Raw genomic sequence first — 115343 nt, forward strand, 5'->3', positions numbered from 1 at the left:
AATGCTCCTATTTCTGTTCCTAAAATTATTAAATACGGAATATTTGATGATGGTGTGGAATGGGTTTTGCTAAATTTTATAGAAGGTTTTACACTAAACAGTACTATAACTGATATTTCTGACGATAATCTCCAAACAATATACTTTGATATCGGAGCTCACCTTAGTGTAATACATAGTAATAAACATAATTTTTTCGGAAGTATTGATAAAAATGGTAATAGCTTAGATAATTTTAAAACATTTAAAGCCTACCATGATAAATTATATACATCGATGATTGACCATTTAAACAAATTCAAGCATGATAATGAATCCATTATCAAAAAATCTCTAAAAATTTATAGCTCAATGTTCTATATTCTAGATGATGTCAAGGTCGCAAGCCTATGCCATAATGATTTTAACTTGCGGAATATAATGGTATCAAAAACTGATGGGGATTATAAATTGAGTGCAATTATTGACTTTGAACATAGTTTTCCAAACGATGTCGATAAGGAATTAATCTATTTTTATTTACCTCTTCTTGAGAATAACCCCTTATTAGCCGATAGTTTTAAACATGGCTATGAAAAATATGGTCAAATTAATATAGATAAATTGTATGCAAAAAGAGATTTTTATACATTGTATAAAGGGCTTGAAATATGCTCATGGGCAAAGGATAATCCATATGATTACTACTTAAATGGGGTTAAATTATTAGAAGATGTTATAATAAAGACCAAGTCTAAAACTAAATTTTAGTCATTTAATAAATGTGTTGAGAGAAGAAATCAATACTCTCTCAACCAAAAGTTTGTTTTATTGTCTGACAGACTCTATTTCAACTTTTCCCAAAGTAACTTCACGTGTTTCTATAATTCCTTTATTATCTTGTTATGTTTATCAAGAAGTATAGATTTAGCCTTTATGTTTTTAACCTCTTCTTTATCTACTAATCCATAGGCTATAATAATTATTATATCGTCTTTTTGAGCTAATCTAGCTGCTGCACCATTAAGACAAATAATACCACTACCACGTTTTCCTTTTATTATATATGTTTCAAAGCGTGCACCATTGTTGTTATTAACAATTTGAACTTTTTGACCTGTCACCATTGAGGCAGCTTCTATCAGCTCTTCATCTATTGTTATACTACCTTCATAATTAAGATTGGCATCTGTCACTCTTGCTTTGTGTAATTTTCCTGTCATCATTTCTATTAGCATATTATTGTACCTCCAAGCGTATGTTGTCTATAAGTCTTGTATCACCTAGCTTAACAGCTATAGCTATTAAGATATTTCCTTTTAAAATTGATATATCCTCCAAAGTATTTACATCAACTACATTTATATAATCAATATTCACGCCAGATTCTTTTGTAATCATATTAGCTATGTTAGATGTTATTTTGTGAGCGTTTCTTTCACCTTTAATAATGAGTGATTTTGCATATTGTAATGACTTATACAAGATAGTAGCTTTTTTACGTTCGTTTTTGTTTAAATAAGCATTTCTTGAACTCATAGCAAGTCCGTCTTTCTCCCTTACTATTGGACATTCAATTATCTTTATAGGTATATTCAAATCATTAACCATTTTTTTTATTATAATAGCCTGTTGTGCATCCTTCTGCCCAAAATAAGCTTTATCAGGTTGTACAATATTGAACAATTTAGTCACTATTGTTGTTACTCCATTAAAATGCGTTGGTCTTGATTTACCACAAAGATTATTAGTTAAATTATCAACTGTTACATATGTTAAGTGATTATTAGAATACATTATTTCATTACATGGAATAAATATAATATCCGCTCCAGCTTCCTTTGCAACTTTTTTATCGTTTTCCAAATCAGTAGGATAGTTATCTAAATCTTCATCCAGAGCAAATTGAGTAGGATTGACATAAATACTAAGAACCGTTATGTCATTTTCTCCTTTAGATGTTCTTATTAATGAAATATGCCCTTCATGCAAATATCCCATAGTTGGTACAAGTCCTATTTTATAGTTCATATTTTTTAATGAGCTTAGTTCTTCCCTAAGCGAAACAATATCACTAAATACTTTCATCAAGTATCCCTCCATCATGTAATTTCTTTAATGCTTCTATACTCAGATGAAACATGTGGTCATGGCTTGGAAATTCTTTGTTTTTGACATCTAATATATATGTTTGAGTTGCGTTGTAAATTACTTGATTTATGTTAGCATACTGCTTAACAAATTTAGGTACCATTCTAGAATAAAAACCCACTAAATCATGTGTTACTAGTACTTGCCCATCACAATCTGGCCCAGCGCCTATTCCAATCGCTGGTATTTTAATTGACTCTGATATCTTCTTTGCAAGTTCAGTAGGTATACATTCCAGTACTATTGCAAATGCACCTGCTTTTTCTATCTCTATAGCTTCATTTATCAGCCTTTTAGCATCATTTTCTGATTTGCCTTGTATATAATACCCTCCCAATTGATTAATTGATTGTGGTGTTAACCCAATATGCCCCATAACAGGGATACCTGCGACTGTAATAGCATGTATTTGCTTTAAAACAGTTATGCCACCTTCAAGTTTAACAGCATGTGCATTTCCTTCACTAATAAGACGACCTGCATTTTTAATAGTTTCAGTAATACCTAGATGATATGATAAAAAAGGAAGATCTGCTACTATCAATGAATGATTGGAACCACGACTTACAGCTTTTGTGTGATGGAGCATATCTTCCATAGTAACTTTAGTTGTGTCTTCATATCCTAAAACAACCATTCCCAATGAATCTCCTACTAGCAGTATATCTATCCCTGCATTATCTAATATCTCTGCTGTTGGATAATCATAAGCAGTAAGCATAGTTATTTTTTCTTTGTTTTTTTTCCTTTTTATTGTTTCAATAGTGATTTTTTTCATTGTGTAATACCTCCTTGAGATTGTTTAGAGTGTATTCATCTAAATTATTTTGTTTTTTACATACTTGTAACGTTCTTATACCTAGAAGACGGTATATATTTTCTAATAATGAATCTTCTTTAGAGATTGCCTCTAAATGCGTTTTGATAGTATTTACATCACCACGAGCTAATGGCCCTGTTAAAGCTTTACTCCCATGAGTAAAATAGTTGTTTGTAGTTCCATTTATTAATGGTTTAATTAAGTTAGATGCAGATTCACTATCAAAACCAGCCTTAATAAGACACTCAGTACCTATTTCCAAAACTGTGACTAGATAATTTGAGACAATACATGCCGCACAATGATATAAAGCCTTTTGCTCGGTTTTAATTTCGTGTGTTTGTAAACATGCTGATTTCAACATATTATTAAAATCATACATTAAATCACCTGATCCTTCTAATGTAAGTGGTGTATGCTCTAACAATTCAACCGCTTTTTGAATATTTGCAAAAGAAAGCATTGGGTGTAACGAAGCAATTGTAGCACCTAAAGATGATAAACTATGCAGTAATGTAGATGGATGGGCTCCACTAGTATGGCATACAAGCTTATTTTTCCAGCATGTATTTATACTTGATAGTTGACTGGCTATAGTACTTATCACATCATCAGGTGTCGTTATCATAATATACCTAGAATCAATAATCAGTTGGTTAAGCTGACTATAGTAAGTGCTATTTGATAAAAATGCAGCTTTTTTTGCTGATGCTTCTGTACGACTATAATATCCATTTATTTTGACACCATTATTATTAAGGTACTGACCAATAGACGTGCCCACTTTACCTGCACCAATAAATCCTATCATCTTATATCCTCCTATTTTTTGTCTGCTAGCCTAAGAACTATAATTATACGCAACGATATCATGAATGTTTACTATAATAAAAAAACCCTTCATAAGGAAGACAGTTCCTTAAAAGGGTATAAATTTGCACATCAACAAATAGTTGATGCTAATCAACACATTTTAGTTATACTGTCTCTATCCTTATGGATTAAAGCAGAGTTATTTTATTTAATTAGATTTCAAGTTTTAATACATATTCAATTATCCATGACATCACTGGCTTCAGTTGCAAAACATCCATTATTTATGGTTATGCATACCTATCCATTTTAGTATATCTGGATCTCTTCCTTGAATATAATATTGTACTATTATATTACTTTGTAATCTACTTACCCCTAGTCACACAATAGTTTCTATTTCATTATATTGGTAACTTGACTAAGTTTAGTTTAGCATATCATAATATATAAAGGCAATCAATAAAAAATTATATAAGATGATAAACTAGCCCTAAAAAGCTGAAATAGTCAGTTTTTATCTTTAAAGATAGAAGTTTTCACCTCCTATTATTTCTCTATTTGGCAACTTTCACAGTAATATATACTTCCACCTAAATAAGCTTTTTTGTGTATTTTCCCTCCACATATGCTACACGGTTTTGAAAGTGTGTTTTTACTTAATTTTGTACGATATCCTCCTGCCTTACCAAACAAATCTTTCTCTGTATCTCTTCCACCCTTTTGCTCCATTTCATCGAGGGTATCTTTTATTGAGTAATATAATTCTTTCACTTCATTATCCGATAGGGTTTGAACCTTTCGCTTTGGATGAATTTTTACGTTGTACAGTATATCTTGCAATACTCCATTTCCAAGTCCCGGAATACGTTGCTCTGTCGCTAGTAATGCTTTTACACTCTTCTTTTGCAGATTTTCGTCTGATATAATTTTATGATAATACTTATAGTCAAATCCTTCTGTAAATGGTGATGGTTTTTCTTTTGCTACTTGTAAATACTCATAATCAAACTCATCATTTTCATAACACCATATCCCACCATACATTCTTATTGACACAACAAAAAATGAGCCATCTTCAAACTCTAATAGTAGTTGATGTTTTTGTGGTAGCTTCTCCCCTTTTTCAAAGTATCTAGTACTTATTCCTTCAGCTAACAATAGTTTTGTAGTTCCTAAAATCACTTCTATAAAGCTACCATATACATTGACATTTTCAATAGATTTATCTTTCAATCTTAACCTATACTTACTTGGCTCTCCGTAAAACCAAGCAAATTTGTGTGGCGATTGGTTTGCTATAACATTCTTGATTTTTTTACCTTTTAAAGTGTTATAAATCTGCTTTGATAAGACTATAGCTTCAGGTAACTCTATCATACTAATACACCATCCTTTTTAATATTATATCTTGATTTTATCATAAAAAATAGATCTCTTAAAATATTGGGAACAAAGTCATTGTAAGAACGTCTAATTATATAAAATAAGACTAATTTCAATATAAAAGGAGGTAATTATGAAAAAAAGATTAATAGCTACAATTCTAATAATAACAATAGTTATAATAGTCGCGGGATGTGCTACTCAAAAAGATTTGGTAAAAAGTAAAGATACAAGTAATTTAGATGATAAATATGTTACGATAGGTAAAATAATTGGATTTAAAGAAAATGGTGTAGATGTACTAACTGGAGACATAGCCATGCATTATTCAGTAGATAAGAATGAGTTAAAGAATTTTTATCTAGGAGAATATGTTGGTGTAGTAAAATTAGACGATAATAAGTATAAATTAGAATCATATAAGGTAGATGATTTTTCGGTAAGATATACAAATATGGGAGATAAGATACTTACAGTAACAGGTGAGGTTGTAAATATTAAAGACAAAGAACTGGTTATAAAAGTAGATGAAAAAGAAATAGTTTTTATAGGGGATGAGCAAATAGCTATAACTATTGGAGCAACAGTGACAATAGATTATCTAGAAGATAAAGGTAATGGAAATAAAAAGATATTACAGGTATACGATGAAAGTTCTGCCCTTGACTTTACTATCAAAAGCATATCAAGAGCAAAAGATGGCACAATGGTATTAGAAACTGAAGATGATAAAGGTTTGAAAAATAAAGTATATGTAATGGGAGTGCTTAATTTTAATCATGGTGATTTAAAAGTAGGAGACAAAATAACAGTTTATCCTAAGGAAATAAGAGAGATTTATCCACAAGAAATAGATACTTTAAAGATAATAAAACAATAAAATGAATATATAACATAAATAGAGACAACTGTTGATGTCTCTATTTTATTTATTAAAAAAGTATGAGGTATGCTATAAAGCAAAAACATATTATAATAGTGCTAGAAAGGGGCTGATATAATGCCTATAGAACAAATGAGCAATTTTTTCACTGCACGAGTTGACACATATGATAATCATATGCTTAATACTGTTGATGGTTGCAAGGAAGGATATAAGATAATGGCAGAGTGTGTGCCTAATAAAACAAAAGAACTGTTAGATTTAGGATGCGGAACAGGTTTAGAGCTAGAAGAAATATTTAAAAAATTACCTGATGTAAATGTTACAGGGATAGATTTAACGGAGGCTATGCTTAAAAAGCTCCAAGAAAAATATCCTGATAAAAACTTAAATCTAATTCATGGGAGCTATTTTGATTATGAATTTGAGATAAAAAAATATGACACAGCTATTTCATTTCAGACAATGCACCATTTTGAGCATGACGCCAAAATAGGACTGTATAAAAAAATATATAAAGCGTTAAAAGATGATAGTATATATATAGAGTGCGATTATATGGTCAAAAAACAAGAAGATGAAAACTTCTTGTTTTCTGAAAATAAAAAAATAAGAGAAGAACAAGGAATAAAAGACAGAGAGTTTTATCACTTTGATACACCTTGTACAGTAAATAATCAAATAGATATGTTAAGCAAAGCAGGATTTAAAATGATAGAGAAGATATGGCATTATGAAAATAGCGTGATATTAATTGCATATAAATAGTCGTCTATATTAGCCATACTTCAAAATATTCATTGTTATAAAATATTTCTTTAATGCTGACAACGTATTGTCAGTGTTAAATTGGTATAATTAAAATAAAAGGAGAAATAGATATATGCTTAAAAAACTTACTAACAAAATTTACTATATGCCACTTGACAATACTACAGATAGACCTCATCTAGGGCTTATTTGTGGAGATAAATATAGTTTAGTCGTAGATTCTGGCAATTCTACTACGCATGCGAAGGAGTTCTTAAATTCTATAAAAGATATGGACATCCCACCTCTAAAATATTTAGTAATAACTCACTATCATTGGGACCATATATACGGAATAGACACTATGAAGCTAACTACTATAGCTCACAAAAACATTATAGAGCATCTAAATAATGAACGATTAAAAAAACTAGATGATGCTTCCTTAGATGAGCATGTCAAAAATGAAGTATTCTCAGAGTTTACTACTCAGTGTATAAAAGCAGAAATGTCCAATGAAGAAAGAACGAATCTGGTTATTGGAAATATAGATATAACCTTTGAAAAACAACTAAAAATAGACCTTGGGGGTTTAACATGTATTGTAGACTGGGTAGGAGGTAATCACACAAATGATTCAGCAACTGTCTATGTTCCCGATGAAAAAGTTGCGTTTCTTGGAGATTGCATATATGGAGCTAAGTTTAACGGTGCTTATGGCTACACTGCTGATGACTTAATTCCAATGTTAGACATACTAGATAGTTATAATGCAGATAAATTTTTAGTATCTCATGAAGAAATATGGGATAAAAGCTCAATGAATGAATTCAGTAACCAATTACGGGTAGCTAATGAACTAGTAGGTAAAGATTCTTCCTCTGAAACAGCTATACAAAAATTTGTAACAAAATATAAAAGGCAACCAGATGAAGAAGAAGCATTTTATATAGACTGTTTTGCAAATGTAAATAAAGCTCTTAAATAGACTGTTTCATTATATTTAAAATTATTCTTGCTATGATATAATATTATATATACATACTCAAGGAGCGTGTTAAAAATGAAACAGTCTATTGTACACATTGCGTTAGTTGTAAGAGACTATGATGAAGCTATTGATTTTTATACCAATAAATTAAATTTTGAATTATTAGAAGATACATACCAGCCAGAGCAAGATAAACGCTGGGTTGTAGTTTCACCTCCAGGGTCATCTGGTACAACAATACTGTTAGCGAAAGCATCTAAAGAAGAACAATCACCTTTTATAGGTAATCAAACAGGTGGAAGAGTATTTTTGTTTTTAAACACAGATGATTTTTGGAGAGATTATAATGATATGGTAGATAAAGGTATAAAATTTGTTAGAAAGCCAAAAGAGCAGTTCGCATAAAAAATAACTATATAATAGAATGTTTAGCTGAAAAAATAGGTGTAAGCAATATAACTCTTTGTAATATGAAAAATAATAAATTTTCACCAACTTTCCATAAGAATAAGAAAATTTGAAATTTTTTCAATGAGGATTATATTTTATACTTCTCCCTTAATTCACTGCCTGAAAATTAAATTGAGGACAAATTACTCAAAATCCATATTTTTTTGGCGAATAGTAATTATAAAAAATTCCGCTGAATTTATTGGACTTAGCTCAGATATTATTTCGAGAATTAAGAACAATCAATATAAAAATGACATTCCTATATCTCACATTAATAAAATTAATGAAGGATTATTAAAGGTAAAATCGAGAAAAGATTAAATATCCTTTCTCGATTTTCTTTATATGATGTATAGAGTTTTATTTTATCGTAAAGCTATATAAAAGAAGTTAAAAGTACCTTTGTTAACAAATTGTTGCTCTTTTATTTTAAATTTTTTGGTATAGTATTTGATTAACGTCATTATAGAAATAAATCCATGAGTTATCTTTGAATTTAAATTCCTGTATAAATCTAAAACTATCACTATCACTGTCATATTTTTCAGTTTTATATTTGATGTAATCTTTGACAATATGGTAATAATCATTTATAGCTTTTTTATCAATAAAATTTTCTTTACTTACTTTTTCGGTCCCTTCCTTTATAAACCTTCTATAGCTTTGTTCAAAAACTCTTTCTATATAATATATATTACAATCCCAATTTTTCTTTTTCATAATATTTTTATTATTTTCATCAGATAATGTTATTAACCCATCCATCCTTTGAAACTCATATAAAAAATTACGTATTGATTCAATTAAAACTGTTTTCACATATTCAACTGAGATTTCTTCACCATTTTCTATAGAATTTAATATATTATATGAATGCATAAAATATGAATCTATTACTCTAAATTCTTCTTGTATTTTATCCGTAAGGTACTTTTCATACGCACTTATTCTTCGTTTATCTATAATTATCAATGAAACTAAAATAAGTATTAGAACTATCATTATTGTGATTAAAATCTTATACTGTTTTTTCATACATTCACTTCCTAATATTAATTGAATTTTATCATTAAAATCTTGGTATGTTATTATTCTACAACATCAAATTTTAATGTTCGTTCTTTATATGCATCTTCATCTCCCCAGTAAGGGTCTAAACTACTTGATACATCATATTGTAATCTAACACCAAATTTTACATCTTTACCTGTTTTTGATTCTCCACTTATTGTAAAATTAGTATGGAATTTATCCTCTTTATTAGCTAATTGCATTCCCTTTTCAAATCCAATTCCTCCTTGATATGAATTAAAGTTTACAAAATCTCCATCGCTTTTTGTTTCACCATATTTATAATCACCTGTTATATATACTGGCGACCCTGGAAATATGGGTAATCCCCATCCAAAACTAAAATTTATACTACCAGTAGACGTATATTGAACAGCACTTGCTTCTGCTTTTTTTATCTTAGCTTTGCTAGAAAAAAGACATGCATCAAATCTTGTTTTTTTCCATCTTCCTATTCTAAGACTAGAATCTTCTTCAATTTCATCTTCCCAAGAAGCATCTGTATATTCTTTTACTAGTTCTAAATTTGCTTGTATATCATGTTCACCATTTTGTAGCAATCTATACATACCAACTAACTCAAATTCTAACTTAATATATTCAGTTACTTTTCCACCTGAAACACTATAAAAATATCTATGAATAATTGGAGTAGAAGAAATATTAGTATTACTTTTAATTTTCACTTCATTTTTCATATCTAAGATTTCTAATTCTCTTTCTGATAAGTCACTCATTTCCAATATCTCGCGTTTTGGTTCAATTTCGCCTATATACCAATGTCTATCTTCAAAATTACTCTCTTCGTACTTATTTATATCTTTAAAGAATAATTCCTCATTTATAAATTCTGGATCTGCAATTTCAAATATAATATATTCTTTTGTTTCTTTATCTTGTAAATATAACTTTACTCCAAACTTCTCAACTTTATCAAAAACTTTGTTGTTAAATGATAATTTCTTAGAAGGATCTTTATCTATAGAAAAAAAGATACATTTAAAATTATCATTTAAATCATTTAACTTTGCAATGATTTCTTCTTTTCTACCTTTTTTTAATTTTCCATCTAGGGCAAATTTTTTGTTGTTAAAAGTACCCTTGATTTTCATGTTGTTTACATCATATAGTTTCGCACTATCTATTTCTATAGCTTTTATGTCTTTATCTACAGAGTTAGTTGAAATTTCACTGCATGGTTCTGATAAATTATCTGTTAAATAAATTGGATACATTTCTTGGTTACTGCTTCCTTCTGCAAATATTACATTCTGAGTAAATATTAACCCCAAAATAATAAGCAACGAAAACATTTTTGTCTTTAAATTTTTCATGTTAACTACCTCCATTATTTTAATATATGAATTATAATAACACAAGCAATTTCCATTTTCAATCATTTTTGTAAAAATATATTAATTTATCTCAAGTTTATCTGATGGAGATTATATTCTATACTTCTCACTTGATTCCCTGCCTGAAAATCAAATTAGGACAAATTACTCAAAATCATATTTTTTTGGCGAATAGTAATTATAAAAAAACTACACCAATCACTTAGTCACAAGTCTTTCTATTAAAATAGGACTGTATAAAAAAATATATAAAGCGTTAAAAGATGATAGTATATATAGAGATTGTGATTATATGGTCAAAAGCAAGAAGATGAAGAAGAAACATTCTACATAGACTGTTTTGCAAATGTAAATAAAGCTCTTAAATAAAGTAGACTGTTTCATTATATTTAAACTCACGCTCCTATGATATAATATTATATATACTATACTCAAGGAGCGTGTTAAAAATGAAACAGTCTATTGTACACATTGCGTTAGTTGTAAGAGACTATGATGAAGCTATTAATTTTTATACCAATAAATTAAATTTTGAATTATTAGAAGATACATACCAGCCAGAGCAAGATAAACGCTGGGTTGTAGTTTCACCTCCAGGGTCATCTGGTACAACAATACTGTTAGCCAAAGCATCTAAAGAAGAACAATCACCTTTTATAGGTAATCAAACAGGTGGAAGAGTATTTTTGTTTTTAAACACAGATGATTTTTGGAGAGATTATAATGATATGGTAGATAAGGGTATAGAATTTGTTAGAAAGCCAAAAGAGCAACCTTACGGTACTGTAGCTGTATTCAAAGATTTATACGGGAATCTATGGGATCTCTTGCAGTTAAAAGAAGATCATCCTATAGCTAAACGAACTAAATAATTATGGATACTAAGGAGTTTCTAATGAAGAAATAACATGTAATAGACGTACTTAAGATATAGCTAACAAATATGATTTTGTAGTAACTACATTTATGTTTAATATAGTAGCATTTCATAACAAATGTTACTCTAAGGCTATAGGTTAATGAGTTATTATTTTTATGAAAAGAAGATTATGATACAAAAAAAATTTTAGCTACTTAGAATCTCTTGATTCTAAGTAGCTCATTTGGTAAAAGTATTATATTTTCTAGTTGGTTTTACTATATTAAATTTATACAGTATATTATTTTAGTATACTTACTTCGTTTTAGTTAAAATACTTATTATTGTTTATCCAAATTAATCTTCAAGTAATTGAACTGCAAAATATAAACACGTGTCCTCTTGCAAATAATTAAAATCTTCAGGGTAAAACTCGAATCCGAAACTTCTATTAAAATTGAATTTTGAAGAAAGATTAGGTAGAACTTTAGTTAATAATTCATCAAGATTTTCAGCTTTATTTTTAAATTGTAATTTGAAATATATATAACGCCCTGCTGGTATAATAACTCTAGTAAAATTATCGCAGTTTGCAAACTCTGACACTTCACATGATGCAATATATTCATATGATTTATTTTTTGAATTCATATTATAGCTAATGTACCCTATAGCTTCTTTTTTATCAATTAAGTTCTCCACATTACTTTTATATAACTTCTCAGTGAACTCCCCCCATAGTTTAGGCAAATCAGTTGTTTTAAATGTTTCAATTTTTCCATTATATTTCAAGCCTACGTATTTTGCATCATTAGTTAATCTCTTAATAATATATTCCATAAAAAACACCTCAATCTATTTTATATACTAATATTAAACATATTGACTAATTGATATTTTTTATACTGAACATCGTTTTAGAATGAAACTTCCATTTATAATTCTATCCAATATCTTCGTATTAACATCTCTTCAAAAACTGGTTTATCCCAAAGCTTTCCACCGTTTTTCTCTATAGTTCTAGCAGATCCTTCATTTGTATCTGCACATGTTATCAACACTTTATCATAGCCTCTAGTTCTTAACATTTCTAGTAGTTTACTAAGCATAACTGTAGCATAGCCTTTCTTCCTCTCAGAAGGTCTTACTCCGTAGCCAATATGTCCTCCATGCTTAGTCAATGCTTCGTTTAATTTATGCCTTAAATCTATAGCCCCTAGTATTTTTTCATCTTCATCTACTAAAAAATAAAGAGTTGATGCTACTAAGCCTTTATCATACATTTTATCCGTTTCATTACTTGACCATTTTTCTAAAAGCTCATTATACTCTTTTCCACTTCTTTTTGATGCGCCAGGGATAACCTCTATCCCAGCATCTTCCCATTCTTTAATATAATTAATATATGCTGACTCTTTTATTTCTGTATATTTGACTAACCTACCTTCCATTATAATTCCTCCTTTTTAGTTATATGCTAACCTTTTTTATAACTAGTGCATGGTATTTATGATTTGCTTTATATTCTTGAACTGTTAAATCTTTATGCTTGCTGACAATCTCATTTACCTCTGGTATTATGTTTTTATCAATCTTCCATGTAGCTATAAATAAAAGATATCCATTTATTGCAGTAATTCTTTTCATCTGGCTAACCACATCTTCTAATACGTCTTGTAAGTGGCCTAACGCATTATAGCAAAAAGATACATCATATGAACTATTCTCAATGTCAAGTTTAGTAGCATCCATCTGTGCATACTTAAAATTACATGGTATGTCCTTAATATTATTTTCTAACCTCTTTAAAGAGATATCCGTTGCAAGTACTTCTCTTGCATACTTTGAAGCACTATAGCTAAAGTCTGAATCTCCGCAAGCAATCTCTATAGTTCTTTTATCTTTAATATAAGAGCTCAAATCACTAACAATTTTTTGGACTATTTTCATTATGACACTCCCTCTTGCTTTTTGTAATTACCACGTATATCTACCTCTATTTGCTTTACTACGTCTTTTCTACAACCGATTAACCAACTAGTCATATTTGCTGGTGTACATGCATGGTTTGGAATTATTTCTACTATATCTCCCACTTTCAATTTTGTTTTACCACATACATGTATTTTCCCGACCTCTTCTGAAAGATTATAAAGAGTTAGCTCTGTATGTCCCTTGATATATCCATAGCCTTTTATAGCACTATTTCCATGTGCTCCCTTATCTAATCCAAGACATTTTGATCCTGCATCTATAATAAATAAATCCTCAGTAGGATGTGATACAACAGATGCGAGTACAGTTAATGCACAATCTTCTATTCTTGCAGTATCAGTAGATATTTGTATACAATCATTAAATACATAATTACCTGGATGGTATATATTGATATATTCATCTGATACAGTTTCAAAAAATGTTGGTGTAGCGCCACTACTTATAATTTCTAATTCATAACCTGATGATATTAAAGCTTCAGTTGCTATTTTTAGGGCTCTTTTTTCATCATCAACATATTTTTTGACTTCATCAGCATTAGTAGCTCCATATACATGCCCAGGATGTGTTGATATACCCTTAAAGCATAAGCCTTTGCATTTTTGCAACTTATTGACTAAATCTACTACTTTGTCAGGATTTACTCCAAATCTATGTAACCCTGAATCAACGATAACGGTATAGTTAATAACTACTTTTTCCTTGGTAGCTACTTCATTTATAATATAAGCACTCTTTAAATTATCTAATCTAATAATAAAATTTGATTTTTCGGCTATATCTATTACCCTACGAATATTTGGCAGTGTTGATACTGGATAGGCATACATGATATTTTCTATTCCTGCATCACAAAGAGCTTCACACTCATCTAGAGTTCCAGCTAAAAAACCATCAGCTCCAAATCTTTGCTGTAATCTTACTATCTCAGTACTTTTATGTGTTTTTATCATTGGCCAAAGTTTTTTATTATATCTATTACATTCTTCTTGGTATCTTCTAATATTTCTCTCCATTATATCTAAATCAACTAGTATTGCTGGTGTTTTCAAACCACATTTTTTCACATACACCACTCCTTACTTGTTTATGAAATTCAAGATTAAATCAATTATACCATAATATAGCTTGCTAATTTTTAAATATCGTCAAAACTTATTGGTTTATGATAAAATAATATTGAACCTGAATTTATAATAACTAGAAAGGTGTGATTAGATCAGTATAATCTATTCTTATACAATATTTAGTGCTCAAGCTTAGGTGGGGACGAGTACCAATGTTAGTGAGAATCAATATACACTTACCAATGGAAGGTGGGCCCAAGTAAGAAGTTATTCCGCCTTACAGTGGCAGTCACAAACATTCATAAAAACTGTCATGGTTCGGATTTGGAGATGAAATAAGCTCTAATGAAGCTGGAACTGGAAGTAATCGCTGACCCTAAAGGAACTGGCGGTGAATTATGTCACTATATGATTCAAGTCTAAAATGAAAAGAGTTAAACGGAACCCGCACTTCTTGATTATTAACTTAATCAAGAGAGGGGAAGTCGAGCTTGAGCAGAAAAAACGAAAATCAAGGTTTCATCTGTCAAAATTGTGGTGCTACTGTTAATGCACTGAAGAATGGTTCATATCGTAATCATTGTCCATATTGTCTTTATTCACTACACGTTGATATAAAGCCAGGAGACAGAAATAATTCGTGCATGGGCGTTATGAAACCTATAGGTATTAAAAATACCTCGAATAAAGGTATGCAGGTCATCCATCAATGTATTAAATGTAAAGAAATAAGAGTAAATAAAGTAGCCTTAGATGATGAACAACCGGATGATTTTGATGTATTGTTAAGACTTATGTAACTTAACTTGGGGTGTATTCACACCCCATTCAGACTATAGACAAAAGCCCAATTTCTACGTTGTAGTTAAAATTTCCGTTGCTCACTTACCTCTAAGTAAGCTCTGCTACTCAATTTTAACACCCTTGAAATTGAACTCTTACTACAGTCTGCTATCTTAATGACTTTGTTATCAATCTATTTGGAGTGTATTCACGCCCCATTAATATTATTTATATTTTCTCGCAAAATACTATAAAGATAATAGTCCTGAAACTTACCTCTAACAATGCCTCTTTGTCTTAAAAGACCTTCTCTTACAAACCCAGTCTTTTCTACTATCTTGCATGAAGCTATGTTGTCTGGATGAATAAATGTCTCTATTCTATTTATATCAGATGCATTAAATAGAAACCTTACAAAACTATTTACTGCTTCAGTCATATATCCTTTTCCCCAAAATTCAGGTAACAAAACATATCCTATCTCACATCTTTTGTTTTTTTCACTTACTCCTACAACCCCTATTGTACCTATTACTTTATTTGTAGATTTTAAAATAATCCCATGCTCTTTATCTTTCATCAAAGTATCTAAAAATTTATTTGCTTTTTTTATATTTTCAATGGGATACATCCCATAGGGTTTAGTAATCTCATCTTTTGAATATATCTCAAAGACACTATTTAAGTCATCTTTTTCAAGTAACCGAAGCTTTAAACGCTCAGTCTCTATCACCGTTTCTCCCCCTTTGTAGATAGCAATTTATATAAGACCAAAATGCTCTGCAACTATGTCGTAATTTTCCTGAATAGATTTTTTACCATCTACTACTATTGATTTGTAGCCCAGCTCATCTGCTTGTTGTTTTATAATCTCCGCAAATTTGATATCTCTTTGCATCCAATTTTCAAAAGCTATTTTAGGATTACTACAATCTTTCAAATAGTCTTCTACCCAATCTCTTTCGCTGTATTTATTTACTTGAAAACCGCTTGTAGGTACAATAGAAATATATCTGTCTTTGCTTACTTTATGAATGTCTGCATTTATAGGGAGTATTGCTGCACCTTCTACGATAATGCCATTTACATCATCTATCTCTTTTAGATCATCTATAATGACTTCAAATGCCTCTTCATAAAATTTTATCTCGTCTTTAACTAACTCATCTACATCTCTAAGCCAAATGCCATCCAAATCTAAGCTTAGTATCTTCTTCATTATTTCTTTTCCCTTTTCAGCACCTTTTACTGCGTATTTTTCTAGGAAATCATCACACTTATAATATTTAAATCCATATTTGTCTGCTAACATCTGCGCTATAGTACTTTTGCCACTACATGGTGATCCTCCAATCCAATAAATCTCACCGTTGTTCATACAATTCCTCCTATTTAGTTTTAGAGTCAGTTTATCAAACTCATCCTTTATCCCTATTTTTATAAACCCAAGCTTTTTATACAAGTAATTTGCACTAACTCTATCTGGTTCTACATGAACATTTATCTCATTATAATTTTTGTTTTGATAATAAAGTATAGCTTCCTTCATGAGTTTAACCTCTGTACCCAGTATTTGATATTTCTGTTCAACTGCCAAAACAGATATATACGGCTGACTATCAGATATAAAGGTTATGACAAACCCAACCACTCTATCATCATATTTAGCTACCCAGTTGCTATCTTCATTGAACTGAGGTATATCATACCAATCTACATTCCATGGTTCTTCATTAAAACTACTAGCATATACCTGTGGTATATCTTTGTAATCTTCTTTATTCATTTTAACAATTATAATATTATCTTTCATCTGGTTCCCTCATTATTTTTAACATACCTTCTAGTAACTCTTTATTTTCAGCTATATTATATTTAGTTAATATTAGAGTAAAATTCTCTGCTAGAGTCTCCTCTGGATGTTGGATATCATCAGTGTTTATACTAACCTTTTCTATATAACCGCTGACATTTTGCGCATCTACAACTTCGCCTGAATCAATAATGTATAATCTTATCCTTAAACTTTTCAAAATATCTTTATTTACATCTATATTTTTACCTTTTATCATAATTAAAGGACATACTTTTACTTGGCTATTATTATACTTAACTTTTACTGAAACTGTAGCCATTGCATCTGGGTTAACAAGAGTATATGCTTTGACATCTGTAGGTATATCAATACTATTGATTATGTCAAAATCAAGCAATTTGTATAACTTTGCTCTCTTTATCTCATTTAACCTTGAGTATACATGAAAGAACTCATGTGCAAGTAAACCATATAACCTGTCTATATCATAGTTTATTTTCTTTTGAGGTAAGATAATCATATTTTCTCTGGTATAAGCACTATTAAACTCTTCTCTTCCACTTGTCTTTATAATATAGACATTTTTATTCATGTTGATACCAATCTCACCAAGTTTGCCTTTAAGTTTATCTAAGCAAGTTTTGAGCTTATTTTTTTCGTCTTTTGACCACTCACAAACATTTTCCTTAAGAAACTCAATAAATTGATTAAGATTTACATTATTATTTGTATCCATCTTCAGTGCTTTCTCAAATGGTTTCATAGCTGTTAAATAATCATCTACAACGCCTATCTTTTCTTTTCCTTTTGATTGGTTTAAAACAATAAAATCCATTTTTGATCCTCCTGTAAATAGTTTAAATCAATACTCGTATCGTTTATTATTTCTACTATTTTTTCTGTGTTTACTTGATTTAGTAGTTTTTTTAAGAGCCATTTTCTCTTTCAGTTTTTGAGCACGGTTAAGATACTTTAATTCTCTTTGTAGTTTTAGATAATTTTTCCATCTCTCATCACTCAGCACTCCTGCCCTCAAAGCTTTTTTTACCGCACACCCCGGTTCATTTCCATGAGTGCAATTATTAAAACGACACTCACTAATTAATTTTTCAATATCGTTAAACATCATGTCTATTCCGTGTTCTACATTCCATAATGATAATGATCGCATACCTGGTGTGTCCATTATCAGACATTTGTTAGGTAACAATACTATCTCCCTATGAGTAGTTGTATGCCTTCCCTTACTATCCTCTTCTCTTATCTCTTGAGTTTTTAGTAACTCTTTGCCCATCAGCGTATTGACTAATGTCGATTTGCCAACACCTGATGATCCTAATAATGCTATCGTTTTATGTGGTAATAAATACTTATTAATCTCATCTAGTCCATAACCATTTAAACAACTTATGGCATGCACTTCTACACCCGGAGCTGTATTATATACCTCTACTAGTTTATCTCCTATATCTTCACAACAATCTGCTTTAGTAAGCACTATTACTGGTAATGCACCGCTCTCCCATGCAGATAACATATATCTTTGTAGTCTTTTCATATTAAAGTCATTGTTTAATGATTGTATGATAAATACCGTATCTACATTAGCTGCAACAATTTGCTCTTTTAACTCTGTTCCCGCTGCACTTCTTGAAAATTTAGTCGTTCTATCTAATACACTATATATTTCTTTAGAATCATCACAAGCTTTTAAAACTAACCAATCTCCTACTGCTATATGCATAGTATTATTTCTTTTAACTTTTATTTCCCCATCATTAGTTATAACTTTTAAATATTGACCATAATCAGCTAATACTCTTCCTGCGTAAAGATGCTCTTCTTGTAATTCATCTAATTGTTTCCCAAAAAATTCATTCCATCCATAATCACTTATATTCATTTATTCATATCCATCCTTTACAATCTTATTTTTTATTTGTTCTATATAGTTCGTTTCCCTCTTGTTTTCTCTCTTGTTTTCTCTCATAAAACATCCCTCCTTTATTTAGACACCAATAAACCCATAGGTTTTAAACTACCTATGGGTTTATTGGTAAACAAAAAACACGCTACCAGCGTGCTTATTCTATATACACTATTAGGTTGCTTAAAAGGAATTAAAGTATTCAGTTAGACTAATTTCACCTCTATAAATTTTACAGTCATTATGAACAACTCCTTTCCTTTCTTAAATAACTATCATATCTCATTATACTAATAAATATTCATTTCGTCAATTATTTGTTCCACTCAAATTCACTTTATAAATTGCAGGTACTCTCAATAATCTGCAACACATAACCACTATATATATTATTACAAAACATCCAAGCATAATCATAGAATTCTACTGAGATTGTACATCGTATTCATTTGCTACAAAATCTTTTAGATTCAAGAGCTGTTTTTTCCCAATGTTCTTTTTTACTGTTTTAACTTTGCCATCTTCAACTATTTCACCTATATAATCACCTGTAATTAGGTTATAATCATCTTCAATACAATCCATTGAATCACCAATAAATTCATATGAACCTTCTGTAAATCCAATTAAAAACCAGCCATTATCTTGATAACGAAATCTAAAATATCTATGCCATTTACTCGAACTACCACCAAAGAACTTTAGCAATACAGAACCTCTATCTATAGATATACTTTCGAAAGGATCTCCAAAAGTCCCACCTTCAATCTCATTAAGAATCGCTTTTTCCGCCTTTATTGATAGCTCATATGTATTGTTTTTATTCCCAAAAACTATTAGTAAATTTCTTAAAGGTACATCTTCAGATTGATTACTTTGCTCAATTACAAAGGCTTTATCCATTATTCCATCCTTATTTAAATCTCCTTTTGATATGGCTAATTTTTCATATTTTTTTAAAACTTCCCACCCTTTAGGTATAAATGACTCTATATCTTGTACATCACTATTCACTTTATCTTCACTTTGAGATTCAACACTACTACAATCACTTAAATCTGGTTTTTGATTATCTTTAGTTATATTTTTACCCGTAGTTGAAAGTGATTTTTCAACTTGTGGCATAGGCATTTTATTCTCACATCCAACCGTCAAAAATACACTATATAATACTATTATAAATAATACAAGCTTTTTCATATAATAAATCTCCCTTTTCTAATCTCTACTTTAGCCAGTTTCAGCACTCTACAACTATACTACATTTAAATATGTCTCCCCCAACATAACATATATCATTAGTATACACCTTAAATTATCGTTATGTCCACTAATATAACTCTCCATTTAAAATACCAATGGTGATGTCTCTTAAGCCATCCCCATTGGTATTTTAAAAGTAATATTATGAACTGATTCTAGAAATTAAACTCTTTATCCCAAGCAAATGTGGCTGATTCTTCGCTACACTTAGGCCAATGCTCACACCACTTTGGCATTTTGACATCTCTTATTATGTCAACTGATGGATGATATGCTTTGATATCTAAAACTGGGGTTTCATCCATAGCATCTATATATGCGATTTCTACCATATTACTGTCTTCATTTATAGATAACAATTTACAAGCAGTTATAGCTATTGGATTTGGCCTAATAGGCGATCTAGTTGCAAATACTCCAAGTTTTTCTGGTGCTTTTTTATATGGAGAGTCCATCACTAGGCTCACTCTACTCTCAGAAGTATCATTTTGGTTAAGCCACCATATTACCTGTATATGACTAAAATCTTCTAATCCTTTAGTTGCCTCAAACAGTTCTTTTTTTACCTCTATAAAATATCTATTGTTCTTAATCCTTATTTTGCCTATTGGTGAAAATGTAACTGACATAATCATACCTCCTTGAATTTTTTGATATGATTATTATATGATATAATTGTTATAGTTTCTTGATACTAACTGCTTACTATAGCTCTACTATAGTGATGAAAAAAATATAATTTGATTAATATTGCTTAAGGAGTGATTTTGTGAATATTGAGCAAGTTAAAACAAAGAACTTACTATTAGGTGGAATGATTTTTTATGGTGATCCTATCAGTGTAAAAGGAGGCTGGGATACGTCTAATCATATAGGACAACTTTGGTCTAGATATTCTGAGTTTCTCAGGCAAAATCCAGTTAGAAAATATTCTGCAAATAAAAATAGTATGTATGAAATTCATATATATAATGAGTCAACTCCCACAAATGGTTATTTTGAAGTATTTGTGGGTGAAGAAGTCACCAGTTCAAAGCTACCGATAGATTTATGTACTAAGTTTATTAATGAATCTTTATATCTAAAAGTAACTTTAAGCGGTGATGAAATAACAAGTGATTGGTGGCATAAAATTATCAATGATAACTCTATTGCTAATATGAAATTAAAACCTACTCAAAAATATCTAATTCAAGTATATGACGAACGTTTTAAAGGTATGGACAATATTGAAAATTCAACCATGTATGCTCTAGTCCCTCTAGAGGAGTTATAGCTATGTCAATTATTGAATCAGTTTTAAGTGGAATTAATTTTATTGAAGCAAGACTTTTAGAAAAAATAAATGTTGTAGATGTCTCAAATCATGCAAATTATTCTCAATTTTATTATTCTCGTCAGTTTTCTAAAACAACATGTATATCTATATATGATTACATAATGCATAGAAAATTTACTGAGTCTTATAAAGATTTGCTATCCACTAATCATAAAGTAATAGATATTGCTTACAAATATGGTTTCAGCTCTCATGAAGTGTTTACTCGAGGTTTTAAAAAAAAGTTTGGAATCAATCCCAGTGAAGCAGTAGATAGTAACCATCTACTATTGTTTGATAAAATTGACTATGACTATTTAATGTATTTGTCTACTATAAAAGTCGAATTATTTGATAGTAATTTGGATACTTATTATTTTGTAGGTAAACCTACAAATTCTCTACTAAATACAAATAATAATGTATTGATTGTCCTTAATACACTTTACAATCAGATTGATTTTATTATGAATGGTAATTTACTGACTAGTAAACAATCTCTATTATCATATAATCTAGGAATGTTAAGGCTTAAGCTGAGGCTATATAACTCAAATATTGAATATGCTATAAGATTTTACTTAAACAACTACTATGAAATTACTCAGATGAAAAATAACTTCATAGTAGTCATAAACAATGATAAGTATGTTGATATATGTATTGCAAATTAATGTTTTTTAATCCTCAAATACTTTTTCTAGTACTATACGCTTTTCGAATTTGCCTCTTAAAGCGTTTTTGTTGTTCTTAATATCATATAAGTTTTGTCTTGAAAAGTCATAATAATCAATTAGAGCATCTAATACTTCTAGTATATCTGCCATTTCTTCTTCGCAAGGATGTGCAATAAATTCTATCGTCTCTTCATAAAGTTTACTAATCAATCTCTGTTTGTATTCTTCGTCTTTTGCTATATGTGTTTTGCAGTTCTTCCCATCACTTTCAATGATATCTGGAATTAAATCTCTCACTAACTTATCATAAACTATTTCATTTTTCATATTATCGCTCCCTGAAAATACTAATATGACTGCAATTACAAAACTTCTTTAATTTCGCTCTATAATATTTTTTACGAACTCTCTAGCATTTTTAAAATCTTGTTCATTGGGATGTTTGCTAGCCTCTTTGTAACGTTTGATTTTTTCCTCTGTTATTGCATGTGGATGATCCGCTGGCAATGATTTGAATCTTTCTATTAACCTTTCGTCTATCTTGCCTTGGCATAAGAAACTTCCTAAATGCTCATTATGTTCATTGATAGCTACTTTAACATTTTCTTTGCATTTTTTTGCATGGTCAGAATCTGGATAAGCTCCTAATGTTCCCATTGCTATAATTTTTTTATTTTCTATTTTCTCAATTAATTTTAATGTTTTGCCGTCACATGTACCTTTATCTACCCAGTAACATAATATTATAAGGTCATAGTTATTAATCTCTGTTACTTCATCAACAGATACAAATACTGTATTATTATAAACATCGTCTCTTATTGATTCAGCTAATTTTTTTGTATTACCAGTTAAACTTGAATATACTATAATACTTTTCATATTTCCTCCCCTTTTTTTGTTTTTGATATAATTCACTAATTATATTTACCCATTACATATTTATACCCCTATAATACTAATATGAATCAGAAAAAAAGAATTACTCGATTAATTTAAATCTCTCTAGCATTTCCCATCCTGCACATTGACCAATTTAGTGAAGTCTTTCTTATCTCTTCACTCAAACTTTTTATCTCTGGAAGTATCCTAAGCTCAACATTCCTTCTAAAAAGTTCAAAAAATATATCATTTATTACTATTTTTCTTATTGGTATTTCAGTTTTTTCACTAACATAATATCCAGCTATTTCATCCTGTAAGTAAAAGTTTTCCTTATTGAATTCGTATATGTACAGCTTAGTGTTTTTCATTTTTTCAAACCACCACTGTTCTATGGCTACTACGTGTATTGACTTTGTTGATGAAAAGTATTTATCTATATCGTTTTGATTGGTATCTCTTCCTATATGGTAGGTCACTCTTGGGCAATCTCTCGGTGTCAAAAAATTAGGCAAACATCTTTCATTTAATGCCCAAACCAATGGAGGACTATCCCTCAAATCCTCTCTATATGGCTTTATGGGCACAAATTTTTCAATACTCTCTTCTTCACTTACATGAAATAATCTCACAAATTACCTCCTTAGTTGAATTAATTAGTATCAAATCAATTTTTAAATGATAATCATATTGAATTTATTTAACCTTTTTAAAATACATATTTAATAAATCTAAGAATTCTTGTTTTTCTTTTTCTGTATTAAAGACTGATAATGGAACCACCACCGCACTGACAGCACTCTCGTATATAAATATATGGTTACTATCTATATCAATTTTATCAATAGAACTCCACTTGAATCTGGAGGTCTTGTACTGACTTGATCGAACAATTTCATCTTCGCTTATGGTCAAAGTACTAGGTGCAAACAAATCCTTATTCTTACCTTCTGCAAACATTTTAGAAACCTGTTTCTTATACCTTTTCTCTATGTGTTTTGGATAAAATGCATACCAGAGTATTGCCATTGATATAAATATCACACTCCAGTATAAAAGTGATATGTTAGTGAGTTTATGAGCTATAAAAATAGCTGGTATGTCTATTAATGGGCCAATAATTCTCTGTATAAATACTGATTTTTTAAGAGCTGGGGAAGTTTTTAGATGATGTATATTAAAATCAATAATATCTTTTTCTGTAAGTTGGTATTTTATATCCATATAGACCTCCTTTTTCATGATATTTTTTATTATAGCATATAAAAGCGGTAGTCTGAAAATTAAAGTTTTCTATTTGAAATGAATCTTATGATCTCATTGCTTTATTGATTGGTTGGTATCCTTTTTTGAGGTAATACTTTGTGGGATAAGATGATCTTTATAATTTAGCCATTAACATATATCTGTCAGACTGTAATAAAAGCAAAAGTCCAAGTCATGTTAAAATTGAGTAGCAGAGTTTATTTAGCGATAAGCGAGCAACGGAAATTTTAATAACGACCTTCATTATAGCATACTTCTTATATTTTGTGAATATGGGAAATATTTGTCGTTTCTTTTACGGTTTTGCCAAGATTGTTTTCAATTAATTTAAATGTATTCAGCTAACTACGATTTTGGCAATTACATGATAAATTACTAAGGGAATCTTTAACTGTTAGTCAAGTTTTCAATTCCCCCAACAAAAAAAGAAGAACTTCAAAGATATAACAATATAAAATTGATTAATTAAAGTCGAAGAATGAGTTGGACTGAAACTAAAACGCAATATTTAGAAAATAGTAATTAAGATTATTTTTTTATTTGCTTTTAATAGTATATATAGTAATATTAAAAATGTATAATCAGAAGTAATTCAATAGCTTATGGCAATTTATCTAATTCATACTATCATTAGTTATGCATAATTTTATAGAGTTTAAGTTCTTTTAAAATAATAAATAGTAGCAGAATCATAAGGTGAATATTCAGGTCTATGTTTGTATAACCCTGCTCTCCCCCATTTTGATATAAAGTAATCTCCACTAACGATAGCTGAGTGTTCTGGTTGAGCTTTTATGTCATCAGTCGGCATATAAGTAGCTTTAACACTCGAACTAACGGATGATGACTGACTATAGCTTCCATCTGTATAATAAGCAGTAGGATCATTCATCCAGTATTTGTTAGAAGCACTTTGTTCATACCATGCATAAGAGTGACAATTATAAATTTTTGTTGCACTAGCTAATCTTTGAGCGTTTGGGTATAATCTATCATATTTATTATTGATTTGCATTTTTTGTAAATCTGTATAATCTTTTTTCACTATATATACTTTAACATTTGTTCCTCTAGGTGTAGTAACATAAGTAGTTTTTATACCTACCAAAGGATCTTTTATCGATTCTTTGGTACCAATTCTATCGTTTAAAGCTTCAAGAAAAACTTTCTCTATAAATTTATCATCTATTTCTTTTATATTAGTGTATTTTGTCTCTAACACATGCATAGCATCAGGTCTAGAAATAAAAACACTTAACGGTTCAAAAATATTTATAAGTGAATCTAAACCTGTATCAAAATCGTCATATGCAAAAATATTTGCTAAAAAAGGATATTCCATTATTATATCTAATAAACCTGTTGTGGAAATATCAATAATCTTTTCTTTAGGTATATTTATAGCCTCAGCTCTCTTCTTAAATGGTACACTTTTATTATCTAAGGAAAATATAAATTTTGCTTCATTGATTATATCATTATTTTGAGTACTCATAAAAGCAACCTCCCTTTCAATTTATGGTATATTCGAAGTATGAATTTGTAATAAATTGCCACAACGGCATTATATAACGAAATACATATATAAATATCAAATTTTTATTAAGTGATAATATAATACGCTCAAATAGGCAAAATTGAAGCTTTATTTGTACTGCTTTTGCAACAAAATATTGCTAAGATTTATCCTAAAAAATAATAGGCCACACTAAAAAGCATGACCTACTCATTATACACAAACTAACAACAATCTTATTTTATGTTTTTATTCTTCTATCGTTTCCCATTCCTTAAATCCTTCTAAAACTGCTTCTTTTGTTTTCTTGCATATTTCTGGTAAGTCATTACCCCATGCTTTTTCTGCCTCTTCAAAGCCTTTTAAGAATGCTTCTTTTAACATATTTGCTTTCTGAGGATCACCACCTGATATTGTCTTTGCAAATTCAAGTATCCTTTGTGAAGTTTTTTCAGCGCTCCAATATCCACCTTCTGCTATATCTTGCTTTGCTTGATCAACCATCTTTGGCTTGATTTTTTCGCTACCTTCTCTAAATATTATCTCTATAGCGTACTTATACCCTATATTTTGCTGACCTATAAATTCTTTAACTACTTGTAAGAATCCAGCTTTCATTCGTTCGTTCATTTCTGCTTTCATAGCCTCTATTTCAGCTTTGTTAATAGTGTATTTTGCATTTTTCAAATGAGAGTAATCACTATTGACACTGTCATCTAAATTATTACTCTTCTCATATATTACGTCTTGTTTCTCAATCTTTGAGTTGTTTGATTTAGCTTTTTTTGTAGTATGTTTATGTTGTGGATTGTTAGCTAAGTTTTGAACTCCTACTATAGAATTAATAGTATTCATGTGTATCACCTCCTAAAGTATATTTGTTCTTCTATATACTTTATCGGCATACATCATACTTTTATATAGCTTTATTATTTTTGGTTAAATCCTATTTCTTCTATATGCTCTTCTTCTAGCCATTTTATTTCTACATCAAATTTATCTAAAACTAGTTCAGCCATACTTTTAACACCAAATAATTCAATAAAAGTGTGACTTCCTACTACCAAGTCCATTTTGCTTATCTTTGCATACTCCACAGTATAAAGTATCTTTTCTCCAGTTAAGTATACATCGCAATTTTCCTCTACTGCTTCTTTCATATGAGATGTCATAAACCCTGCACCACACAATATAAATACTTTATTTACATCTTTATTGTTAAATTTCCAACTCTGAACTTTTTCCCCTAGTTTACTTTCTACTAAATCTTTAAACTCATTAAATGACTTTGGTTCTTGGTATTCTCCAATAACACCACACATGAAACCATCTTCATTACAAGTTTTCTTGACTTCTACTAGCCCAAGTTCTTTAGCTAATGTACTGTTAGTCCCGAAGTCACTATCGTCTAGTGGAAGGTGATTATAATAATGGGATATCTCATACTTCTTAAGTAGTTGATCGGATTTTTCTTTAATGCCGAAAATAAAATGCCAAGCATCGTGATGCGTCAATATCAAATCAACGTTTGACTGATTAGCTAGCTCTACAACCTCTGGTGTTAAATTAGTTGCATATCCTATCTTCTTGATATCTTTATTTGCATCATGTGTGATTCCTGTCTCCTCTTTATAATTTTCAAGCTCTCTGGTCTTAAAATTAGAATCCAAATATTCAATAATATCTTGTAATTTTGCCATTGTTTCACCCTTTCTCTTAGAAATATAAATTTCAGCTATTATATCATATTAGCATAGACGATACAATATAATATCATAAAACGTGTAGCTAAACTTATATTCTATCTAAATTACTCTCAACTCAAATTAGCTCTTTTAATACTTCACATAACTCTTTGTATTCATTAATAATATTTCTATATTTTCAGCTTCTAGCCCGTTTTTTGATTAATCTACTTATTCTTCAGCTTACACTAGAAAATCTATAACTTCCAATCTGGCCCAAATAATCCACCTATCTTTACCCATCCAATTTTTTGTTCTCCGTTTATCTCGTAACTAACTTTATAAACCCTTACTCCTCTTCCTATTATTTTAAATGGACTACCAGAAAAGATTCCTCTCTTTTCATAATTTATGAGCGTTCCACCTATGGAACTTATTTTTTCTGTTATTCTGTTTCTATCACCCACAGTAGTTTGGTAAAATCCAAAAACAGCAACTATTACAATAACAACAAATATAATAAAATACATCAGTTATTTATCTCCCTATCATTCTTATGTAGCATCATTTCTACTCTATCCCAGTATTCATCATCACTGTATTTAAAACTCTTTTCATGATAACCTACTTGTTTAAAACCAATATTCTCATAGCATTTTATTCCACCAATATTAAAAGAAAAAACTCTTAAACTCAGGTTACATAAATCTAGCTTATTAAAAGCATAATCTATCGCTTCTTTTATAATCTGCTTTCCTATGCCTTTACCTCTTTGGTTTTTGTCACCTACTAGTATGAACTGTAGTGAACCTGTCTTTTGAAGCCTATTTATCTTTCCGATCTTAATATGACCTATTGGCAAATTACTATCTTTACTCAAAACAGTAAATGCATAATCACAATCCGAGTTATCAACCATTTTCTTATACTTATCTAACTGCTTGTTGTCTATAGGGTATGTAAAATTATTACCACACCATTGACAGCAACTTCTTTCATTTTCAATCCATTTTATCAAATATTGATAGTCCTGCTCTCTAAAATCTCTTAATATAATCATCAAATCCCTCCATAGTAAGCAAATCATAGAAATTAATTATATTTTATCATCTAACTTATAAAACTCAACAACTTTTTGAAATTTTGCCATATTTATATTTTAAATTTTTTAATATTTGACAATGGAAAATGCGTGGAAACGTTTCCATTATCTACGCTTATAACTTTAAGTAACAAACTGATATAATTATAATATAGTATACTATATTCCAACTAGGAAGGAGACTTGCCAGGATGTACAACAATATTAGATATAGGTTATACTTTATAGCGCTAACAGTAACGTTTTTAGTAACTACAGTCTTTGCTACAACTCCAACAGTTTGTTACTCTGTATTTGATGCAATAAATATAAATAATCATGATATAACTGTAAATGGATATATTGTAGGCGAACCAGTGTTAACAAATAAGATTAACACATCTAACTTTAAAAACGATTATGCTATAGCAATAGCTGATTCTAGAAATGAATCGGATACCAATAACATGATATTTGTTAAATTAGACAAAGATTATAGAAATAATTTTGGTTTAAAATCCAATCCTCATAATAAAGGAATGGCAGTACGCATAACAGGAACTAAAGAAACTTATTTTAATCATAGTGGCATAAAAAATGTAACTAGTATTGTATTTGTTTCAAATATAGCTGAGCCTGATAATGAAAATAAACCATCGTCATCTTATAATGATTATTATGCTGATGCATCTGGTAAAACTGGTTTATCTTTAAAAGCTACTCTAAATGATATAATTGATAACCACAAAGAATTATCATATAGTGATGTATGGCAGGCACTTAGAGATACTGACGAAGATCCAAATAACTCTTCTAACGTTATTTTGTTATACACGGGTAAATCAACTTCAAAGTATAACAACGGTGGTGATGTTGATAATTGGAACAGAGAACATGTGTGGGCAAAATCTCATGGAGATTTCGGAACGAGAATGGGTGCAGGCACAGATTTACACCATATACGTCCTGCTGATGTATCTGTAAATTCATCTCGTGGTAATAAAAATTTTGATAAAAGCTTATATAGACACCACGAAGCAACAGATTGCTTTCATGACAGTGATTCATTTGAGCCTAGAGATGAAGTGAAAGGTGACGTTGCTAGAATGATATTTTATATGGCAACTCGATATGAAGGTGAACATGGTGAGGTCGATTTAGAGGTTGTAAACTATATCAACAACTCCAAAACCCCTTATCACGGTATATTGTCTACTCTACTAAAATGGCATAAAGATGATCCTGTAAGTGAATTTGAAAGAGTAAGAAATGATAAGATATACAAATATCAAGGAAACAGAAATCCATTTATAGATCACCCTGAGTGGGTTGAGGCTATTTGGAATTAATGATGTAAATAATGTTTAGTATTAAAATTTTGGAAAGCATTGAAGACTTGTTCGTACAATGCTTTCATTTATTATGAATATAACTTGAATGTTAATGTTATATGAATTTTTAATATGACACTGCCTTAAATTCATTTTTCTCGTTATCTTTTAGCATTGTCTTGAATTACTTTTATTACATTATAATAATCATCATACCCCAATGGTCACTATGTTTGCTTCAATTAAATTTACTTAGTTTTGTGACAAATTTATAAAAAATTATTTGTAACTATCTTTTTGCTTTTCTAATTACATTTGACATTTGTGTTACCCTATACATTTTTGTCCCAATCAATAACTTTTTTCTTTACAGGTCTTAGCACTGCGTATCCATATCCTTCTGGATAATGTCTTTGATATATTAATTGTTCTTCGTCCCATTCATACCCCAATATATGTGGGTTAAATGTCCATGCTATGCTATCTACACGCTCTACTACTTGTGAATTTTCCTTTATGTAATTAAATGGTGGGTGATAAAATACTATATAATCTGATTGCCCAACCACTTTACATTGCATATCTTTTGGTATATCTCCTTCATAGTCATAAGGTACTGGTATCCCATAAAAATATCCCAAAACTTCACCTTCTCTAAACCATCCTGCAGTATGAGTTAACTGGTTTTTAAGAGTATGATTTGACATACTCTCTATATTACCACATATCTCATCACAGCAATGTTTCTCCTTCATAAAAAAGTCAATATAATCTATAGAATCTTTATCCCAGACACCAATAAACTTGTGTTTTGATATATTTTCTATTCTTATTTCTAATATATTTTCTTTGTATCGATTTATCTTATTTATTACATTATAATGTATCGGTTTATAGACTTCACTAATTAAAAATAAAGGTATAGGCTTTGGATCTATCCTATATTTATTTGGAGTAATTCCAAATTTCTTTACAAATGCACGTGTAAATGCTTCCTGTGATGAGAATCCATATTTCAGAGCTATATCAATTATACGTTCATTTGTATCCCTGAGCTCTATAGCAGCAAGACTTACTCTTCTAGCTGTGATATAATCCCTTATAGTCAAACCTGTTATTCTGTGAAACTGACTAGAGCAATAATACGGAGAGTACCCTATCGCCTCCGATAGTTTCATTAATGGTGATTTTTCATCAATATTAACTTCTATCCAATTAATCATAGCTTGAACCATTTCTCTCCACTTATGCATTATAATCCTCCAATTTTATTACTTTTGATTTCTGATGTATTTTTCAATTAAATTTACTCTTTCTGTTCTATTTCTTATTTTATTAACATAGAGTTGAAGTTCTATAGGAGGTACTTTTATATCAAATCCATTCCATGACAATACTTCTAGATTCTCTTTAGCATATGGTCCGCAATCTACTGGCTGAGGAATATCCAAACATTTCTGTGGATCAGAAGCTATATCAATTCTAGCATGTAAAAATATTACTCCAAAGTCTTTTGTTAACCATCCATTTGTATCTATTATGGGTTCTACTATATGGTCTTGAAAAATTTCATTAATCTTATCCACATCTTTAGAATCTATCATTATATCTACATCATGTGGATTAAGTGGTATACCTCGTAAACATGCTGCACAGCTACCTACAAGCCACCAATCAACGCCTTCTAAATGCACCATTTTTAAAAACTCTAAAAGTGCTTTTTCCCAAGGTATAGCTCTAAAATACCCTAATTGATTAAACATATTCTGTGCATTTTCTTTGTAATTGCTCATGATTTTGTTTATATTTTTAGTATTATAAGGAAATTTTTTAATATATGTTTTATCATCAGCCTCATAATAACACATCTCTAAAATATCTTTATACTTTTTATCAAAATCGGAGATTCTATATACAATGCTATCTTTTGATTGTTCAAATGATATTTCCATAATATCTGCCTCACTTTCTTATTTTCTAAGTTTATTGACAAATAAAGTATATCACTGATTGTATTTTCTTTTTTGATTTGAGTTGTAATTATGTTTCTCATGATGATATTATTTTATTAATCTGAGTTCTTATAATACCAATCTGGTATATAGCTTTCAAAATCTTCATACCACTGTAACACTTGTCTACATTGCCTCAACATTACATCTATTTCTTTCTGTCCAAACTGTACAGCCCAAGGAATAGAAGAAAGCTGATTGCTTCCAATATATAAAGCCATCAATCTAAAAAACTTATCTGGTACATTATCATTAAAGTATCCATTTATTTTTCCAGATGCAAACAATGGACTAAAATTAGCACTCCAAACAATTCTATTAAATTCTTCCCATGGATCTCCAAAATCCATCCTATTAAAATCTATAATTATTAATTCCCCACTTGGATTAATCAGCATATTACCAATGTGATAATCTCCATGTTGAAAAGTTTGTTTTCGTTCATTTAATAGATGCCTATTTTTATTTATATAGTTTATTATTTTATCTGCTCCTGTAAACTTTATATCACAGCTATCGTACATATTTATCTTATTGTCAATTTTTTTATTAAATCTCTCTTTCCAGCTTGGTATATTTAAAGGTACAGGTATTTGATGCATTTTCCTTAAGTATCGCCCTGCAACAAGTCCTAATTCGTATTGCTTATCTAGACTTAACATAGGTAAAACGTCCTCAGCATCTTCTCCATCAACCCAAGTAAATAGCATATATACTTGGCTATCTTGATTACATACTCCAAAATCAATAGGTCTAGACATTAATATATCAAACTCATCTAGCTTTCGTATAGATTCATATTCTAGCTTTTTACTGTTATATTTGGATATATCAGATATACGGAGTAACATCTTACTCCCATCATTAGCTTCTATATAATATTTTTTATCACTTGACCACCCTTTGTTGATTTTACTTATTTTTTCCCAAGTTTTAACGTTTGGAATATCTCTAAATTCATATTTCATTAGCTTCCTCCTTTTTTGCTAAAATTGTTTTTAATTATATGGTACATAGTTCAGAGTATTATCATTTAACGCTATTGAGATTATTTTAATATAATATATTGTAACATAAAGTAATATAGGAGTTGATTTAATGGATTCTGTTAAAAAAGAAGCTCAAAGTTGCAATCTTAGATTTTTAAATCCAGATGTCACTTTAAGTGTTTCTGACAATATTGCTACTGTTACAGTTGGTTATTTTATTGAAAATGCAGGAATGATAACTGTTACAGATGTTTTTAATACTGGTACTATTACTTTCCCTAAGGACTTTGTAATAGATAATATAACTACAAATAATGATTTGCTTACTATTACCCCTTCAGAAGGTCAAATATTGTATAATGGAAACTTAGGTGACTTAGTACCTGGAGAAACTGTTCTTGTTACTCTCCAATTTGATATTATAGGCGTGAATCAAGCTGGTGATTTCATAATCTCTAACATCAGCGAAGTTGTCGATGGACAGGGAGATGACATTGTCTTCTCAAAAAATGTAGTATTAAATGTTGTTGATATCTTAACTAATGTTAAATTTGATAAAGATAGATTTAACTTTAGCATCACTAATAATAGTACTAGAGAAATTCGTGTTGATATGATGGCTGGGATTGTAATCCCTGCAAACGTTGAAATTATATTTAGAAACCTTAATCCTTTTACCGCTACTTTTATAAATTCAACTAAGCCAGTACCAACAAATCAAATTATAGAAGGATTAAATACTGTAGCCTTGAGTATAAAAGATGTTTTGATTCAACCTTTTAGTACAGTCATATTACCTGTATCTTTTGATTTATACAGTAGTAAACAAATAGGCATACAAGAGATTATTGCAACTATAGATAAAGTATCACTAGCAGGAACTGGTAACGATACTGTATTTATACGTGTTCTACCTTCACCTGAGAATGAAGCAAAAGCATTTGTTTTGTTAGAACTCAGATAGTAATATTTGTGCTAAACTAGGGTATTTATCTAAATTACCCTAGTTTTATCATGCAATAAATTTAGACACAATAATCAATTATGGCTTTGATTACGCTATCAAACTTACCTATATTCTCTTTGGTATCCCATAATCTAATCTCGCTTATTTCACTATTCTCATTAAACTCATTTAGCTCATTTACTGTAGTTTGAAACACTGCTAAATACTCTGTAGTCATATCTACTGTATTGTATAACTGAACTAAAACAATAAATTTCGCATTGTTTACTTTTTGATTTGTCTCTTCAAACAATTCACGTATTGCTCCCTCTTTTGGAGTTTCGCCTATTTCAATGCTTCCTCCTGGTATCTCCCATTGTTTTCTTACTCTTTGAAAGCAGCTAAGAAGCCTATCATCATGGTTAACTAACATCAGAGTACATGTCAAAGGACTATAATTATCGATTTCTTCTTCTCTGATCTCTATAAATCTTACAAGCTCATAACCATAATCATTTACACATATACACATAACTTTCACCTTCCTTATGTATGTCTAATAATAAATTACCACATGTTATGTTAGTGTTGCAAGATTTTTTGTGCAATTGCTATATACTTATCTAGTTTCTGGCTCAATTTAATTACTTCTTTTGTATGACCTTTTTTTATATATTGTTCATTTAGTCTTGTCCTTAAAATATTAATAGTTTTATTTATTGTTTTCTCACTCATTGTGTTGCCACCCATTTCTATTTTAACTCCTTTGTTGCAAAAATGCAATAATTGATTGTTATATTTTAACTCTATTATAGATAAAATTCTACTATAGGCTAAATTAGATTTGAGGTGTTTTATATGAATGAACATATATCTAAAAATATAGGCAAACGTATTTTACGAAGAAGGAAACAATTAGGTTATACTCAGGAAGAAGCTGCTGAAAAGTCAAATTTAAGTCATCAATTCTTTTCAACTGTTGAAACAGGAAAAAAAAATCTCAGAGCAGAAAGCATAATAAAAGTAGCTAATGCGCTTAATGTGAGTACTGATTATCTACTTTTAGGTACTACTGGAGATAAAGATGTAGACAATATCACTACATTACTATCAAAATTAAGTGGAAAAGAGCTTCATTGCTTAGAAGATATAATTAAAAACTACCTGAAAGCTCTAGGTCATATTGATGATAAAAAATAAGGTTATAAAAAGGGATACATCGCTATTTTATCGATATATCCCAATATACCAAGTGTTAAATTAAGAGCAAATGTAGGTATATAATTTATGCCTTTAAAGTATCTCTTCTCAATTCCTTACATAATTCTCTAACAAATTCAACTATTCTATATAACTCCGATGGTTTATTACGCTTTAGCCATATTTCTTTAAAGTTTTGTAGCCAAATCTCTAATGATGTTGCACACTCAGCTTGCATCATAAAACCTTCTGTAGACATTTGCTCCTTAAGAGCCCATCTTTTTATGTATGGTACTAGATTGTTGAATATTATAATGCCTTTTGTTGCTACATAGAATGCATGCATATAGTCTCTTTGATCTATATCCACATTTGCCACTATATCAAGTAGTTTATCACTGATTTTCTTTAAGCTTTCTATATCTTGTAGCAATATTTCTGTATCGTTTGTAACTGATTTTATATATTTCGTTTCTCTAGCTTGTATCCATTGTACTAACGGTAACAAAGTCATGTGATGCGCCTTAGCTACCTCGTCTAGCATCTCCATTATGCAGTCATTCTTTACTCCAAATTGTAATATATCAATTCCCTTGTTTATATCTTCATAGGATATCTCTGAACTTGCCCATGAAAACTGCGCACCATATATAAGTCCCGGTATTGAGCTTGCAAAGAAGTTCCAATGCCCATAGTCACCCCAATCTGTGTTAAGCATGCCTATCGCTTCGTATTTTCTACCGTAGTTTGTCATCATCTTTATATTATCGTATGAAAGTTTAAAATCGTTCATCAATCTATCCCAACCATGAACCCCTGGGCAAACATATTGCTGGAATCCACTGTCTTTAATTATCTTTACTTTTTTCTCCTCATAGTTTAGCCAATACCACCAATTAAGACATATCAAATCCTTCGGCAAATCATCAATATGCTCAGGATGTTTTATTATAATGTCACCCCAAAACATCACTTTTTTATTATGTCTAACTTTTAAATGGTTAACAATTTTGCAAAGGAAATCCACATATAGTTTACTAGTCCCCACTTTTTCTGCTAGTTCTTTGTTTTTTCCTTTGCCTAAATCAAATGTCTCATCTGCACATATATTGAATTTGTCTGTTCTAAACAGCACAGCGAACTCATCTATCATATCTTTTACAAATTCTATACTTTCATCGTTACTAACATTAAGTGTATGATGCCCCATACGATCTACCCAACTATATGGTACATCTTTTATATTTTCTAATTCACACAAATGGCTATATGTTTCTGACCTTAGCAGTTCATATAGATGTCCAAATGTAGCTATTGACGGAACTAACTCTATAAACCTCTCACTGCAATACTCATCTAGCTCCATGATTTCCTCAGCTGTTAAAGGATCTGTGATAGTACTAACCTCACTATGCCCTCTAAATAAAAATGTATGTTCTATGTATAACTGTAACTGATTAAGCTTATAACTAGATGCTATATCTGCTAATTCTTTAAGACTATCTAATGTCGGCACTTTTCCTCTTGTTACATCATGATAAAACCCTCTATTTTTAAAAGATGGCTCATCTTTAATATGTAATGCAGGCAAATGTCTTTTACTTTGTTTGATAATTTGCTTTAGTGTTTGCATACCATAAAACAAACCACTGTCTGTACTAGCTTTTATTAATATATTATCTTTATTTATTTCTATCTCATATGCTTCTTCGCTAATTTCGTTACCATATGTAAATACTATTTGATTCGATGATAAGCACGAACCTATAGACACAACCATACCTGTATTTTGCTTAATGTATTTTGATAATGTTTTACCCAAGACTATACCTATATGACTTGCTGGTACGTTTATTCTTGTTTCATAGTCTATATTAAAATACCCTTCTTTTATCTCTAAATATGAGGGCACTGGTAATATGTACATACATCTTCCTCCTTAATTATAGTATCTGTTAAATAATCTGGGGATGCCTCATAAGACATCCCCAATCTTGTTAACTACATAATCATTTTACCATAAAATATAATATTACTACAACCACATACTATCTATAAATAGCATAGGTATTTAGCTGAGATATATTAAATAATCTATATTCAAGTTATATTTTTATAATTTTACACCTCTAGTTATTTGGCTTGTTGTACTAATTTTTTCTTCATTTCCTCTAATTCTCTTTCTTTATCATCTAATAATATAGTTAAGTCTTTTATTTTATTCTCATTTTTTTTATTAGATTTTCCTAAATCTCTTTGTAATTGTATATTTTCTGCACTCAGTTTTGTAATCTCATTTTTTAATTCTTCGACATTAAAGCCTTTTCTGTATCCAATTATCATAATTATGTTTATAATTAATAACCAAAGTATAAATACTCTATTAATCTTTTTAATATTCATATTTATCTCCTTTTCTAGCTATATACTCATTCAGTAAAAACTAATCTAGTATAATACTTTTTAATTATTAGACGAAATTATATTTGAATAACTACTTACTGCATATTCTTCCCCCAATTTAGTCAATTTTAGTAGGTTACCGTTTATTCTTATATAACCATTCTCTATAGCCTTTGTTATAATACTATCTGAGAATTTTTTGCTCCAATGTAAATGATGATAAATTGTAGCTTTCTTATTTTCAATCTCTTCAACCAATGTTCCCTCATGGTTATAAAGATGGAACACTAATGATTTAAGGGCAAACTCAAGTTTCTGTAACCTTCTATTGTAAATAACAGTTATTATCCCTCTCTTAGGTGAAGCTACAAATATTATCAAAAACAAGGCTCCTATCACTGTAGCTATTGTCCCTGCTATAGATACGTCTAGGTAATTAGCAATTTGATAACCAATAATGCTACTTCCCACACCAAAACCAACACTAATTATAATCATCTTCTTTAGTTTATCAGTCAATAAATATGCTGATGCTGGTGGTCCAATCATAAATGCTATAACTAAGATAGAACCTACTGCTTCAAATGCTCCTACTGCTGTTATTGACACTAAACTCATAAGAGAATAATGTATAACAGCTGGTGAAAATCCAAGCACTAAAGCTAATCCACTATCGAATGTAACAATCTTGAGTTCTTTATAAAACAATATTATATAGATTATATTTATCAGCAATATCATGCCCATTACATATATAGATTTTGCTCCTATATCTACTCCAAATACAATAAATCTATCGAATGGTACAAATGCTAATTCACCTAATAACACTGAGTCAACATCTAAATGTACATCACCCGCAAATTTTGTTATTAATATAATAGCAACGCTAAATAAAAACGGAAACACGATTCCTATAGAGCTATCTTTTGCAACTATCTTGGTTTTTCCTATTGCCTCAGTTAAATACACCGTCAACAGTCCAAGTAAACCTGCTCCTAAAATCAATAGTGGGGAATTTAAACTCTTTGTCAAAAAGAATGAAATTACTATACCCAGCAATATTGTATGAGATATTGCATCAGTCATCATAGCCATTTTTCTTAAAACTAAAAATACACCAAGCAATGCACATGAAGATGCTACAATAGCCGAAACAATTATTATTTCTACTTGTGGATTCATAGCATTTCACCCCTTTTTAAAATTTCGTTATTGTATTTTTTACTCTTGATATATTGCCATACTATTCCTCTCTTAGAACCAAATAATATTGATAAAAACGCTATTATACTTATAATAATAACAATCACTGGCCCTGTAGGCATATTTGATACTAGCGAGCTTACCATAGTTCCCACTACTCCGGAAAATATCCCAAACATAGCAGCTAAAATTATCATTACATGGAGTTTATTTGTCCATTGTCTAGCAGCAACTCCTGGTGAAATCAATAATGCGCTCATCAATATTACTCCTACCGACTGTAATCCAATAATTATAGCTAAGACAGTTATCGTAGATAAAACTATGTTAATTTTTAAAGGAGAAAATCCTAAACTCATAGCATACATTGGATCAAAAGATATCAGTTTGAACTCTTTAAAAAATAGCATCACTATTAGTATAATCACTCCACTTAATACCATCATTACATATACATCTCTTAGTAATAGTGTCGACGCCTGCCCAAATATAAAACTTTCAAGCCCTGCTTGATTTGCATTGGGTAATTTTTGTATATAGGTTAATAATACTAAACCTAACCCAAAAAATGATGATAATGTAACACCTAAAGCACTATCAAAAGATATCTTGGAATAATTATTTATTACCACTATTATAAAAGTACCTATCAAGCCCGATATCAGCGCACCCAACAATAACATGGGTGTTTCTTTAGCTCCTGTCAGTAAAAACACCAATGCTATGCCCGGTAATGCTGAATGTGATATCGCATCACCCAGTAAGCTTTGCTTTCTAAGAACAGCAAAACTGCCCAATATTCCACTTACTGCACCTAACATAGCTGATGCTATAGATACAATTTGGAGTGTATAGTCGGTAAAAAGTAATTGCAATGCTTTCATGCTATTCCACTCCTTTCCTCATTACCCCTATTGTACTTTTATATGTCACTTTTAAATTCTCGTCAGTAAAAACATCTTCGACTTTGCCATATCCTATTAATCGTGTGTTTAACAATGCAACATAGTTAAAATATTCTTTAACTGTTTGCAAATCATGATGAACAACTACCACTGTTTTTTTTCTATTACTAAGTTCTTTTAATATATTAATTATAGCTTTTTCGGTTTTTGCATCTACTCCTTGAAACGGCTCATCCATTAAATATATCTCAGCTTCTTGAACAAGAGCTCTAGCAAGAAAAACCCTTTGTTGTTGACCTCCTGATAATTCGCTTATTTGACGATTTACAAACTCAGTCATTCCTACCTTTTCTATAGCATCAAGTGCTTTGTTCTTCTCCTTTTTAGTAGGTCTTTTTATCCATCCAACTTGACCATAGGTTCCCATCAATACAACGTCTAACACACTAGTCGGGAAGTCCCAATCTACACTTCCTCTTTGTGGAACATATCCTATTTTCTTTCGTTGTACTTTATAACTTTCGTTGTTAAATAAAACTTTGCCAGATATAGGCTTTACAATATTGAGCATTGCTTTTATTAGTGTAGACTTACCTGCTCCATTAGGCCCTATTATTGCCATAAGTGCCCCTTTAGGTACTTTAATATCAATATCCCATAATACAGGCTTATCTCTATATGCAACTGTCATATCTTCTACTTCTATAACATACTTGCTCATATACTCACATCCCTTTTGTCTATTACTTTAGAGCATTAATAATAGTATCTATATTGTGCTTTACTGTGCCTATCAATGTCCCCTCTGGTGTACCTATTGTACCTGTAGAATCAGAGAATAACTCTCCTCCTATTTTAACCTCAAAACCTCTTGATAATACTGCCTCCTGTAGAGCTTTTACATTTCGTACAGGCACAGAAGTTTCTATAAAAATAGCTTTTATCTTTTTTTCTACAATAAAATCAGCTAACGTACTCACATCTTTTGTGCCTGCTTCCGCCTCAGTACTTATTCCTTGAAGCCCTCTTACATCAAATCCATATGCTTTTCCAAAGTAGTTAAATGCATCATGTGCTGTAACCAGTATCCTTGAATTTTCATCTAATTCCTCAACTCTATTTTTAATGTAACTATCTAATTCCTTCAGTTTTTTAAGGTACTCATCTCTATTCTTAATATATTTCTTTTCATTTTGCTTATCCACTTTGATTAATTGGTCTGTAACTGTATTTGTCACATCCATCCATATGTTAATATCAAACCAAATATGCGGATCATAGTTACCCTCAAACTCTGAGGATGATATTAACATATTTTTATCTATTACATCACCTACAGCTACCGTTACTTTACCTTTATTTTTTAGGTTTTTAAACAAATCACCCATTTTACCTTCAAGGTGTATACCGTTGTAAACTACCATATCAGCCTTTTGCATTTTAGTAACATCACCAGCACTTGCTTTATATAGATGTGGATCTATTCCTGGACCCATTAATCCAACTACTTCTACTGATTCACCACCTATTTGCTTAACTAAATCATTAAGCATAGTAGTTGTAGCTACTACATTTATCCTACTACTCTCTTTTTTATCATGTTGTTTAGCAGTACAACCTACTGTCATAGCAATAATAAGCATTATCATAATTAATATACTTGATTTTTTCATATTATTTCTCCTTTCCATCACTCTCAATAATCACACCAAATATCAACTTAGACGCTTCTTTACTTATAAACACTTCTTTCCCTAAACATAATCCCTCAATCATACCATCATGTTGTAAAATTGATTGTATATGAATTTTGCTACCTATTCTTATGCCTCTATCATCTAAATATTTTAACAATGAAGGTACATCTTTAACTTTTTTTACTGCAAATACATCAAAGCATTTGACTTTATCCATAGATGTATATTGTGCGGTAGTCGTATCACCATGTTCATCGGATATTGGATTACCATGTGGGCAAAATATTGGCTTTCCTAAGTACTCATATAATTTTTCTTCTAGTAACTTTGATGTAGCATGCTCTAGCAAATGTGCCTCTTTATCTACTTCATCCCATTTCATGCCTAGTTCACAAGCCAAAAACACTTCCCACAGCCTATGCACTCTAACCATTCTTGCTCCGATTTTTTTTCCTAACTCAGTCAAAGCCACTCCTTTATATGGTAAGTATTTTACGTACCCTCTTGCTTCCATTTTCTTAATCATCTCTATTACAGATTGATTTGTATACTGAAACTCCTGTGCGATTTCTGAGACTTTAACTATATTATTCTCCATTTCTGTTTTTTCATATATGCTCTTTATATAATTCTCTTCATATTTAGTCATGACTTTCTCCTTTTAAGGTATGCCTTAATATTTTTTTAATCTACTGCTTAATATAATTATAATACATAAAGATTTATAATGCAATGATTTTGATAATTATTATCATTTATTTATTAAAAAAGAGCCTCATAAAGACTCTTAGATTAGATGTAAACGTCATCTAGATATCTGACTGATTTCCAATACGCTAATGTATAATTTTCTACATAGTTATATTGTTTTACCAACAATATTCTTAGACATTTTTTTAAATGAAATAAGGATACGTTAAATGTTAAGTTTCTGTAAAATTACTTTTAGAGATAATTTATCGTGAATATTTTTTTCTATATATTCTATTGTCTCGTTAATTATATTCTTATAAATATTCATGATAACACACCTATTTGTTTATTTTAGAAGCAATATCTAAATATTATAATTTTACTAAAATAGATTCTAATTGTATATACAAATATCATAGAATTGTATTATATAAGTATATGCAAAAGCCTTATTACTACCCAACATATTATAAACATGTTATAATAACAGTATCATACAATATAGGAGAGATTTAGATGCTTGAAAATAATATTTATTCTCTGTGTGGTTATGGAAATAACTCCAATAATTATTATAATAATATATCGAGCTTTACAGATATCGTCACTCAGAGGTTACAAAAAAGTGGAAGTTTTTATATAAAAGGCTTTAAAAGTTACCTCTCTGATAACAACCTAGAATCGTTAAGAAGTGATGAAGAGTATCTTTTAGAGCTATTAGTGATAGGTGTACTTTGGAATATCTATTTGAAAAGAGCTATTGCTTTAAATAATACCCCTAAGTTTATACTATCACGGCTTGCTAGTTTTAGAGAGAATGAAACGTTAAAGAAATTTGCAGATTTTTTTAGAAGTAAACTACTATCAACATATCTTTCTAAAGAAAATAATATAAAATCCAAATTTTCTATAGAAGAATTCTCAAAACTTATAGGCTGGCTAACAGCAAGTGGTGAATTCAAGCAAGAAGTTAAAAGAATCTCCAGATGGAAAGATTATTGTCTCCATAAAACAAATAATGAAGTATCTTCTATATTAAAAACCGCACATAATTTAGCTACATGGTTTGAATTACAAAGTGATAAAATTTTAGGGTGCTACACTAAAAATGTTGAACAATTTCATAAAGGTGTATATAAAAACTACAAACTCAGAGAGGACTATATCTTTTGTGGACGTAAAAGAGTAGAATACCATCTCAATATGGTTGGTGCAGAAATCATGAATAGAGCTTATAGAGATTGCTTCCAGCTATCAGAGGTAAAACTCTTATTTTTACCTGCTTGCATGAAGAAAAGTAAAAACTGTAAGGCAAAAAAAACTAATAAAGGTTACGTATGCTTACATTGCTCAAATCATTGTAATATAAGCAAATACACACAGTTAGGTAAAAAACAGCACTTTCAGGTATATATGATTCCTCATGAATCTTCTATATTTAAAGATAGTAATAGTGATAATTCAAGTATTGGTATAATTGGTGTAGCGTGTGTATTGAATTTAATATCTGGAGGATGGAAAGCTAAAGACATGGGTTTTATACCACAATGTGTTTTGTTGGATTATTGTGGTTGTAAGCACTGGCTAGCAAACGATATTGAAACAGACATCAATATGGATAGATTATTATATATTCTCGGCAAAAAATAACAGAGCATTTTTAATAAAAAATCGGCTCTGTTTTATTGTCTAAGTATTAAGTTGTTTTCGTATATACATACTTATCTCATCAAGTGCTTTTATCCCCTCTGGTACAGGCAAATATAGAAAACAATGTACCATGCCGTCATATATCTTAAAGTCTACATCATTTCCCGCCTTGCTTGCTTTTTTAGCAAATCTGCACATCTCATCTAAATATATCTTTGTCTTTACCCTTTTTCTATCCATACGACTTAATTTACTGTCCATTTTATTCACCTCTTTTGTTGTACTCAGTCTAATATTGTGCTAAAATAATACTATTCTGTCAACTATAAGCACAAAAAAACAGCATCTGTTTTATAATTACTACTACCAAAAAAAACAGATGCTTTTCTAATTTATATAAATAAAACTTCTAATCTGGTTCAACAACAAAAGATGTAGCAAAATATCTACTTAAATAATCAAAAGGTGGTAGCTCAATTCTACTTACAAATCTAGAACTATAAAACTTAGCGTTATCATCAACTTTACTATTTAAATAATCTCTCCATTTATAAATTGCGTTACCTGGTATTATTTTGAATCTCTCTGAAAACTGATACAGTGCTGCTCTTTGAGGCTTTGGTTGAGCTGGGAAATTGATAACATCTGTAACAGTGAACTTTGTTGATATAGTAACATATCTTAATAGCGATCTGCTTAAACTAGCTGATAGCTCCGCAGATATTGCCGATCCTGAAAATCCTATTTTTAAACCAGCTTTTGACCCTACAGCAACTGATAATATCTTTCCTTCTAATGTTGAAACTCCTGATGATATTGACACAGACTTTTGAATGGTCTGCCCTGGATGTATGTTTGATACTTCTGATAATAATGTCCAATAAGAAGTGTTATATAATCTACTACCAACCGCTTGTGGTGCATTTTTACTTAATAATATAGTAAATACGTACTCTCCTCTTTTATATTCAACACCATTTATTAGCAAATCACTTACAAGTTCTTTCTCAGTATTTAGATATCCTACATAATTCTCGTTTGGATGGAAGGCAACATACAGTTTTTCATCTTTTACTGCATAAAAACTAACAGGAATGTAGTCTATTAAATCTCCTACTGTATCACCTGCTAATACTGTCCCTGGATATCCTTCATAATACCATCTTGGATCTGCCTTAGGAAAAACAATACTAACAGGCTTCATAAAATTAATGGGCATATTAGGATTTGATAACTCGCTTACTGGAACTAACCCATTTTCAGTCATGACGTATAGTTTTGAATCATTATTATTCATATAATAATCATTGAAATAGAATCCCATACAAAAAACCCCTTTTTAACATTTTATGATATAGAAAATGTATAAGTTCCATATATACACTTATAAATAATCAAATAATATCAACTCAGTTATTTCCTATTTTTCTTTCTGTTCATAAAATAATACACACATATAGACCATACAAGTCAATTTGTGTGTATTATAGTTTAATCAATTTTAGTTATTATATCTGAATTGGTATATTAATATTGATGCTGCTATACTAACATTTAAAGAATCACATATACCATTCATAGGGATGGATACTTTTATATCTGCTATCCATTCCTTAGATAGCCCATATCTTTCGTTTCCTACAACTATAGCTAGCCTATCTTCTTCATTAAAATTTTCTATTACATCTTTACCATAAGGATCTGCTAACATTATTTTAAATTCATTCTCCTGTAGCCATTTGTAACATTCTTTTACTGAATTAAAATAAAACCATGGTATGGAAATCATCCCTCCCATACTAGATTTAATACTCTTGTACTGATTTATTTTAGCCTTTTCATTAACTACTAAAATTGCATCTATTCCTGCTCCATCACAACTCCTAAATATTGAACCAATATTACCTGGAGTTTCTAAACCATCCAAAATTACCACTCTTTTAAAACTTTTTTTCTTTTCTTTAAGAACCGGTATTTGTTTGTAACAAATAGAGAGTAATGGTTGTGGTTTATCTTTTTCACAGATATTACTCATAATCTTCTCAGATACAAAATAGCACTGTTTTGCAAGTTTCATGCATCTTTCTTTTATATCATTCTCTATATCTGTTTCAATTAATGATTTACAGACTAATAATTCTTCAATTTGCGCATCAGTCTTTAGTAATTTTTCATGTAATGCAGTTCCCTCTAATACTACCCGATAGTTGTTTTCTCTTTTCCCTTTTTTTAGTTCTTTTATATTTTTTATAACTGGATGTTTATATCCTATTGCTTTACTATTCACGTCATTTACTCCTTCATATTATATTATGAGGTAGCAAAGTAACATTTTATAGTACAGCTATATAAGGACAATGACAGCTATATATCATCGTCATGCAAATGCCGCCTATAATCTTTACTTTGCATGACGTACTGCTAATACTACATATTTATTAATAATCATGTTCCCACTTCCTTACTATTTTTATATTTATACATACCATTATATTATTTTTTCTTTTTTTAGTAAAGTGAGAACATATTTATATTTAATACTCAAGTAGATTTTTGTCATAATATCTTAATTTGAGTTATTATAATTGGTTTGATATACTAATGATGATAAGTAAAATAGGCTATTTTTGGAAACACAACACAATAGGAGGTAAGATAGTATATGAAAAAAAGAAATCTACTAATAATCTTGATAGCAGTTACTCTTATAGGTACAGCCTGCTCTAAAGATAAAACCGATGATAAAAATAAAACTGATGATAATGCAAAAGAAAGTTCTTTGGAGCAACCTGTTAAAGAAGCAAAACCCGAACCAAAAAAAGATATCACTCCTTCAGTGCTAGCGCTAATAAATGCAGGTGCAATGCCTGAAGAAGTATTTAAGGTTATTGATGAAAACCTTGAAAAAGCAAATATAGATGCTTCATTTGTACACCTACATAATTATTTGGTTGACCATATATTAGGTGTTGGTATGTCATTAACTGAAGATAATCACAAAATGTTGATATTAGATTTATTCCCTGAAAGCTTTGATATAACTAAGCTAGAAAATCTAAAGGGAGATGATCTTAAAAACACTGTATTAAAAGAATTAGATAACAATGGATTTAAGCCAGATAAAGACCAAAAAAATCTTATTGTCATAAATTATGATAAGCTTAAAAAGTACAATAAATATCTAAGCTCTAAATTTGAAGAAGTTCAAAAGAAAATTGGGGCTCAAAAAGAATATAAGGTTAAATAATAAGTTGAAAGTGTGGTTTGTAAATAACTTTTAGCCTGTGATATAAAGGAATAACTAAAACAGCTAGATTAAAAGGATATATGATCCTTGTTAGGTCTAGCTGTTTTTTCTTCTCTCTTTAAGTTATGTCTCCTTCACAAAACTCCACAATTCTGCCAACAACTCTGACTCCTCGTATATTTGCGTAAATTAAGACTGCAAACATCATAATAGGTTTATATCTTATTCGCCTTTCAATAGAACACTATCGGTAAGACTAGAAAAATGTAGGTTCTCTATTACTTTTTAGATATATCAGATCGGTGGCTTTCTTTTTTTATATAAAATCAGCAGAGCTTCATACACTCTGCTAATTTTTATGTGAACTATTTACTTATATTTACTACAATTTTTTCATTTTCTCTAACTACATAGCCTACTGTAACCTCAGACTTTACTTTAAGTGGTTCATCTGTAAAGTAAGTAAGAGTTAAATCATCATCTTTCGTTGTTAATACAACTTGTTCTTTTGTACTACTCTTTACAGTACCTTTGATTTCTGTTATTAACTCGCCTAAAGTGTTGAATTTTACACCTGAATTATCTTTTGATATTTCCTCTAATTTACCATCTTTAATTTCTACATTTTGACCTTCTTTAAAGTCACCTGCGTTACTTACTTCATATGTTTTGATAATATCGCCTGATAATAAGTCTACTTTATTACCTTTTATTTTGATAATCTCACCTTCTAGATTTTTATTAACAAAATAATCTTCTGATATTTTTATCGCAACTTTTTTTCCATCTCTTGCTACATAATCAACAATAACATTCCTTCCAACTTTTAAGGGCTCCTCAGTGAAATATGTAAAGGTCTGCTCTCCTTTATCCGTTACTATAGTCACCTGTTCTTTTGTGCTACTCTTAATTTTTCCTGTTGCCACTTTAATAGACTCACCCATTGTTGTAAAACGTGAGCTAATACATTTTTCTTCGAGTTTTTCTAATTTACCATCTATTATTCTTACCCATTGACCTTTTTTAAAGTCGTCTGCATTACTGACTTCAAAGGCTTCTACAATGTCGCCATTCAATAAGTAAACCTTATTGCCCTGAATTTTACGAATTTCTCCTGTTGGCTTATAGATAGCCTCCACATTGCCTTCAAACACTTGGCAAGTTCTGACTTGATTATTTTGATTATTTTGTGCATTTGTCACTCCATACCCTACTAATGAACCACCTATAATTGTCGCAATGCCTATAGTAGCTATTATTGGTTTAATCATATTCATTCTCCTCTCAATTTGTTTTACTCTTAGTTTGTTTTACTCTTAGTTTGACGAAGAGTTTAGTTTAAAAGTTCCAACTCAATCTATTTTTCATTAAACTACATGTGTAACCATAAATTGTATGACAGTATGAGCTTACGAGTTTATCTAAAAAATGGTTTCAAATAAATGGTTGGACACTATTGATTATGGATAAAATCATATTCAGAATAAATAGCTAAGTACATTTTATCTATTTCCATATCTAATTCTAGTAATACTGAAGAAAAGTACTTTCATTTTGGCGCTCCCGTCGATTAATAGTGCTTACAGTTGTTGATTTAACTTCAGTACTAACAAATCTTACGAAGATTATAAGCCAGATGCAAGCAATCTTGTCAATAAATAATAACACAAAAAACAATAAGGAGGTTTAGTTATCCATATCAATATAACCAAACTCTCCTTTAATTTTTTATCTTTAAGTTTATTATTTAAAACTAATTATTAAATTCCTTGATTCATTTTTTGCAGTTTTAAAATCACATGTATACTCTTTTTTGCCATTAAGCTCTATATCTATAGCTGTATGTTTAATTCCCATTAAATCAACGTAATCAGAACACTTATAGTTTAAATAGTTCTTGTTATCAATAATTTTCTTAAGAAGCTTTTCATTATAGTTAAAGTTCTCTATATCCACTACGATATGATTTGCTTCTTTAGAAATCACCTTTATTTTAGGTGTTACGCTAGTTTTGAAAATAATACTATCTTCTTGAGCAACAACATCTTCTAGTACTGTTTTGCCAGCATCATCACCAAGGTCGTATGGCTGATAATCACTTCCTAACTTCACATATTTGTTAGTAGATTCCACTTTACCAGTGTTGATATTCACCCTTGCAGTTTGTGGGAATCCAATAAATCCACCTTGTTCTTCGTACTTTAGATAAAAATCCAACAATCCATCTTCTTCAACATACCATATTCTCTCAATTGATTGAGTAGGAAGCTTTATAGCTTTTTTTTCTTGTGATTCTACGTCAAATATAAAATAATCCATGACATAAGAAGCAGTAGCATAATCACACGAATCTGCCATTCCTATCAAGTATTTTTTAGGTGTAAGTCTACGGATAAGCACATTTGCTTGGTCATGTAGATTAAATTGTTTATCTAGCTCTGTATATAATTCTGTTTCTTTTGTTTTGTTTATTTGTATCGTTTTGTTTGGTTTCTCTGTCGTATTAGTTTCTGCATTACTATCTATACTTTTACATGATATAAGAAATAACATGCTAAGTACCACTACATATACTATATTTTTTTTCATCTTTACTTCTCCTTTTCAAATCTGTAAAATACACTGCTATATCTTCATACCAAATTATTTTGTTATGATATTAGCTGTCTATTGCACTATTTTTTCTATGCGAACCAACGAACATATATAAATAGTTTAATACCATAATTGATATCTCGACTAAATATAAAATTTGATTCTTTATTCTCTAGTTTAGGACGATTTTTAAGTAAACTGATTGCCCTTTCTTAATTAATCAAAAAACTCAGTGCTATAGATTGTATTTCTTCTTTTTAATTCCTTTTTATGTATGCATGCTTTGCCTCCTTTGGTCATCTATTATGTATTATATCATATTAATTGTGCATAATGATAAAAACCTTAAAAAGTAATATAGACACTTTATTTATTCAAATACGAATTATTTGTTAATCATGTATTAGCGCTGATATAATTTAACCAAAGGGAACCATAAAATAATGGAGTTAGATTTATTTATTCTCTTCAAGCTTTGATATAACTAAGCTTGGAGATTAAAATGGAAAAGATTTAAAATGATGAAGAATTCGATAACAAGTTTCAATCTAGAAAAAGCAATGCAAATTTTTTGTCATAAATTGTGAACAAGATTGTAGAAGTCATAGATTTTTAATATAAATGTCTCTATTATTTTTTGTACTTATTGTCTATATGTACTAAAAAAGAGCTATCAACAAAAAACGTTGAAAACTCTTTTTTTGATTTCATTATTTATTTAAACTTTATTATTAAATTCCTAAAATCATTCTGTATCTTTGTGAAATCACAGGTGTACTCCTTTTTTCCATTAAGCTCTATATCTAGTGCAGTATGCTTTATCCCTGTTAAATCCACATAGTCAAAACACTTATAGCTCAAATAATTCTCGTTATCAACAATTTTCTCTAGTTGCTTTTCGTTATAAGTAATATTTTCTATATCTATCACTATATGATTTGCCTCTTTTGAAATCACTTTAATGTTTGGACAAAACTCCCCACCAGCTGATATAGCATCTGGTGCTGCGTTAAATTTAAAAGTAATATTATCTTCTAAAGCTACAATATCTTCTAATACTGTTTTGTCAAAATTATTTCCAAGGTTGTAAGGTCGATAATTACTTCCTAGCTTCACATACTCATTAATAGATTCCACTTTGCCAGTATTTATATTTATCTTTACCTCTTTTGGAAATCTAGTAAATCCATTTATTGAATTATCACCATTTAGGTTAAAACTCAATATTCCATCTTCAAATGTTATGTTATCAATTAGCTGACATTGACTAAAAGGTTCTATCTTTATTTTTTCTTTTGATTCGATATCAAATATGTAATAACCCAAGTTCACAGCGTAATAGTGCTTTTTTAACATTCCTATTAAGTATTTTTTAGATGTAAGTTTACGAATATAAACAGTTTCTTTTTCTTTTAGATTGAATTGTTCATTTAACTCTGTGTATAAATTTATTTCTTCTGTTTTAGTAGACATAGTACTACTATTTATGTTTTTACATGATGCAAGGAATAACATGCTAAGTACAACTACATATACTATACTTTTTTTCATGATTACCTCCTAAAAATGTTCTCCATTTTCAAAGTAATTCTCTTTTTTTAAGTCTGTAAAATATACTGTTATATCTTCATATCCAAATTGTCTTACCATATTTGTTATTATGTTCGCTGTCTCTTGCATAGTTTCTTTTTCTCTTGAAAACCAATCAACATTTATAAATGGATACCCTCCATTATGTAGTTCTCCATCATATATAAAAGTTGATTCTATATACTCTAGCGTAAAATGATCTTTAGGTGATCTAATCACTCTTGATAATTCATCTAAAAGCTTAGTACTAATAGATTGAATCTCTTCTTTTTTCATCCCTCTAATTTTTATATGTGGCATCACTCTTCCTCCTTCTGTTTCCCTATTATGATGATATCATATTAATTTCTAGTTGTTAACTACATAGACTGTATTTTAATTAACATGTTTAACTAATAAGAGACTATCCCTCATGTATTCTTTGACTTGATAGTCTCTTATTAGTTAAATGTCCATGCAACATAATTATCACTCACTATATAGTTTGTATTTATAAAATACGTAATTTTTTACTTATTAATATGCTTTTAATTTTCACGAATATGAGATTTCATTAATGGCAATTCAACACATATCCTAAATATGTTACTGTGTATATCGGCATATACTTTTCCATTCATTTTTTCTGTTAATAGCTTGACTATTGATAGTCCCAATCCTGTTGAACGACTTCTAGCTTTATCAGACGTATAAAATCTATCAAACAGTCTATTTACTTCGATTTGAGAATTTTCTTTTATAGAGTTCATCACTTCAATAACTGCAACATCTTTTTTTGTAACTTTTATTGTAATATCTCCATTTGAGTGCAATATGCTATTACGTAATAGGTTTTGAACGATTCTAACTACCATATCTGTGTCTGCTAGGGCTAACACTGATTCGTTCAAATCAAAATCAACTAATATTCCTTTTGCCTCTATGTTATCTACATTGTCAGCTATACATTCAGCTACTATATTTGTTAGATTTATTTGTTTAAGGTTTATATCATCTAAATCCATCAAATATGAATATCTAAAAAAGTGCTCTATTAAATCTCCTAGCTTTTGTGCATGTTTCTGAGCTACTTGAAGTCTTTCCTTTTGCTTGTCACTAAGATCTTCTCTTGCTAATAACTGCTGATATCCTTTGATTGCAGTTAGTGGTGTTCTAAGATCATGTGAAATATTAGCAATCATCTCTTTAAAACGCTTTTCATCACACACAACATTAAGTCTGAGTGTTTCCTCTACCTTAAAACATTTATTAATATTTACTGCTAATCTATTTAGTTCACTATTTATTAACTCCAAGCTGATAGGTTGACGCGTATGATCTTCTAAACGCTTACTCAGCTGTCTATTGATGTTTTTTAGTTGTAATTGTAAAAAGAATATATAAATTATAAGAATCAACGTCAAAATGCTTAAAGCACTTATTACAATTACCATTATTTCACCAGCCTTATTTTATCTCAGATTTTTTAAATATATTTATTGCGATTACAGACATTATGGTAACAAATAAAACACTAGCAGATAATGCTTTTATAAGTTTTATAGACTCTACATTTGTTGTTAAAAATGTATAGCCTCCACCAAATGGTGTAAAAGATAATATCCTATATACAATTGCATTATTCTCTCCTAATTTCCCTAATTGACCACAAAATATAGATAAACCATAGTAAATACCTATTACTAACACAGGTTTTTTCACAGTAAATGCTAAAGGTATACAGATACTTAGCTGTGCTATATACACAATTATCAATGTAAATGATACCATCAACCATTTAAACATGTCAGCTCCAATTGCCTCTGATACTAAATTATATAGAAATCCAACTGCAACAGGGCCTACACTAAACTCAGCACCTGTACTAAGTGCTATACCAGTTGTTATCATGTAAGGCATTAACATAATAATTATAGCAATACAGAACACTAGTGCTTTACTTATTATTATATAAACTCTACTACTTCCACTAGCAATAGCCGAATGTATTGTCTTGTTATCAAAATCACTACATATAATAATACTTGCTATGATTCCTCCTATTATACTCATTATATTTATATCAGAAAACATGAACACGACTCCCGATAAACTTTGGTCAATCTTACCTTGTGGCATTAAATATGCACACCACGCCATAAGAACCGCACTTAGAGTTGTAATACCAAACATTATTTTCATTGCTTTTGTTTTACGTAATTTGTAAAAGTCAGCCTTTATTAGATTATACATTTGATGCACCTCCAACTATAGAAATAAAAAAATCTTCAAGTGTATCTCCCTCATCTTTAAACTTTGTTACCACGATATTGTTTTCAATGAGAACTTTTGATACTGTTTCTTTACTATCCAAATAATCATATAGTTTAATATCCTTATTTGGCATAACTTTATAGTTGGTAGTATTAAGTTTAGTTTCTAATACACTGGCTAATAATTCTGGTTGTTCACAGCTTATAAGTATATGTTGATTACAACATTCTTCTAGCTCACTTAGCGTCAATATTTTCTTTACCTCTCCTTTGTCAAGTATGATGTAATCGGTCGCTGTCTGATATAGCTCTGGCAAATTATGACTAGATATCAGTATAGTCATGTTCTTTTCTTCACATAGCTTTTTAAGTAACCTTCTTATATCTGCCACTCCTAATGGATCAAGTCCATTTGTTGGTTCATCTAGTATTAGTAACTCAGGGTTGTTAAGCAGTGCAATAGCTATGCCTAATCTCTGTTTCATCCCTAATGAAAAATCTTTGGCTTTTTTCTTACCTACCTCACCTAATCCAACAAAATTTAGCATTTCATCTTCTATCTCTTGGTTTGGTATACCTCTAATGATTCTGTGTAACTTTAAGTTTTCTTTAGCTGTCATATTACCAACCACACTTGGGTATTCAATCAAACATCCCAATCTCTTTCTCTCTACTTCTAATGCCTTTCTTCCTGTATGTCCAAAGAGTTCTATATTTCCATTAGTGGGGAAACTAAGACCTGCTACAAGTCTCATAAGTGTAGTTTTTCCTGCTCCATTTCTCCCTATTAGTCCGTATATCCTTCCCTCTTTTAATGATATTGATACATCATTTATAGCGTAGATGTTATTATAGCTTTTTGTTAATTTATTCGTCTTTAATACATTCTTTATCAATATATTCACCTCTCCCTCTCTCTATAATAAGTATACTGATTAAAGGTTTAGAAAAAGTAAAGAAATTAATCAAAATTGTAAAGAAAGCTATAATTAATTTTTGTATAACCTATATCCCAATCCCCATACTGTCTCAATATATTCTTCGTTTTCGTTAGCTTTTCTTAGTTTATTACGTAAATTGCTTATATGAGTTTTTACAGCATTGTCATCTCCAATGTAACTTTCATTCCAAACAGATTCATATAAATTTGACTTTGTAAAAACTTTATCTCTATTCTTTAGTAACATCTCTAGTATCTTATACTCTTTAGCTGTTAATTCTAGATGATTATCTCCTATAAATACACGTTTTGCATTGTCATCAAGTGTCATATCTTTATAATTTATTAGTCTATTTTTACTTACTTGGTTTTTAAAACGCCTTAGATTGGACATTACACGAGCAACTGCTTCGTCTAAATCAAAAGGCTTGGTGATATAATCATCTGCTCCAAGCTTTAATAAATCAATCTTTGTGCTTACAGTATCTTTTGCTGAAATAATAATAACTGGAACATCAGAAAAAGCTCTCATTTCCTTTAGTATTTGGTCCCCGCTTTTATATGGAAGCATAATATCTAGCAGTACCAAGTCATAGTTATTATTTCTTATTTCATTTATCCCATCTATTCCTATGTAAACTGATTTCACAGTATAACCTACATCTATCAAAGTTTCTCTAAGCATATGATTTACGTCTTTGTTATCTTCAACTATTAAAATACTCTCCATTTATTCCACCATCCCTCTATAAACAAAAGGGCATCTATTAAGATGCCCCCAGACTGTAGACAAAAGCTCAATTTCTGCGTTGCCCCAAAATTTCAGTTGCTTACTTACCTCTAAGTAAGCTCTGCTACAAATTTTAAATGATCCCGACTTGTACTTTTACTACAGTCTGCTATTTAGTCTTCTAACTCAACCTTATCCATATTTTTCTTACTTATAAATATAATACATGTCAGTATTATTAGCACTACTGAAATATACCAAAACCCAGCAAATATTGAGTATCTAGTACTCAAATATCCAAAAGGTAATCCTATGATTGCAACAGGTAATTTACTTAAACATGAATATACTGATTCGATTGTAGCTCTGTATTTTTCTATAGCCTGATGATGGAGATATCCATATGTTAAAGGTTCTATAATAGCACTAGAGAAATAAATCAGAGCTATCATAAAAATACCATACCATTCATGATTTACTGATAATGCCAAAAATCCTACCATGCATAAAATAGTATTATATTTCACTCCTTTATTAAGTCCATATCTATCCTTTATTTTTGAAGCCATCAAACTACCTATAGACACAGCTGTAAAGCCCAGTATATTTATTAATCCAAAATACGATACTGTTATCCCTACATCTCTAGCATATATCTGCCAAAATTCCTGTAGATAAACTATTGCTCCTGAGCTTATTATTCCTATAGAGATGATATATCTTATATCAGATCTTTTTAACATAAATCTATAAATTTTTGACCAATCATGTTTGGTCCACTTAGCCCTTTTATGTTTAATTTTATCTTGTGATTTTACTTCTTGTAGTGTAAGTGCAATAATAAATGCTACTAATAAACTGATAAATGAAAGTTTATATGTTGTTATATTTTGAAACTTTGTTGCAACAAGTCCCCCTATAACTCCACTTATCATACTCCCTGTATAATCTATAGCCTTTATACGAGATAGCACTTTTTCAAAATGGTTTGTTTTTTTCTGAAGCTTAAGTGTATCGTAAACCAATGCATTATGAGCACCACTTTGTAATGCGTGACCTATAGCTGACAAACAAATAGCTATAGCAAAATGATAAAAATTTTGTGCAAAGATCATTATCACTATCTCTATTAGCGATAATATTGCATCTACTACGATAAGGTTTTTCCTTGAAAAACGGTCTGCGAGCATACCTGTTGGTATTTCAAGTACTATTATCATAATTGAATATATTATTTCAATATATACGACCTCTTTTATTGAAATTCCACGACTTTCCCAAAATAACCTTTCTACCACGTAAGCAAATATTAAACTATGGAACAAATTGTATAAATATATTTTGTGAATATTGTATTTTTCTTTCATTATACGCCCTCCTTAAATTGTCATTTACATTATCTTTTTGACATTTTAAGGTGGAGCTCTCTGCCTATATAGTTGGTGTTAAGGTCTGCCACGAATAATCATAATATCTCCTCCTTTTCTTTAATACGCTCTTCGATGTTATTATTTTCCATAAATTTTATCATAGCTTTACTTTAAAAGATTCATTTTATGATATAATCTAATAATAACTACTAAAAACCAATTTACACTCATATTTAATCTTCAGTACAGGAAAAATAATATGTAATGAACGTACAAACTCAACTTACTCTTAACTTTTCTACTTGTATTAATTATAGCAAAATAAAAATTATATTGAAAGGACTGAATTTTTATGAAAAAAATGAAACTTACAACGAAAATTTTCTTGGGTCTTATTTTAGGTGTTTTAGTAGGTTTATTAATGCAAAGAACTCCTGGTATTGCTAACACATATATCAAACCATTCGGAACATTATTTATTAATATGATTAAAATGATAATTGTACCATTAGTTTTTTCATCTTTAATCGTTGGATCAGCAAGTATGGGAAGTCTAAAATCACTTGGAAGAATAGGTCTTAAAACCGTGCTATATTATCTGTTAACTACCGCTATAGCTGTATCTATAGGATTGTTGCTAGGTAACTTGATAAGTACTGGTCATGGATTAGTTGTGCCTATAGATGCTAATATAGAAACTACTGAAGCTCCTTCTATGATAACAACATTGCTAGGTATAATTCCAAGTAACCCACTAAAGGGTTTAGTTGAAGCCAATATACTTCAGGTAATAGCTTTTGCATTATTTCTTGGTGTTGGTTGTACCGCAGTCGGAAAAGAAAAATCAGCATCATTTGTTAATTTTTTTGAGAGTTTAGCAGAAATAATGTACAAAATAACTGCATTTATAATGGAATGTGCTCCATATGGTATATTTGCTTTAATTGTACCAGTAGTTGCAGATTACGGTACGGATGTTTTAAAACCACTTGCCATGGTAATATTAGCAGTATACTTAGGATGTGTTATTCATGCAATATTAGTTTACTCTACAGCAGTTAAAGTCTTTGCAAATATAAATCCTATTAGATTCTTTAAAGGGATTGCACCAGCAGCTATAACGGCTTTTAGTACATCAAGCTCATCTGGTACACTTCCTGTAACTATAAAATCGGTTAGTGAAAATTTTGGAGTACCAAAACAAATATCAAGTTTTGTCCTTCCTTTGGGTGCAACTATTAACATGGATGGAACTGCATTGTATCAAGGTGTATGTGCTCTTTTTATAGCTCAAGTCTATGGTTTTCATTTATCAATAGCTCAAATGGCAACTATAGTACTAACTGCTACTCTAGGTTCAATAGGTACAGCAGGAATCCCTGGTGGTGGTCTTATAATGCTTACTCTAGTGTTGCAGTCAGTAGGTTTACCATTAGATGGTATCGTATTAATTGCTGGAATAGATAGAATCCTAGACATGGCAAGGACATGCGTAAATGTTGTTGGAGATGCTTCTTGTGCAGTAGTAGTATCTTCAACTGAAAAAAATATAGACTATTAACATTCAATTAAGCCAAGGTCAAATTATGATTAGGTAATCATAATTAACCTTGGCTATTATAATTTTATGCTATAGCTCTCTCCTTTTTCAGTCTCTCCTATTTTTATAAAACCTAGTGACTCAAATAACCTTTTAGACCTCTCGTTATAGCTATATATTTCTATTGTTATTTCTCTTATACCTATTTGTGTCGCTCTTTCAAGCAACTTGGTTACTACTTTTTTACCTATTCCAAGACCCCAAAACCTTTCTTGTCCGATTACTATTGGGAGATTAGATTCAGCTAGAGTTACATCACCTATACTTTGCCACTTACCATCATCTAATGTTTCAATAAAATATAATTCCCCTATTTTACTTAGATAAGTATACATTCTCTCTATTATATACATATCATATATTTTATCAGTAATCCCCTCTGAATAATACATGACTTTCTCATTATTGTACCATTCGATTGCTTTTTTCCATTCTTTATCATCAGGTCTCCTTAATTGTAACCAATTATTGATTTGGATTATTTTAGGTTGCTTTATTCCATCAAATCCCATTTTCTCCTCCTTTAACGTACTTTACATAATTTACCTATCTTATTCCATTCTTCTCGTAAAACTCCATAGCTTACAGAATCATAATACTTTCCTTTTACTATTCTTGCGTTTCTATAAACAGCTTCACACTTAAATCCAATCTTTTGTGCTAGCTTCATCATTCTTTTGTTTCCTGACCATGTAGTAAGCCCTAGTCTAACTATTTTCTTATAGCGATCAAACAGTTCATCAATCCATATTGGTAATGCTTGATATCCTATACCTTTTCCCCAATAGTTTTCATTAAAAACAACAATACCAATTTCCATCCAAAACGTTTCTTCTGATTTCCAATACCATGATACCTCACCTATAATCTCATCTGTATTTTTATCAGCTATTATTTTCTTTTTTTCATGTATACTATTATCATTGTTTGTCAGTTTTTTTCTCATTTTTTCTAAGTATTCTCTCAGTTCTTCTTCATTTGCTTTTTTATAATACGGGCCATTGAATTTATGATACTCTCTACTAGGATGCATTAAGTCATAGTAATCGTCTATATCCTCTACTTTAAAATTTCTAAGTATGATCTTTTTATCTACTGTCATTAAACACGCTCCTTTCGCACTCTATAACTGTTAGGTTTAGCCTAATCCGAGTGTCAACCTTTATAATTTCTACTTTCAATTAACACTATTATAACATAAAAAAAGGAACATATCTCATTTGATAGTCCCTACATAAAATATAAACCTATAGCCAATTAACTCCAATACCTTTCTTTCTTAATACCTTAAATACGTCTGGATTGTCATAATAAAATAGTGTTACACTTTCTAAGTTTGATAATAAACTAAAATCGTCTGTAGTTTCTATAGTAAATATTCCATTCCCACCATTCCAAAAAGGACATAACTGCATATAAATATCATTGCCTTCATCTTGATAAATATCGGTTATATCATCTAATAATTCCTTCGGTACAGTTAACTTTTCAAAATACTCTTTTACTTCAGGTATTATATCATATCCTTCTTCTTCTATATTTATCTCTCTGCCTTTATAATTTTCCACAAATTCATATAAATCAAACTGTGGACTCAGCTTTTTTTGTTCATACATTAATTCTTGTATTATTGCTAATTTAAAATTAAAATCTGAGAATACGGCATTATTGATCATAATATCCTCCCTTCAAATTTATTTAGAAAATAAAAATCAATACTGTATATAAATATTATCACTAGGTTTTTACCCCGTTATGTCACTAAAGAATTTTAACAATATAAAAAATGTACAGAGCAATATAAAAGACCCTATTAGAGCTATTTGATGAAATAGCCTAATTGAGTCTTTATTTTTGTGTCATTTCTTTTGTTATTTATCGTTCATTATTTGGAAAAGTAGTTGCTTTAAATTTTTCTCTTTTGAAGTTGATGCTAAATCAATCAAATTTTTATACGTATCAAATAATTCAGTAATATTTCTTTTCCAAGGATATGATTCTAAATATCCCATTAAATAATAAATGTCTTTCTTTTTTATTGTTTTATGATCTATTGATAATGTCATCTTTTTATCTATAAGGTTTCGGATATCTTCTTTTCTTTCTCTTAATGGAGGAATTGCTATCTGCACAATATTTAAGTAATTCCAAAGAGGTTCATATATAAGCACATCTATATTTGTTTGATAGCAAACTATTATTCTCACATCAAAATTAAAAAATTTTTTAGAACCAACCCGCCTTATTTTCCCATTAATCAAAAAATTATATAACTGTTTTTGTGCATCAGTTGATAAATACTCTATGTTCTGCAATATAAGAGTGCCACCTGTTGCATTCTCTATAATACCCTTTTCTTCATTATTATACGACGATGATTCACATCCAAACATTATCCGCTCAAGCTCTTCTGCTTTAAATGCTTTGCAATCAAATATAATACATGGTGCACTTTTCCTCTTGCTTTCATTATGTATACAACGAGCTAGTGTCTTTTTTCCAATCCCTTTTTCTCCACTTATAACCATTGCACAGTCAAGCATTGACATTGATTTGGCAATATCTTTTACTACTTGCCATTTCTTTGATACTCCCCATATATTATCTAATGTCTCTATATCGTTATTCTGTGATTTATTTGACCTAACAAAGTGTTCGTGAAGATCTTTGTTTGTATATGTTTTTTCTCTATGGACAATTAACAACTCATAAAGTCGCGCTAAACTGTATATTATATTTAGAGTATCAGCTGTTATGGAGGTGTGTACAAAGCAAGCATTTACTGTTCCTATTATTGTTGATTTATTGTATATTGGTGCAGCTACACTACAGTATTTATGGAACTCGTTATTGTAATGTTCTGGTCCAAATACCATGCATGGTTTGTTTTCAATAAGAGCTAAGCTCGTAGCATTGGTCCCTACTTCATTTTCAGACGCATTTTTTATGTGTCCTTTTTTAGGGTATAAATCTTCGTATAGATAATTAACATTAAAGATGTATTTAAGCTTAGCATGTGCATCATATATACTAATATCTAAATCTAAATTCTTGACTATTATGTTAAATGTTTCAAAACCCTCTTCTTTACACTCATCAAGGTATTCTACAACATAATCTTTAAATTCATCAGGCTTTACAAGGCTTTCAATATCAATATCGTATAAGCGTACTTTCTGACCTTGACATCTTACCCATGATTGAAGAATCTCACGTCGTATTTGAGATGTATTAATATTTCTATGATTTATAAAAGCTTTCCATACTTCACTATAATCATTCATCATGTTTTTGATATCTATTGTTTTTGACATGCCCAAAGCTTCGGCATCAAAAACCATACGTTTTCCCTCACCAGTTGGTAAGAATGCATACTTTAATGAATATCCTTCTACCAAGTAGACCGTTCCCTTTTGATTTTCTCCATAGCATACTGGTATACCTGATGTTATAAGAGTCTCTAGGTCACGATATATTGTCTTTTTAGAAACATTGAATTGCTCGGCTAGATACCTCACTGTTATATCTTTTTTATTTATTAATAGTATTATGATTTGTAGTAATCGATTAATCTTCATCATCTTTCCCCCATAGTAATTCAAATATATCAATAGCACTCTATACTAAGCATTGTAATTTTAGCTTTATTATACCAAATATTATATTATCAGTGAAGAGTTTACTTATTATTTTATTTTTGTGCAAAAATTAATATTTCTTAAATTCACGAAAAAAGATTAAAGGCTAACTAGTCTTTATTTTAAGTTAAGGGGGAAATCGCTCAAATCATATATTTAGTGTAAAATAAACGTAAAAGGCCATACATGCCCTCCCGTTACTTTATTTTTTAATGAATGAAAGACGCTATCTACCGAGTTTGAATTTGGGTTTATTCCATAAACAGCCAATCCAATTATAACTAGAATAATTCCATAGACAACATAACTTACTCCTGTGAACAAATAAGAAAATTCAGCCGTTTCTTTGTCTTTTGATGCAAGAATTTTCTGGATGAAATATTGACTTGAAGAATACCAATATAAACTCATAAGTATAACAGGTTAATTTTAATATGTTATTAAATAAACTACTCAAATAAAATGCTCCAAATAATTTAGATTTGAATACTAGTAAACTTTATACTTATGAATCTTCATGCTGATATAAAAAAGTATATTAGCATTTTTAGTTTTGTCGTATATCTCTATATTCATTATTAATAATTACTTTCCATTCACAAATTTAAAACACCTATTTTATCATTATTGAAATTAAAAAATAGGTGTTTACATTTTAAAAGAGTTGAAAATAATTCGGTTAAAGGCTCAATATTTCTATTTTCTTTATTATTTATTTTGAATTCAAATATCCCTTACGAAGTAAATTCATTCTTTTAAGAAGATTGTTGTTTTCAAGATCTGGATTAGATTCCTTTATTATCTCCGATAACTTCTCACAGCCCTCATAACTATCACACACAGCACAGTTTTGCAATCCCTTTTCTATAGCACATGTTCTAACAGTACACTTTTTGCAATATTTAGCGATTATTTGTTGATTCTCAGGTTTACATCCTAAGCATACCCAATCCTCAGGTTTGAACTTTCCACTTATAAAATCATCTCCTACTTCTTTGAGCTTTGAATGATCTACCTCAATCGTTCCTAAATAAGCTTCACACTTACTACAATCAATGCCACAATAAGCAATCATTAAAATCATTCCTCCTTTAATTTTATTATCATAATTTTAACACGCTTATTATAACCTGTCAAATTGTTTTTGATGGTTATAATACTCTATGTAACTAATAGAATATAAAATTAAGTAATGAGTTAGATGTTCTCAGAGTATGACAGTATTTAAAAAGGAACTTTGCACCACTATGACTGACTACTATAATATTGAACCGTTATTTCAAATATGTTATAGTAAACTGAGATATACTATTATCAAAGGAGAATGAAAATGATAGAAAATTTAGTTATTCTCGGAGAACGATTATGTCTTGATTTCGTAAATACAATTGAAAATCACCTTAATGAAAGTATGTATATAGAGCGATTTACAAGCTATAACAACTTTGTTAAATGGTGTACTAGAGTAAATATTTTAGATATAGATGTAGCTAATCATCTTACCAAAAAAGGTAATGAAAATAACATAGAATCATCAAATGTTTTAAAACGTGCTATCGTCTTAAGAGAAGCTCTATTTAAAATATTTCTTGCGGTAATATCTAATAATACTCCAAAGCAAAGTGATATTGAAGTTCTCAACAGCGAGATAAATAAAACTATGGCTTTTTCACAGCTAAAGTATAAAAATAATACATTTGTATGGGAGAAAAATCACACTAATGATTTAGATTGTATGTTTTCATCTATTGTTAAGGATGCTGTTTCTTTACTTACTTCTGATAAGCTTGATAGACTAAAATTATGTGATGATGCTTATTGTGGATGGCTATTTTTAGACATGAGTAAAAACAAGAGCAGGAAATGGTGCTCTATGAAATACTGCGGAAATAGAGCAAAAGCAAGAAAACACTATAAAAATAAAAAATCTTAGAGTTGCTTTCTAATCCTAGTTTAAGGAAAGTCAATAGTTAATTAAAATAAAACTATAAAAAAATAAAAGGAACTGTATATTTTGCACAGCTCCTTTTATTTTTTTATTATTATTTTTCTATCCTAAAAACATTTCTAAGTCTTCTTTTACAGTTCCTATTCCACCTATTCCAAAGTTCTCAACTAGTACTTTAGCTACATTTGGAGATAAAAATCCTGGCAATGTTGGCCCTAAGTGTATGTTTTTTACCCCTAGATATAGTAATGCTAGTAATACTATTACTGCTTTTTGCTCATACCATGCAATATTGTATGCTATCGGTAATTCATTTACATCTTCTAATTCAAATACTTCTTTTAGTTTAAGTGCTATTACTGCTAATGAATATGAATCATTACATTGACCAGCATCTAGTACTCTTGGTATTCCACCAATATCGCCTAAATCAAGCTTATTGTATCTGTATTTAGCACATCCAGCTGTTAATATTACAGTGTCTTTTGGTAATTTTTCTGCAAAATCTTCGTAGTAACTTCTTGATTTCATTCTTCCATCACAACCAGCCATTACAAAGAACTTCTTGATTGCACCTGTTTTAACTGCTTCTACTACCTTATCAGCTAAAGCAAATACTTGTGCATGTGCAAATCCACCGACGATTTTACCATTCTCTATTTCTGTTGGTGATGGTAATTTTTTAGCATGCTCTATTATTTCTGTGAAATCTTTCTTACCACCAACAGATTCAATGTGTTTAAAACCTGGGTAACCAGTAGCTCCAGTTGTATACACTCTATCAGCATAACTATCTTTTGGTGGTATAATACAGTTAGTAGTGAAAAGAATCGGTCCATTAAATGTGTTGAATTCTTCATTTTGCTTCCACCATGCATTACCATAATTTCCTATGAAGTTTTCATATTTCTTGAAGAATGGATAATAGTGTGCTGGTAACATTTCTCCATGTGTATACACATCTACTCCTGTTCCTTTTGTTTGCTCTAATAGTTCCTCTAAGTCTTTTAAATCATGTCCTGATATTAATATCGCTGGATTGTTTCTAACCCCGATATTTACTTCTGTAATCTCTGGATTTCCATAAGCTCCTGTATTAGCAGCATCTAGCATAGCCATTGTATCTACTCCAAATTTACCTGCTTCTAAAGTTAATGCTACTAATTCATCTGCGCTTAAACTATCATCTAATGTTGCAACTAAAGCTTTTATTATAAAATCATAAACTTCTTCATTTTCTTTTCCTAAAGTTAGTGCATGATCTGCATAAGCAGCCATACCTTTAACTCCGTATACTATTAGCTCTCTTAATGAACGTACATCTTCATTCTCAGTAGCTAGTATACTTACTTCAATAGAATCAGCTTTTGCTTTGATTTCTGAATCACTATTAGCTACAAATGTTGCAGCATCATGCAATTCTCCTAATACTACTCCTTTTGCTACTAGTTCTCCTCTAATTTCTTCTCTTAGCGCTAACGCTTCTTTTATTTTAACAACAAAAGCATTATCATCAAAATTGGCATTTGTAATCGTCATAAATAGACCATTTAGCATAAAGTGATTTGCTTTAGGAAATCTGATTCCTTTCTCTAATCCTTTTTGTTGTAATATTGCGATACCCTTTAATGTATAAATCATTAAATCTTGTAAATTTGAAACTACCTCAGTTTTACCACAGACACCCTTAATTGTACAACCTGTTCCTTTTGCAGTTTCCTGACATTGATAGCAAAACATACTCATTTGAAGACCTCCCTTTAAAAATCATATTCAAATTATTTTTTCTATCTCTATAATAAGCCATTTTAGGTATTATTTCGGTATCTCATGTTACCATTTTTATATTTTTTAATAATCTTTACCTGCTGCTTTTACATTAGCTGGATCAAAAGCATGGCAAGGTGTCACTCCATGAACCATACCACAGTGAGGGCATTTGTCCTCAAAAGTATTCATCTCAAAAGTTTTTTCGCATCCTTTACATTCTATCTCGAATGGCATAGGTAAAGATTGTTTGTCAAATCCCATCATTCTAATTTTATCTACTATTTGTTTACCATTTTCAAAGCTTCCACTACATCCTTCGTGCATTTATACTCCACCTCTCCTGATTTTTTAATATTTTGTAGTTTTTTAAATTCCATAAACTAGTCAGTTACTTCTAAAATTTCACCTTTTCTTAATTTAGTCCTCATATTTGTTACAAATTGATCTATCTCATCCAATTTGCTCAATATTTTTTTTTCGTCACTACCTGTTTCTATAACACTGTGGATTCCACCATTTTTTATTACAATTCTCTTGTCTGCCATAAGTGCTAAACTTGGATCATGTGTAGCCATAAGGACTATTTTTTCTTCATTGACAAGTAGATTTAAGGCTCTTTTTCTATCTATTCCTGCATTTTCTATCTCGTCTATAAGCACTATGGGTGAAGTACTGAGTATTGCTGTATCAGCTATCATCAAGGCTCTTGACTGTCCTCCACTTAATCCTGTAATTGGTGTGTCTAAATTGAACTTCTCGCCAGCCAACTTATTAGCTGCTTCTATTATTTTCTGTATAACTTCTTCTTCGTTATCTATCATTCTACTTTTGGCATGTAACTCAAGAAATTCTTTTACAGTTAAGTCCATTACAAAGTTCATATTTTGTGATAACTGAGCCACCAATTTGTTACTTGTAGAAAACCTGATACTCTTATCTGGTAATTCTCCATTAATCAATATAGCTCTTTCTGTAGGTGTATCTTTATTTGCTGCCCACTCTATATCTGCTAGCAATCTACTTTTTCCTGAACCTGTAGGCCCAACAATAGAAACTATTTCACTCTTATTGATAACTAGTTCTCCAAAATTTTCTTTATTGCCTTGCTTATCTTTACCGGCTATAATTGTTATAGAATCAACACTATCTTTGTCCAGCCCCAAAAACTCAACCATCTGGTTAACATATGCTTCTAAATCTGCTCTCATTTTTGGTATATCTATTGCCCATTCTTCAATATCTTCTTCACTAAATGAGTTTAAAAATTCCTCAAATGTACATTCTTGATGATTTTCAACATCTAGCTTATTGTTTTCAAAAAAAGATAATATAAATGGGTACCTTTTTTCCAAATCTTTAATTTTCATTTTTTCAAGTTTATTTATGCTTATCATCTTTATCACCCATTTTCATTTTTCTGACATTACCCATTTGGTACTCCTCCCCTATTCTTGTTTCACCCAAACAATATGAACATAACGCTGATGGCATAGGGAATTTTAGTTCTCTACCTTTGACAGTTTCTATATTTTCATCTTTGTCATATACTAGCGTACTTAGCTCAAAAGCACCTTGCCCAGTCAATCCGTTTACAAAAATTATTGTCGCTTGAGGGTTCACTGAGTTTACTCTGGATGCAAAAACCTCTCTTTCTGCTTGTGACACTATATCGCCTTTAGTTATAACAATAATATCTGCTGTTTTTAACATTGGACCTATTTTCTTTGGTGTATTAATACCACTTAGATTATCTATTATACATACTGCTTTTATTCCTTTCATATATGGTGAACATCTATTACATAGTCCTGCACTCTCTGTTATAAGAAGGTCGAACTTCTCCTTTACTCCCCATTTTGTAACTTCTTCAATATTACTTGCAAAATAATGGTCTGGACACAATGAACCAGATAATCCTTTCTTTACAGGTATCCCAGCTTTTTCGTACAGCACATCATCATCTGTATATAAGCAATCAAATTTAACTACACCTACTTTTAACCCTCTTTTTTTGATTGCATCAATTGTTTTTAGTATTACTGAAGTTTTTCCAGAAGAAGGAGGCCCTGAAATAGTCACTAAATTCATAATCAATCAACTCCTTTTACTGCATTATTAAATATCTCTTCGCATTTTTTTATTAATGTTGAAATATCATGTTCTTTTATATAATCCCAACCCAACCACATATATTTGTTTTCTTTTGTTATCATATTATTAACCTCTGGATTGACACTAGGGAATTTACCGTTGTGAGATAAAATTTCACCTATTTCTTTTGAAGCAAAGAAATCAACTATAGGTTTCAGTTTGTCTTCTTTATCTTTTTTGCTTAACATAAATATCGGACTTATTATAGCTCCATCTTTTGGCCATACTGCTACCATAGGGCCACCTTTTTTAATCATTTTTGTGAAAAAATATGGCATTATTGTTACTACGGGTCTTTCGTGTTTTTTAGTATGAGATTTCACCATTTCCGATGGATGCATGCTTCTTTGTAGACATTGTCCTAATCGCCTTACTCCATCTTCACCATAATTCTTATATATGTTTAACAAGATGGCATTGAATAAATCAAAGTCACCTATAGGTAAACTCACACTATTTTTATATTCTCCATTTATAATATCTTCCCAACTTGTTGGTATTTTTCTACCTTGTAACTCTTGTTGGTTTACTAAGAATACTGCTGGTACAACACCAATCATTGAATATTGTCTATTTGGGTCTTGTAACTGGATATAATCGTTATGAAAATCCTCATTATAATTTTCAAAATCTGTTAAATCTTTAAATAAGTTTTCAGATTTATATTTACCAAATAATTTCTTATCAAAGAACAAATCAAATCCAGCTGATATAAATATATCTGAAAGGCTATCTTTTGACTGATTTTTCAAAGCATCTTTTATCCATTCAATACCCATTGATGCAGCTTTCAACTCATAATCCAACGGATAATCTAATTTTTTTTCTTCTATCCATTCTTCAAAAGCTTCTGTTAATGGGACTCTAACTGGACAAGGCAAAATCCCAGCTATTTTCACAGCATTCCTTTCTGATACTTCTTTTTTAAGAGATTTTTCATTATTTTCGATTCTCTCTATAAGCTGCGACTGGAAAGTATCTACTGCTATTTTCTTTAGTCTTAGGGCATCTTCTAATGAGATAGATTTACCTATTGTAGATCTCATGTTTTCATCTTCTATATTATCTATACCTACTGATTTTAATAAATCTATTGACTCTTTATATTTTTGAGTTACATCATATAAAGAATCTTTTATATCAAAGTATTTATTTGCCATTTTATATTCCTCACTCTCTGTTAATTTAATAATAGTTTAACATCAAAAAAACAAATATTCGGTATCCTATGTTACCATTTGATTATTTAATGTCATAGTTAGTATTCTCATTTTTGCATAATAAAAATGCTAAAGTTTTAGTTTTTAAATAACCGAAATATATCGTGTTCTAAATAAAAATAACACCTGTTAAAGATAACATAGGTGTTTTTACAAAAAAATAATAAACGAGATGCATCTTTAGCATCTCGTTTAGATTGATGACAAAGTCATCAAGATACAGACTGTAGTAAAAATTCAAATTGGGAGTGGTATTAAAATTAAGTAGCATAGATTCTTATTGAATACAACGCAACAATTGGTTTTTTTCTATAATCCGAAACTTGATGGGTTTTTAACATCTAATTTATTCTATAAACATCTCTTTAATCTATCTATATCAACTATTTTAAAAGAGTTCCTATAAAAATCTATAATCCCCTCTTCTTTCATATTGATTAATTCCCTCGAAAGTGACGGTCTTGATACTAATAGATATTCAGCTAATTCATTTCTTTTAAGTGGTATCTCAAAGCTTAATGTTTTTTTACGAGCAAATTGACCAAGTAAATAGTTGCTAATTTTTTTCCTAATACTTTTGAGTGAAAGCATTTCTACTTTTTTATTCAAAACAAATGCTTTTTTTGCAACGATTTGCAACATGTTCTGAATTAGCTTTCTATGACCATCACATGAATGCCTACATACGCCTACTATTTGGTGTGGAGGAAAAAACAAAATAGTGCAATCTGTGTTTGCTATAACAGTCGCTAACCATCCATCATTTGTAAAGGCAGCTACTTCTCCAAATAATTCACCCTTATTTAATCTTGCTATCATCACTCTATCTCCAGCTAATGTATCTTTGCCAACTATTACTTCTCCTTCAAGTACTATGCCTATTCCAATAAGTTCTCTTTTTTCAATAGTTATTATGTCTTTCTTTTTATATGATTTTATGGTAGGTTGCAAACAACACAATATTTTATTTAGTTCATTTTTATCAATATTTTTAAATAACTCCACTTTAATAAGCTGATTTACCCATTTTTCATACATTATCTATCCATCCTCAATTTAATAAATTATTAACAATTAAGTGCTTTATTATCTTTATAATATCATATTGAGTTATATAAACAAGTATCATATGTTACCATTAAAATAAAAAATATCTATCCCCATTTGTGTAGTATAGTTTGCTAACCATTATACAGAAGGCAATAGTTATTTCTCTAAGAAAAATAACTATCCAAAACATAATGTCATCCACAATTTTATACAAACTCTTGTTTTTCTAGCGACCTATACATTTAGTAATTTAAATACTAAAATGTATATTATTGATAATATTAATTCAATTCTTATTTAAATCATACTTATCTTTTACTTGATTTCATCGAAGATTCCTTTTTCCTTTAATTATACAAAAAATCCGAACAGTATTTTTTATATAAGAGAGAGCTATATCTTGTTTTAATATCCTATTAATTAAATAAATCTAAAAATCTTCTCCACAATTTTACATACCACGATTGCTTTCTTTTCGAGTTATTATATATATTGGTTGACTTATCGTTAGTTTCCTCTATTGGCGGTGTCTTTAATACAAATGAAACAGTATTGACTTGCAGGCTACTTTCTACAAAAGAAACTATCTCTTCTTTTTTATTACTTACAAATGTGCTTTCTAAATTGTCACTAAACTCTACTATACCATTAGCTATTTTTTCTTGCCCATTTATCAATTTACTAATATTAGTTGGTATAGCTCTTACTTCTTTGCTCATTTTATTTATTCCGTTTTTTGTGCCTTTTAGCCCTTTGTTAACGTCAGTATATCCTTTATATAGTGGTATATATCCATCTATAAGTTTATTCATCTTTACTGGTAATGCACCTGCGCCTTTATTCAGTATAGTAAGTCCTTTAGTTATGTTATCTACCCCATCTGTAAATGCTTTTAATCCCTCATTTGATTTCTTGAGTACTGATGTCATCTGTTTTATTTTTGCGTTGTTAGCTAATACTCCTTTGGCTAGATTCTGAACCCTTGGATCTGAACTATCAATAAGCTCATTAGCTAACTTTATCAATTCCAGCTGACTATCTCCTATACCTTTCATTCCTGCATAGATTTCATCATAACCTTTAGCTATAACGTTACCTTGATCGTTAATATTATCTAACTGAATACCTAGATTATTAACCTCTTTAGTAGTAGCTACTACTCCACTTTTATAAGCTACTAATCCTTCTTTATATTTTGATAATCCTTCATCTAAGTCATTTAATCCATTAGACAAATCACTAACACCTACTGCTAGATCCTCTATTCCTCTTGATAAATCTACTATTCCATCGTTCAATGTTTTTGATCCCTTTACTAACGTTAGTGAACCTTCTCTTAAATCGCTAATACCGCTTGCCATATCTCCTATGCCATAATTACCTAAAGAACTTTTTATTATAGCTATATTTATTGGTTCTAGACTAAACTTTTTTGCCTTTAACACAAGCTCTATTGTTTTAGATTGACTTTGCATTACTGCATAAGTAAGAGTTGAATATTTACCTACAACAGTGTTAATGCCACCGTTTTGGCTTGCTATTTTAATATTATCTAAATCAAGTTTAAACGTAATCTGAGCCATGTAATTTGATTGAAAAATCTCATTACAATTTTCATTTTTGGTTACATCAATTACTATTTTCACAATACCCTCTTGCCCTGCTAATTTATCTGCATTTATTAGCTTATTATTCAAATAGTATTTTATCTTAAAATCAAAAGGTAGCTCTTTATTAATTAATCCTTCATAATAGAAATCTTTGCCTATATAATCCGAAGTATCCCATATAGTCTTATTTTTTTCTATCTTTGGCTGTGGTGTTCTTTTAAGAGGTCTTACTTTTAAATAGCTACCATAATCTGTGACAGTGTTTTCTTTTATTTCAAAAAAATGATTAATTACCTTTTGCTCTTTTACAGAACCATCATAATTGAGCATTGTATAAATTGTCTCGTCCTTGTTTAACTTTATTCCTGAACCTTCAGAAAAAGCGTAAGCATTGCTGACTAATAAAGATAAAACTAGCATCAAAGCTATTAAAATACTCTTTTTACAACTCATTAAACTCACTCCCCATATTATCTAATATGATTATTTATCTTCCACTTAACAGTTATTTTACTTATTAAAGAATCAGCTATTATCAAGAATCCTGGTAAAACAAATAATACATTAAACATACTAATGATTCCTCCTCTTCCAATTAGTAAGCAAATCTCAGAAGCAGTTCTTATAGTAGCTATAAAATATATACTAAATGTTGCTGTTACTAGGATACTACCACTGACTAGTATTGACTTTGCTGTATTTCTGAAAGTTTCCTTAGCCGCTTCTATAGGTGTCATGCTTTCACGATTTTCTTTATATCTATTTATATACAATATTGCATAATCAACTGTTGCACCTAACTGTATAGCCCCTATGATGATAAAGCTTATAAAGCTCATCTTAGATTGTAGAAAATAAGCCATACCTACATTAATCCATATAGAAGCTTCTATTACAAACACTGCAATGAAAGGTATTAAAATTGATTTGAATGTTACCATAAGTATAATTAGTATAAAAACTATTGATATTATATTGATCAAGTAAAAATCATTATCCGTAACATCTTTTAAGTCTTTATAAGTAAATGCTTCTCCAGCAATATAGTATTCTTTATAATAACTACCTACTATATTTCGTATGCTAAAGGTAGCCTCAAAAGCCTCTTTGTCTTCGACACCTGTGCTAAGATTAATATTAATAATGGAATACTTACCGTTTGTGAATTTGTCCTTAATCTCTTTTGGTATCATAAAATCAGCAATCACATTTTTAGTAATAGAATAAAGACTTTCTATATTGTTTATATACCTTGAATTACTTAGCTCCTTGACTAAGTTACTTTCCTTTAAATCATCTCCACTTGGTATTATGATGATATTTTTATTCATGTTTCCATATTCTTCGTTTATCTTGTCTCTAGCTATTAAAGAAGAATCTTCTATCGGCAAAACATTACTATTATCGTAGTAATACTCAATGTTTGACTGAGCTAAATAAAACAATCCAGCTAAGACAAACAATATTATTACAAATGCATACCTTCCTTTACCCGGTATACGTGATACATAATTAAATTTAGGCGCTATCTCCTTGTGTCTGAACTTTTCTATCCACTTTTCAAGTATCACTATAGTAGCAGGTAAAAACGTCAATACTGTTATAAGGCTTAAAAACACACCTCTTGCAAGTACAAACCCTAGATCCTTTCCTATCCCAAAATCCATAAATGTTAGAGCTATGAAACCAGCTATAGTTGTAACACCGCTTGCAACTATAGATTTATATGATAACATTAAGCTATTAATCATGGCTTCTTTCACAGTAGAAACTTTTTTTCTCTCATCATGGAATCTATGGAGTAAAAATATCATATAGTCCATAGACACTGCGAATTGAAGTATGCTAGCTGCTGAATATGTTACTTGGGACACTTCTCCCTTAAATATATTGAGTCCCATATTTATGAGTATAGAAACTATGATAGTTGTTATAAATATAAATGGTTCTATCCACGAAGATGTAGAGATTAACAGTATTATTAGTACCAACGCTACAGCAACTAATGAATATATTATAACTTCTCTATTTGACCTATCTATCATATTTTTTGACATAACAGATGTCCCGCTTATATACGAATCACTATCTATTATTGTTTCTATTTCCTCTATCCCTTTATGGGTAGCCTCACTCTCATCAATATCTTCAAATAACACCTGTAATAAAGCATTTTTATTTTTATAAAACTGTTTTATATATTCTTTATCTATAAATTCTAAAGGCATATTTATATCTGTAAAATCATCAAGCCATATTACGTCCTTTACTCCTTGTATTTTTTTTATGTTGTTTTTAATTTCTTCTACTTCGTATATCTCTTTATGTTCAAGTAAGATAAGCGCTACTCCCTTTATTCCAAATTCTTCGCCTAGTTTTATAACTGCTTTTTTTGAATTCATAGAATCAGGTAAATATGATGCATTGTTAAGATTTATGCTCACCTGTGTTGACAATATCCCGCCTATAATCATAAGCACTAAATACAGTGCTATTATAGCCTTAGTATGATTTACTATAAATTTGCTTACTCTATACATAAAACACCTCTTTCATTTATGATATACTCAGGTAACTCTATTTAAAATTATACTTTGACTGATTTACGAATTATAGTAATATATTCAGATATAATTTGTATATTTTTCAGATATTTAATAAACAAGCTATAAAACTCGTTGTGTGGATATGTTTTTTTGAGTATACTTATAATATAAAGTCAATAGATGGTGGTGGTATATTGTACTCTGTTGTTATTATTGATGATGAACCTTTAATTGCAAGAGGAATAGAGAAAAGCTGTAATTGGAATCAATATGGTGCATACGTTGATTTAGTGTCTTCGGATGCACAGGTAGCATTAGAATATATCATGCAAAACAATCCTGATATAGTATTTACAGATATTAATATGGGAGATATATCTGGTATTGATTTAATGAAAACAGCACGATTAAATGGAAATACAAGTCAATTTGTTGTAATCAGTGGTTACGATGACTTTGAGTACATTCAAAATGCAATGAAATATAGTGCATTTTATTACTTATTAAAACCTATAGACAGATCCGAGCTTGACAACATAATGTCTAATCTAGTAATGACTATCAAATCAAAAAATAAGCTTGACTTCCCATTTGAAGTAATCGAAAATTTACTGACTAACACAAAGATATCAACTCATGTAAAGCTTTTTAATATCAACAATCAAGAAATTAAATACACTGGTTTTCAGACACTAATAGTAAAAACAGATATTATACATTATTCCCTTATAGAGATGCTTGATAATTGTAACTATATAGTGTTAACTATAGGCAACGGTAAAAGAGTATATTTTGTTAATACCAACAAAGATTTGACCAATCAAATCTTTAAAATAAAAACAGATAGTTTTCTACTAGGTATTAGTAATTTTTATAGTCAAGATATATCGCCTTATAAAACATATACCGAAGCTGATATTGCTATAAACAATATCTTTATATATAAAGATAAGAATATATTCAAGTATAAGCTTCCTCATATAAATATATTTAATATCGTAAAATCATGTATAAACAATTTAAATAGCTTAGAAAATATACTTTCACTAGCTGGTAGCTTTACTAGTTTTATTAGAAATAATAAACTCTCTATATTAGAAGTAACTCTACTATATAACTACCTATCAAACAGTATACAATACTTTAACTTCACTAATTTAATGTCTAGTCAATTTGAGCACAAAACTTACAATGAAATCATAGCTGAGTACAAAGATATTGATAACTTATCGCATTTCTTATACGACTTTGTTGATAACAGTTTTAGGATTAATAAAAAAATAAGCCACAATAGTGATAAAGATATTTTTGATAAGATTTTATCTTATATCCACGCCAATTATTTAGAAACCATTTATTTAAGTGATATAGCGCATAAATTTTATTACAACCAAAATTATATTAGTGAATTGATAAAGAGAAAACTTGGGAAAACCTTTACTGATTATATCCTAGAGCTAAGAATAAAAAAAGCATGTTTCCTCTTAATAAATGAAAGTGACTCAATATCTCAGGTTGCAAATAAGTGTGGGTATAGCGACTATTGCTATTTTACTAAACAATTTAAAAAAATCACTGGTAAAACCCCTCGAATTTATAGGAAGGAGTCCCTATGAAAAAATTTATAGATTTCAAGATTCGTAATCAAATCAAATTTATGATTATAATGATTGTCTTTATACTAGTCACTTCTTCATCGATTGTGCTATCTATGATTGGCAATATTCTTATAGAAAGAACAAAATCTTATTATAAAGCAAATACCTACATAATAGAAGGAAATATCAATACTGTCCTAAATAGTATAATGGTCAATAATAACAACTACTCGTATATTCTTGAAATCAATAAAGTAATAGACGAAGGACTATTAAATAAACGTGAAACTAGAGATTATTTTATTAACGGTTATGCAAAATTTAATTCTTTATTTAATGATACAATGGAAGGAATAGTTTTATATCCTTTGAACGGTGAAAAAATTATTGTTGGTAATAATGATGTAGCTAGTACTGTGTTTTATGACATATACACCAAATATAATATAAGTAATAATCAATACAAATCTAGTTTTTTTACAGATAGTATATATGATCACAAGACAAATAAATATTATTTTGGATGCTTAAGTCCTGTGTATAATAGTAAAACACATAATATAGAGGGATATTTTATCTCAATAATAAATTATAAATTTGTAGATAATATTTTTAAGCTAAATGACATTAACGAGCTTGATGCAACTATACTTCTAATAAATGATAAAAATATAATGACCAGTAACAAATCAATGGATAACACTGTATATAACCCTGTTTTCAATGAAATTAATGATGAATATATATCAATTCAAGATGTAAGATACCTCTACCTTGAACAACCTATAGCAAACACAAACTGGAAAGCTTTAATACTCATTCCTAAGAATAAAATTTTAAGTAAAGCTAGTCCTATCAAGCCTATATTTATATTAATTGGCATCATAAGTTTTTTGATTCTTGCTGTTATCACTAAATTAATTATAGGAGCTATAACGAAACCAGTAGAAATTATTGCTAAAAAACTAGATAAATACGAAACTTCGGAGCAATACAAGGACATTGACTCTAATGTCAAAAACGAAATAAACGATATTGCTATACACATAAACAAAATGATGAAAAAGGTCAAAACCTCCAACAAGGCTTTACTAGATGCCCAAAGGGAACTTTATCAACTAGAACTTGCTAATGTTCAATCAAAACTTTCATACTATCAAAGCCAGATTAATCCACATTTTTTATACAATACTCTAGAAACTATAAGAAGCTTATCTCTAATATACAATGCATATGATATAGAACAGCTTTCATTATCTATGTCAAAGATTTTTAGATACGCTGTCAAAGAAGATACTATTGTTAACTTAGACGAAGAATTATCATGTGCTTACGAATACATAAAGGTTATGAGATTGAGATTTCCTGATAAATTTAAATACGTTGTTATTACAGACAATACAGATAAAATTTATGTGCCTAAAATGACGCTACAACCTATAATCGAAAACTGCTTTAAATATGGAATAAAAAAAACAAAAAAGAAAGTTATGATATTAATACAAACAAAAAAGATAGATAATAATATCTATCTAGAAATTATTGATACAGGTGGTGGCATAAATATAGAAATACTTTCTGAACTAAAAAAACACCTTAAAAACGAAAAGAAAATCCTCTCATCAGATGAATTATCCACTAAACTAGGACTTAAAAATATCAACAAGAGAATAAAGCTTTGTTTTGGTAATGAATACGGTATATCTGTCAAAAGCAGTGAAGGATACTATACAAAAGTCATCATTAAGCTACCTAAACAATCCTCAACCATAATATAAGCTATATTACTAATCTCTAGTTCTAGAAATTTAGTCATTTTAAACATGATTTAATATACTGTATTGGTACATCCATTCTAACAGCTGTTTCCTCTATAGACAGACCACTATCTAGAAACCTTTTGACAACTTTATGCATATTTTCGCCAACTTCAATTATATGCTTATCAGGGTCATAAAATCGAACAACTCTCTGTCCCCATGAGTGCTCCACTATAGGATGTACATAGTTAATATCATTTAAATTATTCAGCTTCCGAATAAATCTATCAAATTCATCTTCTTCAAAATAAAGTTCTACTACATTTCCTCCAAAAACAATATCCTTTTCGTTTTTGTTGATAAAAGTAGCCCATGTATCTCTTGTTTGCAGAGCAATACCTCCAGTTAAAGTTACGTTAGCACCAAAATCATTAATAACCTCTAATCCAAGTACATCATAATAAAATTTTTTAGACTTACCTATATTTGTGACAACTATCATTGTACTTTTATATTTCATTTTACTCTCCTTTTACTCATCCTCTGTCATAAGTACCCATTTTTTACCAAATTTATCTATGAGAGATACAAAACAACTACTATATGTAGTTTCTATCATAGGTTGTATAATATTTGACTCTTCTTTTAGTACTTCGTATGCTTTTTTTACTTCATTTGGTGTATCTAATACCATAACTAAAGATATACCTTCACCATTTTTAAGCTCACCTAAGTTATCAGAGAACATAAATCTTTGCTCTCCAACAAGCATCTCTGCATGATATATATACTCTTTTTCTATTTCAGATAAATTTTTGATGCAAAAATCACTTTCATCAGCATCTCTAAAATGCATACACACAGTGATTTCTCCATCAAATGCTCTAGCATATAACTTTAAAGCTTCTTCACATTCGCCTTGAAAATACATGTTAGGTACAACTTTCATAGTTTCGCCTCCTTCCTAACTATCTTTTTTAATATTACACCATATCTTGCAATGTTCTATCCTCTTACCATTATCACCTTCTTCTTCATCGTAGGCGAACTCATTTAACAAAGCACAGGGAAATTGTTCACACATACCACAATTTTCTAATCCTTTATCCTCACAACAAGATTTAACTCTACATTTTTCTCCCCAAAAAGGTTTATTAATGGCTATACATCCCTTACAGTTCACTTTCTTAACATATTCACACTCTGAACATTTAGTTCCACATCTTGATTCTATCATTAATTATCACTCCTTTAACTAAATTTTAAACAATAGAACAAGACAACAGTATGTCATGTTAGTTATATTTATTTAAGATATCTTTAGCTTTATTGATTATTTCATATCGTATCTCTGCTGGTTCTATGACCTCTACACTATCGCCAAACCCTAATAACCAACTAATCATCGTTTCTCTATTTGTAAATCCCCATTTAAATAGTAATCTGTCATCTCTCTCTATTGTAAAACAATTTATACCGTAATCTTCTATAAGGCGATATTTAGTTTTCTGATCAAATTTGGCTACTAAATTAATTTCATTTGTAAAGAACCTATTAAAATCAACATCTTTATTATCGAACTCTTTTTCTTCATAATATTCTTTTTGTTTTTCAAGCTCCCATAAACGATTTAATTTGAATAATCTAAAACCTTTTTTCTCAGTACAATAACCAAATACATACCATGATGACCATCTAAAAACAACCAAATAAGGCTCTATAGTTCTCCTTACTTGTCCTTTGCTATAAAAATAGTTAAATCTTATTAGGTTTCTATCAGTTATAGCGCTCTTGATTAAACCTATTTTCGGAGCTAAGGAATCTTTGTAGTGTGATGATAAATCAATCAGTATATTTTCAGTAAGTGAATATATTTTATTGTTTGGCTGAAATTTTTCTATTAGTCTTCCATATTTTGAGTTATACGAAACACTATATAGTCCTTTGAGTGCAGTTAGAACATCTTCTATTTCTTGTTTCGTAAAAACAGATTTGTCTATTTTATATCCCTTTGCTATAGAGATTCCACCATCAAATCCTTGGGTAGTCACTATAGGTATTCCCGCCTTGCATATGTCTTCTATATCTCTATTTATTGTCCGCCTAGATACTTCAAACTTCTCTGCTAAGTAAGGAGCAGTAACTTTTTTATTTTGCAGTAAAGTAGTCAGTATACCTAATAGTCTATAAACTTTAATAATATTTCCTCCTCTATCAATAAACCCTTATTATAATATAGATTATATCATACGATTTAGTTATAGCTCATAAGTTCTATTACACTTAGTAATGCTAATGGTTCGATATAAAATTATTAATAAAAAATAAAGCCAATAAGAAATATCCTATCAGCTTTCTAAAAATCTATATAATTAAAATTACTCTCTCATGTAATTAGTTACTATTGATACTTATTCATTCATACATTTTTTCAGACATTTGTAGAGTTAACTATCATATATAAACATTGTTAGCCAATTGATGATATCTCTCTTTCTAAAATGTTATTAAAATCTGTATTTTCATACTTTCTTACTATTTCAGTACTCTCATGTCCATATTTTTTAGTAAAGTCTTGTAGTGCTCTTTCCATGATAGCTTCAGTTTTACTTCTACTTCCTAACTCATCATATATTACTTCTTTCATTGTTTTATATGTATGTCCAACATGATATTCAAAAGGCATTATTACCGTCTTCCTTAGCTTAAACTTCTTATAAACCATTTTTAAAATATTTTTTAGTGTCAAATTCCCCCCTTCAAAAATAAGATCACAATATTCAGCACCATTTGGTGTAGTACCAAGCACATCTACATTAAGATTTTTATTGAACCCTTTAACCACAGCCTTATCTACCTCTAAGCAAAAAAACCGACCATATGGCATCAGCCCATTCTCTTTCCAAACGTTGTAATATGGGCACTTGAATACATTTACCCTAGCATTTGGAGCTCTCTGTACTAACTTCTTTTTAAAATCTCCTTTTGCTGGCTTATATTCTACGTATGCAAAATAGGTATTCATCGTAAGTTCATCCCCATTCAACTTAGCTCTTTGAGCCATCCTTCTACCTCTTTGCATAGCGTAAATTTTTACAGCTTTTCTCATAATACGCTCACCTTCTTTAAAACCTACTTCATCTACTACCGCTCTAGATATCCATGCAAATAATAAAGCTTGGTGAGTTGCTGTAAAGTTACTCATAATATATCCCCCCTCTTTCACAAAAATATATGTAGGTCTGTTAAATAATGTATCTATGTTAATTTTATCATTTTTGATAACGATTATCAATTTCTGTCTGAATTTTATATATCTCTTAGATGTTTATCTTTTTATCTTACTGGTTTGCTATGTAAAAATGAACTTGTCATATTAACTATTTCATCTATAGTTCTTAATATTATAGACATTAGTATATTTAATCTTGACAAAACTAATAATAATCAATATACTAAAAAAAAGTCTATTATCAAAGGCAATGAAGAGAAGAGTAATTATATTTAAATTTATAGAGAGTTCCTGATTGCTGAAAAGGAATAATTTGAGTATAATGAAACAAGCCTCGGAGCTTTATACGGATCCTTATTGGTGATGCTATAACGTTTGTTCACGTTACAGAACAAAGATGTTTTACTCTTGATAGAGGTTAATACTCTTAGTATTAATGAACTAGGGTGGTACCGCGAATATACAATCGCCCCTACATATGTAGGAGCGATTTTTTTATTTATTAACATTCTTGTAATGTCTTAATAACTACATAGAATTTAATAAGAAGGAGAATGATAACATGAAAGAAATAAAAAGACCTGTGTTTCCCAAAAAAGCAGTTATTACAGCAGGTATGCCATATGGTAATAAAGAACTTCACTTTGGTCACGTAGGCGGTGTATTTATACCTGCCGATATATTTGCAAGATTTTTGAGAGATAGAATAGGTAAAGACAATGTCGTATTTGTATCAGGTACTGATTGCTACGGTTCACCAATAGCTACAAATTATCGTGAACTTGTTGAAAAAAAAGACTATGAAGGCACCATAGAGGATTACGTACGTAATAACCACGATAAACAAAAGGAAGCTTTAGACAATTATGATATTAACCTAAATTTATATGCCACTTCAGCTCTTGGACGTTCTGGCGAAATTCATAAGAGAGTCTCTGAAGATATATTTAATAAACTGTATGACAATGGTTATTTGGTAAAAATGTCAACACCTCAATTCTATGACCCAGATTTTGATGTGCTGTTAAACGGAAGACAAGTAATTGGAAAATGTCCTATAAATGGTTGCGGGTCAGATAAAGCTTATGCAGATGAGTGTTCATTAGGTCACATGTATTCTCCAAGTGAATTGATTGATCCTAAGAGTACATTATCTGGTAAAACACCAAAGCTTAAAGAAGTAACCAATTGGTATTATAAATTAGAAGATTACATGGATGCTCTTAAAGACCAAATAGAATACCTTGATAAAAATACTTATTCAAGAAAATATCTATTAAAGACAATAGAGGAGTTCTTAAAACCACCTATGATTTATGTCAAAAGAAAGGATATAGAAGATTTAGATGAACTAGTAAATAAACTACCTAAACACAACCTTATTGATGAACCTAAAAAACCATCTTTAACATTTGAGTTTGATAGTCTTGATGAAAGAGATAAAGCTAAAGATATAATGAAACAAAAAGGGTTACATTTTAGAACAGGTAAAACCTTAGTTCCTTTTAGACTTACAGGAAATATTGATTGGGGTATAGATGTACCTGTTAAAGAATCTTTAGACAACTTGACATTTTGGGTATGGCCAGAGTCACTATGGGCTCCATTATCGTTCACAAAAACTTATCTAGAATCAATCGGTAAAGGCAACGACGAGTGGAAAAAATATTGGTTATCTGAAGATTCCAAAGTATATCAATTCATAGGAGAAGATAATATCTATTTCTATGGAATAGCTGAAATGGGAATGTTCTTAAGCCTTATAGATATAAAAAGTGATGATGATATAGATTGGAATAAAATCAATTTGCCATATCTTATTCCAAATAATCACGTATTATTTATGGACAAAAAAGCTAGTAGCAGTAGTGATATAAAACCACCTATGGCTAATGAACTACTAAATTATTATACAGCAGAACAACTTCGTATGCATTTTTTAAGTCTAGGTCTTGCTAAAAAAAGTGTTAGCTTTATGCCTCAAGTTTATCTTCCAGATGATCAAAAAGTAGGCCCTGACCCAGTGCTTAAAGATGGTAACTTATTGACTAACGTATTTAACAGACTGATTAGGTCATGTTTTTATACTTCGCAAAAACATTGTGACAGCATAATACCAAAAAAAGAAATATCTAAAGAAATCATCGATTTGTGTAACGAAAATATACTTCAATATGAAAATTATATGTATAGACACGAGTTCCATAGAGTAGTGTATTTGTTAGATAGCTTTATACGTAACCTCAACAAATATTGGTCAAAATACATGAAGCAAGCTGATACAGAAGATAATCAAGAACTGCGATTACAAACATTAGCTGATTGTTTCCACGGTGTTAGAGTTGCACTTACTTTAGTCCACCCTATCGCCCCATCTGGTTGTGAAGTAGTTAGAGAGTTCTTAAATGTTAACGAGAATATATGGAATTGGGATTATATTTTTGATGCAGTAGAGTCATTTATTGATGGTAAAGAAAATCATAAACTCAAATTCTTAGAGCCTAAAACTGATTTCTTTAAAAAACATGAAAGTCAGTTTAGAAAGAAATAAATCAAGACAAAATACGATTTACAAAACCCTCTAATCTTTGATTTGCATTAGAGGGTTTCTATATTTGTATTATCTCCTGTTTTTTTTAAATCATAATGTAGTATTTATTATATATCTAACAAATTACATGCATTGTTGTATAGTATATTTTCTCTTGCTTTTTTATTATTTTCTGTAGCTAACAACACTCTTGAAAGAGTAAAAGCTTGAGGCAATGCTGGCCAATCAGATCCAAATAGCAGTCGCTCATCTCCAACATTTTTTATCAAATATTTAATACTATCCGCTGACTGACAAGATACTTCTGCATATGAAGCTGGAAACTTTTTAAGATAATCTGCTACTAGTTTGTATTCTCCTATTCCACTATGTCCAAAGATAAATTTGAAATCTCGTGGTAGCTTCCCAAGCAACTCACCGAATATACTTGCTCGTGTAGATTTAAGTAATTTCCACATCAGTTTTGATGTATTCTCTTGCTTTATATGTGTTAATGAGCCTGTATGAAAGATAACAGGTAGCTTAGCTTCATGGCAAGCTTCAAATAGTTTAATAACTGGAGTATAATCATTTTTCAATTCCAGATCAGTTATTTTGAGTTTGAATCCTTTCGCTCCTAATTCTTTATATTTAAAAATTTTCTCCTTGATATTTGTATCATATGGATGTACTGAACAAAATGCTATGAACCTATCAGGATAATCTTTAGCTACTTTTAAAGCTTCCATTGAACGATCATTTTTCTTAGAACTTATAGGAAGAACTACATTTATCTTAATTTTATTATCGCTTTGTGATTTAAAACAATTTTCATAAGTTCCACCTCTAATCATATCTTTAAATATCTTATACCCATTAAGTGAAAACTTAATTACAGAAAGCAGTCCTTTTCTCTTTTCGTCTGGGTTTATCTTTCTCCAATACGGAACAGATAAATCCAAATCTTTTAATTCAGGTAGAGTTAGAAAACTTGGCTTATTTCCTTTAATGCTTGGATCTGATAGTTTACCTGGTAATACATTTGACATATGCGTGTGGAAATCAATAATATTAAGTTCATCTGGACAATCTATAACATAATCACCATCACTATTTAGCGATAGATACTTTTTATCTTTAATCCATTCTTGCTTTGTCAACATATTAAGCCTTCCTTTCATTGAGTATACTTTTCTTTTCCTCCATGCTAATCCATCTTCTTACTTCAAGTATATACAACACCGTTGTACCCCAATATATAGGGTTATTGATGCCAGTTACTAGATGCATTCCTTTACCCATCATATAAAACTCAACTAGATGAATTATACTATATACACTAAAGATTATAGTTAAAAATCTAGCTCTATAGTCTCTTGCAATACACGCAAATATTCCTACTACAATACCAACTATAAATCCTAAACTTAAAACACTCGCATCATTAACTAGTCTCCAAATCACTATAGAAGCTCCCATATATAATGAAGCTCCAAACAGATATAGCGAGACTTTCTTTTTAAAAGTAATATCAATGTTTAAATATTTATAAAAATAGCTCCAAGTAAATATTAGGCATATTATTGACAATGATTTTATCAAGCTATGTATGATTAATATAGAGCTATCTGAAACATCCTCTGCTTTTATCTCAACAACAGCAGGGTTTTTTATAAAGTAATAAATACCCACACAAAAGCTAATAACAATCAATAAGTAAGTTAACCCATAAAAAAATTTAAACTTTGAAAAATTACTATTAGATTTGTCTTTTAAAAACCCTCTAAATGCAATCATGCTACCACAAAAAAATAATACAGCCTCTATACACATATCAACTAATCCTTTTCTTTCGGTGGATAACAAAACAAAATACAAAGCTACCGCTATAGTTACAGCAATTAAAATGTATTTTAGTATAAAGTTCTTACTCGCTTTCAAGTGAAGCACCCCTCTCTTGTTTTTTTATTGTATTTTTACTAATAAAATCTCTCATCATCTTTACTACTTTTTTAGGATTACCTATGCATAGTTCTCCATGAACATAACCTTCAATACACATAATCTGCATGTTTTTAACCATTTTCTTCATTTCGCTATATGGTCTTTTCATATAACTTTTTTCCTTTGAAGTATATACAATAAGACACTTTGTGCTTACTCCACGCATTGACTCTTTTAGTTTATAATTACAAACAAGATTTTGTACATTTTTAGTTGTGTATTTAGACATATGCTTTAAAACTCTTTTTGTATCAGAGTGCAAATGCTTCGGCATTTTCATATGTTCTAACCATTTGTCTAACACTTTTTCACATATTTTATTACCTCTAACGCTATTGTAAATCACTTTCGTAGTTAACTTTGTAAGGAGCCATCCCATAATATTATTTATATTAAGAGCACCTGATTCAACAAATGCAAACTTAGCAAAATTATTGCTCTGGCACATTATTTCAAGTACTATATCCCCACCAAGTGAAGCTCCATATATAACATCAATCTCATGTATTTCTTTGTCTTCAAAGTATTTTATAATTTTCAATGCCTCTAATTCTATAGATTTTAACTCAGAATCATCATTCATGTTATGCCCATCTAGCAAAGGTACATATACATGGTAATCACTAGATAATTGCTCTATTTGAACATATAGTGTTTTCCATGATACGTAACCTCCATGTATAAGTAATGCTCTTTTTTGATTTCTTTTTCCAAACTCTTTAAACTCCATTGTATTCCTCCTTGTAGTAGTTACGCCTTAGAGAACTTACAATTTGTTTGAATTTATCTACTAATACATCTTCATCTATTGAATCTATTTCTGTATCAACCAATTGTCCTTGAGCAAAGTAAAGTAGTATTTCAACACAATTTTTAATCTCTTGCTCATCTTTAAATTTACTTTTATCTATTAGCTTATACAGCTTTTCATATGGTTGCTTCATTTTTGATTTTAACCTCTTTAAATCGTCTGTTAAACTATCTTCCTTTTCATAGTAGATCCTTTTAAATAGCTTATAATACAATTGTAGTTTTTTGATATATGTTTGCTTTAGTTTAATAATATCTATTACTTTGTCAAATAAATCATAGGTCTCATCTTCGTTAATGTTAGCAAACAAATAATTATTCCAGTCATGTATAACATGCTCTAGTATAAATAAATAATATTCTTTCTTGTTTTTAAAGTAATAAAACAATAAGGATTTAGAAATACCTGCTTCATTTGCGACCTTTGACATAGAAGCTTTTTTGTATGTGTTATTTGCAAAGACTTTACATCCTGCATAGAATAAATTTGTCTGTTTTTCCTTGGGTAATTTAAAAAAGCTATTGTTCAACTTTGATACCCCCTTTTTGTTTATTATTTTGATATTATTCTATTTTCACTGACCGATTTTGTAAAGGTCATTAGAAATAATAATTGACCGAATAATAATAATTTAAAAGTTTTTACTGAACATAATATATCTAAACATAAAAAATGACCTTCAATTAAAAAAATAGGTCACTTTTTTATATTTATTCATTTTACGTTAACTACATAGTTTTGGATATGTTTTCGTTATATCTTCCAGCTTGTTGCTTTCTCTCTTATATTTATGAAATTTGCATAGATACCTTGTTTTTTTATTAGCTCTTTGTGTGTTCCTCTTTGAACAATCTTCCCATCATCTACTACTAATATTTGATCTGCATTCCTTATTGTTTTTAGTCTGTGTGCTATCATGATGATAGTCTTGTTTGTAGTCAATGCATTTATAGCCTGTTGCAATTGAAACTCATTTTCAGGGTCAACATTTGCTGTTGCTTCGTCTAGTATTACAATAGGAGCATCTTTTATTAGTGCTCTAGCTATTGATATACGCTGTTTTTCTCCCCCTGATATACTAGCCCCACCTTCTCCAATAATAGTGTCATATCCATCTTTAAAACTCGTTATAAAATCATGACAACATGCTTTTTTTGCAGCTTCTATTACTTCTTTACGTGTTGCATTTGGTTTACCAAACTTTATATTATTTTCTATAGTATCGTTAAATAAATAGACGTTTTGGAAAACCATACTGACATTAGAAAGCAAACTATCAAGCTTATAATCTTTTATATTTACTCCCCCTAAAGTAATTGCTCCTTCATCAACATCCCAAAACCTCGAAATCAATTTACATAACGTACTTTTCCCACCACCCGAAGGCCCTACAATAGCTGTTGTAGTCTTCTGGGGTATTGTGAAACTCACATCTCTTATAACTCTTTTATCATTGTATGAAAAGCTAATATTGTTAGCTTCTATATCATAGTTTCTAGCTTTGATATCCTCTCCGTCTATATCCATAGTTGGAGTGTCAAATACCTCATTTATCTTATCTACTGACATGTCAACTATTCTTAATAATGACGAAAAACTACCTGTAGCCTCTAGTTTTCCATAAATAATAAAAGAACATATTATCATCAATAAGCAATTAATCAAATCCATAGTATCATTAACATAAAAGTAAATAGACGCCCCTATAACTGCAACTGAAGTGAGCTTTAATACCACCTGTTGTAATCCATTGAAAGGAACAAATTTTTTCTCTAAGTCAAAATTTACTTCTTCATTATCGGCGATAGCTTTGTTAACTGTCTTGTTAGCATCTTTATCTAAGTTATAAGATTTGATAACTCCAATACCTTGTATATACTCTAATACTGCTCCAACTAATCTAGAGTCTTCATATGATTTTCTAGGTGCTACTTTCTCAGTTTGTCTTCTCAGCATAATATTAGATATCAAAAATAGAAAAATTCCTGCTATCACTATAATCCCGATTCTTATATCAAATATACAAATTGATAATGCTATAATCCCAGTCGTAATGAAACCTTGTAGAACCAACTGTATCGAACGTGTTGCTACATCCTGTAGTTGCTCAGCTGTATTTGTCGTTACAGACGAAATATATCCTAAACTTTTTCTGTTAAAATACCCCATAGTAACATGCTTTAGATGCTCCGCAATCTCTATTCGTTTATTTGCACAAACAGTATACCCTCCTATTGTTTGCTTTACGGTCATTAAATTCCTTGTTACTACACTTCCTATAATGCTAATAATCATTATAGCAAATGACATATATACTGTTTGATACGTTACACTATCTGTAATAAGCGCTTTTAATACAACAGCAATTGCAGGAATCCTTAGAGCATCAAAAATAGAATGTATTACAGATATAATCAATGTTGTATTGAATAGTTTCCTTTGCTCTCCTGAAAACTTGAAAAATTTTCTAAATATAGTTATCATCTTTATGCTCCTTCCTTTACTTGTGAATTATCAGCTAAAGTATCTTTTGCACTAATATGTGCGTTCCACATACTTGAATATAGTTTGCAGTTTTCTATCAAGTGTTTATGTTTACCCTCTGCTTCTACCTTACCGCCTTTGATTACAACAATCTTATCGACATCTACTATTGTAGATAGTCTATGAGCTATGACTAAGAGTGTTTTGCCTCTTACTAGCTTTGCTATTGATTCCTGCATTATTGCTTCATTTTCCGGGTCTGTATAAGCTGTCGCTTCATCTAGAATAATAATAGGTGCATTTTTTAGAATTGCTCTTGCTATAGATATCCTCTGTCGTTCTCCTCCTGAAATCTGACCACCTGCATCTCCTACTTTTGTTTCATATCCATTTTCTAATTTCATGATAAAGTCATGACATCCACTTTTCTTAGCACATTCTTCAACTTCTGTGTCTGTTGCATTTATATTTCCCATACGTATATTGTTACGTACTGTGTCATTAAATAAATAATTGTCCTGAGACACATAAGCTATCACCTCATTTAGTTGACTCAGTGGAATCTGTTTTATAGGTGTTCCTCCTATAAAAATATCTCCATTAGTAGTATCCCAAAATGATGCAATAAGTTTTGCTATTGTAGATTTTCCTCCTCCTGATGGTCCAACAATCGCTGTAACATCACCCTGGTTAATTCCCAAATTTATATTTTTGATTACATCTTCGGCTTTATCATCTTTGGTATGATAAGAAAAACTAACATTTTTAATCTCTATATTATAGTCTTTTATTCTTTGTCTTTTATTTGGTCTAATTAAATCCTCTTGCTCGGTTATTTCAGTAATATCATTGATAATAGTTCCTATCCTAGCTAATTCATCTGTATACGACATCGCTGTAATTAGTGGCATGATAATACCCAATGACAGTATAGTTGCTACTATGAAACTTTCCATAGTTAATAACCCATTGATATATAAAATACAACCTATAGGTAATACACTCACTAAAACAGCAGGGAATACTGACATAGCTATTGAAAAATATAAGTTGCTTCTCTTCATCCAGTTTATTGCTGCATACGCAGCTTCTTTTGTTGCTGTAGTGAATTTTTTGTAAGAACCTGCTGATTGATTAAAAGCTTTAATTACTTCTATACCGTTTATATATTCTATAGCAACAGCATTAAGTATTTTATTTTTCTCTACATAATTTTTATAATTCTTCTCGTATGATTTCATCAATATACAAAATGGAATAATGCCTGCTGGCACTGTCAATAAAGAAGCAATTGCTATTCTATAATCAATCGTGAACAAATAAATAATTGTAAGTAAAGGTCCTAATAAATTAGCTGTCATTTCTGGCACAACATGTGCTAATGTCGGTTCTATACTATCTATTTTTTCAACCATAATATTTTTAACTTTCCCTGATGGAGTGTCTATTATATATCCCATAGGTAATTTAGTTAACTTATTTGCTATCCTAACTCTAATCTCTCCTATTACTGCAAATGTTGCTTTATGAGAAAGTGCAGACGACGACATATGACATAATACTCTAACTAACCACATTCCTGCCATAATCAAACATAGCTCTATATATACATTCATATCTTTATTTTTATTAATAAGCTCTAATACTCCTTTAGATATGATGTAATAAGGAGCAATACTAAAAATCACGCCTATTATAGCCAATATAACTGATACTATATAATATCTTCTATGTTTTTTTGTAAACTCTATTAGATGTTGAATTACACTCTTTTCTTTTTTTTTCATTTTCACCTACCCCTTCGATTTATTGCAAATCATGATAATATTGTCTCTTTTATCATTGACTGTACATTTCCAACACTTATGTCCGTATCTTGCTTTATTTCTCCTGAATCCAGTATAATAGCTCTATCACAACAAAGTGTCACAAGCTCAAAATCATGTGTTACAACTATTATTGTCTTACCTTTTTGACTCTGTGCTTTAAAATAGTCTGCTGTAATTCTCATGTTTTTGCCATCAAGTCCACTTGTTGGTTCATCAAATATTATAATGTCTTTGTTACATTTCTCACTTAATGCTAAAGTTAATCTTTGTTTTTGTCCCCCTGATAATGCTGTAGGATGATTATCTTTGAATTTCCAAAGCCCAAATTTACGTAGTATTTTTTCATTGTCGCTTTTCATGTATCCCAAATTGAGTTCATCCAAAACGCTTTCTGCGAAAAGCTGACAATCAGTTTCCTGCATTACATAATGAATTAATTTTTTTCTTTTATTTCTTTTGACTCTTTCGTCGTTTATGAATATCTCTCCATTACTCTCTTTTAAAAGCCCTGCTATGATATTGCAAAGTGTTGTTTTACCTTTTCCATTAAGTCCTAGCAAAGCAATGATTTCACCCCTTTTTGCTATAAAATTAACATCTTGTAGAATCTTCTTACCTTTATATGAAAAATTTAAACCTTTGACCCTCAAAATCTCTTCTCTTTTTTGCTTGTTTGTAATATCTTCTGTCAAATTCACTAATTTATTTGTTCTTATGCCTAGTGAAACACACTCTTCACTAGATAAAGAATTGAATTCTTGTTTTGAATATATTTTCTTTATTTTACCTTCCTTCATATATACAAAACTATCTAACAAATTTTTAATATAATACAACCTATGCTCAATAACAATAATCGTCTTGCCTTCAGCCTTTAGAGATTTCATGATATTTGCTAATTCGTACGTTGATTTAGCATCTAGATTAGCAGAAGGTTCATCAAAAACAAATATAGATGGATTTGCTACCAAAGCAGATGCTATAGCAATCTTTTGTTTTTCTCCATTTGAAAGTGTGAACATGTTTCTATCGAATAGTTCCGCTATGCCAAATTTATTCAATATATTTTTTGTTTTTTTCTTTATTTCATCAGGGTTAAAGCCATAGTTTTCAGCTCCAAATGCTATCTCATCTTTTACAGCATGTGCGAAAAATTGACTATTTGGGTCTTGAAAAACTGAGGCAACTTTGCTCCCAGTTTTCCATAGTTCATCATCATTAATATTCTTATTATTTATCAATACGCATCCTTTTCTATTCCCTTTATAAAAATGAGGTATTAATCCATTTATAACTCTACCTAAAGTAGTTTTACCACTTCCACTCATACCACTTACTACTATGAATTCACCTTTGTTGATTTTTAAATTTATATTTTCTAATTCTTCTTTTCCTTCTTCATAAGAAAAAGAATAGTCTTGAAATTCTATCATAAAATTACTCCTCTATCTGCCAATATCACACTGACTGTATAAATTATAGCTAAGATACATAATACATAATCACATCTTTTTACCTCTAACATTCTTATGGATGTATGTCTATTAGGGTTTGATATCCCTCTTACCTCAGCCGCTGCTGCAAGCTGATCAGATATTTTTGAACTCCTAATCATCAACGGAACAATTAGATACTCTAAGGATAATAACGGCTTTTTAATTGACAATATCCCTCTTAATTTTAATGCATTTCTTATCTTAGCTAGTTCAAATTTAACCGTTGGATAAAACCTGAGCATAAATGTTATTGTCATAAATAATCCTCTAGGTAGATGTATCTTTTCAAATGATGCTATTATCTCTGATGGATTAGCCATAAACAATGGTTTTGAAGCCATTGCGAGTGGTATAAGTTTCAATATGAAAGCCATCATGACAATTATCACGTTCAATCCATTTGGCCAATTACTAGATTGACTCAACACTATGTTTATTATTCCCATTAATATTATTGATTTTAAAGCTGTATTCCCAAGTCTTTGAATCAACAAATACAATCCTAATAACACTATAGTACCTATAAATAATAGATTGTTGTTAATAGTACTAGTAATTATTGATGCAAGTATTAATACAATGAACTTTACTCTGATGTCAAATTGCATCATCATTGAAGTATACCACTTCTTCTAAAATGCTTATTTATCAATTTTTTAGAAATCAGACAACCTAATAAAGAGCATATAACTACACTAACAACTGTTATAGCTATCCACTTAGGTGATGTCAAATAAACATAAACACTGTTAAGTGTATCTTTATCTAGCATTTTTTCAAATACAGGTCTAAAGAAGTTCATTATTACTACTAAATGTAAGGCATAGAAAACAGACGATATTGTCCAACCTATACAATTTCGTTTTATACTTTTATATGCACCATCACCTATCATAACAAGTTCAGATATCAATCCGCTTATCAAAAACCATATAATTAATAATGGTGCCCCAAACAATGCAAATAAAAGTCCTCTAATTATATTAAATATAAGTAAAACTCCATGTTTCTTTACTTTAACAGCCATGAGCATATATACTGGTGCACATATTAATGCTATAGGTGCGCAGAAAAAAACAAATGAATACAACACAAATGGTGAAGTAATCATACCAATCGCAATCTGAATTATTTGTACAATAACACTATAAATACCTATAGTTGCAAAATCTTTTATTGTTAGTCTATTAGTCCTATCCATATAATCCCTCTTTCATAATATAATCTCGTCTTTTAATTACGTAATTAATATAAAAAAATAAAGCCTATATACTAGTTAGCTTTATTTTAAATCTATATACAGTTTACTTGATAATGATTATCATTTCTACTCCGAGTAGAATAAAATGCTCCAAAAAGAAATTATCTTTAAAGCCTGTTCATACTTCTATATGTTGATGGATTTGCTCCATACATTTTCTTAAAAGCGCTTGCAAATTTGCTTGAGTTGGCATATCCAACTTGACTTGCAATTTCAACTATTTTTTTATCACTCTCTAATAAAAGCTCTCTGGCTTTTTGGAGTCTAAGTTTTTTTAGTGTAAAATACATAGAATCTCCATATATCATTTTAAAGCTTGATTTTAAGTCCGTGATATTAACCCCTACTGCATCAGCTATTTCAGCAATTGTTGTATGCTTACTCAAGTCTTCAGTAAGCATGTCGTAAGCTCTATTGATTTTGTCTATTAAATGTATAGGAAGATAATTTTTTGCACTAATTTCATAGTCTTTTTCGCTTATTAGATACAATAGCATTTCCATGACTTTTATTCTTAAAAGCTGTAATTTGTATTTTTGGGGTAATACGTAAAATTCCTTGAAAATATGGTCTAAGCTCTTTTTTGCACTTGCGACTATACATGTCTGTGCCCTAACTACTTTATATACAAAATCATTTAATTCTTCTTTACTCAAACCAGTAAACTGATGAATAGAATCAAACGCTTTATCTATAGAAATAATCACATTAATACCTTTATAAGGTTTTTTAGTAAAATCACAATACTCAATATCACTATTGTATCCAAAAAGTGATACATCTCCATCGCTTATAAATGCAATCTTCTTACTATTAAACCGTGCCTCTACTTTACCACTAAAGCAGTAATTAATCTCTATAGTATCACAATTAAATTTATAGTTTTCTTTTATTAATCGTTTTAGCTTTATATCACTGTATGTTACCTCTATTCCATCAAAAATCTTGTAGCTGCTCATACTTCCACTGCCCATTTCTTCTGATATCTTGTATATTTTATTATAGTCATTTGTCTTAGCCTTTGATGCAATTAATTTATATATATTTTTGTTGGTTTCTAGTATACTCATAACTACCTCCACAAATCAGAGCAATATATTTACTAGTCATTTATTTTTAATATTGCTTTAAGTTTATCTACATATTCTTTCCCTTTACATATTGCATTTGCTCTACTAGTATAGATTACATCCTCTCCTATATCAAAGTAATAACCACGCTCTCCATAGATAAGTTCTATAGATGTAGTATCATTACTATCAAAACTTTTTTGTGTAAGTGTAAATGGAGCATCTTTTAATAATTTGATAACTTTAAGTGCTTTATCTTTTCCCATGTTTATACCATCTACTGTTACATCATCAATATCTGTAATTTTCATATCCCAAAGAGGATGGTAATTTCCTGTCACATACTCCATCTTCACTGGGATCTGTACTGTATCTTTCATATCTTTTAATAAGAATTTATCCGTAGTAAATCGAAAACTAAATACTTTTGTAAATTCTATTAATTGATACTTACAGTATCCTGCTTTGCTTAGCTCCATATCTAAATTTACATCAAAATCCTCATTGTAGTATCCATGACCATTCATCCCACCAATGTGATCTATCTCATGTTTTTGCTCATATTCTTGACCAAATTTATCTATGATAGCATCAACTGTATCTTTAAATAACTCATATTGAATAGTACGATTTTGCTTTTTATAAAATATAAATTTGTCTTTACTATCGTCTATACTTTTATCTCTGAATTTAAAAGTAATAATCTCGTTCTCTATCAAGTTATCTTCTATTTCACTGTTTTTATATATATTATAGTATATACTGGCTTGTATCACTTCATTTTTCTCATGCTCATATTTTATAATATCGCTCTCTACCTTATCTACTCTAATAATATATTCATCATTGTTTACCATAAATGAAGTGTTGTTAATATACGGTTCAATAAATTTCTTAATATTTTGGTTATACTTTTTAATCTTATTGTGCTTTATTTCATGTATGGCTAACTTGTAACAGCTAAATACTACTAATACTAATGCTATCGCTATATATATCTTCTTTTTCATATGATGCTCCCCCTTAGAAAACTTCTATATATTAATATTATACTTATTTTAGGTGTTTTTTCATAGGGACTTTTAATTAGGGGGTTATCATTTAGCCCCCTAATTTTACTATTATAGTTGGAATTTTAGCTTTCCTATTATATACTCCGAAGCCTTACCCAAAACCACAAAAACACTACCCACTTATATTCATTTCACATATAGCACCTGCCCAATATCATATCCTTCCTCTTTAAACTTACTATACAAAAACTCAATCTTAGTCATTTCAATCCTCAAAACATTCAATATGACAGGTATTTTCTCAAGTTGTTTCTTCTCTATTTTTTTCAACTTCAATACATTAAAATATTCATCACTCATATGCTCAACTAAAAGAGCTTTTCCTTCTATCTGCATCCCTGCAAGCTTGCTGAGACTTGTATAGCTATCATAAATACTGACTGTTACATTACCATTTTGCAATATGTTTGCAAATTTTTCTCCACCTTCTGTTATTATATATAGATTTTTATTGTCATAATTGTATTCTACAGGTGTGCTTCTTACTCTACTTTTATAGCCTGTACTCAACGTACATGTATTATGGGTTCTTATAAATTTATAAACTCTTTTTACTATAATCTCTATAGGAGCTTTTACAACACAACTATCTTTTATTTCTTTTGCTTTTAATGCAAACTTAATAACTTCTTCCAAATCATATTTGATAGAATTTGCTTTAGGACGATTAATTTTCTCATAGAATCTCATCATACTTTCATAATCATCTTTAGTAAGCTTTTCTAATATCACTTCTCCTCCTAAAACTCCTGAATATACTACATTATCTCCAAGTAAGTATTTTAATTCATTTAAATAATGCATCCCGTATTCCCCCGCATTACAAGTACAAAACAAACATATATTTTTATTTTTTAACCACTTTAAATTTTTTCGTACAAACTCTACTATTTTCTCATCTAACTCTTCTCTATACACTGGTGAGCCTATAACAAAAAACTCATAATCTTTATATCTTTCCTTGAAATTATTGACTTTACAATATACCGAAGGTCCCAGGATAAGTGCAATATTTTTAGCTATTTTCTGTGTTGTCCCATATTTAGATTCATATAAGATTAATGTCTTATGCATTATATACACCTCTTTTACTAATTTGTTCTTACAAAACTATTATATTAGTGAAATTTCCAAATATACTAAATAGTCGAGTTAGTATATTATGTCTTCTTTTTTCGATACATAGTTAAAACCAACAAAACATTATGCTTTGTTGGTTTTTATAAATGGTATAATTATTATAGTAGTTATCTAATATTATGAACACAATAGCCAGTCTTTTGCCTTTTCTTGTGAATCCCACAACTCTTTAAATAACCCGTTTTTATTCATCAGGTCATCGTATTTCCCTCTTTCTACTATTTGACCTTTATCAAACACTATAATTTGATTTGCTTCCTTTATTGTTTTTAAGTGATGCGCCACAACTATGAGAGTTTTCTCTTTTACTAGATTAGAAATAGCCTTTTGTATTTTTCTTTCATTTATTGGATCTACATTACTTGTAGCTTCATCTAATATTACTATTGGTGAATCCTTTAAGAAAGCTCTTGCTATTGAAATACGTTGTTTTTGGCCACCTGATAATCCTGCTCCATTTTCTCCAACTATTGTGTCATAACCATTTGGCAGTGTCATGATGAATTCGTGTATCATAGCTTTTTTTGCTGCACTTATTACGTCTTCTTTGGTTGCATCTTTATTTCCTACTTTTATATTTTCATATATGGTATCAGCAAATAATATCACATTTTGCATTACTATGCTGATGTTTTCTAACAAATAATTATATTCCATATCCTTTATATCCACATCTCCGATCCTTATATGACCACTTTTTAAATCATAGAATCTCAATAATAAATTTGTTATTGTTGTTTTTCCTGATCCAGATGGCCCTACTAATGCAACAAGCTCTTTTTCTTTTATGTTGATATTTATATCTTTTAGCTCGAATTCATCTTGCTCATAATGAAACGATGTGTTTTCAAAGTTGATTTCAAAGTTCTTAGGTACTTTAGGATTTACAGGGTTACTAATTGTTTCTGCTTTTAGTATTGTTGATATTCTATTATAGCTATCCTTAGCGACTATATAGTTTAACCAATATCCATCTAGATTTGTAAATGGTTTATAAAATTCTCTAGAAAAAATGATGAAAATTAGATACTGGTATAACTCTATTGTTTTGTTATATAGCATAAATGCTCCTATAATTGCAAGTACTACTACACTTAGTTCTAATAATACTGTGTACCTTCCAATATAGCCTGCTACTGATTTTGATATTTTTTTACTACTATCACCAAACTCAACAGCACTTTTCTTTAGTTTATTTTCAAATCTAACGCTTTGATTAAATGCTTTTAGCAGCGGTATGCCTTTTGTATACTCTACAAACAAACTGACCATAGTCGCTAATTTGTCTTGCGAATTTTTCTGTAACATAGCATTGCTTTTTATACCGTAAACCAGTACTAGTATTGCAATAGGTATCAATGATATCATTGATAAACCAAGTTTTATGTTTACTATGCACAGCATTACTCCAATTGTTAATGATACTATCATATCACTAATCATTCTACTCCACAGATGTGCTACAATCATCTCTATATTATCCACATCTTTGTGGACTATTGTGCTTATTTCACCTAATCTTTCTTTTGTATAAAATCCTAGTGAAAAAGATTTTAACCTTAACGTAATTTTTTCTCTTATCCTGCCCGTTATTTCAAAGCCTACAAAGTGTTTTGCTAAATCAGCAGTAGTGTTGAGTATCCCTTTGAGTACAAGCACTGCAACTAGGCTAATCCAATAAGCTTTTAGGTTGTCAAACATTCCCTTGTTATTGACAATGAACTTTAACATATCCAATATCAAATACATCATAAATAAGCTCAGTAACGAATTGAGTGCAAAGCATAGAATAGATAAAATTTGATATATTCTCTCTTTTAGCGTCATTTCTTTTAATATATTCATTGCTATATAACCTCCTTTATGTTCCAGTTATCAACCTTTGCTTGTTCTTTCATCATCTGATTGTATAATTTGCAATCTTTAATTAATTCTTCGTGTTTTCCTTTAGCTATCACTTTACCTTTTTTCATTACAATAATTTGGTCAGAGTTTGTGATAGTATTTAAGTGATGCGCTATCATTATGATAGTTTTATCTCCTATCAAATTATCTATGGCTTTTTGTATTAGATACTCGTTGTAAGTATCTATTGCAGAGGTAGCTTCATCTAGTATAATTATAGGTGCATTCTTGAGTATCATTCGTGCTATTGATATCCTTTGTTTCTCTCCTCCTGATAACTTAGCTCCTCCTTCTCCAACGACAGTATTATATCCATCCTTCAAATTCATAATCATATCGTGTATTTGTGCTTTTTTTGCTGCTTCTATTACTTCCTTTCTGGTTGCATTTTTCTTGCCGATTTTGATATTTTCTTCAATGCTTAGATTAAATAAAAATACATCCTGTTGAACTATTGAAACTAATCTACCAAGTTCATCTTCATCCATATCTTTAATGTTTTTATTTCCTATCATTATAGAACCTTTTTTAGTTTCATAAAACCTCATTATTAGATTAGCTATAGTACTCTTTCCAGAGCCTGATTCACCCATTATAGCATTCACTGTATTTTCTTTGAATGTAAGGTTTATATTTTCTAATGCATTTTCTTTGCTGTCATAACTAAATGTTACATCTTTAATATCAATTTGCATTGATTTGACTCTATTGTTTTCACTAAGTTTCCTCTCTTTAAGGCTTACTCCTAGTATTGTATTTATATTATTTATAGTTTTGTTAAATACAATATTTTTATGTTGGAATGTTGAAATCTTCGCAAATGAGCTAACAAATATTCCACCCAATATTATAGATAACACAAATTGGTTTATTGTTATTTGATTATTTCTAAGAAGTATAGACCCAGTAATCGCCAACACCACCATGCCCCCTTCTACAAATAACCCTATAAAACCCATAGGTATCGATATACCCACTGTCATTTTTTTTACCCATTTAATATAACTATACATTGTATCAAGTACTCTTTTAGTTCTTTTTTCGTTTCTACTAAATGATTTTATAACAGGAATAGTAGCTATATACTCTAATATGTCCTCTGACATTTTCTTAGTACTGTTATTGTATTCTGCAAATTGACTTGCCCAACATTTATTGAAAACCATCATTAGCATCATCATAATAGGTATAGTTGATACTAATGATAATGCTAACCTCCAGTCCACAAAAATCAAACCGATAAATACAACTGTTGGTATTAGCGTTGCCACTATTATCTCAGGATAAGCATGTGCCAAATAAACCTCTACTTGTTCTACGTCATGGTTTATTATATTTGCTAAATCTCCAGTTTTCCTTTTATGAAAAAAGGAAATAGATAGTTTCTTTAAGTGATTGATTATTTTTAATCTCAATTCTACTAGTGATGTATATGCTACATCGTGAGCCTTATGAATCGAAACTGCATATAATACAGCTTTACACAATTGACAAATGAGCATTATAAGACCAAGCTTAATAATATTTGCTAGCGATAACTCTTTTATCGAGTATAATCCTATAATTCTCATGACTATAAACACCTGAGCAATACCAGCTATTACGCTAAAAGCCATCAATATACTTGAGAATTTGTTTTTGCCTTTGTATTCTTTACTTAAATCAATACTGCTATTACTTTTCATTGTCTCCTCCTTATGATTTTGATTATTGTTATCAATTTTATTTCTTAAATTAACTCTACCCTCAATGGGTAGAGTTAACGTTTACTAGGTATACGTTAGTGCCTCAAAAAAGCGGAATATTAAATGTGCCTTTCCGCCATTTCATTAGCTTTTTCTAAAAATGTGTCTAAAATTTCTAAATCTTTTAGTTTTAAGCTCTCTAGGTATAAATACATGTCTTTATCATATTGGTTATGGTATTGTTCATGTGCCAAATATGCTATTGTTCCTTTTTCAGTTAACTTAACTAGCGTTCTAGTATTGTTGTTTACGTCAATTATCTTTTCAACTAATCCTTTCTTTTCAAGTTTTTTTATAGTCTTTGATATTGCACCTTTTGTTACTCCAAATTTCCTTGCTATCTCCGATATATGCATATCACTGTTATTTCCTATTATATTTATTATATGGATTTCACTTCTATATATTTCTACATCTGTTCCATAAAATCTTGCGTCGTTGCTATTTTTTAGTATTTTTTCAGTCAAAGTAATGTACTTCTCAATTACATCTTTTCTTTTATTATCTACCATAGATATATCGTATACTAGGTATACGTATTTGTCAATAATTTTTTTATTAATTAACCTATCATCCTATATTATTACAATCTTAAGACCCCTTAACTTATCGCTTTAAGGGGTCTTAAGGATATTTTAAACTTCTGGGTTTTTACTTTTATTATTAATATTTATATATTCATTTTTTCCACTTACATGTACCCCTATATTTTTAGGATAAACTTTCCATGCTCTAGCTACATGTCCATCATTCATTCCCCAACTTCTCTTTACTGGCAATCCATAAGGATAGCTACTTGAATTTGTCTTTCTATAATATATATTTAAATTTATAAAATCAACGCCTCTATGCATCGTACCATCTATTTCCATTTTATTTTTTTTAGTATACGACCCTAAAGGACAAAGTGAAACAAATCTATAAAACGCTTTATCTGCAAGTCCTCTCCATTCAAAAAAAGAACTGTCATATAACATTTTCTTTGAATTATTATCCTTCATATCATCCCCATTAAATGTTATATTGTCTATTTTAAATATGATATCTGTTTCTCCATCACTTCCTACTGAAGTTTCTAAACTCATATTTACATATTGATTACTATTTGATGCAAATGTATATTCTTGCCATACTTTGAACTGACCAGTGCTTGTATTACATGCATACGGATGCCATTTATTCCCGAACACAGGAGATTTAGTTACCCCAAAATCAAAACCATGATTTCCTTTTACCCCAAAAGAAATATACGCAGCTCTTTTTCTACCATTACTTTGTGTAATTTGATGCTCAGGTCCAGGAATTTTGACAGTAGCATCTATTTTATTATACTTTCTATCAAAGGAAGCCCATGCATAGTAATGAGATGAATCTTTTTCCATACTGCCTACTGACGGTGAACCTTTTATTATTTTGTAATCAAAATTAACTATTTCAAGTGATGCAAATACTACTGATAAACTTATAACTAATACTAAAACACACGTGGTTGTTGCAATAAAAGTTCTTTTAATATTCATATTAATTCCTCCAATATAATTAGTTTTGTTAATATCTATTAATATTTGATTTTATACATTTAATCCCAATTCCTTTTAATTTATTATGTTATTTATTCTTATATCAAAGGATGTAGTTAGCAGTTCTCCTTCATTTGTTTGAAACTAATTTTGATGGGTATATACTTTATAAGTTAATTATTTTATGTTAAAGGGAGGTCATTAAATGAAAATCGCTATTATTGGTTGTACACATGCAGGTACTGCAGCTATTGTAAATATAGCTAAACTTTATCCACAGGCTGAAATAACTGTTTACGAAAGAAACGACAATATATCATTTTTGTCGTGTGGAATAGCACTTTATGTTGGAGGTGTTGTTAAAGACCCTGAGGGGCTTTTTTATTCATCTCCACAGGAATTATCAAAACTAGGAGTAAAAACTAAAATGCTCCATGATGTCCAGAGCATTGATATAGACAATAAAAAACTTAAAGTCAGAGATTTAAGTAATAATGCAGTATTTGAAGATACGTTTGACAAATTAGTTTTGACAGTTGGTTCATGGCCTATAAAACCAAATATTGAAGGTATCAACCTAGAAAATGTATTGCTATGTAAAAATTATGTTCACTCTAATGCTATAATTGAGAAAGCAAAAAATGCTAAAAATATCACTGTTGTAGGTGCTGGATATATTGGAGTAGAGTTAGTAGAAGCATTTGAATCTCAGGGCAAAAATGTAACTCTAATAGATGCTGAAGATAGAATATTGAGCAAGTATCTCGATAAAGAATTCACTGATATTGCAGAACATACTATGAAAAATAAAGGAATCAAGCTTGCTCTTGGTGAGAAAGTTGTTGCATTTGAGGGTGAAGGTAGTGTAAGTAAGGTGGTAACAGATAAGAATGAATACGAAACTGATTTAGCTATACTTTGCATTGGTTTTAGACCAAATACAGATTTAGTCAAGGATCAAGTTGAAATGCTTGGTAACGGAGCTATAAAGGTAGATGAATATATGAGAACTAGCAGAGAAGATGTATTTGCTGGTGGAGATAGTACAGCTATTATATATAATCCAACTAACGAACATAGATATATTCCTTTGGCTACTAATGCTGTTCGAATGGGAACATTGATTGCTAGAAATCTAGTAAAACCAACTACTAAATACATCGGAACTCAAGGAACATCTGGAATCAAAATATATGAACACAATATTGCTTCAACAGGACTTACTGAACATTCAGCTAAGATAGCAGATTTAGATGTGAAAACTGTCACAATCAAAGACAACAACAGACCTGAGTTTATGCCTATGTATGAACAGGCTACTATTAAACTAGTATTTGAGGCAAATAGTAAAAAAATATTAGGGGCTCAGATTATTTCTAATATTGATCTCACCCAGTATATGAATACTATGTCTGTTGTCATTCAAAATAATATGACTATCGAAGAATTAGCATTTGTTGATTTCTTCTTCCAACCACACTTTAACAAACCTTGGAACTTACTAAATACTGCTGCTCTAAGTGCTCTTGATATATAATTTTAAAAACTGCCATAAGGTTTATTCTAACCTATGGCAGTTTTATTAATGATTTTTTTATGTTAATTGTAATTTCTTTTTTCTCAAACCATTAAACTCCCTTTTCGCTAGAAACACTGTCCAAAGAACCATTATAAAATCTATTAAAAACGCCCCGATATATACCCACTGCATTCCAAAAAATCTAGGCATAATTAGCATTACTGGTACATAAAATACTAGTTGCCTTGCTATGCCCATAATAGATGCAACTTTTCCTTTATTGATAGCTGGAAAATATGTCATCCCCATAAATATTACAGGAAGTACTGGTAACAATGCCATGAAAATTCTAAAATTCATTATATCTGTTGCTATAAAGTTTTTATCTGGAAGCATAAGGTTCAATGCTAGATTAGGAGATACCATCATTATTAACCAAAACGGTAACATCAATACTGTTCCTGCTACTGCAAATACCTTAAAACTCCTAATTACTCTATCATACTTTTCTCCTCCATAGTTTATACCTGCAACTGGTTGTAATGCACGCATCAATCCAAAAATTGGTGTTAACATAAAAGTAAATATCCTAAATACTACACCATAAAAAGCAATATCACTAGTTGTACCAAATTTAGAAATAGCGTTTAATACGACAATCGCTTGTACTAAACTCATTACAGACATAATCAATGAAGGCATTCCCATAGACATAATCTGTTTTATAATATCTTTGTTTCTTTTAATTGTAAAAGGTTTTGCCTCGAATGTTGCTTTTTTTCTGCTAAAATATACAAATGAAGTTACAGTATAGACTATCATACCAATATTTGTCCCTATGGCAGCTCCTTCGACTCCCATGTTAAAAACTACAATTAATATATAATTCGCAGCAATATTTACTAGTAAACCTATTGCCATCATAACTGCTGCAGATTTCATTTTTCCCTCAGCTCTTACTATCATATTTCCTGCAAGTCCAGCTATCCAGAAAAAGGCTCCATACAATGTTATTCTAAAGTAATTAACACCAAACGAAAGTTCTTCTCCCGATCCCCCCATCATACCGACAAGGCTTTTAGCAAATATTATTCCAATAATCATAAATCCAATACTTACTACAATATTTAGATAGTTTACATTTCCAAGTAATTTACGCTGAGTTTCTTTATCTCCTTTTCCAATAGCTATACTGAGTGCAGATCCTGCTCCAACACCTATCAGCGATCCAAATCCTAAAGCAATCTGTGTCAATGGATATGCTAAAGAAACACCCGCAAAAGCTGTTTCTCCTACATATCTTCCTACAAAGAATGCATCAAAGACAGTATTTAAACCATATAGCACCATTGCAATGACAGCAGGCCACGCTAATTGAAAAGTAACTTTCCATAAGTTATCATTGAGAATCATCCTTTTTTGTTTATTTTTATTCATTTCATCCCCCTAACTCGACGTAACCGTCGGTTTCTCGTTTAATAAAAAGGCTTTCGCCTTTTTTGATTTAGTAGCTACAATATTTAATTATTGATATTGATAATAATTATCAATATAATTATACTTCTGTCCTTTACATCTGTCAATACTTAATTTATACTTAAATATATCTCCTTCGTAAACTTAATCCTTTAATACATGCTTACACGATACAAAACTTATAGGAAAAGAGGCCTTTATCATTGATTTATCTATGATTTTAAAACCATTATCCTCAATAAACTCATGGTATTTATCTTCTGTCCATTTGCTATAGACTTTGAAACCTATTAAACCTGCTAATAATGAAAAAACACCTGCCTTCTTACCTCCTGCATGAACAAATGTAGGCGCATATAATATACCGTCAGTTCTTAATACTCTTTTTATTTCTGCTAATGCTTTCTTTGGTTCTGGCATTATGTGCAAAACATTAGCAATAATGGCCTTATCAAATGAATTATCTTCATATGTTAATTTGCATACATCTTGGACTTCAAAATTAATATTATGTATATTATTTATATGTGCTTTTTTCTTAGCTATACTAATCATTTTAGGCGAAAAATCAGTAGCTATTATTTTATTGACATAGTTTGATAACCCAAAAGAAATAATGCCTGTTGCTGTACCAATTTCTAATATTTCATCTGTGGGTATTGTTGTTTTCTTAATCAATGTTATAATCTCTTCGTAAGCAAATTTATCTTTTTTCATGAATCTATCATAAATCTTAGCAAATTTGCTCCATATTTTTCGTTCATCACGTACCATTTATTCCACCTCATTGCAATTGGAATATTGCATCAATATAGGTTGATAAAAATTTTTTAAATGCTAATCTTTCGTTTTCAAAAACATCTGGTTCTTTAAACATGTGATGAGAAACTAGTAGACTATTTGTGAAACGACTAATAAAATTCATTTCCTTTACATGTTTGTTATAGTCTATATCAGCCAATTTACATAGTGCTTCAATAGATTGAACTTCTAGTTCTAGGTATATTGCCCAAATTTGAGGATCATTCATCATTTCATATAGAAACATAGTATATACTCTTTTGTCATCTGTTATTGACAATGCCTTGTCTAGAATCGATTTAAGCAAAATTTCCTTCTTTTGCTCTTTTGTTGATGATTCTAATAGTTCTATCATATATGGATTATGTTTTATATATGACAAACTCCCCTGTTTCATCATATCTATAATAATTTCTTTTGTATTATTATAATAATGATAAAATCCACCTTTAGATAGCTCAGTTTCTGCGATAATATCTTCCATAGTTGTTTTGTGATAGCCTTTTTCTAAAAAAACTTTCTTAGCAGCTGCCCATATTTCTTGTAATCGTTGTTCTCTTGTTTTTCTTGATATGATGATCACCTCTCTTTCAGAGTATCCTTTTTGCATAAATAGAGGCTCTCCAACAAGCCTCTATACTTAATATTTATATGATTATTCTATCATTTGTTTATTTTTAGTACAATCTTAATTTATAAGTTTAATCCACCATATATCAGATTATCATTATATTTGCTTAAATATATTTTTATTATGATAAAGTTTAAGAATACATTATTGAATACTGCCATTACATAAATTTTCTATTATGATAATACCAAATTATCTACTTCTTTATGCAAACATACTCTTAACCACTCTACATCTACATATTTTCCTTCATCTATAATATTTATTGATAAAGCTCTATTTTTATAGAACTTTATATTTTCAAGCTCTTTTAATGATCTAGTTAAATGTCTATAAGTTGTTCTAAGTAATTCTGCAAGATCTTTATGAGAAAAATGAAGCTTTGTAGTGGCACATTTCTAGTTTCGAGTCTTTATAAATTATATAAAAAATGAATCAAGCAAAAAAAGGATATATTTAAATAATATTATACATTCTTGTATAAAACATAATCCTATATATCCTTAAAAGCTATTCTATTTTAATTTAATAAACCGTATTTGATTCTCTCTTCTTGAGTCATATTATGCATTGAATCTGCAGGGGCTGATTTGATTGTAAACCAGTAAAAATCGCTGTCTATCCCCATCTCTTTATAATAATCTAAATATTTTTGATGCTCTGGATGGTCTTTTGGTAATTCATTTGCATTTTTTACTTCTTCACTCGCCCATGAATGAACTCCAATTTCTGAGTTCTCATTAGCAGTTCTTTTTACACCAGCACAAAAGAAATCGACTCCACCAGATGCTATAAATCCACCCTCTGGCACCTTTGTATTTAGACCTGCTCCTCTTATTAGCCTGCTGGCCTTTAAATTTGATACATCATCTATTGATCCAGGTACATCTTCCATCACAATTGTTTTGACCTCTGGGTGTTCTTTTATCAAATCCTTTACTCTTTTGATTGTTCTCTTGCTAATAAGCCCTTTCATAATAGCCTTATCACCTTTTACATTGAAGTCTGCTAATCCTTCGGTCATATCATAATAAACCTCATACAGATTATCTATATTAGTTAACACAATTGTTACTAATAAAAGGCATACCACTATTACAATAGTTATTTTCATTTTCACGACAAACTCTCCTTCAGTAATTTTACGTCTATATTATTTCCTGATAATATTAGAGCTGTTTCTCTTCCAAAATCATACTCAGGATAATCAAACAGTGCTGCGACTACTACACAACTTGATGCCTCGACTATGATTTTCTCTTCTATCACCATGTGTTTAATCGCTTTTTTAATAGTATTTTCTTTTACTACTAATACATCATCAATAAGTCTGTCTGATAATCGATAGGCTAATTCTCCTATTCCTCCAATTAGAGCTTCACATATTGAATCCTCTGATGGATATTTGGAATATAATACTTTATCATCAATTGCAGCTTTCATAGCTGGACACGCTTCTGTTTGAACTCCTATTACTCTCACGTGGGGGTTAATACCTTTTGCAGCAGTAGCTATTCCTGCAATCAACCCGCCTCCTCCAACTGGGACTAATATGGTGTCAATATTAGGATTTTGGTAAATCATTTCTAATCCTGCTGTTCCCTGTCCTGCATAGACTATGCAGTCTTTATCATATGCATCTATATAAATTTTTTGTTGTTTTCTTACATAACTCATTCCTATATCATGGGCTTCGTCATATGTCTTTCCCTTGACAACCAGTTTTGCACCATAATACGTTATCTTTTGTTTTTTTGTCAATGGTGTATTCTCTGGTACGAATATTAATACATTGCTTATACCCAATTTATGTGCTGCATAGCTGACTGCAACACCATGATTTCCAGATGAAATAGCGACAATTCCTCTGTTTTTTTCTTCTTTTGTTAATCTTAAAAGCTTGCTGAATGCACCTCTCATTTTGAAGCTTCTAGAAGGCTGTAATCCCTCATTTTTGAAATAAATCGACCTTTTATTGTTACTTAGTGTTGTTGATAAACTCAATGGAGTTTCATATATATAGGGCTCAATAAGTTTTTTTGTCTCTATTATGAGTCTAAGGTTTAGCATTTTTGCTCCCTTAAAAATTCTGATATTTTATTAAGCCCTATCTTAAGTTTATCTGGGCTAAATGCGTATCCTATCCTCACATATCCTTCTACATCCAGTGCTGAGCCAGGCACTAGCATAACCCCTTTTGAGTTTAGAAGTTGAATACAAAATTCCTCTGACTTCATATCTAAGTCATATTTCAAAAATGCAGTTGTTCCCGCTTTCGGCTTAACATAAGAAATCAACGGTTCATTTTTTACCCATTCGTCTAATACTTTGATGTTTTCTCTGACTATCTTATGACTGCGCTCTATTATCTTATCTACATTTTCTAGTGCTATACTAGCCAAATAGTCATCTATCCTACCACAGCTAATAGTTGTATAGTCTCTTCTTCTATTTACTGCTTTTATAAATTCTTTTGGTCCAACTAACCACCCAATTCTCAAACCTGCTAAAGAAAATGTTTTAGACATACTACCTGCGCTAATTCCTTTATCATAGATATCTGCAATAGATGTTGTAAATCCTGACCCTTCATGATCAAGTCCTCTATACACCTCATCACATAGAATATATGCATCTACTGATTTTGCAATTTTAACAATATCTTTCAAAAAATCTTCATCCATCAGTGAACCAGTTGGGTTGTTTGGATTGTTAATACATATAAGCTTAGTATTCTTATTAACATAACTTCTAAGCTCATCCAAATCAGGCAAAAATCCGTTTTCTGGTTTAAGTTTTAAAATTTTTACATCCGCTCCGTATGCTTTGGGAATAGAGTAGTGCTGTTGATAAGTTGGCAATACAGATATTACTATGTCCTTTGGTTCTATTAGCGTAAACATAGCTAGAGCGTTTGCACCTATAGCCCCATGTGTTATAGTTATCTGATTTATATCTATATTATCATAAAGAGATTGAACCCCTTTTATAAGCTTATGAGAACCTTCTATATCCCCATAACTCATTTGCATATTTAAGATTTCATTTATAGCTTCATCTTTGTTTTGAGATATCTTTAATAATTCATTAACAGTCATTGATTTTGTACAAGTCTCTGCTAAATTGTATTTGCAATTATTCTCGTATAGATTCATCCATATTTCTACACCAAATTCTTTAATCTTCATAACTGCCTCCTATAAATCAATTGTAATTCCCAGTTGTCTTTCTTTTGCTATATCTAAAGCAATCTTTGATGTCATTAAATCTTGCAATGCTATACCAGTTGAATCAAATATAGTTATGTCTTTATCTGACTTTCTACCGACCTTTGTTCCTAGTATAATCTCTCCCATTTCTGAGTAAATGCCATCTTTAGTTATTAAACCTTCTCTATAAGCTGTTTGAGTTTCTCCAACATTTATAGCTTGATCAATATCATCAACTACAACGATAGATGAACTAAATAATTTCTCATCGATTTCTTGTTTGCCTTGCATATCTGCTCCAATACAGCTAATATGTGTACCTGGCTTGACCCAGTCTTTTTTTATCATTGAAGCTCTAGATGGCGTAGCTGTGATAATAATATCACTTGATAAAACAGCTCCTTTTAAATCTGTTACTGCTTCGTAATTAATATCTTTTGTAATATTAAAAGTATCTCTTAGTTTATCTTTTATTGTATTTGTGTACTTTAAAGTTTGTTGCTCACACATCGGATCATATATTAAAACTCTATCTATTGACTCTACTACATGTAACAAAGCTGCGATTTCAAACTGTGCAATATGTCCAGTTCCAATCATCAATAATGTCCTTGAATCTTTTCTAGCGAGGTATTTAGCTCCTATTGCTCCTGCTGCACCTGTTCTCATACCTGTTATATGGTCCGCATTGAGAATGGCAAGAGGTACTCCTGTATTACTATCAAATATCATCGTAGTTCCAATAAGTAATGGTAATCCTTTCTCTTTATTTGCTCCATACCATGAAACTAGTTTTAGCCCAAATATATCAGCACCCTCTAAATAACCTGATTTAATATCCATGTCTGCTACCCCTGTTTCAAACTCATGAAAAACCATAGGAAATAGCGTTGTTTTGTTTTCTGCTTTTAATGTATATACTTGTTCAACAGCCTCTATTACCATTGGCATTTGTAGTATACTTTTTAGCACTTCTTGATTCAACACTTTTACTTTAAACATAATTTTCCTCCTTTCTCTTATTAATATAATTTTATACTAAATATAGATCCTTGTATTTGTACTATGTCAAAAAATATGCTATTATATTTATATAATATACAAAAGGAGTGCTTTTATGTCTATCACTGTTTATGAAGCAACTAAATTAAACCATTTAAAGCCGTTTAAACTTATTGCTGGTATTTCAGGAATGAGCAAATCTATTGATAAAGTTGGTATATTGGATTATGAGGTTATTGAAGGTATCAATGGCATGTTTACTTATGGGGATTTTGTTTTAACGACCTTTACTCCGATTCGAAATGATATAAATGCAATAAAATCATGCATAAAAACTTTGATCGAATGTAATGTAGCTTGTCTTGCTATCAAACAAAAATACATACAAGACCTACCTGAGGATATTATTAGCTATGCAAACAAAAATGCTTTTCCCATCTTTTTGTTTAATGAGGATATTTATTTCGAGGATATTATTGAAGATTTATTAAAAGGTTTACAATCAAGAAGTCATATAGAAATATTAGAAACTAAAATTGAAGCACTTTTTAAAAACGAGCTAAAGCCAAATGTAGTTAAAGAATTAGCTTATGATCTTAATAGACATTTTTACAATGAGCATCAAGTATTTTTCCTAAAAGAAAGGCGATTTATTAATGATGATAACATTATAAGCATTGCCGAGAAGTATAAAAGAAGTCGTAATCAATTCATTGAGCACAGCGTCTTCAAATATGGTAATGGATTAATTGTAATTATGACCTATCAATCAATTGAAGCAAAGCATGTAAAGCTTGATAGAGAGTATATATTCAATAATCTTTCTATAAACCATGATGATTTTTATATTGGTTGTAGCAACATTTATATTGATATAATTAGTTTAGATAAGTCTATTAAAGAAAGTATTTATGCAAGTCAAGCATGTGAACTTAACGAATTGTCTTCACAAGAATACTGTAATATTGGAATCTACAAATTACTATTGCCAAACAAAGGTAGTTGGATGAAGCGTTATGTACATGAAACGTTAAACCCTCTTTATTGTTACGATGATGGTAAGCTTCTAGAGACTGCCCGAGAATACATTATTAATAAAGGTGATATAACCAAAACTTCACAAGTAATGTTTCAGCATAAAAATACCATACGTTATAGAATACAAAAAATGAAGACTCTTTTAGAATTAGAGTCTGACAGTGATTTTTATGAACAGCTTTCAATAGCACTAAAATGCGAAAAGCTATTATTATAAAACTATAGAATTTATTTACATTTATTCTTTATGAATAATTAAAAATATACTTGATTCATCCATCTCTTGTATCTGATATTCATAGCCTGATAGTTCACCTATCTTTTTTAGATCCTCAAGTGTATGAGTTATTGCTTTAAATCCATCTTTACAAATTATAACTCCATCTTTCGTTTTACTCATGTCTATTTCTCCAAGTAGTCCTTTGTTTGATTGTTCTTCAAACCACATCAATCTATGCTCCCAAAATTTTTCGCTATACGTGCTAAAGTAAATTTTCCCACCATCCGTAACCATTCTCAGTATATTCTTTATTGATTCATCAGTTGCTATTTTCATTGCTGATAAGCCATTTTGTAAGCAAATCACTACATCAAACTTGCTCTTAAATGTTGGTTTATGTACATCCATAGTAATCATTTCTGCATTATGTATCCCCTTTAAATATTCTCTTGCAAGCAAAACACTTTCTTTGGATATATCAATACCAACAATTGATTTACAGCTGCTAGCTAACTCTTTCACTATTCGTCCATAACCTGCACCTAGCTCTAGCACTCTCTCATCTCCTGTTAGATTCCTTCTAACAAATTCTATTTCTTCACTCAAATACTGCTTTATTCTAGGTATATGTGTATCATACGCCTTAAACAAATTTTGTGAGTTTAGTTTTTTTGCATAATAATTTCTATCTTTCAAGGTACCCTCCTTTTAATTGGTTCTATTTTATTGAAATCCATCAAAGTATCCATTTATATCTAAAGTATAGCACATATCACTGATTAAGTGGCAATATAAGTTAGCTATTCTTATGTCTAATATGTTAACATATTGACAAATATTCTGATTATTCTTGACAAAACATCATTATACATATATTATAAATTGTATTATATATCAAATTAGGATTTATTATGGTTTTAATAACAAGTAATGAGTGTAATGTAAAAAGAAGATGTAAAGACCTTTCAATGTGTGCATTGTGTTTTGTCTATCGAGTAATATATTATGTGTCTTAACAAAGGGGTGTAGCATATGAATGACCGTTTACTTACTAAATTAAATTCAGTAAAGAGAAGAACTCTAACAAAAGAAGAAATCCTTAAAGAAACTGATTCAAATGGATTGGTTGCATGTGCTGTTGATATTTTACTAGGCATAACCATATATTGTGGTCTATTAAGTTTATTAAAAACATTATTATTTGGCAAATTGAATTTCACTGGTTTTATAGTTAACTCTTGTAAGAATTATTTTGAATTCTATAAAATAAAAGGAATGCATGTTACATCAGATATAATTGAAAAAGTTACATTTGACATAATGATTGTTCCTTTAGGGATACTTCTTGCTATAATAGTCATGTTTTACTATTACTATTCATTATCAAAGAAACTAAAATTTCTAACAATAGGAGAAATACTTGTTGGTGGTAATATAAATACTCAAAAATATAAATTTTGGGAAAATCAGCACCTTGTAAATAGAGGTGGTTTATATACAATAGTTATTTTAAATTTACTAATTTTAATGAGTACTTTTAGAGGAACTTTAGATGGAAATAATATATACTCTATATCTGATTTATTAATTAAGTACTTTATTATTCTGATTTTTATTTTTGGATTGTATGCTTTTGGTAAAGGCTCTTTAGCTGGTGGAGGTATTCTCATTATCGCTAGCCAAATTATTGGGTACTTTCATAGCCTTAAGTTAAGTCCTCTGATAATACTGATTAATAGGGGGAGATTCTTATATCCAGAAAAAATATCTTCAAAACTGTTTTTGATTATGTGCTGTCTTTCAATAATTGTAATTGCAGTAACCTTTATAAATAAGATAATAGTTAAAAGAAAACTAAACTAGAAAATAAAAATAATAGTTCACAGGTGATATACTGTGAAACTATTATTTTTTTAATTTAATTTATATAGTTATCAATCTGTATACGGCTGGAAAGTTTTAGAGAACTGATTATCTTCCTGTGGTATACCACTACCTTGGCTAGTATCCCTATTTGATGACCACATAGAAATCATACGTACACTTTTAGATTTACAAAAATCAAGTAATGCCAAAGCATTCTCTAATGTAAATGTTTCACCTGGTTGATCATTTTTACCTATCATAGGTGTGGCACCAATCATATCCCACGCATCACCACCTAATTGAGTATTAAGCCCTGTGATAGCATCTATAGCAGCTTGCCCCATATCTTCAATAGGTGGCCCATAATCCATAGTCATTCCATTTACTCCAGTGATATTAACTCCTGCATCTTTCATTTGCCCCACTATAGTTAGACCGCTCTGTACTAACCCCTCAGTAGAAATAGGTAGTGTCAACCATATTTCTATATCAAACGACAATTCATCCTGCAACATTTTTAAAGCTTGAGCATTTCTTTCATTAGCATCAGTATACTCTACCCAAGGATTTTCTATATCAAAGTCAATCCTACGCAAGTTATATAAGTTTATAACATTCATATATATATCTTTTATAGAAGTAGCATCTGGCGCGCATATATGTATAGGAGTATTAGCAGCACCACCAAATGAAACTGTTATATCTCCCCCCATATCGCGCAGTTTTTTAATCTGATCTATAGCTGGTATTTGATTTATTGGATAATATGTTCCCCAGCTAGGGGTACAATCTGTAGGACTTTGAGATACAACAAAACCTAAATTATAAAATTTGACTCCTGTTACAGTTGACATATCTGCTATCTGATACGTAGGCCAAGCTGTGATATCTACAAATGGAGAAAATACTCGTGATGGCCAAGGATAAACACCATTTCCTACATCAAGAGATTCCCCTGTTAATTCTGTAGTAAATCCACAAGGATATGTAGGTGGCATTGGTGTAGTTGACCACTCAGTAACGTGCTCCATAATTTGATCTGCTACTAGATCTGGTTTCTCAGCCGCTAATGTCCTACTTACTACTAATATGTTCATTTTCATCCCTAATCTTCTTAACTCCACATTGTGTAGAGGTTCATTAATCAACTGCACAAAAAAGGTAGTATCTTTGTTACAACAATCTTGTAAAGTTAAATATTCAGCATTTTTAAAAAGTACAGTTCTTTGTATTATACGACAACATCTTCTAAGCCTTGCTCTGATATTATCAGGTAGTTGAAAGTTCATACAACATAACATATAAAATCCTCCATTTCAATTATTTTAGCTATAGAATAATTATGTTAAAGATATGCTAAATATATCTACTTCTCTAAAATACAAAGTTATTTTAAATAAACTAAGAGTTGTATTGAACAAAATGATTTAATGTGCTAAAATTCAATATGAACTTTTCTTAAGTTATAATTATATACATTCATATTAAGCAAAAGGAGAACATTATATGTCTACTATTATTAAAAAACCTAAAATTCTTTATCTTTCATTAGTAAGTGCTATAATCCTTATTTTAATCTTACCAATGAATCTTAATATGAAACTTCCAACTGTAATTTGTTGCACTACGCTGGTTTTATGGGGAACATCAGCTGTTGCCAATAATGTTATTGCAGGTATATTTCTGTCGAGTTGTTTACTTCTCAAACTCGCTCCTATTGCTGTAGTGTTGAAATTTCCTATGACAGAAAACTTCTATATTATTATACTTTCATACCTTATAAGCCATGTTGTAACCTCTACTGGTACTGCTAAGGTATTCTCAAGAAAGATCATGTACAAAATGACTAATACTCCTATAAAGCTTGTATTGTTCTCATATATTGCAGGGTTTTTATTGATATTTTTTATACCACAACCATTTCCACGTGTAATATTGTTAGCAGTATTTTATAGAGAATTTTTATCAAAACAATCTATACCAAATACATCTAAGAGCATACTTTTTTTCAGTATTTTTACTGCTTCAACTTTTACATCTATGT

115 protein-coding genes, 2 pseudogenes and 1 other annotated feature (2 of these 118 cut by a window edge) are annotated in these 115343 nt (G+C 30.0%); of the genes and pseudogenes, 23 read left to right on the top strand and 94 right to left on the bottom strand.

Going from position 1 to position 115343, the window contains the following annotated elements; genetic code table 11:
• Positions 1–750 carry the 3' portion of a phosphotransferase family protein gene (locus tag P3X86_RS09285; protein WP_483292394.1) on the top strand. Its footprint begins 201 nt before the window's first position, so only the last 750 of its 951 coding nucleotides appear in the window; the start codon falls outside the window, past its left edge; its stop codon occupies positions 748–750.
• A 110-nt stretch (positions 751–860) separates the two neighbouring features.
• Here P3X86_RS09285 and panD read toward each other — a convergent pair whose 3' ends face one another.
• From panD to P3X86_RS09310, 5 genes are all read right to left on the bottom strand, one after another.
• The gene (gene panD / locus P3X86_RS09290; protein ID WP_483292395.1) at positions 861–1217 is read right to left on the bottom strand and encodes an aspartate 1-decarboxylase; all 357 of its coding nucleotides are present in this window, start codon (positions 1215–1217) and stop codon (positions 861–863) included.
• A 1-nt stretch (position 1218) separates the two neighbouring features.
• On the bottom strand, positions 1219–2067 hold the full coding sequence (panC, locus tag P3X86_RS09295; protein WP_483292396.1) for a pantoate--beta-alanine ligase: 849 nt from the start codon (positions 2065–2067) through the stop codon (positions 1219–1221).
• Positions 2054–2908, bottom strand: a complete 855-nt coding sequence (gene panB / locus P3X86_RS09300) for a 3-methyl-2-oxobutanoate hydroxymethyltransferase (RefSeq protein WP_483292397.1) — start codon at positions 2906–2908, stop codon at positions 2054–2056. Before panB ends, panC begins: the two co-directional genes overlap by 14 nt.
• Entirely contained in the window at positions 2889–3761 is an 873-nt protein-coding gene (locus tag P3X86_RS09305) for a Rossmann-like and DUF2520 domain-containing protein (RefSeq protein ID WP_483292398.1), read from the bottom strand. The genes panB and P3X86_RS09305 overlap by 20 nt, the downstream gene beginning before the upstream one ends.
• Before the next feature lie 551 nt (positions 3762–4312).
• Positions 4313–5143: an endonuclease VIII gene (locus P3X86_RS09310; protein WP_483292399.1), complete on the bottom strand. Its 831-nt coding sequence runs from the start codon at positions 5141–5143 to the stop codon at positions 4313–4315.
• Positions 5144–5282: 139 nt separating this feature from the next.
• Between P3X86_RS09310 and P3X86_RS09315 the strand changes: the two genes are divergently transcribed.
• The 4 genes and pseudogenes from P3X86_RS09315 to P3X86_RS09330 form a co-directional block, all read left to right on the top strand.
• The gene (locus tag P3X86_RS09315; protein WP_483292400.1) at positions 5283–6029 is read left to right on the top strand and encodes a hypothetical protein; all 747 of its coding nucleotides are present in this window, start codon (positions 5283–5285) and stop codon (positions 6027–6029) included.
• Between the two features lie 120 nt (positions 6030–6149).
• Positions 6150–6800, top strand: a complete 651-nt coding sequence (locus P3X86_RS09320; protein ID WP_483292401.1) for a class I SAM-dependent methyltransferase — start codon at positions 6150–6152, stop codon at positions 6798–6800.
• 115 nt (positions 6801–6915) lie between these two features.
• Positions 6916–7770 (top strand): MBL fold metallo-hydrolase, encoded by an 855-nt coding sequence (locus tag P3X86_RS09325; RefSeq protein WP_483292402.1) that lies wholly within the window; start codon positions 6916–6918, stop codon positions 7768–7770.
• Between the two features lie 75 nt (positions 7771–7845).
• Positions 7846–8169 (top strand): annotated as a pseudogene (locus tag P3X86_RS09330) (VOC family protein); the annotation flags it as partial.
• A 486-nt stretch (positions 8170–8655) separates the two neighbouring features.
• Here P3X86_RS09330 and P3X86_RS09335 read toward each other — a convergent pair.
• Together P3X86_RS09335 and P3X86_RS09340 are read right to left on the bottom strand one after the other, a co-directional pair.
• Positions 8656–9261, bottom strand: a complete 606-nt coding sequence (locus tag P3X86_RS09335) for a hypothetical protein (RefSeq protein WP_483292403.1) — start codon at positions 9259–9261, stop codon at positions 8656–8658.
• Positions 9262–9314: 53 nt separating this feature from the next.
• Entirely contained in the window at positions 9315–10631 is a 1317-nt protein-coding gene (locus tag P3X86_RS09340; protein WP_483292404.1) for a hypothetical protein, read from the bottom strand.
• A 470-nt stretch (positions 10632–11101) separates the two neighbouring features.
• Between P3X86_RS09340 and P3X86_RS09345 the strand changes: the two genes are divergently transcribed.
• Positions 11102–11524, top strand: coding sequence for a VOC family protein (locus tag P3X86_RS09345; protein ID WP_483292405.1), 423 nt, complete (start codon positions 11102–11104; stop codon positions 11522–11524).
• Positions 11525–11868: 344 nt separating this feature from the next.
• Here P3X86_RS09345 and P3X86_RS09350 read toward each other — a convergent pair whose 3' ends face one another.
• The 4 genes from P3X86_RS09350 to P3X86_RS09365 form a co-directional block, all read right to left on the bottom strand.
• On the bottom strand, positions 11869–12351 hold the full coding sequence (locus P3X86_RS09350; protein ID WP_483292406.1) for a GyrI-like domain-containing protein: 483 nt from the start codon (positions 12349–12351) through the stop codon (positions 11869–11871).
• 95 nt (positions 12352–12446) lie between these two features.
• Positions 12447–12962, bottom strand: coding sequence for a GNAT family N-acetyltransferase (locus P3X86_RS09355; RefSeq protein ID WP_483292407.1), 516 nt, complete (start codon positions 12960–12962; stop codon positions 12447–12449).
• Between the two features lie 19 nt (positions 12963–12981).
• The gene (locus P3X86_RS09360; RefSeq protein WP_483292408.1) at positions 12982–13461 is read right to left on the bottom strand and encodes a class I SAM-dependent methyltransferase; all 480 of its coding nucleotides are present in this window, start codon (positions 13459–13461) and stop codon (positions 12982–12984) included.
• Positions 13461–14576, bottom strand: a complete 1116-nt coding sequence (locus tag P3X86_RS09365; RefSeq protein ID WP_483292409.1) for an alanine racemase — start codon at positions 14574–14576, stop codon at positions 13461–13463. The genes P3X86_RS09360 and P3X86_RS09365 overlap by 1 nt, the downstream gene beginning before the upstream one ends.
• A gap of 491 nt (positions 14577–15067) precedes the next feature.
• Here P3X86_RS09365 and P3X86_RS09370 point away from each other — a divergent pair, with 491 nt between their 5' ends.
• The gene (locus P3X86_RS09370; RefSeq protein ID WP_483292410.1) at positions 15068–15376 is read left to right on the top strand and encodes an RNHCP domain-containing protein; all 309 of its coding nucleotides are present in this window, start codon (positions 15068–15070) and stop codon (positions 15374–15376) included.
• A 191-nt stretch (positions 15377–15567) separates the two neighbouring features.
• On the opposite strand, the gene P3X86_RS09375 is transcribed toward P3X86_RS09370, so the two are convergent.
• From P3X86_RS09375 to tsaA, 6 genes are all read right to left on the bottom strand, one after another.
• Positions 15568–16092: a GNAT family N-acetyltransferase gene (locus P3X86_RS09375; RefSeq protein WP_483292411.1), complete on the bottom strand. Its 525-nt coding sequence runs from the start codon at positions 16090–16092 to the stop codon at positions 15568–15570.
• Positions 16093–16119: 27 nt separating this feature from the next.
• Positions 16120–17172, bottom strand: a complete 1053-nt coding sequence (locus P3X86_RS09380; RefSeq protein WP_483292412.1) for a GNAT family N-acetyltransferase — start codon at positions 17170–17172, stop codon at positions 16120–16122.
• Complete coding sequence (locus P3X86_RS09385) at positions 17162–18010, bottom strand: hypothetical protein (RefSeq protein ID WP_483292413.1); 849 nt, start codon at positions 18008–18010, stop codon at positions 17162–17164. Before P3X86_RS09385 ends, P3X86_RS09380 begins: the two co-directional genes overlap by 11 nt.
• A 27-nt stretch (positions 18011–18037) precedes the next feature.
• Positions 18038–19078 (bottom strand): ribosome small subunit-dependent GTPase A, encoded by a 1041-nt coding sequence (gene rsgA, locus P3X86_RS09390; protein WP_483292414.1) that lies wholly within the window; start codon positions 19076–19078, stop codon positions 18038–18040.
• 447 nt (positions 19079–19525) lie between these two features.
• On the bottom strand, positions 19526–20302 hold the full coding sequence (locus tag P3X86_RS09395) for a hypothetical protein (RefSeq protein ID WP_483292415.1): 777 nt from the start codon (positions 20300–20302) through the stop codon (positions 19526–19528).
• Between the two features lie 218 nt (positions 20303–20520).
• Entirely contained in the window at positions 20521–20994 is a 474-nt protein-coding gene (gene tsaA / locus P3X86_RS09400; protein ID WP_483292416.1) for a tRNA (N6-threonylcarbamoyladenosine(37)-N6)-methyltransferase TrmO, read from the bottom strand.
• 140 nt (positions 20995–21134) lie between these two features.
• Here tsaA and P3X86_RS09405 point away from each other — a divergent pair, with 140 nt between their 5' ends.
• Both P3X86_RS09405 and P3X86_RS09410 read left to right on the top strand, forming a co-directional pair.
• Entirely contained in the window at positions 21135–21641 is a 507-nt protein-coding gene (locus P3X86_RS09405; RefSeq protein WP_483292417.1) for an effector binding domain-containing protein, read from the top strand.
• A gap of 2 nt (positions 21642–21643) precedes the next feature.
• On the top strand, positions 21644–22357 hold the full coding sequence (locus P3X86_RS09410) for a helix-turn-helix transcriptional regulator (protein WP_483292418.1): 714 nt from the start codon (positions 21644–21646) through the stop codon (positions 22355–22357).
• A gap of 6 nt (positions 22358–22363) precedes the next feature.
• On the opposite strand, the gene P3X86_RS09415 is transcribed toward P3X86_RS09410, so the two are convergent.
• The 9 genes from P3X86_RS09415 to P3X86_RS09455 all read right to left on the bottom strand — a co-directional run bounded on the left by P3X86_RS09415 (position 22364) and on the right by P3X86_RS09455 (position 28769).
• On the bottom strand, positions 22364–22687 hold the full coding sequence (locus tag P3X86_RS09415; RefSeq protein WP_483292419.1) for a phosphoribosyl-ATP pyrophosphohydrolase: 324 nt from the start codon (positions 22685–22687) through the stop codon (positions 22364–22366).
• Positions 22688–22735: 48 nt separating this feature from the next.
• Positions 22736–23242 (bottom strand): flavodoxin family protein, encoded by a 507-nt coding sequence (locus P3X86_RS09420; protein ID WP_483292420.1) that lies wholly within the window; start codon positions 23240–23242, stop codon positions 22736–22738.
• A gap of 113 nt (positions 23243–23355) precedes the next feature.
• Positions 23356–23874: a DUF6886 family protein gene (locus P3X86_RS09425; RefSeq protein WP_483292421.1), complete on the bottom strand. Its 519-nt coding sequence runs from the start codon at positions 23872–23874 to the stop codon at positions 23356–23358.
• A gap of 64 nt (positions 23875–23938) precedes the next feature.
• Complete coding sequence (locus P3X86_RS09430; protein WP_483292422.1) at positions 23939–24466, bottom strand: YcxB family protein; 528 nt, start codon at positions 24464–24466, stop codon at positions 23939–23941.
• A gap of 697 nt (positions 24467–25163) precedes the next feature.
• Entirely contained in the window at positions 25164–26003 is an 840-nt protein-coding gene (locus tag P3X86_RS09435; protein ID WP_483292423.1) for a hypothetical protein, read from the bottom strand.
• A gap of 270 nt (positions 26004–26273) precedes the next feature.
• Entirely contained in the window at positions 26274–26879 is a 606-nt protein-coding gene (locus P3X86_RS09440) for a hypothetical protein (RefSeq protein WP_483292424.1), read from the bottom strand.
• 74 nt (positions 26880–26953) lie between these two features.
• Positions 26954–27724, bottom strand: coding sequence for a Nif3-like dinuclear metal center hexameric protein (locus P3X86_RS09445; RefSeq protein ID WP_483292425.1), 771 nt, complete (start codon positions 27722–27724; stop codon positions 26954–26956).
• Positions 27725–27966: 242 nt separating this feature from the next.
• Positions 27967–28239, bottom strand: a complete 273-nt coding sequence (locus tag P3X86_RS09450) for a hypothetical protein (RefSeq protein ID WP_483292426.1) — start codon at positions 28237–28239, stop codon at positions 27967–27969.
• Entirely contained in the window at positions 28239–28769 is a 531-nt protein-coding gene (locus P3X86_RS09455; protein WP_483292427.1) for a GNAT family N-acetyltransferase, read from the bottom strand. Before P3X86_RS09455 ends, P3X86_RS09450 begins: the two co-directional genes overlap by 1 nt.
• A gap of 233 nt (positions 28770–29002) precedes the next feature.
• On the opposite strand from P3X86_RS09455, the gene P3X86_RS09460 reads away from it, so the two are divergent.
• Positions 29003–30139 (top strand): endonuclease, encoded by a 1137-nt coding sequence (locus P3X86_RS09460; RefSeq protein WP_483292428.1) that lies wholly within the window; start codon positions 29003–29005, stop codon positions 30137–30139.
• Positions 30140–30453: 314 nt separating this feature from the next.
• Here P3X86_RS09460 and P3X86_RS09465 read toward each other — a convergent pair whose 3' ends face one another.
• The 3 genes from P3X86_RS09465 to P3X86_RS09475 form a co-directional block, all read right to left on the bottom strand.
• Entirely contained in the window at positions 30454–31374 is a 921-nt protein-coding gene (locus P3X86_RS09465) for a helix-turn-helix transcriptional regulator (RefSeq protein ID WP_483292429.1), read from the bottom strand.
• A gap of 18 nt (positions 31375–31392) precedes the next feature.
• Complete coding sequence (locus P3X86_RS09470) at positions 31393–32073, bottom strand: nucleotidyltransferase domain-containing protein (protein WP_483292430.1); 681 nt, start codon at positions 32071–32073, stop codon at positions 31393–31395.
• A 116-nt stretch (positions 32074–32189) separates the two neighbouring features.
• Positions 32190–33101, bottom strand: a complete 912-nt coding sequence (locus P3X86_RS09475) for an aminoglycoside phosphotransferase family protein (RefSeq protein ID WP_483292431.1) — start codon at positions 33099–33101, stop codon at positions 32190–32192.
• Positions 33102–33231: 130 nt separating this feature from the next.
• On the opposite strand from P3X86_RS09475, the gene P3X86_RS09480 reads away from it, so the two are divergent.
• Positions 33232–34086, top strand: a complete 855-nt coding sequence (locus P3X86_RS09480; RefSeq protein WP_483292432.1) for a hypothetical protein — start codon at positions 33232–33234, stop codon at positions 34084–34086.
• Between the two features lie 61 nt (positions 34087–34147).
• Here the strand turns inward: P3X86_RS09480 and P3X86_RS09485 are convergent, their stop codons facing one another.
• Positions 34148–34600 (bottom strand): NUDIX hydrolase, encoded by a 453-nt coding sequence (locus P3X86_RS09485; RefSeq protein WP_483292433.1) that lies wholly within the window; start codon positions 34598–34600, stop codon positions 34148–34150.
• 50 nt (positions 34601–34650) lie between these two features.
• Positions 34651–34803 (bottom strand): Spo0E family sporulation regulatory protein-aspartic acid phosphatase, encoded by a 153-nt coding sequence (locus P3X86_RS09490; protein ID WP_483292434.1) that lies wholly within the window; start codon positions 34801–34803, stop codon positions 34651–34653.
• A 123-nt stretch (positions 34804–34926) separates the two neighbouring features.
• On the opposite strand from P3X86_RS09490, the gene P3X86_RS09495 reads away from it, so the two are divergent.
• Positions 34927–35268 (top strand): helix-turn-helix domain-containing protein, encoded by a 342-nt coding sequence (locus P3X86_RS09495; protein WP_483292435.1) that lies wholly within the window; start codon positions 34927–34929, stop codon positions 35266–35268.
• A gap of 85 nt (positions 35269–35353) precedes the next feature.
• Here P3X86_RS09495 and P3X86_RS09500 read toward each other — a convergent pair whose 3' ends face one another.
• From P3X86_RS09500 to P3X86_RS09530, 7 genes are all read right to left on the bottom strand, one after another.
• Complete coding sequence (locus tag P3X86_RS09500) at positions 35354–37195, bottom strand: beta-N-acetylhexosaminidase (protein WP_483292436.1); 1842 nt, start codon at positions 37193–37195, stop codon at positions 35354–35356.
• 206 nt (positions 37196–37401) lie between these two features.
• Positions 37402–37671, bottom strand: coding sequence for a hypothetical protein (locus tag P3X86_RS09505; protein WP_483292437.1), 270 nt, complete (start codon positions 37669–37671; stop codon positions 37402–37404).
• A 60-nt stretch (positions 37672–37731) separates the two neighbouring features.
• Entirely contained in the window at positions 37732–38856 is a 1125-nt protein-coding gene (locus tag P3X86_RS09510; protein WP_483292438.1) for a metal ABC transporter permease, read from the bottom strand.
• Positions 38853–39761, bottom strand: a complete 909-nt coding sequence (locus P3X86_RS09515) for a metal ABC transporter permease (RefSeq protein WP_483292439.1) — start codon at positions 39759–39761, stop codon at positions 38853–38855. Before P3X86_RS09515 ends, P3X86_RS09510 begins: the two co-directional genes overlap by 4 nt.
• 1 nt (position 39762) lies before the next feature.
• Positions 39763–40503 carry a metal ABC transporter ATP-binding protein gene (locus tag P3X86_RS09520; protein ID WP_483292440.1) on the bottom strand — a complete coding sequence of 247 codons (741 nt, stop codon included), beginning with the start codon at positions 40501–40503 and terminating at the stop codon, positions 39763–39765.
• 22 nt (positions 40504–40525) lie between these two features.
• A complete protein-coding gene (locus P3X86_RS09525) occupies positions 40526–41455 on the bottom strand; it encodes a metal ABC transporter solute-binding protein, Zn/Mn family (protein ID WP_483292441.1) in 930 nt (309 codons plus the stop codon).
• Position 41456: 1 nt separating this feature from the next.
• Positions 41457–42128 carry a metal-dependent transcriptional regulator gene (locus P3X86_RS09530; protein ID WP_483292442.1) on the bottom strand — a complete coding sequence of 224 codons (672 nt, stop codon included), beginning with the start codon at positions 42126–42128 and terminating at the stop codon, positions 41457–41459.
• 560 nt (positions 42129–42688) lie between these two features.
• Between P3X86_RS09530 and P3X86_RS09535 the strand changes: the two genes are divergently transcribed.
• A complete protein-coding gene (locus tag P3X86_RS09535) occupies positions 42689–43822 on the top strand; it encodes a DUF116 domain-containing protein (protein WP_483292443.1) in 1134 nt (377 codons plus the stop codon).
• Between the two features lie 39 nt (positions 43823–43861).
• Here P3X86_RS09535 and P3X86_RS09540 read toward each other — a convergent pair whose 3' ends face one another.
• The 3 genes from P3X86_RS09540 to P3X86_RS09550 all read right to left on the bottom strand — a co-directional run bounded on the left by P3X86_RS09540 (position 43862) and on the right by P3X86_RS09550 (position 46109).
• Positions 43862–44083, bottom strand: coding sequence for a hypothetical protein (locus tag P3X86_RS09540; protein ID WP_483292444.1), 222 nt, complete (start codon positions 44081–44083; stop codon positions 43862–43864).
• A 148-nt stretch (positions 44084–44231) separates the two neighbouring features.
• On the bottom strand, positions 44232–45146 hold the full coding sequence (locus tag P3X86_RS09545; RefSeq protein WP_483292445.1) for a hypothetical protein: 915 nt from the start codon (positions 45144–45146) through the stop codon (positions 44232–44234).
• A 177-nt stretch (positions 45147–45323) separates the two neighbouring features.
• On the bottom strand, positions 45324–46109 hold the full coding sequence (locus P3X86_RS09550; RefSeq protein WP_483292446.1) for a TrmH family RNA methyltransferase: 786 nt from the start codon (positions 46107–46109) through the stop codon (positions 45324–45326).
• Between the two features lie 375 nt (positions 46110–46484).
• Between P3X86_RS09550 and P3X86_RS09555 the strand changes: the two genes are divergently transcribed.
• Positions 46485–47069, top strand: a complete 585-nt coding sequence (locus P3X86_RS09555) for a hypothetical protein (protein ID WP_483292447.1) — start codon at positions 46485–46487, stop codon at positions 47067–47069.
• Between the two features lie 365 nt (positions 47070–47434).
• Here P3X86_RS09555 and P3X86_RS09560 read toward each other — a convergent pair whose 3' ends face one another.
• From P3X86_RS09560 to P3X86_RS09600, 9 genes are all read right to left on the bottom strand, one after another.
• Entirely contained in the window at positions 47435–48340 is a 906-nt protein-coding gene (locus tag P3X86_RS09560; RefSeq protein ID WP_483292448.1) for a hypothetical protein, read from the bottom strand.
• Positions 48341–48812: 472 nt separating this feature from the next.
• Positions 48813–49658, bottom strand: a complete 846-nt coding sequence (locus tag P3X86_RS09565) for a hypothetical protein (RefSeq protein ID WP_483292449.1) — start codon at positions 49656–49658, stop codon at positions 48813–48815.
• Between the two features lie 720 nt (positions 49659–50378).
• Positions 50379–51215 carry a hypothetical protein gene (locus tag P3X86_RS09570; RefSeq protein ID WP_483292450.1) on the bottom strand — a complete coding sequence of 279 codons (837 nt, stop codon included), beginning with the start codon at positions 51213–51215 and terminating at the stop codon, positions 50379–50381.
• Between the two features lie 9 nt (positions 51216–51224).
• Positions 51225–51554, bottom strand: a complete 330-nt coding sequence (locus tag P3X86_RS09575; RefSeq protein ID WP_483292451.1) for a DUF1904 family protein — start codon at positions 51552–51554, stop codon at positions 51225–51227.
• A gap of 227 nt (positions 51555–51781) precedes the next feature.
• Entirely contained in the window at positions 51782–52687 is a 906-nt protein-coding gene (locus P3X86_RS09580) for a sensor histidine kinase (protein ID WP_483292452.1), read from the bottom strand.
• A gap of 13 nt (positions 52688–52700) precedes the next feature.
• A complete protein-coding gene (locus P3X86_RS09585; RefSeq protein WP_483292453.1) occupies positions 52701–53486 on the bottom strand; it encodes an ABC transporter permease in 786 nt (261 codons plus the stop codon).
• The gene (locus tag P3X86_RS09590; RefSeq protein WP_483292545.1) at positions 53479–54402 is read right to left on the bottom strand and encodes an ABC transporter ATP-binding protein; all 924 of its coding nucleotides are present in this window, start codon (positions 54400–54402) and stop codon (positions 53479–53481) included. The genes P3X86_RS09585 and P3X86_RS09590 overlap by 8 nt, the downstream gene beginning before the upstream one ends.
• Before the next feature lie 93 nt (positions 54403–54495).
• Positions 54496–55176 (bottom strand): response regulator transcription factor, encoded by a 681-nt coding sequence (locus P3X86_RS09595; protein ID WP_483292454.1) that lies wholly within the window; start codon positions 55174–55176, stop codon positions 54496–54498.
• 173 nt (positions 55177–55349) lie between these two features.
• Positions 55350–56543, bottom strand: a complete 1194-nt coding sequence (locus P3X86_RS09600) for an MFS transporter (RefSeq protein WP_483292455.1) — start codon at positions 56541–56543, stop codon at positions 55350–55352.
• Between the two features lie 364 nt (positions 56544–56907).
• On the opposite strand from P3X86_RS09600, the gene P3X86_RS09605 reads away from it, so the two are divergent.
• The gene (locus P3X86_RS09605; protein ID WP_483292546.1) at positions 56908–58107 is read left to right on the top strand and encodes a dicarboxylate/amino acid:cation symporter; all 1200 of its coding nucleotides are present in this window, start codon (positions 56908–56910) and stop codon (positions 58105–58107) included.
• A gap of 56 nt (positions 58108–58163) precedes the next feature.
• Here P3X86_RS09605 and P3X86_RS09610 read toward each other — a convergent pair whose 3' ends face one another.
• From P3X86_RS09610 to P3X86_RS09630, 5 genes are all read right to left on the bottom strand, one after another.
• A complete protein-coding gene (locus tag P3X86_RS09610) occupies positions 58164–58658 on the bottom strand; it encodes a GNAT family N-acetyltransferase (RefSeq protein WP_483292456.1) in 495 nt (164 codons plus the stop codon).
• A gap of 11 nt (positions 58659–58669) precedes the next feature.
• Positions 58670–59248: a GNAT family N-acetyltransferase gene (locus P3X86_RS09615; RefSeq protein WP_483292457.1), complete on the bottom strand. Its 579-nt coding sequence runs from the start codon at positions 59246–59248 to the stop codon at positions 58670–58672.
• 145 nt (positions 59249–59393) lie between these two features.
• Complete coding sequence (locus tag P3X86_RS09620; RefSeq protein WP_483292458.1) at positions 59394–59822, bottom strand: DUF6892 domain-containing protein; 429 nt, start codon at positions 59820–59822, stop codon at positions 59394–59396.
• Positions 59823–60017: 195 nt separating this feature from the next.
• Entirely contained in the window at positions 60018–61724 is a 1707-nt protein-coding gene (locus tag P3X86_RS09625; RefSeq protein ID WP_483292459.1) for a sigma 54-interacting transcriptional regulator, read from the bottom strand.
• Positions 61725–62496: 772 nt separating this feature from the next.
• Entirely contained in the window at positions 62497–62868 is a 372-nt protein-coding gene (locus P3X86_RS09630; RefSeq protein WP_483292460.1) for a DUF3795 domain-containing protein, read from the bottom strand.
• A 246-nt stretch (positions 62869–63114) separates the two neighbouring features.
• Here P3X86_RS09630 and P3X86_RS09635 point away from each other — a divergent pair, with 246 nt between their 5' ends.
• A complete protein-coding gene (locus P3X86_RS09635; RefSeq protein ID WP_483292461.1) occupies positions 63115–63717 on the top strand; it encodes a CGNR zinc finger domain-containing protein in 603 nt (200 codons plus the stop codon).
• Positions 63718–63834: 117 nt separating this feature from the next.
• Here P3X86_RS09635 and hcp read toward each other — a convergent pair whose 3' ends face one another.
• The 8 genes from hcp to P3X86_RS09675 all read right to left on the bottom strand — a co-directional run bounded on the left by hcp (position 63835) and on the right by P3X86_RS09675 (position 74073).
• Complete coding sequence (hcp, locus tag P3X86_RS09640; RefSeq protein WP_483292462.1) at positions 63835–65478, bottom strand: hydroxylamine reductase; 1644 nt, start codon at positions 65476–65478, stop codon at positions 63835–63837.
• Between the two features lie 105 nt (positions 65479–65583).
• Positions 65584–65826 carry a hypothetical protein gene (locus P3X86_RS09645; RefSeq protein WP_483292463.1) on the bottom strand — a complete coding sequence of 81 codons (243 nt, stop codon included), beginning with the start codon at positions 65824–65826 and terminating at the stop codon, positions 65584–65586.
• Between the two features lie 56 nt (positions 65827–65882).
• Positions 65883–66896 (bottom strand): ATP-binding cassette domain-containing protein, encoded by a 1014-nt coding sequence (locus tag P3X86_RS09650; protein ID WP_483292464.1) that lies wholly within the window; start codon positions 66894–66896, stop codon positions 65883–65885.
• Positions 66880–67590, bottom strand: coding sequence for a GTP-binding protein (locus P3X86_RS09655; protein ID WP_483292465.1), 711 nt, complete (start codon positions 67588–67590; stop codon positions 66880–66882). The genes P3X86_RS09650 and P3X86_RS09655 overlap by 17 nt, the downstream gene beginning before the upstream one ends.
• A gap of 2 nt (positions 67591–67592) precedes the next feature.
• Positions 67593–68813: an ABC transporter substrate-binding protein gene (locus tag P3X86_RS09660; RefSeq protein ID WP_483292466.1), complete on the bottom strand. Its 1221-nt coding sequence runs from the start codon at positions 68811–68813 to the stop codon at positions 67593–67595.
• Positions 68814–69224: 411 nt separating this feature from the next.
• Complete coding sequence (locus P3X86_RS09665) at positions 69225–69911, bottom strand: Crp/Fnr family transcriptional regulator (RefSeq protein WP_483292467.1); 687 nt, start codon at positions 69909–69911, stop codon at positions 69225–69227.
• Positions 69912–70339: 428 nt separating this feature from the next.
• Positions 70340–71986, bottom strand: coding sequence for a hypothetical protein (locus tag P3X86_RS09670; RefSeq protein ID WP_483292468.1), 1647 nt, complete (start codon positions 71984–71986; stop codon positions 70340–70342).
• Positions 71987–72003: 17 nt separating this feature from the next.
• Complete coding sequence (locus P3X86_RS09675; protein WP_483292469.1) at positions 72004–74073, bottom strand: efflux RND transporter permease subunit; 2070 nt, start codon at positions 74071–74073, stop codon at positions 72004–72006.
• A gap of 200 nt (positions 74074–74273) precedes the next feature.
• Between P3X86_RS09675 and P3X86_RS09680 the strand changes: the two genes are divergently transcribed.
• Together P3X86_RS09680 and P3X86_RS09685 are read left to right on the top strand one after the other, a co-directional pair.
• Positions 74274–75695, top strand: coding sequence for a response regulator transcription factor (locus P3X86_RS09680; RefSeq protein ID WP_483292470.1), 1422 nt, complete (start codon positions 74274–74276; stop codon positions 75693–75695).
• Positions 75692–77455, top strand: a complete 1764-nt coding sequence (locus tag P3X86_RS09685) for a sensor histidine kinase (protein WP_483292471.1) — start codon at positions 75692–75694, stop codon at positions 77453–77455. Before P3X86_RS09680 ends, P3X86_RS09685 begins: the two co-directional genes overlap by 4 nt.
• 34 nt (positions 77456–77489) lie before the next feature.
• Here the strand turns inward: P3X86_RS09685 and P3X86_RS09690 are convergent, their stop codons facing one another.
• The 5 genes from P3X86_RS09690 to P3X86_RS09710 form a co-directional block, all read right to left on the bottom strand.
• Positions 77490–77957 (bottom strand): VOC family protein, encoded by a 468-nt coding sequence (locus P3X86_RS09690; RefSeq protein ID WP_483292472.1) that lies wholly within the window; start codon positions 77955–77957, stop codon positions 77490–77492.
• A 12-nt stretch (positions 77958–77969) separates the two neighbouring features.
• Positions 77970–78386, bottom strand: coding sequence for a VOC family protein (locus P3X86_RS09695; protein WP_483292473.1), 417 nt, complete (start codon positions 78384–78386; stop codon positions 77970–77972).
• Between the two features lie 15 nt (positions 78387–78401).
• Positions 78402–78674 (bottom strand): DUF3795 domain-containing protein, encoded by a 273-nt coding sequence (locus P3X86_RS09700; protein WP_483292474.1) that lies wholly within the window; start codon positions 78672–78674, stop codon positions 78402–78404.
• Between the two features lie 58 nt (positions 78675–78732).
• A complete protein-coding gene (locus P3X86_RS09705) occupies positions 78733–79656 on the bottom strand; it encodes a helix-turn-helix transcriptional regulator (RefSeq protein ID WP_483292547.1) in 924 nt (307 codons plus the stop codon).
• A gap of 251 nt (positions 79657–79907) precedes the next feature.
• Complete coding sequence (locus P3X86_RS09710; RefSeq protein ID WP_483292475.1) at positions 79908–80642, bottom strand: L-2-amino-thiazoline-4-carboxylic acid hydrolase; 735 nt, start codon at positions 80640–80642, stop codon at positions 79908–79910.
• Between the two features lie 268 nt (positions 80643–80910).
• Positions 80911–81146: a binding site (T-box leader), on the top strand.
• Between the two features lie 85 nt (positions 81147–81231).
• On the opposite strand from P3X86_RS09710, the gene P3X86_RS09715 reads away from it, so the two are divergent.
• A complete protein-coding gene (locus P3X86_RS09715; RefSeq protein ID WP_483292476.1) occupies positions 81232–83220 on the top strand; it encodes a class I tRNA ligase family protein in 1989 nt (662 codons plus the stop codon).
• Positions 83221–83327: 107 nt separating this feature from the next.
• Here P3X86_RS09715 and P3X86_RS09720 read toward each other — a convergent pair whose 3' ends face one another.
• The 16 genes from P3X86_RS09720 to P3X86_RS09795 all read right to left on the bottom strand — a co-directional run bounded on the left by P3X86_RS09720 (position 83328) and on the right by P3X86_RS09795 (position 101537).
• Positions 83328–84362: an amidohydrolase family protein gene (locus P3X86_RS09720; protein ID WP_483292477.1), complete on the bottom strand. Its 1035-nt coding sequence runs from the start codon at positions 84360–84362 to the stop codon at positions 83328–83330.
• Position 84363: 1 nt separating this feature from the next.
• The gene (locus P3X86_RS09725) at positions 84364–85140 is read right to left on the bottom strand and encodes a hypothetical protein (protein ID WP_483292478.1); all 777 of its coding nucleotides are present in this window, start codon (positions 85138–85140) and stop codon (positions 84364–84366) included.
• On the bottom strand, positions 85127–85933 hold the full coding sequence (locus P3X86_RS09730; protein WP_483292479.1) for an alpha/beta fold hydrolase: 807 nt from the start codon (positions 85931–85933) through the stop codon (positions 85127–85129). The genes P3X86_RS09725 and P3X86_RS09730 overlap by 14 nt, the downstream gene beginning before the upstream one ends.
• The gene (locus P3X86_RS09735) at positions 85923–86543 is read right to left on the bottom strand and encodes a TetR/AcrR family transcriptional regulator (protein ID WP_483292480.1); all 621 of its coding nucleotides are present in this window, start codon (positions 86541–86543) and stop codon (positions 85923–85925) included. The genes P3X86_RS09730 and P3X86_RS09735 overlap by 11 nt, the downstream gene beginning before the upstream one ends.
• Positions 86544–86767: 224 nt before the next feature.
• Positions 86768–88498 carry an ABC transporter ATP-binding protein gene (locus tag P3X86_RS09740; RefSeq protein WP_483292481.1) on the bottom strand — a complete coding sequence of 577 codons (1731 nt, stop codon included), beginning with the start codon at positions 88496–88498 and terminating at the stop codon, positions 86768–86770.
• Between the two features lie 2 nt (positions 88499–88500).
• A complete protein-coding gene (locus tag P3X86_RS09745; RefSeq protein WP_483292482.1) occupies positions 88501–90285 on the bottom strand; it encodes an ABC transporter ATP-binding protein in 1785 nt (594 codons plus the stop codon).
• 29 nt (positions 90286–90314) lie between these two features.
• On the bottom strand, positions 90315–91760 hold the full coding sequence (locus P3X86_RS09750) for an ABC transporter ATP-binding protein (protein ID WP_483292483.1): 1446 nt from the start codon (positions 91758–91760) through the stop codon (positions 90315–90317).
• Positions 91757–92437 carry an energy-coupling factor transporter transmembrane component T family protein gene (locus P3X86_RS09755; protein WP_483292484.1) on the bottom strand — a complete coding sequence of 227 codons (681 nt, stop codon included), beginning with the start codon at positions 92435–92437 and terminating at the stop codon, positions 91757–91759. Before P3X86_RS09755 ends, P3X86_RS09750 begins: the two co-directional genes overlap by 4 nt.
• Positions 92434–93024, bottom strand: coding sequence for an MptD family putative ECF transporter S component (locus P3X86_RS09760; RefSeq protein ID WP_483292485.1), 591 nt, complete (start codon positions 93022–93024; stop codon positions 92434–92436). Before P3X86_RS09760 ends, P3X86_RS09755 begins: the two co-directional genes overlap by 4 nt.
• 167 nt (positions 93025–93191) lie before the next feature.
• Positions 93192–94154, bottom strand: a complete 963-nt coding sequence (locus P3X86_RS09765; protein WP_483292486.1) for an AraC family transcriptional regulator — start codon at positions 94152–94154, stop codon at positions 93192–93194.
• Positions 94155–94186: 32 nt separating this feature from the next.
• Positions 94187–95164, bottom strand: coding sequence for a hypothetical protein (locus P3X86_RS09770; RefSeq protein WP_483292487.1), 978 nt, complete (start codon positions 95162–95164; stop codon positions 94187–94189).
• A 189-nt stretch (positions 95165–95353) separates the two neighbouring features.
• Positions 95354–96301: a flavodoxin domain-containing protein gene (locus P3X86_RS09775; protein ID WP_483292488.1), complete on the bottom strand. Its 948-nt coding sequence runs from the start codon at positions 96299–96301 to the stop codon at positions 95354–95356.
• A 183-nt stretch (positions 96302–96484) separates the two neighbouring features.
• Entirely contained in the window at positions 96485–98212 is a 1728-nt protein-coding gene (locus tag P3X86_RS09780) for an ABC transporter ATP-binding protein (protein WP_483292489.1), read from the bottom strand.
• Between the two features lie 2 nt (positions 98213–98214).
• Positions 98215–99957 (bottom strand): ABC transporter ATP-binding protein, encoded by a 1743-nt coding sequence (locus tag P3X86_RS09785; protein ID WP_483292490.1) that lies wholly within the window; start codon positions 99955–99957, stop codon positions 98215–98217.
• 119 nt (positions 99958–100076) lie between these two features.
• Entirely contained in the window at positions 100077–100529 is a 453-nt protein-coding gene (locus P3X86_RS09790; protein WP_483292491.1) for a MarR family winged helix-turn-helix transcriptional regulator, read from the bottom strand.
• Between the two features lie 123 nt (positions 100530–100652).
• Positions 100653–101537 (bottom strand): hypothetical protein, encoded by an 885-nt coding sequence (locus P3X86_RS09795; protein WP_483292492.1) that lies wholly within the window; start codon positions 101535–101537, stop codon positions 100653–100655.
• 205 nt (positions 101538–101742) lie between these two features.
• Here P3X86_RS09795 and P3X86_RS09800 point away from each other — a divergent pair, with 205 nt between their 5' ends.
• Positions 101743–103074: an FAD-dependent oxidoreductase gene (locus P3X86_RS09800; RefSeq protein ID WP_483292493.1), complete on the top strand. Its 1332-nt coding sequence runs from the start codon at positions 101743–101745 to the stop codon at positions 103072–103074.
• Between the two features lie 57 nt (positions 103075–103131).
• Here P3X86_RS09800 and P3X86_RS09805 read toward each other — a convergent pair whose 3' ends face one another.
• The 8 genes and pseudogenes from P3X86_RS09805 to P3X86_RS09840 all read right to left on the bottom strand — a co-directional run bounded on the left by P3X86_RS09805 (position 103132) and on the right by P3X86_RS09840 (position 110175).
• Positions 103132–104493: an MATE family efflux transporter gene (locus tag P3X86_RS09805; RefSeq protein WP_483292494.1), complete on the bottom strand. Its 1362-nt coding sequence runs from the start codon at positions 104491–104493 to the stop codon at positions 103132–103134.
• 183 nt (positions 104494–104676) lie between these two features.
• Positions 104677–105306 carry a class I SAM-dependent methyltransferase gene (locus tag P3X86_RS09810; protein ID WP_483292495.1) on the bottom strand — a complete coding sequence of 210 codons (630 nt, stop codon included), beginning with the start codon at positions 105304–105306 and terminating at the stop codon, positions 104677–104679.
• 10 nt (positions 105307–105316) lie between these two features.
• Positions 105317–105943: a TetR/AcrR family transcriptional regulator gene (locus P3X86_RS09815; RefSeq protein ID WP_483292496.1), complete on the bottom strand. Its 627-nt coding sequence runs from the start codon at positions 105941–105943 to the stop codon at positions 105317–105319.
• Positions 105944–106140: 197 nt separating this feature from the next.
• A pseudogene (locus tag P3X86_RS09820) lies at positions 106141–106335 on the bottom strand (hypothetical protein); the annotation flags it as partial.
• Between the two features lie 149 nt (positions 106336–106484).
• Positions 106485–107084: a COG3904 family protein gene (locus P3X86_RS09825; protein ID WP_483292497.1), complete on the bottom strand. Its 600-nt coding sequence runs from the start codon at positions 107082–107084 to the stop codon at positions 106485–106487.
• On the bottom strand, positions 107081–108034 hold the full coding sequence (locus tag P3X86_RS09830; protein WP_483292498.1) for a pyridoxal-phosphate dependent enzyme: 954 nt from the start codon (positions 108032–108034) through the stop codon (positions 107081–107083). Before P3X86_RS09830 ends, P3X86_RS09825 begins: the two co-directional genes overlap by 4 nt.
• On the bottom strand, positions 108028–109152 hold the full coding sequence (locus tag P3X86_RS09835) for an aminotransferase (RefSeq protein WP_483292499.1): 1125 nt from the start codon (positions 109150–109152) through the stop codon (positions 108028–108030). Before P3X86_RS09835 ends, P3X86_RS09830 begins: the two co-directional genes overlap by 7 nt.
• Before the next feature lie 9 nt (positions 109153–109161).
• Positions 109162–110175, bottom strand: a complete 1014-nt coding sequence (locus P3X86_RS09840; protein WP_483292500.1) for an ornithine cyclodeaminase family protein — start codon at positions 110173–110175, stop codon at positions 109162–109164.
• A 115-nt stretch (positions 110176–110290) separates the two neighbouring features.
• On the opposite strand from P3X86_RS09840, the gene P3X86_RS09845 reads away from it, so the two are divergent.
• Positions 110291–111430: a PucR family transcriptional regulator gene (locus tag P3X86_RS09845; RefSeq protein ID WP_483292501.1), complete on the top strand. Its 1140-nt coding sequence runs from the start codon at positions 110291–110293 to the stop codon at positions 111428–111430.
• Positions 111431–111451: 21 nt separating this feature from the next.
• Here P3X86_RS09845 and P3X86_RS09850 read toward each other — a convergent pair whose 3' ends face one another.
• Complete coding sequence (locus P3X86_RS09850; protein ID WP_483292502.1) at positions 111452–112129, bottom strand: class I SAM-dependent methyltransferase; 678 nt, start codon at positions 112127–112129, stop codon at positions 111452–111454.
• Positions 112130–112465: 336 nt separating this feature from the next.
• On the opposite strand from P3X86_RS09850, the gene P3X86_RS09855 reads away from it, so the two are divergent.
• The gene (locus tag P3X86_RS09855) at positions 112466–113296 is read left to right on the top strand and encodes a hypothetical protein (RefSeq protein ID WP_483292503.1); all 831 of its coding nucleotides are present in this window, start codon (positions 112466–112468) and stop codon (positions 113294–113296) included.
• Positions 113297–113367: 71 nt separating this feature from the next.
• Here the strand turns inward: P3X86_RS09855 and P3X86_RS09860 are convergent, their stop codons facing one another.
• A complete protein-coding gene (locus P3X86_RS09860) occupies positions 113368–114600 on the bottom strand; it encodes a chitinase (RefSeq protein WP_483292504.1) in 1233 nt (410 codons plus the stop codon).
• A gap of 205 nt (positions 114601–114805) precedes the next feature.
• On the opposite strand from P3X86_RS09860, the gene P3X86_RS09865 reads away from it, so the two are divergent.
• On the top strand, positions 114806–115343 hold the 5' portion of the coding sequence (locus tag P3X86_RS09865; protein ID WP_483292505.1) for an SLC13 family permease. It continues 809 nt past the right edge of the window; 538 of the gene's 1347 nt are visible here — the first part of the coding sequence; the start codon lies at positions 114806–114808; the stop codon falls past the right edge of the window.

Source organism: Abyssisolibacter sp. ZYX002 (assembly GCF_056892235.1).

Excerpts from the sequence above, each read along its gene's own strand:
- panD (WP_483292395.1), bottom strand. The coding sequence starts at position 1,217 with ATGCTAATAGAAATGATGACAGGAAAATTACACAAAGCAAGAGTGACA.
- panC (WP_483292396.1), bottom strand. The coding sequence starts at position 2,067 with ATGAAAGTATTTAGTGATATTGTTTCGCTTAGGGAAGAACTAAGCTCA.
- panB (WP_483292397.1), bottom strand. The coding sequence starts at position 2,908 with ATGAAAAAAATCACTATTGAAACAATAAAAAGGAAAAAAAACAAAGAA.
- P3X86_RS09305 (WP_483292398.1), bottom strand. The coding sequence starts at position 3,761 with ATGATAGGATTTATTGGTGCAGGTAAAGTGGGCACGTCTATTGGTCAG.
- P3X86_RS09310 (WP_483292399.1), bottom strand. The coding sequence starts at position 5,143 with ATGATAGAGTTACCTGAAGCTATAGTCTTATCAAAGCAGATTTATAAC.
- P3X86_RS09315 (WP_483292400.1), top strand. The coding sequence starts at position 5,283 with ATGAAAAAAAGATTAATAGCTACAATTCTAATAATAACAATAGTTATA.
- P3X86_RS09320 (WP_483292401.1), top strand. The coding sequence starts at position 6,150 with ATGCCTATAGAACAAATGAGCAATTTTTTCACTGCACGAGTTGACACA.
- P3X86_RS09325 (WP_483292402.1), top strand. The coding sequence starts at position 6,916 with ATGCTTAAAAAACTTACTAACAAAATTTACTATATGCCACTTGACAAT.
- P3X86_RS09335 (WP_483292403.1), bottom strand. The coding sequence starts at position 9,261 with ATGAAAAAACAGTATAAGATTTTAATCACAATAATGATAGTTCTAATA.
- P3X86_RS09340 (WP_483292404.1), bottom strand. The coding sequence starts at position 10,631 with ATGAAAAATTTAAAGACAAAAATGTTTTCGTTGCTTATTATTTTGGGG.
- P3X86_RS09345 (WP_483292405.1), top strand. The coding sequence starts at position 11,102 with ATGAAACAGTCTATTGTACACATTGCGTTAGTTGTAAGAGACTATGAT.
- P3X86_RS09350 (WP_483292406.1), bottom strand. The coding sequence starts at position 12,351 with ATGGAATATATTATTAAGAGATTAACTAATGATGCAAAATACGTAGGC.
- P3X86_RS09355 (WP_483292407.1), bottom strand. The coding sequence starts at position 12,962 with ATGGAAGGTAGGTTAGTCAAATATACAGAAATAAAAGAGTCAGCATAT.
- P3X86_RS09360 (WP_483292408.1), bottom strand. The coding sequence starts at position 13,461 with ATGAAAATAGTCCAAAAAATTGTTAGTGATTTGAGCTCTTATATTAAA.
- P3X86_RS09380 (WP_483292412.1), bottom strand. The coding sequence starts at position 17,172 with ATGAAAGATAATATTATAATTGTTAAAATGAATAAAGAAGATTACAAA.
- P3X86_RS09385 (WP_483292413.1), bottom strand. The coding sequence starts at position 18,010 with ATGGATTTTATTGTTTTAAACCAATCAAAAGGAAAAGAAAAGATAGGC.
- rsgA (WP_483292414.1), bottom strand. The coding sequence starts at position 19,078 with ATGAATATAAGTGATTATGGATGGAATGAATTTTTTGGGAAACAATTA.
- P3X86_RS09395 (WP_483292415.1), bottom strand. The coding sequence starts at position 20,302 with ATGAAAAAGCTTGTATTATTTATAATAGTATTATATAGTGTATTTTTG.
- tsaA (WP_483292416.1), bottom strand. The coding sequence starts at position 20,994 with ATGTCAGTTACATTTTCACCAATAGGCAAAATAAGGATTAAGAACAAT.
- P3X86_RS09410 (WP_483292418.1), top strand. The coding sequence starts at position 21,644 with ATGTCAATTATTGAATCAGTTTTAAGTGGAATTAATTTTATTGAAGCA.
- P3X86_RS09415 (WP_483292419.1), bottom strand. The coding sequence starts at position 22,687 with ATGAAAAATGAAATAGTTTATGATAAGTTAGTGAGAGATTTAATTCCA.
- P3X86_RS09420 (WP_483292420.1), bottom strand. The coding sequence starts at position 23,242 with ATGAAAAGTATTATAGTATATTCAAGTTTAACTGGTAATACAAAAAAA.
- P3X86_RS09430 (WP_483292422.1), bottom strand. The coding sequence starts at position 24,466 with ATGGATATAAAATACCAACTTACAGAAAAAGATATTATTGATTTTAAT.
- P3X86_RS09435 (WP_483292423.1), bottom strand. The coding sequence starts at position 26,003 with ATGAGTACTCAAAATAATGATATAATCAATGAAGCAAAATTTATATTT.
- P3X86_RS09440 (WP_483292424.1), bottom strand. The coding sequence starts at position 26,879 with ATGAATACTATTAATTCTATAGTAGGAGTTCAAAACTTAGCTAACAAT.
- P3X86_RS09445 (WP_483292425.1), bottom strand. The coding sequence starts at position 27,724 with ATGGCAAAATTACAAGATATTATTGAATATTTGGATTCTAATTTTAAG.
- P3X86_RS09450 (WP_483292426.1), bottom strand. The coding sequence starts at position 28,239 with ATGTATTTTATTATATTTGTTGTTATTGTAATAGTTGCTGTTTTTGGA.
- P3X86_RS09455 (WP_483292427.1), bottom strand. The coding sequence starts at position 28,769 with ATGATTATATTAAGAGATTTTAGAGAGCAGGACTATCAATATTTGATA.
- P3X86_RS09460 (WP_483292428.1), top strand. The coding sequence starts at position 29,003 with ATGTACAACAATATTAGATATAGGTTATACTTTATAGCGCTAACAGTA.
- P3X86_RS09465 (WP_483292429.1), bottom strand. The coding sequence starts at position 31,374 with ATGCATAAGTGGAGAGAAATGGTTCAAGCTATGATTAATTGGATAGAA.
- P3X86_RS09470 (WP_483292430.1), bottom strand. The coding sequence starts at position 32,073 with ATGGAAATATCATTTGAACAATCAAAAGATAGCATTGTATATAGAATC.
- P3X86_RS09475 (WP_483292431.1), bottom strand. The coding sequence starts at position 33,101 with ATGAAATATGAATTTAGAGATATTCCAAACGTTAAAACTTGGGAAAAA.
- P3X86_RS09480 (WP_483292432.1), top strand. The coding sequence starts at position 33,232 with ATGGATTCTGTTAAAAAAGAAGCTCAAAGTTGCAATCTTAGATTTTTA.
- P3X86_RS09485 (WP_483292433.1), bottom strand. The coding sequence starts at position 34,600 with ATGTGTATATGTGTAAATGATTATGGTTATGAGCTTGTAAGATTTATA.
- P3X86_RS09490 (WP_483292434.1), bottom strand. The coding sequence starts at position 34,803 with ATGAGTGAGAAAACAATAAATAAAACTATTAATATTTTAAGGACAAGA.
- P3X86_RS09495 (WP_483292435.1), top strand. The coding sequence starts at position 34,927 with ATGAATGAACATATATCTAAAAATATAGGCAAACGTATTTTACGAAGA.
- P3X86_RS09500 (WP_483292436.1), bottom strand. The coding sequence starts at position 37,195 with ATGTACATATTACCAGTGCCCTCATATTTAGAGATAAAAGAAGGGTAT.
- P3X86_RS09505 (WP_483292437.1), bottom strand. The coding sequence starts at position 37,671 with ATGAATATTAAAAAGATTAATAGAGTATTTATACTTTGGTTATTAATT.
- P3X86_RS09510 (WP_483292438.1), bottom strand. The coding sequence starts at position 38,856 with ATGAATCCACAAGTAGAAATAATAATTGTTTCGGCTATTGTAGCATCT.
- P3X86_RS09515 (WP_483292439.1), bottom strand. The coding sequence starts at position 39,761 with ATGAAAGCATTGCAATTACTTTTTACCGACTATACACTCCAAATTGTA.
- P3X86_RS09520 (WP_483292440.1), bottom strand. The coding sequence starts at position 40,503 with ATGAGCAAGTATGTTATAGAAGTAGAAGATATGACAGTTGCATATAGA.
- P3X86_RS09525 (WP_483292441.1), bottom strand. The coding sequence starts at position 41,455 with ATGAAAAAATCAAGTATATTAATTATGATAATGCTTATTATTGCTATG.
- P3X86_RS09530 (WP_483292442.1), bottom strand. The coding sequence starts at position 42,128 with ATGACTAAATATGAAGAGAATTATATAAAGAGCATATATGAAAAAACA.
- P3X86_RS09535 (WP_483292443.1), top strand. The coding sequence starts at position 42,689 with ATGCTTGAAAATAATATTTATTCTCTGTGTGGTTATGGAAATAACTCC.
- P3X86_RS09540 (WP_483292444.1), bottom strand. The coding sequence starts at position 44,083 with ATGGACAGTAAATTAAGTCGTATGGATAGAAAAAGGGTAAAGACAAAG.
- P3X86_RS09545 (WP_483292445.1), bottom strand. The coding sequence starts at position 45,146 with ATGGGATTCTATTTCAATGATTATTATATGAATAATAATGATTCAAAA.
- P3X86_RS09555 (WP_483292447.1), top strand. The coding sequence starts at position 46,485 with ATGAAAAAAAGAAATCTACTAATAATCTTGATAGCAGTTACTCTTATA.
- P3X86_RS09560 (WP_483292448.1), bottom strand. The coding sequence starts at position 48,340 with ATGATTAAACCAATAATAGCTACTATAGGCATTGCGACAATTATAGGT.
- P3X86_RS09565 (WP_483292449.1), bottom strand. The coding sequence starts at position 49,658 with ATGAAAAAAAATATAGTATATGTAGTGGTACTTAGCATGTTATTTCTT.
- P3X86_RS09570 (WP_483292450.1), bottom strand. The coding sequence starts at position 51,215 with ATGAAAAAAAGTATAGTATATGTAGTTGTACTTAGCATGTTATTCCTT.
- P3X86_RS09575 (WP_483292451.1), bottom strand. The coding sequence starts at position 51,554 with ATGCCACATATAAAAATTAGAGGGATGAAAAAAGAAGAGATTCAATCT.
- P3X86_RS09580 (WP_483292452.1), bottom strand. The coding sequence starts at position 52,687 with ATGGTAATTGTAATAAGTGCTTTAAGCATTTTGACGTTGATTCTTATA.
- P3X86_RS09585 (WP_483292453.1), bottom strand. The coding sequence starts at position 53,486 with ATGTATAATCTAATAAAGGCTGACTTTTACAAATTACGTAAAACAAAA.
- P3X86_RS09595 (WP_483292454.1), bottom strand. The coding sequence starts at position 55,176 with ATGGAGAGTATTTTAATAGTTGAAGATAACAAAGACGTAAATCATATG.
- P3X86_RS09600 (WP_483292455.1), bottom strand. The coding sequence starts at position 56,543 with ATGAAAGAAAAATACAATATTCACAAAATATATTTATACAATTTGTTC.
- P3X86_RS09605 (WP_483292546.1), top strand. The coding sequence starts at position 56,908 with ATGAAACTTACAACGAAAATTTTCTTGGGTCTTATTTTAGGTGTTTTA.
- P3X86_RS09610 (WP_483292456.1), bottom strand. The coding sequence starts at position 58,658 with ATGGGATTTGATGGAATAAAGCAACCTAAAATAATCCAAATCAATAAT.
- P3X86_RS09615 (WP_483292457.1), bottom strand. The coding sequence starts at position 59,248 with ATGACAGTAGATAAAAAGATCATACTTAGAAATTTTAAAGTAGAGGAT.
- P3X86_RS09620 (WP_483292458.1), bottom strand. The coding sequence starts at position 59,822 with ATGATCAATAATGCCGTATTCTCAGATTTTAATTTTAAATTAGCAATA.
- P3X86_RS09625 (WP_483292459.1), bottom strand. The coding sequence starts at position 61,724 with ATGAAGATTAATCGATTACTACAAATCATAATACTATTAATAAATAAA.
- P3X86_RS09630 (WP_483292460.1), bottom strand. The coding sequence starts at position 62,868 with ATGATTTTAATGATTGCTTATTGTGGCATTGATTGTAGTAAGTGTGAA.
- P3X86_RS09635 (WP_483292461.1), top strand. The coding sequence starts at position 63,115 with ATGATAGAAAATTTAGTTATTCTCGGAGAACGATTATGTCTTGATTTC.
- hcp (WP_483292462.1), bottom strand. The coding sequence starts at position 65,478 with ATGAGTATGTTTTGCTATCAATGTCAGGAAACTGCAAAAGGAACAGGT.
- P3X86_RS09645 (WP_483292463.1), bottom strand. The coding sequence starts at position 65,826 with ATGCACGAAGGATGTAGTGGAAGCTTTGAAAATGGTAAACAAATAGTA.
- P3X86_RS09650 (WP_483292464.1), bottom strand. The coding sequence starts at position 66,896 with ATGATAAGCATAAATAAACTTGAAAAAATGAAAATTAAAGATTTGGAA.
- P3X86_RS09655 (WP_483292465.1), bottom strand. The coding sequence starts at position 67,590 with ATGAATTTAGTGACTATTTCAGGGCCTCCTTCTTCTGGAAAAACTTCA.
- P3X86_RS09660 (WP_483292466.1), bottom strand. The coding sequence starts at position 68,813 with ATGGCAAATAAATACTTTGATATAAAAGATTCTTTATATGATGTAACT.
- P3X86_RS09665 (WP_483292467.1), bottom strand. The coding sequence starts at position 69,911 with ATGTATGAAAAATGGGTAAATCAGCTTATTAAAGTGGAGTTATTTAAA.
- P3X86_RS09670 (WP_483292468.1), bottom strand. The coding sequence starts at position 71,986 with ATGAGTTGTAAAAAGAGTATTTTAATAGCTTTGATGCTAGTTTTATCT.
- P3X86_RS09675 (WP_483292469.1), bottom strand. The coding sequence starts at position 74,073 with ATGTATAGAGTAAGCAAATTTATAGTAAATCATACTAAGGCTATAATA.
- P3X86_RS09685 (WP_483292471.1), top strand. The coding sequence starts at position 75,692 with ATGAAAAAATTTATAGATTTCAAGATTCGTAATCAAATCAAATTTATG.
- P3X86_RS09690 (WP_483292472.1), bottom strand. The coding sequence starts at position 77,957 with ATGAAATATAAAAGTACAATGATAGTTGTCACAAATATAGGTAAGTCT.
- P3X86_RS09695 (WP_483292473.1), bottom strand. The coding sequence starts at position 78,386 with ATGAAAGTTGTACCTAACATGTATTTTCAAGGCGAATGTGAAGAAGCT.
- P3X86_RS09700 (WP_483292474.1), bottom strand. The coding sequence starts at position 78,674 with ATGATAGAATCAAGATGTGGAACTAAATGTTCAGAGTGTGAATATGTT.
- P3X86_RS09710 (WP_483292475.1), bottom strand. The coding sequence starts at position 80,642 with ATGAGTAACTTTACAGCAACTCACCAAGCTTTATTATTTGCATGGATA.
- P3X86_RS09715 (WP_483292476.1), top strand. The coding sequence starts at position 81,232 with ATGAAAGAAATAAAAAGACCTGTGTTTCCCAAAAAAGCAGTTATTACA.
- P3X86_RS09720 (WP_483292477.1), bottom strand. The coding sequence starts at position 84,362 with ATGTTGACAAAGCAAGAATGGATTAAAGATAAAAAGTATCTATCGCTA.
- P3X86_RS09730 (WP_483292479.1), bottom strand. The coding sequence starts at position 85,933 with ATGGAGTTTAAAGAGTTTGGAAAAAGAAATCAAAAAAGAGCATTACTT.
- P3X86_RS09740 (WP_483292481.1), bottom strand. The coding sequence starts at position 88,498 with ATGATAACTATATTTAGAAAATTTTTCAAGTTTTCAGGAGAGCAAAGG.
- P3X86_RS09745 (WP_483292482.1), bottom strand. The coding sequence starts at position 90,285 with ATGAAAAAAAAAGAAAAGAGTGTAATTCAACATCTAATAGAGTTTACA.
- P3X86_RS09750 (WP_483292483.1), bottom strand. The coding sequence starts at position 91,760 with ATGATAGAATTTCAAGACTATTCTTTTTCTTATGAAGAAGGAAAAGAA.
- P3X86_RS09755 (WP_483292484.1), bottom strand. The coding sequence starts at position 92,437 with ATGATGATGCAATTTGACATCAGAGTAAAGTTCATTGTATTAATACTT.
- P3X86_RS09760 (WP_483292485.1), bottom strand. The coding sequence starts at position 93,024 with ATGGATAGGACTAATAGACTAACAATAAAAGATTTTGCAACTATAGGT.
- P3X86_RS09765 (WP_483292486.1), bottom strand. The coding sequence starts at position 94,154 with ATGAGTATACTAGAAACCAACAAAAATATATATAAATTAATTGCATCA.
- P3X86_RS09770 (WP_483292487.1), bottom strand. The coding sequence starts at position 95,164 with ATGAAAAAGAAGATATATATAGCGATAGCATTAGTATTAGTAGTATTT.
- P3X86_RS09775 (WP_483292488.1), bottom strand. The coding sequence starts at position 96,301 with ATGCATAAGACATTAATCTTATATGAATCTAAATATGGGACAACACAG.
- P3X86_RS09780 (WP_483292489.1), bottom strand. The coding sequence starts at position 98,212 with ATGAATATATTAAAAGAAATGACGCTAAAAGAGAGAATATATCAAATT.
- P3X86_RS09785 (WP_483292490.1), bottom strand. The coding sequence starts at position 99,957 with ATGAAAAGTAATAGCAGTATTGATTTAAGTAAAGAATACAAAGGCAAA.
- P3X86_RS09790 (WP_483292491.1), bottom strand. The coding sequence starts at position 100,529 with ATGGTAGATAATAAAAGAAAAGATGTAATTGAGAAGTACATTACTTTG.
- P3X86_RS09795 (WP_483292492.1), bottom strand. The coding sequence starts at position 101,537 with ATGAATATTAAAAGAACTTTTATTGCAACAACCACGTGTGTTTTAGTA.
- P3X86_RS09800 (WP_483292493.1), top strand. The coding sequence starts at position 101,743 with ATGAAAATCGCTATTATTGGTTGTACACATGCAGGTACTGCAGCTATT.
- P3X86_RS09805 (WP_483292494.1), bottom strand. The coding sequence starts at position 104,493 with ATGAATAAAAATAAACAAAAAAGGATGATTCTCAATGATAACTTATGG.
- P3X86_RS09810 (WP_483292495.1), bottom strand. The coding sequence starts at position 105,306 with ATGGTACGTGATGAACGAAAAATATGGAGCAAATTTGCTAAGATTTAT.
- P3X86_RS09815 (WP_483292496.1), bottom strand. The coding sequence starts at position 105,943 with ATGCAAAAAGGATACTCTGAAAGAGAGGTGATCATCATATCAAGAAAA.
- P3X86_RS09830 (WP_483292498.1), bottom strand. The coding sequence starts at position 108,034 with ATGCTAAACCTTAGACTCATAATAGAGACAAAAAAACTTATTGAGCCC.
- P3X86_RS09835 (WP_483292499.1), bottom strand. The coding sequence starts at position 109,152 with ATGAAGATTAAAGAATTTGGTGTAGAAATATGGATGAATCTATACGAG.
- P3X86_RS09840 (WP_483292500.1), bottom strand. The coding sequence starts at position 110,175 with ATGTTTAAAGTAAAAGTGTTGAATCAAGAAGTGCTAAAAAGTATACTA.
- P3X86_RS09845 (WP_483292501.1), top strand. The coding sequence starts at position 110,291 with ATGTCTATCACTGTTTATGAAGCAACTAAATTAAACCATTTAAAGCCG.
- P3X86_RS09855 (WP_483292503.1), top strand. The coding sequence starts at position 112,466 with ATGAATGACCGTTTACTTACTAAATTAAATTCAGTAAAGAGAAGAACT.
- P3X86_RS09860 (WP_483292504.1), bottom strand. The coding sequence starts at position 114,600 with ATGTTATGTTGTATGAACTTTCAACTACCTGATAATATCAGAGCAAGG.